Raw genomic sequence first — 115,343 nt, forward strand, 5'->3', positions numbered from 1 at the left:
GAAGGAAGTGCGCACTAAAGTAGCGTAAACAAGACACCGGTTTGAGGCCGGTGTCAGGTGATAACTAGATCTGTACAGACAGCAGACATGGTCAGTTGAAACCGCGGTTAACACGGCTTGCTCCCCCACTCCAGCCGGCTTTCCAAGCAGTGATAGCGGAGCAGAACATTGCTCATGGCGTTGCACACTGTCCATTTCTTCTATCGGGTATTCACCAACACACATTTGTACTCTTTGTCTTTGCCTCGTTACATCATCTGAACTCTGCTGCTCGCGCCGATTGGCCTCCCCACTACTTGAGTGATTGGTCTAACGAGCCACATTTTTGTTGATGTCAAATCCCTTCGCTTTGTAGACGGTTTTTTTTAAAGGTCGTGATATGGGCGAGATCAGTAAGAAGTCTTTTACATTATTTTCAAATATTTAGTTTGATGGCATATAACGAGAGCATTGGCGTCCTCGTCTACTACGAAGGTATGGCTGATTGTTTGTTTTGAAGACATGAAAAAAGGGCCCTTGGGGCCCTTTTGACAATCAGATGGAACTGGTTCAACTGAACAGATGGTTGCTGATCAGGAACAGACCACCGGAGAGCAGCATGGTGAGCGGCAGGGTCAGCACCCAGGCCATCAGAATGGTCTTGATGGTCTGGCTCTGCAGACCCGACTTGTTGGCCACCATGGTCCCCGCTACCGCAGAGGAGAGAATATGGGTGGTGGACACCGGCATGCCGGTCAGACTGGCGATACCGATGGAGGCAGCTGCCGTGATCTGGGCTGCGATCCCCTGGCTATAGGTCATGCCGGAGGAGCCGATCTTCTCGCCTACTGTGTAGACGATACGACGCCAGCCCACCATGGTACCGCAGCCAAGCGCCAGGGCGATGGAGACGATAACCCAGGTCGGCGCGTATTCGGCGGTCGCGGTCAGATCCTTGCGCCATTTGGCGAGATCGGTCAGCTCCTTGGCCGGCAGCGGCAGCTTGGAAACCTTGCGTGCAGTATCGTCGATGCACAGCAGCAGGCGACGTACTTCACGGCGATCGGTCAGGTCCATCTCTTCATAGGTACGCACCTGGGCAAGACGATTGTCCAGGGTGGCCATGGCCTGCAGTGCACCGGAGGCGGCGCAATGGGTCATCAGCTCTTCCTGGGCCTGGGCCGGCACCTTGAAGTCCACCACCTTGGAAACCTGCTCATGGTTGCGCTGATAGATCTCCATGATGCGCTGGTTGGCATCCTGGGTGCGATCCAGATCGTAGGAGCGGCTGTTCATGTCCAGCGCGAAGTAGGCCGGCGCCATGCAGATCAGCACCAGCATCACCAGACCGATACCCTTCTGGCCATCGTTGGAGCCGTGCACGAAGCTGACCCCCATGGCAGAAGCGACCAGCGTGAGGCGAGCCCAGAAGGGCGGATGCTTCTTGCCATCCACCAGCAGGCGCTCTTCCGGCGTTTTGTGGATCTTGCTGCCCTGCCAGACACGTTTCATGGCAAACAGCAGTATGGCCGCGATGATGAAACCGACGGTGGGCGAGATGATGAGGGAGAGCATGATGTCGATGGCTTTACCGACGTTGATGCCTTCCTGCAGCGGTTGATGGTTGATCCAGGCATAGGCGCCGCCTACCCCCAGGATGGAGCCGATCAACGTGTGCGAGCTGGATGCGGGGATCCCGAAGAACCAGGTGCCCAGGTTCCACACGATGGCGGAAAACAGCAGGGAGAACACCATGATAAGACCCTGGGTAGAGTCCATTCCGAGCAGCAGATCGATGGGCAGCAGGTGAACAATGGCATAGGCCACCCCCAACCCGCCCATCATGACCCCGGCAAAGTTGAACAGACCGGAGGCCACCACGGCCGTATGTGCCGGCATCGCCTTGGTATAGATGACCGTTGCTACCGCGTTGGCGGTATCGTGAAAGCCATTGATGAATTCATAGGCCAACACAAAAAAAACGGCCAATATCAAACCGATTGACCACCACAAACCCAAACCACTAAACATTTCAAACATAAAAAACGAACCTGTTTATGAGTTGCGGCGGATTATGCCAGAAGGCTGGTAACGCCATACCCGTTGGTGAAATATTTCAGTAAGAAAAAAAAAGAGCATTCAGCCAAAAAATAGCTTAGCGCCAGTCACCATGCGGCTTGTCTTGGATTAATTAAACAGACCTTGCCTGACAAAAACAGTCCCCAAACGGGAACAATTCATCGTCTCAGGCCCCTTCAATCCCCCTCCACAGGTGCGTGCTGCGTCAATCCTGGACCAACCTAAAAGGGAAAATTGCACAAGGAACCGACAACTTACCTGACGACGCAGGTTGCCACCACCATGGATAAGGGCGCCGTTGCGGGCGCCCTTCTTCAGCATATTGTCTCTTGTCGACGGCCAAGGATCACGCAGGCCAGATCAGTCCTGGTTGATGCGGCTGGCCACGGCGCCCTGCTGGCTCTTGTACTTGGCGTTTTCCCGCTTGTTGTAGGGACGCGCCGCCACACCGGAGAGCATCTCGAAGTTCAGCGCACCTATCTTCATCTTGGGGCGCAGCGCCAGCGGCAGCTTGCCGCCGTTGTAGAACTCCAGCACGATGCGGCCGGACCAGCCCGGATCGATGCGGTGTGCGGTCACATGTACCATGAGGCCCAGGCGGGCCAGGGAGGAACGGCCATCGAGCCAGCCGACGATATCCGCCGGCAGGGTGACCGATTCATAAGTGACCGCCAGCGCCAGCTGACCCGGGTGCAGATAGAAGGCTTCCCCATCGGGAATGTGAATTTCGTCGCTCATCACCCGATCGATGGCATCGGCCATCTCGCTGCTCGGCCCGCTCAAATCGATGTAGGGGGCGGTGTGATCGCGAAACACCCGAAACTCGTTGCCCAGCAACACGTCGACGCTGACGCCACTGATCCGTTCAATACCGGGTCTTGGCTCAATGACGATCTTGCCTTCATCCAGATGACGTTCGATATCGGTATCACAAAGACGCATTGGGCGACTCTCCTGACAAATTGTTCATTTAAAAAAGCCGGGCATCACCCGGCTTGATATCTATCAACCAATCAACATATGGCGGATCCGCGCCTTGAGCATGTCGATGGCGATGCGGTTCTTGCCGCCACGGGGCACGATCACGTCCGCGTACTGCTTGGAAGGCTCGATAAACTGCAGGAACATGGGGCGTACCGTCTTCTGGTACTGCTTGAGCACGGAATCCATGGTCCGGCCGCGCTCCTGCACGTCGCGCACCAGGCGGCGCAGCAGGCAGATGTCGAGCGGAGTATCCATGAAGATGGAGGCATCCATCAGATCCCGCAAGCGGCTGTCGGTCAGCAGCAGGATCCCTTCCAGAATGATCACCCGGCGCGGGGCAAAGGGGGTCACATCGCTCATGCGGGTGTGTTCGGTATAGGAATACTGGGGAATGTTGACGGCATCCCCCTGCACCAGCTGGCTCAGGTGTTGTACCAGCAGGTCGTGATCCAGCGCGTTGGGGTGGTCATAGTTGGTCTTGACCCGCTCTTCCATGGTCAGGTGGGTCTGATCGCGATAGTAGCAATCCTCGGTGATCACGCCAATTTGACCGGCTCCCAGCTCGGCCACCAGCTCTTCATAGATGGTTTGGGCTATAAGACTTTTGCCGGACGCGGATGCACCAGCAATACCGATGATCACACACGAATGTTGAGTATCAGACATTGAAAAATACCTAAAGAGAAGAGCAGTGGGGATTGTTTAAACCGATCCATTATATAAAAAAGGGTGAGCCCTGCCCACCCTCAAATCCACCCCAAACGGCCGACCGCCGATTATTCATCCAGCGCCATGGTATAGAGGGGGGTCGCAATCGGTTTTCCGCTGAAATAGAGTTCAGCCCCCACCCGACGGGCCAGTTTCAGATAGGCCTCTGCCAGCTCCCCTTTCGGTGCGCCGAACACGGTCGGGCAGCCATCGTCCATGTGTTTGCGGATGTCGATGTGCAGTGGCAGCTGACCCAGCAGGGCCACCTGATACTGCTCGGCCATCTTCTGGCCGCCGCCGGTACCGAACAGCGCCTCATGATGACCACAGGCGCTGCAGACGTGATAACTCATGTTCTCGACGATGCCGAGCACGGGCACATTGACCTTGTTGAACATGGCCACCCCCTTGCGCGCATCCGCCAGCGCCACATCCTGAGGGGTGGTGACGATCACCGCTGCCGTGGTCGGTACCTGCTGGGCCAGGGTGAGCTGGATGTCACCGGTGCCCGGCGGCATGTCCACCACCAGGTAGTCCACCTCGCCCCAGCGGGTCTCGTGGAGGATCTGGGCCAGCGCCTTGCTCGCCATGGGGCCGCGCCAGATGGTGGCATCCTGCTCGGAGACCAGATAGCCGATGCTGTTGCTCTTGAGGCCACAGGCCATCACCGGCTCCATCAGCTTGCCGTCATGGCTGACGGGACGCTCCTTGAGGGTTCCGGTCATGGTCGGAATGGAGGGACCGTAGATGTCCGCATCCAGAATGGCGACCCGCGCCCCCTCCTTTTGCAGTGCCAGCGCCAGGTTGACGGCGGTGGTGGACTTGCCCACCCCGCCCTTGCCGGAGGCGACCACGATGATGTTGCGAATGCCCTGCACCGCCGCCAGCCCCTGCGCCCGCGGCATGCTGGCCACCTCGATCTCGCCGACCCAGTCGATACGGGTCGCGCCGGTGACGCTGCGCAGCCGGGCATCGAAGTCCTGCTGGATCTGCTCGAACAGGGAGTGGCCAGCGAAGGGCAGCACCAGCTTAATGGTGAGCGCCGAACCTTGTTTGTCGATGCTGCGCACGAAGCCGGCAGCCACCAGATCCTTGCCCCACCCTGTCGGCTTAAATTCGGCCAGGATCTGTTTTACTGAATCAATCACCATTAACTCCTCATTATCTTGTCATTATCTTGAGGTGAACGGTTACCGCACACAAAATCAGTGGCTTGCCTGCTTGCCGACCAGCGTGCGCCGGCGGGTAGGACGAGCCACAACCCTAGGCAGGCTACCCCCAATTCGGGTAACATGCACGGCACTCTATCATCCCAACAAGCACATCAAGAACGACTATATGGCAACTGATCCTCGTACAATGCTGGTAACCTGCGCCCTTCCCTATGCCAATGGCTCCATCCATCTTGGCCACATGCTGGAACACATCCAGGCCGATATCTGGGTTCGTTATCAGCGAATGCGCGGTCACCAGGTGCACTTTGTCTGTGCCGACGATGCTCACGGCACCCCGATCATGCTCAAGGCCCAGCAGCTGGGGATCACCCCGGAAGAGATGATCGCGGCCGTCTCCCAGGAGCACCAGGCCGACTTCGCCGGCTTCAACATCAGTTTTGACAACTATCACTCCACCCACAGCGACGAGAACCGCGAGCTGGCGGAGCTTATCTACGGCCGTCTGCAGGCCGGCGGCAAGATCAAGAGCCGCACCATCTCCCAGCTGTTCGATCCGGAAAAATCCATGTTCCTGCCGGATCGTTTCGTCAAGGGCACCTGCCCCAAGTGCAAGTCCCCGGAGCAGTATGGCGACAACTGCGACAGCTGCGGCGCCACCTACAGCCCGACCGAGCTCATCGATCCGAAATCTGCCGTCTCCGGCGCTACCCCGGTGATGAAGGACTCCGAGCACTTCTTCTTCGACCTGCCGCAGTTTGAAACCTGGCTGGCCGACTGGGTGCGCGGCTCCGGCGCCATTCAGGAAGAGATGGCCAACAAGATGCAGGAGTGGTTTGAAAGCGGCCTGCAGCAGTGGGACATCACCCGTGACGCCCCCTATTTCGGGTTCGAAATTCCCGGCGCCCCGGGCAAGTACTTCTACGTCTGGCTGGATGCCCCCATCGGTTACATGGCGTCGTTCAAGAACCTGTGCAACAAGCGCGGCGACATCGATTTCGACAGCTACTGGAAAGCGGACTCCGAGGCCGAGCTCTACCACTTCATCGGCAAGGACATCGCCTACTTCCACTGCCTGTTCTGGCCATCCATGCTAGAAGGCGCAGGTTTCCGCAAGCCGACCAAGGTCAACGTGCATGGCTACGTGACCGTCAACGGCGCCAAGATGTCCAAGTCCAAGGGCACCTTCATCAAGGCCTCCACCTATCTCAATCACCTGGATCCGGAGTGCCTGCGTTACTACTACGCCGCCAAGCTCAACAGCCGCATCGACGATCTGGACTTGAACCTCGAAGACTTCGTGCAGCGCGTCAACGCCGATGTGGTCAACAAGCTGGTCAACCTGGCGTCGCGCAACGCCGGCTTCATCGCCAAGCGCTTCGACGGCAAGCTGGCCGCCACCTGCGCCGAGCCTGAGCTCTACGCCGAGTTCGCCAACGCCCGCACCGCCATCGCCGAGGCCTACGAGAGCCGCGAGTTCAGCCGCGCCATCCGCGAGATCATGGCACTGGCCGACAAGGCCAACCGCTACGTGGACGACAAAGCCCCCTGGGTCATCGCCAAGCAGGAAGGGGCGGATGCCGAACTGCAAGCGGTCTGCTCCGTCGGCATCAACCTGTTCCGCGTGCTGATGGCCTACCTCAAGCCCGTCATGCCGCTGCTGGCCGAGCGCGCCGAGGCCTTCCTGGCCGAGACCCTCAGCTGGGATGGTATCGCCGCCCCGCTGGTCGACCACACTGTCGCCCCGTTCAAGGCGCTCTTCTCCCGCATCGAGCCGGCCAAGATTGAAGCCATGATCGAGGCTTCCAAAGAGGATCTGGCCAAAGAGCAGGCACCGAAAGCCACCGGTCCGCTGGTTGATGACCCCATCAGCGAAACCATCGCCTACGACGATTTTGCCAAGATTGACCTGCGCGTGGCGCTGATCACGAAGGCCGAAGCGGTGCCGGAAGCGGACAAGCTGCTCAAGCTGCAACTGGACATCGGCGGCGAGACCCGTCAGGTGTTTGCCGGCATCAAGTCCGCCTACAACCCGGAAGATCTGGAAGGCAAGCTGACCGTGATGGTGGCCAACCTGGCCCCGCGCAAGATGCGCTTTGGCATGTCCGAAGGCATGGTGCTGGCCGCCGGCCCGGGTGGCAAGGATCTCTGGATCCTGGAGCCGCAGGAAGGGGCCCAGCCTGGCATGCGCGTCAAGTAAACGCTACCGTAGCCGTTAACAATGAGGGAGGCCTGGGGCCTCCCTTTTATTTTCCCTCTTTCCTCCTCCTCTTCTCCCACCGCTTGCGCCGTTTTGCGCTTTGTCTCCCACCTTGGGTGCTTGTTGCTCCCAAGCAATTTGCCTAGACTGGCGATTCACTTCGGGCCCATGGCCCATTCATCAGGCAAGGAGCAAGCATGATCACCTTATATGGCACCCCCGTCAGCCGGGCCCTGCGCGTATCCTGGTTACTGGAAGAGCTGGACGTGGCATGGCAGTTCCAGTTTCTCGACTTCGCCAAGGGCGAGAATCGCAGCGACTGGTTTTTGACCCTCAATCCAAGCGGCAAGATGCCGGTACTCAAGGACGGGGAGTTCGTGTTGACCGAGTCCGCCGCCATCATGCAGTACCTGGCCGAGGTGTATGGCCCGAACTGGCTGCCGGCCAGAGGGACCCAGGCCTCGGCGCTGCACGCCCAGTGGGTCAGTTTCATCACCTGCGAGCTGGAACAGCCGCTGTGGACCATCGGCAAGCACCGCTTCGCCCTGCCCGAGGCCCAGCGCCTGCCGGCCATCTTCCCCACCGCCAAGTGGGAGTTCGACAAGGCGGCGGCCATCGCCGAATCCTGGGTGCCCGAGCAGGGTTACCTGCTGGGTGAGCAGGTAACCATCGCCGATCTGCTGCTGGCCCATACCCTGATGTGGGCCACCCGTTTCGAGCAGACCATTCCGCCCAAACTCGCGGCCTATCGGGATCGTCTGGCCAAACGCCCCGCCCTGCAGGCGGTGCTGGCCAAGACCCAGGCCATCGCCGATGCCGCTCAGGCCGGCTGACCTGCGGACAAGAGAGCGTCAATGCAAACGGGAGCCCGCAAGGCTCCCGTTTTTTATGGCTGTTTGGCATCATTGGCGTGGCAAGGCGCTCAATTGGTATGAAAGCCGCTCCCCTTGGGCGGTGGCGCAACTTCATACTCCATCCGGGTCACCTCGGCGGTGCGCGGGCCACGCTCCAGCCAGCCCAGCATCATTTGCACGCTCTGCTCCGGCCCGCAGATGAGGATCTCCACCGAGCCATCTTCCAGGTTGTAGGCATGGCCCCGCAGCCCCAGTTGCAGCGCCCGCTCCCGGGTGAAGTAACGAAACCCCACCCCCTGCACCAGGCCCCACACTCGCACGACAAACGATTGCTCTCCCATTTCTCACACCTTCCCCTTAAGAAATTTCCCTCCAAGGCGATAATGAGCGCGACACTCTCATCCCCTTGCAGGACGCAATACCATTATGAAAGAAGTAAAGTTTCGGTGGGTTGACCGTTATCTCATTCACCTCACGATCAGCGAAAAATTTCTCATCACCTTCTGGTGCCCGCTGCTGTTCATCGCCTTTATCAGCTGGTACCTGCTGGCAGACGGCCATCAGCAGGAGATGCAACTGCGCCTGGATCAGCTCAAGCAGCGGGTCGAACTGAGCGCCCAGCTGGCCAGCCAGCACGCCGATCTGACTCTGCCCGCCGAGCTCACGCTGAGCCCGACCGGCAGCACAGGGTTGACCCAGCAGGGCGACATCTATCGATACGGCGCCAGCGCCGGTCAGGCCGGGGTCGTCACCAGTACCCTGGATGCCTCCCGCTACTCCCTGTGGGATGGTCAGGGCACCACGCTCACCATCATAGCCGTGCTGGCCGCCCTGCTGGCCCTGGTGACCCACTACCTGATGACCTTCGTATCGGGGGCGCTCTACTCAACCAACAAGGCGCTGCAAACAGTGGCGGATGGCGATCTCACCTTCCGCCTCAACTTCTTTCCGGTGCGCGACGAGTTCTCCATTCTGGCCGGCAGCATCGACCGCTTCACCGACCGCCAGCACAAGATAGTACAGCTGGTGGAGGAGTCCGCCGAGGCGCTGACCATGGCCGCCGACGAGTTTCGCGATCATGCGAGTGAAGGCGAAACCATGGCCCGCTCCCAGCGCCAGCACATGGACTCCCTGGCCGCCGCCATGGAGCAGATGTCCGCCGCCATTCGCGAGGTTGCCCGCAATGCCAACGACACTCTGCAGCAGACCCGCCAGTCGAGTGAAGAGGCGGCCAACGGCGCCTCTCGGGTATCGCGCACCATCACCGCCATCCGCACCCTGGCCGACGAGATCGGCAACGCCTCCGGTGCGGTGGAGCGGCTGACCCACAATGCCAATCGCATCAACGAAGTGGTCAACGTCATCAACGCCATCTCCCAGCAGACCAACCTGCTGGCCCTCAACGCCGCCATCGAGGCGGCCCGCGCCGGCGAGCAGGGCCGTGGTTTTGCGGTGGTGGCCGACGAGGTTCGCACCCTGGCCAGCCGCACCCAGCAGGCCACGGTAGAGATCCAACAGATGATTGAAGAGCTGCAGGCCGGCACCGGGGCACTGAACGACATCATGGAGAAGACGGTGGAGCGGGCGGCCAGCAGTCAGCAGCTCATCAGCGAGGTGGGGCTAGACATCGACAAGCTCAGCAACCACAGCGATGCGGTGCTGGAGATGAGCACCCAGATCGCCACCTCGAGCGAACAGCAGAGCTCGGTGGCCGAAGAGATCACCCGCAATCTGGATCAGGTGCGCCATGAAGCGGGCCAGGTGGAAGCGTCCGCCAGCGCCTCGGTGGCCGGCACCGCCGGCCTCAAGGCCACCGCTACCGAGCTGACCCAGGCCCTGAAAGGCCTGAAGATCTAACTTGCCGCGCAATAACGACAGAGGCCATCCCCAGGGATGGCCTCTGTCGTTTCAGCATTAACATGGGCTTGAAATAACGTCACCGAACTATTTGCGTTCAATGACGCTCCACTCATTTGATCGCGGTGCAGCCTGCGTCCCCCATCATTATGACTGCAGCAGGCTGAGAGCCATATTGGGTCGGCTGTTGGCCTGACTTAAGATGGATGAGCTCGCCTGCTGCAATATCTGGGTACGCACCAGGCGGGCCGACTCACTCGCTATGTCGGCATCCCGGATCCGTGAACGGGCAGCACTGAGGCTCTCATTGGTGTTGGCCAGATTTCGTACCCGGGTGTCCAGTGCATTGGCCTGGGCCCCGAGCCGCGAACGCTGAACCCCTAACTGTTTCATGCCCACATCCAGCGTCTTGATCGCTCTGCTAGCATTGTCATCATTCAGAACATCAATATTATCAATGGTATATTTCTTCTTGTCTGCTTGATAGAAACCCAGTGCATGCAAGCTCGCCCCTTGCATGTCGATGTTGGAGTACTTGTCACCAGATGAGTGCAATTCCATCTGGCCGATATAAGTCGTGGGGGAGACATCTGGCAAAAGAGCGCTCAAAGAAGAATTGCTGCTCACTGGCAGCGCCGGTGGTGCGGGTTGCGGAGGGGGCGTTGTGCCATTGGCCAGCGCAAGACTGTTCCCCTGTGAGCTATAAACAGTCAATGCATTGCTGGCAGGATTGTTGCTGTTGGACGCACTCACATAAAACCCTAAACCCGCTGACTGAGCCGTATTATTGATACGCTTGACCACTTCCCTCATCAAATCGTTGTTTTCGGGCGTTGGATTGACCGGATCCCATCCAGTCATATCAATCCCGCTGGTCAAGTCCACAGAGTGGCCCGCCACATCGATATAGGATGGCAAGGCGGACAAATCGACGGAAGAGGCCACGGAAAATGGCAGTTGCCGTGCTGTTACCGGCCCCTGATTATTGGGAAAGGTTGTGCCATTGATATCAGCCACGAGCGCTTCCAGGGTTGCATAATCCTTGTCAAAGGTCACGCCGTTGAGAGTCACGGGCTGAGCTGAAAGTTTGAGATCAGAAATGTCATAAGCCCCCGGCTTGCTGCCTGCCGGACTGCGCGCTTGCCACTCCATCTCCCCCAGATTTTTGGTTTGTGCATTGAGATCGGTGATGACGGTATTCTGACCTGCATAAGCTCCAACCGAGAAGATCCCCTTATAACTCCCCGCCAGCAGTTCCTGTCCGGCAAACTGGGTACCTGTGGCGATCCGGTCCATTTCCAACTGCAGTTGCTTGAATTCAGCATTCAGGGCTATGCGATCCTCTGTCGTATTGGCACCACTCCCTGACTGCAACGCGAGAGTACGCATCCGCTGCATCAGGTTCATCGACTCATCGAGTGCCCCATCAGCCACATTGATAACTGATATCCCATCATTGGCATTGCGGATCGCCGTGTTGGTCCCGTTTACTTCACTGGTGAGACGATTGCCAATCTGCAAGCCGGCAGCATCATCGGCAGCACTGTTGATGCGCAATCCGGATGAGAGTCGTCGATAGACCGAGTCCAGCGTGTTTGATGACTGACCAAGATGACGAGACGCATTGAGGGAGGAAACATTGGTCGCAATAGAGAGTGACATGGACAGCTCGATACAAGGAAAGATTCAAAATGACATCCACACTATCGACATCACCAAATGGCTCTTTAGAGGAAATTGCACAGAATAAAGATAAAAATACCAATATGGATATATTTTGCGCACTCAAAGAGTGGATTTGAGTAAAAAAGAAGCATTTAAGGCCAATACTGATAAGCTGGGCAGCCAGATACGCCAACGCCGAGTTTCATGAAATTACGCGAAGCCGGTACCTGATCGCTGCTCAAGGGCAGAGAGCAGTCATGCGTCGTATGCCAGCAAAGACTGGCTTAGCAGCCTTATTGCCCTTAGAATGTGGCCCCTTTTCTTTTGACCATCTGGCAACTCCCATGAGCGCTTCCATCTATCTCGTCAAAGGCCGCGAAAAATCCCTGCTGCGTCGCCACCCCTGGATCTTCTCCAAGGGGATCGAGCGGGTTCAGGGCAACCCCATTGACGGCGATACCGTCGAGATCTTCACCCATGACGGCAAATGGCTCGCCCGTGGCGCCTGGTCCGGCAGCTCCCAGATCCGCGCCCGGGTCTGGACCTTCGACAAGGATGAGACCGTCGATCTCGACTTCTTCATCCGTCGCCTGAAATACGCCCAGGAGTCCCGTGACGGGCTCATCAAGCGTCAGGGCCTCACCGGCTATCGCCTGTGCGCTGCCGAGTCCGACGGCCTGCCGGGCTTGACCATCGACCGCTACGCCGATTTTTTGGTGTGCCAGATCCTCTCCGCCGGCGCCGAGTTCCAGCGTGAGCTGATCACCCAGGCGCTGCGCACCCTCTACCCCGAGTGCAGCATCTATGAGCGCTCCGATGTGGCGGTGCGCAAGAAGGAAGGTCTGAAAGAGCGTACCGGCGTCATCCATGGTGAGACCCCGAACGAGCCGGTGGTGATCGAGGAAAACGGCGGCGTCAAGATCCTGGTGGACATCCGCAACGGCCACAAGACCGGCTTCTATCTGGATCAGCGTGACAACCGTCAGGCCGCCGCCAAGTACACCGAAGGCAAGCGGGTGCTCAACTGCTTCTGCTACACCGGTGGTTTTGGCGTTTATGCCCTCAAGGGCGGTGCCAAGGAGGTGGTCAACGTGGATCTCTCCCAGAATGCGCTGGACATCGCCCGCCAGAACGCCGAGCTGAACGGTCTCGATACCAGCAACACCCAGTTCGTCCGTTACGACGTGTTCAAGCTGCTGCGCGAATACCGCGAGAAGGGCGAGAAGTTCGATGTCATTGTGCTGGATCCGCCCAAGTTTGCCGAGAGCAAGGCCCAGCTGCTGGGCGCCTGCCGCGGCTACAAGGACATCAACATGCTGGCGTTCCAGCTGCTGGCGCCGGGTGGCGTGCTGCTGACCTACTCCTGCTCCGGCCTGATGGAACAGAGCCTGTTCCAGAAGATCGTCGCCGATGCAGCGCTCGATGCCGGCCGCGACGCCCAGATCCTGGAGCTCTTGTCCCAGGCATCCGATCACCCCATAGGTACCGCCTATCCGGAAGGCTTCTACCTCAAGGGACTGGTGGTGCGCGCCCGCTAAGCCGAGCAGACCAGCGCTGACAACCCCTTCTCCCCGGTTCCAGATCCGGGCCAGGACGGGGTCCGGCAAGCCATCAAAAAGCCCGCGATCAAAGCGGGCTTTTTTTATGCGGCCGCCAAAGAGATAACCTCCCCCCGACGTTGCCGCCAACAGCGATGGGTGCCCCTATCTCTCCTCTTCGACTGACTACAGCCATCCTCACTCCGGGGCTGCTGCATTGCTAGTTCGGTTCTCATGCCTCTTTCACCCTTGGCATGGCATATACAGCCCACCAGCAGGGACTGCCCGGCATTTGTTTTATGCAAAAACATGAAATATTACGCATCAACATTAAAAATTTCTCGGGGAAATATCGGCCATAAACGCATATTTACTCACCTGAGTGAATATTGTTGTTTTCCCCTGTGGTTGGTCACAACCCTGCCTCTCCCGGCTCGTCAAAGCACCAGGTCGGCAGGAATGCATCATTCCATTCAGTCACGCGCTGGCGCTCCCAACGGGAAGTAGTGCCGAAATGGTCTGGCCTCCTCCACCACCCGCACGATGGAGGGATAGCTGAGTAGACGGGCGCGATAGGCACGCAGGCAGCCATGGCCAGCGGGGATCTCGTGGGCCCAGTCGGCGTAGAAGAGCGAGGGCGCGGCGGCGCAATCGGCCAGCGTGAAGTCTGCGCCGGCAATCCAGTGGCGCCCTTCCAGCCGCTGATCGAGCCAGGGGTAGATCTGATCGAGCAGCTCGCGGGCCTCCACTACGCCATAGCGGTCACGCTCAGCGGCCGGGCGCAGCATATCCAGCACCACTTTTTGCATCGGCGTCATCACATAGTTGTCGAAGACGCGATCCAGCATATGCACTTCCAAGCCCGCATCGCCAGGCGGGATCAGGCAGACGGGGCCCGGGTGGTGCGCCTGCAGATGGGCGACTATGGTGCTGCTCTCGAGGATGCAGCGACCGTCATCCAGCAGCACCGGGAAGCGCTTGAGCGGCCAGAGGGCGGCAAGTTCGGCGTTGGCCGCCGGCTCTTCCAGATTCCGGTAGTCAAACGGGGTGGCATTCTCGTAGAGGGCGATCAGCACCTTCTGGCTGTAGGACGAGAAAGGATGGGCATAGAGTTTCATCGGGACGCACCTTGCACGCGGATGGATGACTTCCCTAGTCTAGATCCCCTCTTCACCTTCGCTACAGCGCGGATTCTTTGCTGGTTTTTGGATGATAAATGCGCATTCATGACGAAAATCACACCCGTATGGCTCTCTTTTAGGTAGGGTGATCCCGCCTGTGCCCGCCAAGCCTAGGCGGCCGACTCATCAGGGTTGATGAGCGGCACCACAACAAAAATTGATGTCAGGCCAAGCTGAACATCATCAAGGATCCCGTCATGAATCAATCATTGCCGCTGTTGACGCCGCTGCGGGGCATCGCTGCCCTGATGGTGGTGTTGTTTCACGCCCGCTTGTTGCTCTTTCCTCAGTGGATGGAGTCGATTGCCGGCCACACCCAACTCATCGAGAACGGCTACCTCTGGGTCGATCTGTTCTTTATTTTGAGCGGGCTGGTGCTGGCCCACGTCTACGGGGAAGACTTCGCCCGCACGCCCCGCACCATAAGTTATGGCCGCTTCCTCTGGCTGCGGCTGACCCGGGTTTATCCCCTCTACCTGGTGACCCTGCTGCTGCTGGTTGGCTGGGAGCTCTACAAGGCCCACCATGGGATTGGCTTCTACGCCGGCCCCCTGTTCAAGATGTGGGAGTGGGAGGGGATGCCTCCTTTCGGCTCGCCCTTTACCCCGGCCGAGGCGCTGCCAAGCAGCCTGTTGCTGCTGCAGGTGGTGACCGATCAGGGGTTGACCTGGAACTTCGCCGCCTGGTCGCTGAGCGTGGAGTGGATTAGCTATCTGCTGTTTCCACTGCTCATTCCCCTCGCCGTCACCCGCAGCCGCTGGAGCAACCTCGCCCCCTTGCTGGCCCTGACGGTGCTGGCCTTTATCGTGCACAGCCGGAGCACCCTGGATGTCACCAGCGGGGCACTGGCCGTCGGGCGCGGGGTGAGTGAATTCGTGCTCGGTCTCTGGCTGCTGCCGAAGGTGAAGACCGCCCGCCAGTGGCCCATGATGCAGCAAGATCTGCCGCTGCTGATCGCCTTTCTGCTCCCCTTCGCGCTGATGCAGTTCACCATGACGCCGCCGCTGACCCTGCTGCTGATCAGCGCCTACGTGTTGCTGATCTGGATTGCCGCCTGCCAGGGCGATCGCCAGAGCCCGCTGCTGCGCCTCCTGGATAACCGCTTCACCAACTGGCTGGGGGATCTCTCCTACTCCATCTACCTGCTTCACGCCCTGGTGCTGCTCACCGGCTGCGAGCTTGTCCACTATCTGGCGCCGGGGCTCACTGCGTGGTGGTATGCCCAGACCAACCCCTTGCTGGGTGTGTTGGCCACTCTGTTGATGCTCGTCGTGCTGATCGGTCTCTCGGCGCTGAGCTACACCCTGCTGGAGCGGCCGCTGCAACGGCGCTTGCGCCGGCTCGGCAAGGCTCGCCAGCCGGTGATGGAGCAAGCCGGTTAAGTTCCCCACCAAAGATGGCCCCGATGGCAGCATGGCTTGCCTTCGGGGCGACGCCGGGGTAGAGCCCTGCCAGCGTCATAGCGAAGGCTGCTCCCTCCCTTTGAACCCGCCAATTCCCTGTGCTTTGTGTGAATTCCAGTTCGAACCGGAGCGGCCATTTGTGGCATAATGACCCGTCCTGTGGCCCTTGGCGGGGCTGCGCCGGCGCGATGTCGCCCCTCCTCCCCCGTCCTGCCAGGCTGCCTTGCACGGCAAGCCTTGCATCGCTGCGCACACAGCCAGCCTGGGCCACCCAAGTTTCGCGCGCATGCGCACCCATTTGACGGCTCCGCAGAGCCGCTGCACTTATTTTGTTTGTACACGCACGTTTGCACACACAAGGGGAAAGTATGTCTTCCATTCGTCTGACCCAATACAGCCACGGCGCTGGCTGCGGCTGCAAAATCTCTCCCAAGGTGCTCGACACCATCCTCAAGAGCCAGATCCCTGGCTTTGACGACCCGACCCTAGTAGTTGGCAACAGCAGCAAGGATGACGCGGCCGTGGTCGATATCGGCAACGGTCAGGGCATCGTCTCCACCACCGACTTCTTCATGCCCATCGTCGATGACCCCTTCACCTTCGGCCGCATCGCCGCCACCAACGCCATCAGTGATATCTACGCCATGGGTGGCAAACCCATCGTCGCCATCGCCATCCTCGGCTGGCCCATCAACACCCTGCCGGCCGAAGTGGCCCAGCAGGTGATCGACGGCGGCCGTCAGGTATGCCACGAAGCGGGTATTTCTCTGGCCGGCGGCCACAGCATCGATGCCCCCGAGCCCATCTTTGGCCTCGCGGTGACCGGTATCGTGCCGCTCAACGCCATCAAGCAGAACGACACCGCCAAGGTGGGTGACACCCTCTATCTGACCAAGCCACTTGGCATCGGCATCCTCACCACCGCCCAGAAGAAGGGCAAACTCAAGCCCGAGCACGAGCAGCTGGCCCCCAACGCCATGTGTACCCTCAACAAGATTGGCCAGCGCTTTGCCGAATTGCCCGGCGTGCACGCCATGACCGACGTGACCGGCTTTGGTCTGGCTGGCCATCTGCTGGAGATGTGCGAAGGTTCCGGCGTCAGTGCCCGCCTGGACTTCAAGGCGCTGCCACTGCTGGACGAGGTGGATTACTACCTGAGCGAGGGCTGCGTACCGGGCGGTACTCTGCGCAATTTTGACTCCTATGGCGCCAAGCTGGACGCCATGGACGATCGCACCCGCAACATCCTGTGCGACCCGCAGACCAGCGGCGGCCTGCTGGTAGCCGTCGGTAAAGAAAGTGAAGCCGAGCTCCTCGCCATTGCCGCACAGGCAGGGCTGACCCTCTCCCCCATCGGCCAGCTGCAGGCCCAAACCGGCAACCAGTTCATCGAGGTTGTCCAATGAGTGCACTGCCACTGGCCACGGATTACGCCCGGATTTTTCTGGATGACGTTCCGCTCATCGACCTGCGCGCCCCCATCGAGTTCAAGGAGGGGGCCTTCCCCTGCTCGATCAATCTGCCGTTGATGACAGATGATGAGCGGGCCCAGGTCGGTACCTGCTTCAAGCAGCAGGGTCAGGCGGCCGCCATCGCGCTGGGTCATCAACTGGTCGGTGGCGCGGTGCGGGCCGAACGCCTCGAAGGCTGGCTGGCCCAGCTGCGCCGACAGCCAGATGCCGTGCTCTACTGCTTTCGCGGCGGTCTGCGCTCGCAAACGGTGCAGCAGTGGCTGCATGAGGCGGGAGTCACCCGCCCGCGGGTGGCCGGTGGCTACAAGGATCTGCGTCGCTTCCTCATCGACACGCTCGACGGGGCGGCAGCCGAGTGCCACTGGAGCGTGCTGACCGGCATGACCGGCTCCGGCAAGACCCACATGCTGGCCAAGGTGGCCCAGGCGCTGGATCTGGAGGGGCACGCCCACCACAGGGGGTCATCCTTTGGCCAGCTGCCCGGCGGCCAGCCCAGCAACATCAACTTTGAAAACAACATGGCCATCGAGCTGCTCAAACGTAGGCAGCAGGGGGAGCAGCGTTTCGTGGTGGAAGACGAAAGCCGCCTCATCGGCCGCTGCTGCCTGCCCAATTCGCTGTTTGACACCATGAGCCAGGCCCCGCTGGTGGTGGTCGAGGTGCCGCAAGAGGAGCGCGCCGAACAGATCCGCCAGGACTATGTACACGATCTCTGGCTGCGTTATGAGGAGCGTTTCGGCGCCGAAGAGGGCTGGCCGCTGTTTGCCGCCTACCTCACCGACGCCCTGGCCAGACTCAAGCGCCGGCTCGGCGATCAGGCTCATCGCGAGCTGGATCAGTTGATGCAAGTGGCCCTCGAAGAGCAAGGCCGCAGTGGCCACACCGAGCTGCACCTGGCCTGGATCACCCTGCTGTTGACCCGCTACTACGACCCCATGTATCTCTACCAGCTTGGCAACAAGCGCGAGCGCGTCATCTTCCAGGGTGACAAGCAGGCCTGCCTCGACTTCTTTGCCCAGCAGCGTGCCTGATCTTCACCGTACAAGAGGACCCCATATGTTGAAATTCGAGGTGATCCCGGTCACCCAGTTTGCCCAGAACTGCTCCCTCATCTGGTGCGACGAGACCCATCAGGCCGCCCTCATCGATCCGGGCGGAGAGGCGGACAAGCTGCTGGCCGCCATCGCCAAACGGGGGCTGACCCTCACCCACATTCTGCTGACCCACGGTCATCTGGATCACGTGGGCGCCGCCGCCGAGCTGCGCGACAGAACCGGCGTCACCATCACAGGCCCTCACAGGGAAGATGCCTTCTGGCTCGACATGCTGCCCCAGCAGAGCCAGATGTTCGGCTTTGCCCATACTCCGGCCTTTACACCGGATAGCTGGCTCGAACAGGGTGACAAGGTGCAGGTTGGCAAGTGCGAGTTGGAGGTTTATTTCTGCCCGGGTCACACTCCGGGTCATATCGTGCTGCTCAGCCAAGCCGAGCGGCTCGCCTGGGTGGGCGATGTGCTGTTTGCCGGCAGCATAGGTCGGACCGACTTCCCGCGCGGGGATCACGGGACGCTGATCAAGTCGATCACCGAGACCCTGCTGCCGCTGGGGGACGACATCGTCTTCATTCCGGGGCACGGCCCCAGCTCGACGTTCGGCCGCGAAAAGGCAAGCAATCCCTACCTGACGCAACCTATCTGGTGATCTCCCGCTCCTCGCGGGTGTCCCACTGGCTCTTGAGACGCAAGATCTCCGGCATGATCTCGAGAAAACGGGCGAGCAGCCGGGGATCGAAGTGCTGGCCAGCACCGTCACGCAGCGTGGCCAGCACCTGCTCCAGCGGCCAGGGCTCCTTGTAAGGGCGACGCACGCTCAGGGCATCAAACACATCGGCGATGGCCACGATCCGCGACGCCTCGGGGATCCCTTCGCCGGTCTCCCCTGCGGGGTAACCCGAACCATCCCACTTCTCGTGGTGATGCAAGGCAATCTCCGCCGCCATCCGAAAGATGGGGGCGTCTGAACGGCTCAAGATCTCGTAGCCGATGCGCGGGTGGGTGCGCATGATGACCCACTCCTCTTCGGTGAGAGGACCGGGCTTCTTGAGGATGTGATCGGGGATCCCAATCTTGCCCATGTCGTGCATGGGGGCCGCCAGCTCCAGCAGCTCCGACTGCTCCGGACTCCAGCCCGCCGCACTGGCCAGCGCGCGGGCGTAGGCGGCCATGCGCCAGATATGTACCCCGGTGTCGGTGTCGTTGTAGTGACCCGCTTCGCTCAGCATCACGATGGCGGTACGGTAGCTGTGCTCGAGCTGATCGAGGCGCACCAGAGAGAGGTGGTTGCGCACCCGGGCGCGCACCGTGCTCGGGCAGACCGGCTTGTAGATGTAATCCACCCCGCCCGCTTCGAACCCCTGGCTCTCGCTGTCTGCGTTGTCGCTCGCCGTGATAAACAGCACCGGGATCCCGGCGTGGGCCGGATCGGCCTTGAGCCGGCGGCACACTTCGTAGCCATCCATGTCAGGCATACGCACGTCAAGCAGGATCAGGGCGGGCTCGTGGCGTGCCACGGCGGCCAGTCCCTCCTCTCCTCCCTTGGCGAAGAAGAGGCTGTACTCCTCCTTGAGGATTTGTCGCAGCAGCCCGAGGTTGCTCGGCTCGTCGTCGATGATCAGCACACGCGGTCGGTTCATGATCCAGGTGCCTCCCGATTCTCCAGATAATCCTCCAGCTTGCAGGTGGCAAGCTGGATGTCGAACAGCTCCAGGGCCGCACTGATCTCGCTCACCAGCTCAGCGGGCAAGTAGCTCTTGGCCTGGCCCAGTGCAGGTTCGATCAGCTCCAGATCCTCGCTCATGAGGGCCTGACGCAGGGCGTGCAGGCACACCTCCTGCGCCTCCCCCTGCGCCAGCGGGGAGCTGACGGCACCTGGCTCGCGCCCGGCATAGATGTCGATGGCCTGCTGCGCCCGCTCCAGCGCCTCGAGCAAGGGGGCGATGAGCTGACTGGTGTCTCCCCCCTGTTCGATGGCCTCGTTCAATTCCGCACTGATGCGCGCCACATCGGTGAGCGACAGGCTGCCCGCCACCCCCTTGAGCTTGTGGGTCAGGCTCGCGGCCGCGTCCGTCTCGTGCTGGGCGATGTAACCCGGCAGCACGGTACCGACCGTCATGTAGTCATCGCGAAAACGCCGCAGGTATTTGAGATAAACCGACGCCTCGCCCCAGTTGCGCAGGCCGGTATCGATGTCGATGCCGGCCACCGGCTCCTGGGCTGGCGGCGCGTCGCTGACCGTGAGCGGCGCCACACTGTCGGGCAGGTAGCGCAGCAGGGTTGCGATGAGCTGCTCCACGTCGAGCGGCTTGGCGATAAAGTCGTTCATGCCAGAGGCCAGCGCTGCCTCGCGCTGATCCTTGAACACCCCGGCGGTGAGAGCCAGCACGGGGATATCCTCCCGTCCCGGCAGCTGGCGCAGACGACGGGTCGCCTCGTAGCCATCCATCACCGGCATCTGCACGTCCATGAGCACCAGATCGATGCGCTGCGCCGAGTCGGCAAGGCAGGCCAAAGCCCGCTCTCCGTCGATGGCGGTGATCACCACGGCCCCCTCCCGCTGCAGCAAGCGGGTTGCCACCTCCAGGTTGATGTCGCTGTCATCGACCAGCAGTATGTGCACGTCCGGCAGACGCTGATGGCGCTGACCGCTTTCCAGCGGCTCCACATGTTCGCGCTTCTCGTGAATGAGGCGCGCCACCGCATTGTAGAGACTGGAGCCGGTGACTGGCTTGTGCAGCACCAGATCCACCTGCTCCGAGCCGGGGCGGCGCATCAACTCTTCCTGGGAATAGGCGGTCGCCATGATGATGATCGGCGAGCGATCCTGCTGCTCGAAGGCACGGCGAATGGCCACGCAGGTCTCGAGCCCGTCCATGCCCGGCATCATCCAGTCGAGCAGGATCACGTCGAAACGCTCCCCCTGGCGCAGCAGATGATGCAAGGCCTGCTCGCCCGACTCCACCACCCGTGACTGCCAGCCGAGGGAGCCCACCGTCATCGACAGGGTATCGCGGGTCACCTGGTTGTCGTCGGCGATAAGCAACGAGACGTGCTGCAGGCGCTCGTGGAAGACCTCGGGTCGCTCTACCTGAGCCAGCCGGACACGGAACCAGAATTCGCTCCCCTTGCCCAGTTCGCTGGTGACACCGATGTCGCCCCCCATCAGGCTCACCAGACGGCGGCTGATGGTCAGGCCAAGCCCGGTTCCGCCAAAACGGCGGCTGGTGGAGGAGTCGGCCTGGGAGAAGGCATTGAAGATGTTGGCCTGCTGCTCGGGAGGAATGCCGATCCCGGTGTCGCGCACCCGAAACAGCAAGGTAGCCGTGCCGTCTTGCTCGGCTTCCAGCTCGACCTTGACCTCCACCTCCCCGCGCTCGGTGAACTTGATGGCGTTGCCGGTCAGGTTGAGCAACACCTGTTCGAGGCGCAAGGCATCCCCAATCAGGTGAGTGGCCCGCTCGGGGGCACTGCTCACCACCAGCTCGAGGTGTTTTTCGCCCACGCAGGTGGACATGATGGCCGCCACGTGATCGAGTACCTCTTCCAGACTGAATGGCACCTGCTCGAGCTCGAGCCGGCCCGACTCAATCTTGGAGAAATCGAGGATGTCGTTGATGATCCCGAGCAGTGCCTGCCCGGCCTGGTGGATCTTGCGCACCAGGGCCCGCTGGCCATCGTCAAGCCCTCCCTGCTCGAGCAGGTAGGTCAGCCCCATGATGGCATTCATGGGGGTACGGATCTCGTGGCTCATGTTGGCGATGAAATCCCCTTTGACCCGCGCGAGCCTGGCCGCCTCCTGCTGTGCCAACTGCTCTCGATGCCGACTGTGCACCAGCGAGGCCACTCCGGCACCGAACAGCAACAGCAAGGTGGCGCAGCTGGCCGAGATGAGCCCCCAGATGTGAGTACGGATGGCCAGCAGCTCGCTGCGTGGCACCATGGAAGCGGCTTTCCAGATCAGCTGATCGTGATTGAGTGCCGGGTACAGGGTGGTCCAGCTCCACAGCCCGTCTGCCAGTTCAACCTGGCCGCTCGAGGCGCCCCAGAATGCCTGCCAGGCCCGGGGAGAAGATTGCTTCAAGGTGAGGTCCGGGCGCTCGAGCATGAACCCCCACTCTTGTGCCGGATCCGGGCTGCGCAGCCAATAACCGTCCTGGTTGAGCAGCATGGTGTGATCGGCGGCCTTGCCACTGCTGTTGGTGAACTCCTTGAGCATGCGAGCGGCCTGCACGTTGATAAGCAGCAAGCCCAGATCGCGGCCCCCCAGACGCATGCGCTTGGCGATGCGGATCATGGGATTGAAGGGGCGATCGATCACCCCGTGTTCGACGTTGAGATCGAGCGGCGAGACGTAAACCCGCTCCCAGGGCAGCGCCATGGCATCGCGAAAGTAGTAACGCTCCCCTTTGTTTTGCAGCTGGTCGTCGGCCACACGCTGCAGATGCTGACCCTGACGATCGATACGCACCCGCTCCATGCCGTCCGGCGCCAACCAGCGCACCTGGGCATAGTCAGGATTGCGGTTCATCAGAATGGTAAACTGGGCAGCCATGGTGTCACGCTCGCCGCGGCTCGCAGCCTCGAGCAGAATGGGCTCTTCAGACATGCTGCGCACATGGCGCAACGGCACCGCCAGCTCGTCATCGAGACGACTGCTGGCGAGCGCCAGGAAGGTGCTCTCATCACTGCGAACACGATAGAGCTCGCGCTCGACCAGTGCGTCCCCCAGCAGGTATCCCCCCACCAGGACCAGCACCAGAATGGGTGAGAACAGCAGGAAATATCCCCGTATGATTCCCTTCATGACGGTCAACACCACCCCGTGATTGGACTTGTTCGAATACTTTATATATGTCAGAGCACCACAATTGGTGTCCTGCTGTCAATCATGCCTACAAGTAAAGACTAACAGCACTAGTTGAGTATTTTATTTTTATCGGGAAAAAATGCCGTAAAAACAAAGAGGCCACCCGATTGGGTGGCCTCTTCACAGGAACGTTCGTGGTCGATTAGACGCGAACGAAGTCCAGGTGCAGCAGCTTGTAACGTACCGGATGACGCTGGATAGCTTTCACTTTTACGTTAACTTCTTCACCGTTGATAACCAGAGTCAGTACGGACTCATAGAATTCCGGCTTTTCTTGGGCCAGGATGAACTTCTTGTGGTCAACGGTGATGGACACGGCTTCTTTGCCTGCACCGTAAACGATAGCAGGAACTTGGTCAGCGTGACGCAGGCGGCGGCTCGCACCTTTCCCCAGGTCAGAACGGACTTCAGCTTGGAATACGAAAGACATAGTATGTATCTCTTTTAGATGAATTTATGGTGCAGACTGCGACCGGTCGGCACCTCGCAAAACGAGCGCGAATACTATCACGGGCCCCGAGCAGTGACAAGAGACCTCAGCGTCCCTGTTCCAATCTGGCAAAACGCTGCAATCGCTGGGCCGGACTCAGGGCATCGAAACGGGCCAGCGTCTGCGGCGCCGGGCAGTAGAGGGTATCTCCCGCCTTCACCTTGATGCCCTGACCCATCAGCGCCTGGTTGTCGTCGACGATGGCCAGCAAATAGCTGTAGGTATCCCCCGCCACCCCGGTCACGGTCCCGTTCTGGGCCAGCATGGCGGCGATGCGCCAGAGGGTCTCTCCTGCGGCGACCTGATGACAGACCCGCTTGCCGCCAGCCGCTGGCGCCGCCAGCGTCAGCGTGTTGCTGACAGGCACCATCATCCCCTGCCCATCCCCCTGCGATGACACAAATTGCGCCAACCGGGTAGCAGGCGCCTGCCAGCTGGCCTGCTGCGACAAGGCAGCCAGCAGGGGTTCCCCTTGCTCACTTGCCTTGGGTTGGCCTGGTGATGGTGGCACGGCAAACTCCGCCATGAAGGGCACGGCCAGGGTCGCCACCTCTTGTGTTGGATGAGGTTGATAGGCCGCCGGGGTAATGGGTGCCAGCCCGTAGGCCGCTTCGTCGATGCGCCGCAATCTTGCCAGATAGGCTTTGGAGAGCTCGGCCTCCCCCTCGAACAGATCGAAGGGGGGCACCAGCCGGGCTGGAAACAGCACCTGCCAGCGTCCCTTCTTCTTCTTGAGCTCGAGGGTGGGAAATTGATTGCCCCGCCAGGCCACGAACATGGCGGGCGGGGTGCGATGCAGCGGGTAGTACTCCGGGTTCAACTGTACCCAGGTTTGCTCGGCAATGGGCTGATAGCCACTGATGTTGACCATCGCCATCCCTAACCAGAATCCAAGCATCCTTGCTCCTCCGTTAGCGTCCAGGCAGCCGGTAGCGCACCCGCGGCCTTTCTCTTCAGCAGATTAGCACTGGGCGATGGCGTTTAGCACCCGTTTATCGGAGACCGGATAGGGGGTCCCCAGATTCTGGGCGAAGAACGACACCCGCAGTTCCTCAATCATCCAGCGAATATTGGCCACCTCGGTGGGAATAAGCTGGGATTTCGGGATCTTGGCCAGCAGCGCCTTGTACTCCGACTCCACGCTGTGCACCTTGAGCATATAGACCCGATCCCGGTTGGGATCGATGGCGAGCTTCTCCAGACGACGCTCGATGGCCCGCAGGTAGCGCAGCAAGTCAGGCAGCCGCTGCCAGCCGGTCTCGGTGACAAAGCCCTTGTGGATGAGGTTACCGAGCTGCTGCTGGATATCGGACATGGCAAAGGCGGTGTCGAGCTGCATCTTGCCCTTGAGCCGTTTCTTGATCTCATGAGACAGCGTAAGCACGGCTTCCACCTGTTTGGCCACCTCCACCACCGCATCGTTGAGCTCGGCGCGGACATACTCCTTGAGCGCCTCGAAACCGGCTTCATCCCAGGCCATGCCGCCGTGCTGCTCAATCAGCTTGTCGCAGCCGCAAGCGATGCAGTCATCGATCAGCTCCGCTACCTTGCCAAAGGGGTTGAAATAGAGCCCCAGCTTGGCCTTGTTGGGCAACTTCTCCTGCAGGTACTTGATGGGAGATGGCACATTGAGCAGCACCAGCCGGCGCTGACCGGCCCACATCAGCTGCTGTTGCACCACCGGGCTCTCCACCAGCTGGATGGCGACCGAATCCTTCTGATCCACTAACGCCGGATAAGCCTTCACCTCGAAACCGCTGCGCTTTTGGCTGTACTCCTTCGGCAGCTCGCCAAAGCTCCAGAGGGTGAGGCCGGACTGCTCGATGTCATCGTCCGCCACTTGCGATAGCGTCTCCTGCACCTTGCCGCGCAGGGACTCTTTCAATGCCTCCAGGTCTTTGCCTTCCGCCACCTTCTTGTGCTTGTCGTCTACCACCCGGAAGGTGAGTTTCAGGTGATCGGGCACCGCGGTCCAATCCCAAGATTCGCGAGGCACGGTCACGCCGGTCATGCGACGCAGCTGGCGCTCCATCTCGTCCAGCAGCGGCCCCTGCTCGGGATTGATGCTGGCAAGCAGGGCATCGGCATAGTTCGGCGCCGGTACGAAGTTCTTGCGCATCGGCTTTGGCATCGACTTGATGAGGGCCACCAAGAGCTCGTGACGAAGCCCCGGGATAAGCCACTCGAACCCCTTCACCTCCACCTGGTTGAGCAGGGGCAACGGGATATGCAGGGTCACGCCATCGGCGGCCTCCCCCGGTTCGAACTGGTAAGTCAATTTGAGCTTGAGGCGCCCCTGCTGCCAGAAGTTGGGGTAGTCGAGATCGCTGATGTGGGCCGTGTCCCCCTTCATCAGCATCTCTTTTTCGAAGTTGAGCAGCTCGGGATCCTGCTTCTGCGCCTCCTTCCACCACTTGTCAAAGTGACGGGCAGAGATAATTTCTTCCGGCAGGCGGGCATCGTAGAAGCGGAACAGATCCTCGTCATCCACCAGGATGTCGCGACGACGCGACTTGTGCTCCAGCGCCTCCACCTCCGCCAGCAGCTTGCGGTTGTCACTGAAGAAACGATGGCGAGTCTCGAAATCCCCCTCCACCAGGGCGCGGCGGATAAACAGCTCGCGGCACAGGGCCGGATCGATGCGGCTGAAGTTGATGGTGCGCTCGGCAACCAGGGTCAGGCCGTAGAGGGTCACCTTCTCCTTGGCCATGACGGCGCCGTTTTTCTTCGACCAGTGGGGATCGCTGTGGTGCAGCTTGATGAGGTGGCCCGCCAGCGGCTCCACCCACTCGGGTTCAATCCTGGCGTTGATGCGGGCGTAGAGGCGCGACGTCTCCACCAGCTCGGCGGCCATCACCCACTTGGGCGGCTTCTTGAACAAACCCGAGGCCGGGAACAGATGGAAACGACCGTTGCGGGCGCCGAGAAACTCCGGCTTCTCCAGATCCTTGTTGCCGATATGGCTGAGCAGCCCCGTGAGCAGGGCACAGTGCACCGTCTTGAAATCCGCCGGCTCCTGGTTGGCTTTAAAACCCAGCTCCTTGACCGTCTGACGCAATTGGAAGTGAATGTCCTGCCACTCGCGCACCCGCAGGTAGGAGAGAAACTCCTTCTGGCACATGCGCCGGAACGGGTTGCTGCCAAGGGCATCCTGCTGCTCTTTCAGGTAGTTCCACAGGTTCACAAAGGCGAGGAAGTCGGAATCCTTGTCTTCAAAGCGTCTGTGCTGCTCGTCGGCGGCCTGCTTTTTCTCCATGGGCCGCTCGCGGGGATCCTGAATACTGAGGGCGGCGGTGATCACCATCACCTCGCTCAAACAGCCGGTTTGCGCGGCGCTGATCACCATCTTCGCCAGACGGGGATCAAGGGGGATGCGCGAGAGCTGGCGACCTGTCTCGGTCAGCTGCAATTTTGCCTCACGATCGCCGGTGGCGGGCAGCTCGCGCACCGCCTCCAGCTCTTTCAAGAGGGTCAGACCATCCTTGATATGGCGCGACTCTGGCGGCTCCACGAAGGGGAACGCCTCCATATTGCCAAGGCCAAGCGCCAGCATCTGCAGGATGACCGAGGCCAGATTGGTGCGCAGGATCTCGGGGTCGGTAAAGGCCGGACGGCCGTTGAAATCCTCCTCGGAGTAGAGGCGGATACAGATACCGTCCGCCACCCGGCCGCAGCGCCCTTTACGCTGGTTGGCACTGGCCTGGGAAACCGGCTCGATGGGCAGGCGCTGCACCTTGGTTCGCCAGGAGTAGCGGCTGATGCGGGCCGTACCTGGATCGATCACGTAGCGAATGCCCGGTACCGTCAGCGAGGTCTCCGCCACGTTGGTGGCGAGCACGATGCGCCGTCCGGCGTGGAGCTGGAACACCTTGTTCTGCTCGGCGTTGGAGAGGCGGGCGTAGAGCGGCAGTACCTCGGTGTCGCGCAGGTTGAGCTTGTGCAGGGCATCGGCGGTATCGCGGATCTCCCGCTCGCCGTTCATGAAGATGAGGATGTCCCCCAGCCCTTCGCGGGCCAGCTCTTCGACTGCATCGAAGATCCCCTGCAGCTCGTCGCGCTCCTCCAGCCCCTCGCTCTTGTCACTGCTTTTTTTATCAACAAACAGTGGGCGGTAGCGCACCTCCACCGGGTAGGTGCGGCCGGAGACCTCGATCACCGGCGCCTTGTTGAAATGGCGTGAGAAACGCTGCGGGTCTATGGTGGCCGAAGTGATGATGACCTTCAGATCGGGGCGCCTCGGCAGCAGCTGCTTCAAGTAACCCAGGATGAAGTCGATGTTGAGGCTGCGCTCGTGAGCCTCGTCGATGATGATGGTGTCGTACTGGGTGAGCATCCGGTCGTTCTGGATCTCCGCCAGCAGGATACCGTCGGTCATCAGCTTGATGTGGGTCTGCTCGCTCACCTGATCGGTAAAGCGCACCTTGTAGCCCACGTAGTGGCCAAGCTCGGACTCCATCTCCTCGGCGATGCGGGCCGCCACGGTGCGTGCCGCCAGACGGCGCGGCTGGGTGTGGCCGATAAAGCCCTTCACCCCGCGCCCCAGCGCCAGGCAGATCTTGGGGATCTGGGTGGTTTTGCCCGAGCCGGTTTCCCCGGCAATGATCACCACTTGATGCTCTTGAATCGCCTTGGCGATTTCCGCCTGCTTCTGGCTGACCGGCAAATTGTCCGGATAGGTGACCCTGGGGACGCCCGCCAGACGGGACTGGTAGCGCGCCTCGGCCACATCAAGGTCGGCGGCAATGGTCTCGAGCACGGCGGCCTGCTTGGCTTCCGGCAGCTTCTTGACACCATGCAGCCGGCTGGAGAGACGGCGGGCGTCGAGGTTCATGCAGGCAGATAGACGGCGGCGCAGCGCCTCGATAGAGAGAGACAAGGTACGAATTCCTTAAAAGAGTGCCCATCAAGGGCCATATCGATAGCTGGGGGAGATCCTAAAGAGCGAGGCTGGACGGTGCAAGCCTTAAAGCGGCGCCGAGGGGGATGAGGCCTGTATCACAGCGGGCATCGGCATTCCCCATACGGCAATAAAAGAGCAGGCATGGAGCCTGCTCTGTGCTGCCAACGTGCTGACGAGGTGGAAACAGCGTCCTCAGGCACGAGCCTTGTGTACGAAACAGGTTCCCAGCTGGGCGTGGATGGCCTGCATCACGTCGTGGCGGCTGATGACCCCGAGCAGATGCCCCTCCTCCACGACCGGATAGATCTTGGGCTTTTGTCCCATCATCATCTCGGCCAGCTCGAGGATGCTGGTATCGGGGCCGACGGCCAGCACCTCCTTGCGCATCACATCCCTGACCTGAGCAACCTGTTCACAGTGATAGGCCTCTTTCAACATGACGGCGATACAGTCCTGCTCGGAGACCCAACCCACCAGGTGGCCCCGTTCGTCCACCACGGGGCCGCCAAGCTGGCGACTGTTGAGAAACTTTTCCACTGCCGCCTGCACCATCATCTCCGCGCTGAAGGTGATGGGACGAGTCTGCATGTAATCCTTTGCCTTGAGTGATTCCATCGTGCGTTCCCCCAACCTGCCTCCCGGGCGGGAGGCGCGAGCCGGGCACTATGTCCGGCTCACTCCAAGCATAGCTCGCATGGATCAGGAGATGGATTGCAGCAACAGCAGCAGCTCGTTCTGGCTGTGGCAGTCGGTCTTCTTGAACACCCCTTTCAGGGTCGAGCGCACGGTTTCCACCTTGACGCCACGCAACTCGGCGATGTCGTTGCTGCTGTAGCCCTTGCTCATCAGCACCAGCAGCTCTTTCTCGCCGATGGTGAGCGGATAGAGGCTGGCCAGCGCTTCAATGTCGGGGTTGAAGGAGTGTTCGGGATCCCGCAGCACCACCTCCACATACCGTTCGAAGCGATTGAGACCGCTCATCAGGGTGCACTGGATCAGCAACGGCCGCAGATTGGGCTGACGAGGAATGGACATATAGGCGCTGGCGCCGGGCAGCAGATAGGCGAAGCCATTCAATATCTCTTTGAACTGGCGCTGCTGCTCCTTATTTTGCAGCGAGAAAATACCATTGCCCGCTCGCAGTTCCACGTTCTCGTCGGCAATACGATTGAAGGCCACGTTGGAATAATGGATATGCCCTTTGTCATCGACGATGGCGCTGGGTTTATTATGGTTTTTTACCAGCTGTTGCAGCTGATAGTTCTGGGTTTCCAGGGCCAGCAGGTTCCAATAATGTTGGCTCCAGGCCGCCAGGCCAGAATAAACTTCGCCAAGGGAAGAAATTTCCTGCGCGCTGAAATCATCCTGCGTCGCCGCACGATAGGTAGACAGGCTGCTAAGCCCCCGCCCCTTCACCCGGCAGACACCGCCAGCCGCAAACTGGGCGCCGAAACTGGCCAGCAAACCCGCCGAATTGGAGAGGCTGTTGGCACTGACGATCCCCTGGCAGCCCTTGTCCAGATAGTGATTGAACCACACATCCTGGCGATGGTGCTGGACATAGAACTGCTGCTGGGCTTCGGTCAAACCACTGGAAAAGAGCTTGATGCCGTCGCTCTTGTCATCATCCCGCAACAAGAACAGCGACGAGCTGCCTGACACGTCGGAGCGGAACTGATCCACCACCAACTTAATGTCAGAATCATTAATACCGCACTCATATAACTGGCTTATATAGGGCGATACCCTTTCTTTTACTAATGCCTTCACACCCGAACTCCTAATTTCTTATTTTTATTGAAGTGGCATCTTACTCTGCAATGAGAAACGCGAAAAGTAGTCAAATGAACAAAGGTTTTATAACTGATCCATAAATAGTAATGATGAAACGACATAAGAGCGCTCGAAAGCGAAAATCTTAAATCCAAGTTAATGTTTTTTATGATTTTTGTCGCTGATGTTGTGCTTGTCTGTGGCAAACAACAGGCTCCGCCGACGCGACAATGGTGCAACAAAGCAGCCCTCTCATGCCATTTGCTGTGACAAGTTGCCCAGGGGTGCCAATCAACGCGACTATGTCACTCCACAGACCTGGTTATTCTGGGCCTCTCCACGCCTAAACGTCTGCCACCTCTCGCCCTCGGCCATGCAGGCCCCTGCCCGACCGATCTCTGCTTCCCTGATCATTTCTCAAATCCAACCGACTCCCTTTGCCGCCGACCTCATCGCTTACTCGCTGTCGTCGCCGCTCAAGGTGTTTCATTTTGGTTAATTTTGTGTTTAATTCACTCCTGAAACACTTAATGTATATACAAATAACAACCCAACACACGGACTGACCCCCACCGCAAGGAGCAGGTATGGAATCGGACAACCTACTGTTAACCCCCATGAAGCCAGGCGCAGGCATCAAGCTGCTGCTGACCAGCCTGCTGGGCATCGCCATCTTCTTCATTCCGGTCGAGCTGGGGGGGCGCAGCACCATAGTGGTGGATCATCTGGCCGCCCTGGTGATGGCCCAACGCCCCCTGGCGACAGGCCTCATCCTGTTGCTGATCGGGTATGGTGCCGTGATGCCCTTGCTCGATGGCCGCTGGCGTGCGCGCCCCATCGACAGGGTATTGAGCCTGTTCAAGCTGCTGGGCCTGGGAGTGGCCTTGATCTATGTCACCGGGATCGGGCCGGCCTGGCTGATGACCCCGGATCGATTGCCTTTTCTGTTCGACAAACTGGCCATGTCGGTGGGCCTCATCGTGCCCATCGGCGCCATGGCCCTCACCTTTTTGCTCGGCTTCGGTCTGCTGGAGCTTATCGGCGTATTGATGCAGCCCGTGATGCGCCCCCTCTGGCGCACGCCAGGCCACTCCGCCATCGATGCCGTGGCCTCGTTCGTCGGCAGCTACTCGGTGGGTCTGCTCATTACCAACCGGGTTTTCCTGGCAGGCAAGTACACGGTGCGCGAAGCCGTCATCATCGCCACCGGCTTCTCCACCGTGTCGGCCGCCTTCATGATCATCGTGGCCAAGACCCTTGGCCTGATGGCGCAGTGGAATTTCTACTTCTGGTCCACCCTGGTCATCACCTTCATCATCACCGCCATCCTGGCGCGGGTGCCTCCCATCGCCACCATGGCTCATGAGGGCGACACCGACGAACCCTTGCCTGCCGGCCAACGCCGCTGGCAAGCGGCCATGGCCGCCGGGCTCACCCAATCCAGCCAGGCCGAGCCCTTGCTGAGCCAACTGCGGGACAACCTCAGGGATGGTCTTCACATGGCTGCCGCCGTGGTGCCGACCATACTGTCGGTCGGCTTGCTGGGCCTGCTGCTGGCCCAGCACACTCCCCTGTTCGATCTGATTGGCTGGCTGCTCTGGCCGCTCACCTGGCTGCTCGATCTGGGAGAGCCGCTGGCTACCGCCAAGGCACTCTCGGCCGGCCTAGCAGAGATGTTCCTGCCGGCCATCCTGCTCAAGGATGCAGAGCTGCTGGTGCGCTATGTCGCGGCCGTGGTCTCGGTCAGCTCGGTGCTCTTTTTCTCGGCCTCCATCCCCTGCATCCTGGCCACCCGGATCCCGGTAAGTGTGGGACAACTGGTGGTGATCTGGCTGCTGCGTACCCTGCTTGGCATTGTGCTGGCTACGCTTTGTGGCCGCCTTGCCATCGCACTCGGCTGGCTGGCTTGAAGGATCAAAGAGGCTCACGCATCAGCACGTTGGCTGAAACACTAAACAGGGAGGCAAGCCTCCCTGTTTATTTAATTTACCGGCCCCCTCTCCAACACTGAAAATAATACATGGCCAGCCCATTCACGATCATCAAACTGATACAGTCTGAGCATCACCAATAATGAACAACAATGGGTCAGGCACATGATGGCCGCTTGAAAAATTTATAAACAATATAAATCCATTTAAAAATCCGTATGGCGAGCGTGACCAAGGCAAGTCTTGAATCAGGCCTGTCATGTCGCCCGCGAGCTCACGGTGACAGCTACGTCAGCCCCGCCACAGGCCTCAATGCAGCCATCTTTTAGATTGATAAACCAACCTGACAGCAGAACAGCTGTTCTCCATTTCTTTTTTTGCAGGCAATATTTGGTAACAACTTCCTCATTATCATTCCCCCATGGCTGTGATACTACAGTTGACTGCCGATCTCTTATTTTTGGTGACACAAATTAAATATGGATATTGTCATGACACATCATCGCCATGCATTTTTCGACGGGGTCGACAGGCAACCGCAATTCATGCGGTCAGGTGGGTCCCATGCTGCCCTCTAGACCCGCAGTCGAGACTCATCTCTGTGCCTTGCTCCTCATGGTCTTCGTCATCGTGCTGATGGGTCAGTTTGGCCACCAGCTATGGACGCCAGACGAACCTCGCGAAGCCGCCATCGCCTGGGAGATGTTCAACAGCCGTGAGCTGGCCATCCCGACCCTGGCCGGCAGCAGCTTTATCGAAAAACCCCCGCTCTATTACATTCTGGCCATTCCCTTGCTGGCCCTGCTGCACGATACCCTGGGCATTACGGTTACGTTGCGCCTAGTGGGGGCCCTCTGGGCCCTGGGCACACTGCTGTTCACCGGCCTACTGGCCAAGCGGGTATTGGGTTCCGGCACTGCGGCGCTCTGGTCGGTCATTGCACTGGGAACCATGGAGGGCTTCATCATGAACAGCCACTGGATCCGGGTAGACACCAGCCTCGCCTTTTTCGTCGCCTTCACCATGTGGGCATTCGCCGAATGGTACCTGGGTAGTCGATCACGGATGCTCTGGTGCGCAGGGCTCGGTCTCTCCCTCTGTTTTCTGGTCAAGGGGCCCATCGGCCCCATCACCCTCTTCTTTGGCTGGCTGGCGCTGTTCATCCCGGCATTCAGGCGTCATCTTGCCGCTAATGAGGGAGGCCGTTTCGTGATGCAGCACCTCGGCATGAGCCTGCTGTTCGTCATGCCCATTGCAGGCTGGCTGCTGACCCTGTGGCAGCATCCCGAGGGAGACGCGCTCTGGCAACAGTGGTTCTGGCAAAATCAGGTGGGCAGGTTGACAGGCAGCGCCGCCGAACTGGGCCACATCAAGTCCGGCGAATACTTCTTCTACCTTGCCGGGCTGGCCGAATACACCCTGCCCTGGCTGCCCCTCGTGCTCTATTGGGGCTGGCAAACCATCAGGCAGAAACAGTGGAGCGCCTCCCGCCTGTTCCTGCTCATCTGGACAGTGGGCACCCTGCTGCTGCTCAGCGTGGCCTCCACCAAACGGACCCTCTACCTCTTTCCGCTGATGCCGGTCTTTGCCCTGATGATCGGGCAACTGAGCCTCAGCTGGCCTCGCTGGCTGAATGGCTATGGCCGTGGCTGGACCCTGTTCATGTTCCTGTTCGCTCTGGCACTGCTCATGGCACCTTTCTACCTGCCGCTGTTGCCGGTGGAGATCCCCGACCAGACCCTTTCCATCATCAGCACCCTCGGCTGGCGTCATGTGCTGGCGGCGGTATTGCTTATTTTCGCGGCCGAACAGTTATGGCGCTGGCGTGAAATTGAGGGAGCCACCCTGCTGGCCAGTGCATCCGGCATCATGTTCTTGCTGGCATTTACCCTGGCCTACCCCGCCATAGATGCCGCCAAAGCGATGAAAGGCGATACGGAGCGTTTCTTGCAGAAGATCCCCATCGAACAGCGCGCCCGGATTGCCGGCTGGAACTTTGGTGAAACCGAGCGGGGACTCTTTTCGGTGTACGGCGACTGGCAGATCAAAAACGTCGACACGGCGCGGCTTCATGACATCTTGACTTGCCGTGACCCCATCTTCACCAGCCTGCTCATCAATCAGGACGACAAGAACTTCCAGCTGGCCAGCTTGCTGGCCGGGCATACCTACCGATTGCTGGCCACGGGACACCCCAGAGTGGACAGAGATGCCCGCGCCATCTACTGGGTCAAGGGGCGCTGCGACCATTGATGAATTGCACGGAGATAGACCCCATCGGAGAAAGGCCATTGAGATAGACGCTGGCTCAAGGTGGCCAGTCAATTTGCCAACGCCGGTTGAACAGCCTGCTCCTGCATCACCAGATCAGGCCGCATAAAGCAAAGAAGCCAGGACTATCCCACTCCTGGCTTCTTTGCTTTTTACGCGCTTACCCGTGTTCAACGCCTGTCAACATGACACGCCTGCACGTTATTCCCTTGCCTATGTCCTTCAGATAAGAACCGCAGCCGAAAACCCGGCCATGATTGCTTGCCCGGGCTATCAACATGACCGGCTTTTTAATGAAGAGCTCCCACCGCCATCAATTCGATTCAACCAGGCGTCCTCGGTTCACGCTATAGACATTGAGTATTCAATAAAGAGTCGTGATCAGATGGCCTGCGATAAGGCGCAGACTCTTCCCCCCGCTCATCCATGACCGGGCTGAGGCAAAGCGCCGGTTCGACGCTCAACTATCATCTATGTCTCCACGATTTGATCATACTGACAGGCAGCCCGAGATGACGCACATGTCTGCACGCCGGCGCTCTTGTGTGCAAGGAGAGCCGGGGGGTTCAAGCAGAAACTGTCGCATGAAAGCTGATCTTCAATCGTCATTGCCGATGAATGTCAGAGTTTTAACCTTATGTTCAGTAACGCTATTTCAGAGTTAGATTGATCTTAGGAACGAAGAGCACTGTTTCACCGTCATAACGTTAATAAGAGGACATAGTGAATGGACAAACACACTCATGGGGCCGGTCAGTGCCCTTTTGCACACGGAGCCAATACTTCCGCCGGCCAGGAGCCTCAAGTTTGGTGGCCCAATGCCCTCAACCTCGACATCCTGCACCAACATGACCGCAAGACCAATCCGATGGATGAGTCTTTCAATTATGCTGATGCCTTCAGCAGCCTCGATTACGACGCCCTCAAGGCCGACCTCCATGCCCTGATGACCGACAGCCAGCCCTGGTGGCCGGCCGACTGGGGGCACTACGGCGGCCTGATGATCCGCATGGCCTGGCACTCCGCAGGCAGCTATCGCGCCACCGACGGCCGTGGCGGTGCCAACACCGGCAACCAGCGCTTCGCCCCCCTCAACAGCTGGCCAGACAACGGCAACCTCGACAAGGCGCGCCGCCTGCTGTGGCCCATCAAACAGAAATACGGCAACAAGATCTCCTGGGCCGACCTGATGATCCTGGCGGGCAACGTCGCTTATGAATCCATGGGGCTCAAGACCTTCGGTTTTGCCGGTGGCCGCGAGGACATCTGGCATCCGGAAAAAGATGTCTACTGGGGCTCCGAAAAGGAGTGGCTGGCGCCGAGCGGCAGTGAAGGGAGCCGTTACAGTGGTGAACGGGATCTGGAGAACCCGCTAGCCGCGGTGATGATGGGGCTTATTTACGTCAACCCGGAAGGGGTGGATGGCAACCCTGATCCCCTGAAAACCGCCCATGACATGCGCGTCACCTTTGCCCGCATGGGGATGAATGACGAAGAGACCGTCGCCCTCACCGCCGGTGGCCACACCGTCGGCAAGGCCCACGGTAACGGCAGCGCTGCCAAATTGGGGCCCGCTCCAGAAGGGGCGGATGTGCATGAACAGGGGCTTGGCTGGATCAACCACGAGAGCCGCGGCATCGGCCGCGACACGGTCACCAGCGGGATCGAGGGCGCCTGGACCAGCAATCCGACTCGCTGGGACAACGGCTACTTCAAGATGTTGCTGGGCCATGACTGGTGGCTCAAGAAGAGCCCGGCCGGTGCCTGGCAGTGGGAGCCCGTCGCCATCAAGGAGGAAGATCGCCCGGTGGACGTGGAAGACCCCTCCCTGCGCTGCAACCCCATCATGACCGATGCGGACATGGCACTGCGCTTTGACCCCGTCTACCGGGAGATCTCCGAGCGCTTCGCTGCGGATCAAGACCTCTTCTCCGACGCCTTTGCCCGCGCCTGGTTCAAGTTGACCCACCGCGACATGGGGCCGCGCAGCCGCTATCTGGGGCCGGAAGTGCCGGGCGAAGTCATGGTGTGGCAGGATCCGGTGCCGGCGGTGGATTACCAGCTCTCCGATAAGGAAGTGAGCGAGCTCAAGGCCAAGCTGCTGGCCTGTGGTGTGATGCCAGCCGATTTGATCGCTACCGCGTGGGACAGTGCCCGCACCTTCCGCGGCTCCGATTATCGCGGCGGTGCCAACGGTGCCCGGATTCGCCTCGCGCCGATGAAAGAGTGGGAAGGCAACGAACCGGCTCGCCTCGAGAAGGTGCTCAATGCCCTGACTGCCCTGCAGGCCACCCTGAGCAAGCCGGTCAGCATCGCCGACCTGATTGTGCTGGGGGGGAGCGCAGCGGTAGAGCAGGCGGCCAAGCTGGCTGGCGTTGACATCGTCGTTCCCTTTACGCCGGGCCGCGGTGATGCCAGCGCCGATCAGACCGATACCGAGTCGTTTGCCTTCCTGGAGCCGGTGCACGACGGTTTTCGCAACTGGCAGAAGGGGCACTACAAGGTGCAGCCGGAAGAGATGTTGCTCGACCGTGCCCAGTTGCTGGGGCTGACCGCCCGCGAGATGACAGTGCTGGTCGGTGGTATGCGGGTGCTTGGCACCAACCATGGCGGCTCGGCTCACGGCGTCTTTACCGACCGGGTCGGAGTGCTCAGCAACGACTTCTTCGTCAACCTGACCGACATGGCCTATAGCTGGCAGCCGACTGGCCGCAACAGCTACCAGATCGTGGATCGCCAGAGCGGCGCGGTGAAGTGGACCGCTACCCGGGTTGATCTGGTGTTTGGCTCCAACTCGGTGCTGCGTGCCTACGCCGAGGTCTATGCCCAGCAAGATGGCAAGGAGAAGTTCGTGCGTGACTTCGTCAAGGCCTGGGTCAAGGTGATGAACAACGACCGTTTCGACCTGAAATAATCCGCTAGGTCCGTAGAAATAACGCCAGCCGCGAGGCTGGCGTTATTTTTTGTCGGCACGCGCCGCCAGCGGCGGTGCATCGGCCTCCCCTCACAAACGGGGTACAGGAGAGCGGAAAAAGTGTGAAGCAAGAAGAGGCGGAAGGAATACAAGCAGAGAGTACAGGCCTTGCACCGGTTCGATGCGGTGCGCGGCGTGACAGGGGTGGACCCCTACTCATAAAAACGCAGCTGACACGGGGAAAATGTCAGCTGCGTCATGACTATTCGCGATGCATCCGGATGGTGAAGGCCTTTGAATCGCTGCACAAGCCACTGGCTGACAACGGGAGGAAATCACCTGCCCCATCCTGGCCCATCCTGGCCCATGGGTCGGCAACGACGCTCCGGCGTTACCGGAGCGAGTTGACCGGGAAGTCGGGGCAAGTGCCCCATCACGACCGACGGGCAGACCATCACGCGCAGCCTATTGCTGCGACAGGAAATGAGTCCTTAAAAGGGCATCTTGAAACCGGGAGGCAGTTGCATGCCGCCGGTCAGCTCACCCATCTTGGCCTTGTTCTGCTCTTCGACGCGACGCACGGCATCGTTGACGGCCGCAGCCACCAGATCTTCCAGCATCTCTTTGTCATCTTCCATCAGGCTCGGGTCGATTTCGATGCGACGCACGCTGTGGCTGCCGGCCATGGTGACCTTGACCATACCAGCGCCGGCTTCACCGACTACTTCCATCTGGGCAAGCTGCTCTTGCATCTTCTGCATGCGCTCTTGCATCTGTTGGGCCTGTTTCATCAGGTTCCCCATTCCACCTTTACCAAACATATGTCGTCTCTCGTCTTGAAATCCGGCATCCAGCGCCGGGCCGTGGGTTTACCCGTCCTAAGTGGGGACGGCCAAACCGTTTTTCAACCGGGCACCAGGCCCGGATGGTGTGATCAGTTGCTCAGCGGCTCTATGCTGTCGTGGTGCAGCATGGCGCCAAACCGCTGTTGCAAGAATTGCACGTTGGGATCCTGCTCCAGATCCCGGGTGACCTGCTCCCGCACCCCGAGATAGAGGCGGTGCTCAATCTCGAGCGGGGTTTCCCGCTCTGGCACCACGCCCAGGGTGACGTCCACCTGTACCGCCAGCCCCAGTTCGGGGCCGATGATCTCGGCCAGATCGGCGCGCGCCCTGTCGCTCACCAGATGGCGCTGCTCGGGTTTGAGGGTCAGCAGCACCTTGTCACCCTGCTGCTCCATCACTGAATTGATGGCCAGCTGGCGCAGGCGGCCACCCACACCGGTGCGGGCAATCAGTTCGGCCCAATGGTCGCCGCAATTGGCCAGCAGCGAAGAGGGGATCAATCTGGCCGCCTCCTCGCTTCCCTGCGGCTGGTTGTCGCTCTCCAGCTCGTTCCAGTCGATGGTTTCCATGACCGAGGCGGCAGGCTCGCTGATGGTCGCCTCAGGGGGCGTTGCAACGGCGACCGGCGCACTCGGCGCAGCGACCGTCTGCCGGCCGGCACTGCCATCCAGATCCCAGGGCGGCAGATCATCCGCCTGGGGACGAGCGGCGGGCGCTGGTTGCATCACCTGGGTGGTTCGCTCCGGCAAGGGGGCGCTGGCGAACGCATCGTTGAAACCCTGACTCAAATACTCTTCGTAGTCGCTGCCGCTCTCTTCATAGGCATCGAGCGGCGGCAATTCATCGTAACCTGACTGGGCCGCCTGGGCAGCTGCCTGCACCCGGGGGGCACTCGGGGAGTGGGGCGTCGAGGGCGGCATGGCCGCAGCCGGTGCCATCGGTGCCGGTTTGGCGGCCGCCATCGGCTTGACCGGCGTCGCCCGGGCTGGCGCCGCATTGCCGCTCGGCTCGCCGCGCAGGCGGCTTCGCAGCAGATTGCGCTTGCCCAGCAGACTTTGCATGCTGGCCACCGTTGAAGAGACACACCCCTCCCCGCTGTCAGCCACATTCGTTGGTACGGCGCCTTGTACGGAGGACGCGGGCTGGGCAGCGGCAGGCTGAGCCGTGGGCGCAATAGGTTCGGGCGCGGCTTCATAACCCATCTGCTCGGCCTCACGCAGCAGCTCCGCCTGCTCGGCAAACAGCGGATCCAGCTCGGCGCCGCCTTCCGGCTCCGCCATGTCAGCCAACTGTGGGTGAGGCTGGGCGGCCTGTCCGGCCTCCTGCGCCCCTTGGTGCTCGACCGATGCAGAAGAAGTAACCGGCGCAGGCGAGTTCGCGGCGTCGGCTGACGGAGCCTGCGGCATCATGCCGGTGGCCGGGGGTGGCTCAACCCCCTCGGGCTTTCCCATGGCGGGGGCCGGGCTCCTCGCACCGGCGGCGGGCAGGCCACCGAGTGCCGGAGGCAGCGCCGTCAGGCTGGCTGGGTGCAGCACCTCGCGCCGGGGCGAGAAGGCCAGCATCCGCAGGCAGGTCATCTCCAGTGCGGTGCGGCCATCGGGGGCCCAGGGCAGATCCTTGCGGCCACCCAGCACAATCTGATAGCAGAGCTGCACCTCTTCCGGGCTCATGGCCTGGGCCAGCTGCAGCAGGGCATCGGCATCCGCCCCCTGCTCCTGCACGGTGGCGGGCAACAGCTGCGCCATGGCGATGCGATGGAGCAGCCCTTCCAGCTCGGCATGGAGCTGATCAAAGTCGGGGCCCAGGGTCGCTATCTCGGTGATCTTGGCCATGGTGGCGGGTGCATCCTGACGCAGCACAGCTTCCAGCAGCTGGTGCAGATGGCGGTGATCCAGGGTCCCCAACATGGCCAGCACGCTGTCGGTGCGCACGCTGCCATTGCCGTGGGCCAGCGCCTGATCGGTCAGGCTCAGGGCATCGCGCATGCTGCCATCCGCCGCCTTGGCCAGGGCCAGCAAGGCGCGCGGCTCGAAGGGTTGTCCCTCCTGATCCAGCACCCATTCGAGCTGCTTGGCGATCTGGGTCTGATCCAGACTCTTCAGATGAAACTGCAGGCAGCGCGAAAGGATGGTGATGGGCAGCTTCTGAGGATCCGTGGTGGCCAGCAGGAACTTCACATAGGGGGGCGGCTCTTCCAGGGTTTTCAGCAGCGCGTTGAAGCTGTGGCGCGACAACATGTGCACTTCGTCGATGAGATAGACCTTGAAACGGCCACGGGCCGGTCGGTACTGCACGTTGTCGAGCAGCTCGCGGGTATCTTCCACCTTGGTGCGCGACGCCGCGTCTATCTCCAGCAGATCGACGAAGTTGCCCTGATCGATCTCGCGGCAGGTGTCGCACACGCCGCACGGATGGCTGCTGATCCCCTGCTCGCAGTTGAGGCTCTTGGCCAGGATGCGCGCGATGGTGGTCTTGCCGACTCCGCGAGTACCGCTCAGCAGATAGGCGTGATGCAGCCGTCCCTGATCCAGGGCGTTGGTCAAGGCGGTCAGCACATGATGCTGGCCTACCACTTGTTCAAACGTATGGGGGCGCCATTTACGCGCCAGAACCTGATAGCTCATAGATCTCGATGCAGGGATGACAAGGCATTGAGGCTGGATGCTAACACAAATGCGGGGCGGGCTGTATCGGCTATCGGCCGAGGCGGGAGGGATCGCTTGAATTTCAAACCGATGCCCGCTCGGGCACCGGTTTGGACGCAGGCAACGGGCTGACGAGGCCCGTCTGCGTGATCGGACTGGCGGCTTATTCGCCCGGCAGTTCGACCAGGGAGACCACCTTGACGCCGGCGGCGGTCAGGCGGGCATCACCACCCAGCGACGGCAGGGAGATGATGAAGGCGGCATCGGCCACTTCGCCGCCGGCACGGCGGATCAGCTTGACGGTGGCATCGACGGTGCCGCCGGTAGCCAGCAGATCATCCACCACCAGTACCTTGTCACCGGGCACGATGGCGTCGGTGTGCAGTTGCAGGGTGTCGGTGCCATATTCGAGGGCGTAGGACTCCTCGATGACGGCGCGGGGCAGCTTGCCCGGCTTGCGAACCGGCACGAAGCCCAGACCCATGGCGAAGGCTACCGGCGCGCCGAAGATGAAGCCGCGCGCTTCGGTACCGACAATCTTGGTGATCCCTTGATCACGGTAGTGATTGGCCAGCAGATCGATGGTGGCCTTGAAGGCCTCGGCATTCTCGATCAGGCTGGTGATGTCGCGAAACAGAATGCCCGGCTTCGGATAGTCGGGAATGGTCTTGATGCTCGCTTCGATAAATTTCAGGGTTTCCGGATTCATGGTTTGACCGTTTGTTTTTCGACGCAGATGGTCGTTTCTCTCAGCTTCCCGCCAGCGGGAAATAAAAAGGCCCGTCACGCAAAAATGACGGGCCGACTCCATAGCATTATTGCCGCAATAGCTTAGGGACTTCACTTCTCCATTGCAACTGGCTCCAGCACCGGCAGGCGCATTAACCAGGTGAGCAGGATCACCATTATGGCAATGAGCAGCAGCCTGACCCACATCATGGGCACCACTGCCAGCGACACCGAAAAGGAGAGCAGAATAAAGAAAATAGCGCGCCGCCTGGCATGGCGACGAATGCCGCGATACTGCTGCCAGTCCTGGATGGGGGGGCCGAACCAGGGGTGCGCCAGCAACCAGCCATGAAAGCGGGGGGACGTGCGGGCAAACAGCGCCGCCGCCAGCAGCATGAAGGGGGTGGTCGGCAGCAGGGGCAGGACTATCCCGACTATCCCGGTGGCGAAGGCAAGCCAGCCCAGGGCCATCAGACACCAGCGTTTCATGGGTACTCCTCTGAATGTATCTCTGCCTTTAGCCTAACAGAGTTGGCCCGTAAGCAGACAGTCTGGCCCAGGCGACGGCCGTCGATTGGGTTCATCGAGTGGGCAAACGGCTGACAATCCCGGCCATTGCCACTACAATCTGCGCTCTTTTTTCTCTGTTTGCCCTGCGGAACCGGTTATGCGCGTTATTTTGGCCCCCATGCAGGGGGTGCTGGATCACTTGATGCGGGAGGTGCTCACCTCCGTCAACGACTACGACCTCTGCGTCAGCGAATTCATCCGGGTGGTCGATCAGCTGCTGCCCGCCAAGGTGTTCCATCGCCTCTGCCCCGAGCTGAAACAGGATGGCAAGACCCGCGCAGGGACCCCGGTACGGGTGCAACTGCTGGGACAACATCCGGAGTGGCTGGCAGAAAATGCCATCCGGGCCATCGAGCTCGGCTCGCCTGGGGTCGATCTCAACTTTGGCTGCCCCGCCCCCACGGTCAACAAGAGCAAGGGGGGCGCCGTGCTGCTCAAGGAGCCCGAGACCATCTATCGCATCGTCAAGGCGGTGCGCGAAGCGGTGCCGGCCCATCTGCCGGTGAGCGCCAAGATCCGCCTCGGCTACGATGACAAGGATCTCTATCTGGAGAACGCCCAGGCGGTTCATCAGGCCGGGGCCAACGAGCTGGCCGTGCACGCCCGCACCAAGCGCGAAGGCTACAAGGCGCCGGCTCACTGGGAGTATGTGGACGCCATTCGCCGTGCCCTGCCCATCCCGGTCACCGCCAACGGCGAGATCTGGAACCATGCCGATGCCCTCGCCTGTGCCCGGGTGTCCGGCTGCGATGCCCTGATGGTGGGCCGCGGCGCCATCTCGTTGCCCAACCTGGCCAACGTGATGAAGACCGGCTGTGCCCACATGAGCTGGGCCGAGGTGCTGCAGCTGATGGTGAGCTACACCGAGCAGGATTTGGCCAGCGAGAAGGCCGACTACTACCCGAGTCGCATCAAGCAGTGGTTCAGCTACCTCAAGCGGGAGTATCCCGAGGCAGACCTGCTGTTTCAGGAGATCAGGGTACTCAAGGAGACCCATCCCATTCGGGACGCCCTGCTGCAGGCCGCGAAAACTGTGATCTAACCGTTCTTTACTTGACGCATATCATCTTGATAATCCTGTCGCTTCCCTATACTGCCCACAATTTGTTATTCGTCCGTTGGGGGCTAGTGTGTGTGAAATGACGCAAGCTCAGTTGGCCGTGTGGCGTGATCGCCTGCTGACTGACTGGGCGCAAGTAAGAGAAGAGCTGATCGGTCAGCTCAAAGCCTGTCGGCGTGACGAGTGGGCGGAGCAGGTGGATCACTGCGAGCGGGATCAGCTGGTCGATCTCACCAGCCGCCTCGACTTGCCCAAGGTGGAACAGAGCGTGGCTAGGCTCAAGCGGATCGATGCGGCGCTTTGCCAGATGGATCTGGGCCTCTATGGCCTCTGCTCCGACTGCGAGGAGCCGCTGGCCATCGAATCGCTGGAGCAGGACCCGACCCTGCAACGTTGCCCGCGCTGCGAAGCCCGCTATCGCAAGGGATTCCACGCCCACGAGCTCTGAGGGATGCACCTTCGTGCATCCTTTCCCCCGGGCTGGTCAGCCCGACATTTCTATTCAATAATCAACAACAACCACGCTGAACAGGGATAGCTCCGTGTACAGAGTCTTGTTGTTATGGTGTTTGTGCACCGCCGCCTGGGCGCAGGAGTCACTGCAGGTGGGCTGGGCCAGCTGGCACCCGTTCAGCTTTCGCGACGAACAGCAGCAGCTGCAGGGGCTGGACATCGACCTGCTGCAAGCCATCTTCAGCCGAGCCGGCTTTAGCGCCAGCTACAGCGAGATGCCCTGGGCCCGCGTACTGCGCGAGCTGGAGTTCGGCACTATCCAGCTCACCATGTCCGCCAACCAGACCGCCGAGCGCGAGCGGTACGCCCGCTTCAGCCTGCCCTATCGCAACGAAGAGACTGTGCTGCTGGTGCGCCGTCAGGACAGGGCTCGCTGGCAAGGGATCACCCAACTCTCGGACCTGCTGCCACGGCAGGATTTCACCATAGGGATGATGCGTGATTTTGATTACGGCACCGATTTTCGCACCTTCATGCAATCGCCCCAGATGCAGGATCGGCTGCTGGCCCGCCTGCGGATGGAGCCCTTGCTCAAGCTGCTGCTGGCCGGTCGCATTCAGGGGGTGGTCATCGACCCCATGGGACTGCAGGAGATGAACCTAGCCGGTATCCCGCTCGATGACCTCACCCCCCTGCTCAATATCCAGCGCACACCGGTGCATCTGATGCTGAGCCGGCGCACCACCACGCCAGCCCAGCTGCACCGGCTGGACGAGGCCATCCAGGCGCTGCTCACCAGCCCGGAATACACCCAGATCCTGGCCCGCTATCGTTATCAGTTGCCGCCCATCAGATAAAAAAACGGGCCCAGTGGGCCCGTTCTCTTGTGCGCTATCTCATTGGGCCAACAGATGGCCCACCAGCTCAAAGCGCCAGCCCTGCAGCAGCATGGGCTTGTCGGCCCGGGCCCGCTCTTCGTCGCTCATACGCCAGCTCCAGGTGAAGTACTGGTGAATGATCTTCTTGCTGGCCACCAGTTCGGGCGGAATATTGCTGGCCTTGGCCTTCTCTTCCACCATCCCCTTGATACGCTTGAGCTCGGCCTTGTATTGGGGGTAATCCACCAGCCGGCGAATGGGCTCGGGCCAGCCGGCGGGATCGCTCTGCTGGGCGGCGGCCACGATATCCAGCATCCGCTTGCCGTGGATCTTGATCTCGATGGGGGCCAGCCCCAGCTCGTTGAGATCGCGCAGGGAGGTGGGCTTGCGCTCCGCCACCTTGAACAGGTGCAGCTCCTTGACCACGAAGTTGAGGGCCAGATCCCGGCGCACCGCCTCCTGCTGACGCCAGGCGGCCAGCTCGCGCAGGATCGCCAGCTCGCGGCGCCCCAGCTGCCAAGCGTTGACGATGTCGAGATAGGCCTGGCGGGGATCGCTGCTTTGGGTCTTGCGGGCAGAGTGGTTCTGACACTCCTGCTCGAACCAGGCGAACTTGCCGCTTTCACGCAGCGCTGCCATCACCTTGTCGTAGAGAGGCAGCAGATAGAAGACGTCGGCCGCCGCATACTCGAGCTGACGGGGGGTGAGCGGGCGCGCCAGCCAGTCGGTGCGCGCCTGATCCTTTTCCAGGGTCACGCCGAGAAACTCGTTGACCAGGGCGCCGAAGCCCACCGAGACCCCGTGGCCCAGAAAGGCCGCCGCCAGCTGGGTGTCGTGCATCTGGTTGGGCAGATGACCCGCCTGATGCTGGATAAGCTCCAGATCTTCGCCGGAGGCGTGCAAAATGGCGATCTGCCCTGCCCGACCGAGTCGCTGCCAGAGGGAGGAGAGATCCAGCGTCAAGGGATCCAGCAGCGCCAGCTGGTGGCCGTCGTAGATCTGGAACAGGCCCAGCTGGGGGTAATAGGTACGGGTGCGGACGAATTCAGTATCGATGGCCAGGGGAACGTCGGCCAGGGAGGCGAGATACTGATCCAGTTCGGCTTGCTGTGAAATGAGTTGATAATGCATCTGTGCCTGCGCGTTGATCAGGGCCAAAAGAAAAAACCGTGGGCTGACCCACGGTTTTGCATAACGACGGCATGCTGCTTGGCAGCGCCACGCCGGTTACTGCTTGGCAATCTCCTCGTCGCGCAGCACGCGGCGCAGGATCTTGCCCACATTGGTCTTGGGAAGTTCGTCACGAAATTCTACCAGTTTCGGGACCTTATAGGCAGTCAGATGTTTGCGGCAGTGCGCAATAATCTCGTCTTCCAGCAGCTTTGGATCTTTCTTGACCACGAAGATCTTCACCAGCTCGCCAGAGACCTTGTGCGGCACACCGACGGCGGCCACTTCCAGCACTTTCGGGTGGAGCGCCACCACGTCCTCGATCTCGTTCGGATAGACGTTGAAGCCGGAGACCAGGATCATGTCTTTCTTGCGATCGACGATTTTGAAGAAGCCCTGCTCGTCGCACACCGCGATATCGCCGGTACAGAGCCAGCCATCCTGCATCACCTCGGCGGTGGCTTCGGGACGCTGCCAGTAACCGCTCATCACCTGCGGGCCGCGTACCTGCATCTCCCCCGGTTTGCCGAGTTCGTGGATCACCTGACCGTTGTCATCCACCAGCCGGATGTCGGTGGAGCAGACCGGCAGGCCGATGGAACCGTTGTAGTCCACCAGATCGTAGGGGCAGACGCTCACCAGGGGTGAACACTCGGTCAGGCCGTAACCTTCCAGCAGCGGAGTGTCGGTCAACGCCTTCCACTGCTCGGCCACCGCCCGCTGCACCGCCATGCCGCCGCCGATAGTGAGCTTGAGCTTGTCAAAGGGCATGCTCTGGAACTCGCCATTGTTGACCAGCGCGTTGAACAGGGTGTTGACCCCGGTGATGCAGGTGAAGGGGTACTTCTTGATCTCTTTGACAAAGCCCGGGATGTCGCGCGGGTTGCTGATCAGCAGGTTGTAGCCACCCAGACGCATGAACAGCAGGCAGTTCACGGTCAGCGCGAAGACGTGGTAGAGCGGCAGCGCGGTGACCACGAACTCCTTGCCTCGCTCCAGCACAGGGCCATAGACGCCGAGGCACTGCTCCACGTTGGCGATCATGTTGCGGTGGGTCAGCATGGCCCCCTTGGAGAGGCCTGTGGTGCCGCCGGTGTACTGCAGGAAGGCGAGATCGTCGTTGTTGATCTCGGGCTTGATGTACTGCAGATAACGACCCTTGGCCAGCGCCTGACGCATGGTGCTGGCGTGGGGCAGATTGTACTTGGGCACCAGCTTCTTGACGTATTTCACCACGAAGTTGACCAGGGTCCCCTTGGCCAGCCCCAGGTTGTCCCCCATCCGGGTCAAGATCACGTGCTTGACCGGGGTGTCGTAGACCACTTTTTCCAGGGTGTGGGCAAAGTTGGAGACGATGACGATGGCCTTGGCGCCGGAGTCCTTGAGCTGGTGCTCCAGCTCGCGCGGGGTATAGAGCGGGTTGACGTTGACCACTATCATGCCGGCACGCAGGATGCCGAACACGGCGATGGGATACTGCAGCAGGTTGGGCATCATCACGGCGACCCGGTCACCCTGGCTCAGCTTGAGCTCGTTTTGCAGGTAGGCGGCAAAGGCGCGGGACTGCTCCTCGAGACGACGATAGGTAATGGTCTGCCCCATGTTGACGAAGGCAGGCTGGTCGGCAAACTCGTTCACCGACTCTTCAAACATCTCGACCAGGGAGCTGTATTGGTCTGGATTGATCTCGGCGGGTACCCCTTGTGGATAACGCTTCAGCCAGACTTTTTCCACGAACTTCTCCTGCATAACTAGCACCTGTGCGCTCACTGTGTTGCCTCCGTCCCTGTTCACATCCATTTCAAGCAGTTGTTTTAAGCTCATACTCTAATGCCGCCCATATTTACATAGGGCAACATCAATTAACAGCGAATTAACAACAGAAAAATGTGAGGGGGAAGACAAACCTGGAATTATTGAAAGCCGCCGATTCTACCGAATTTGACAAAATTTTTCGATACAAACCGCGGTCTCTGCCGAATTTTCCATATGAAAATGGTGGTTTCCCGCCAAAACGACCCGCTCAATGCGTGTAAAGGTGGCATGACGCTCTCCCCACTGTACCTGCAGGCTGGCAAAACCCTCTGCGCCGGCGATAAACAGCACCGGGCAACGGATGGCCCGGATCAGCGCCTGGGCCTGCCCCTCGCTCATACGCATGGGGGAGAGATCCCGCAGACGGGGATCGCTGCGCCAGTGCCAGCGCCCTGCCCGCTCTTCCAGCTGCCGCTCGCAGATAAGGCGTGCCGCACTCGGGGTGATGTCCGCCACCTTGCAGCGCGCCGCCACCGCTTCGTCGATGGAGGCAAAGCCCTGGGAGGCTCGCTCGCGGGTTCGGCTGCGGTTGAGGATGGCTCGGCGCAGCTGCTCCGGCACGGCGTCGTCCGGTTGGCTGAGGGGCCCGAGCCCCTCCAGCAGAATGAGCCGCTCCACCTGCTCGGGGAAGACCCCGGCATAGGCGGAGGCAATCAGTGCCCCGAGGGAGTGACCCAGCAGCACAAAGCGCGACCAGCCGGCCGCCTGGGTGATCTGATAGAGATCGTCCAGCCAGTCGACAAAGACATAGGGCGTGTTCTTGTGATCCGAGCGACCGTGCCCCGGCAGATCGACACAGACGAGGTGAAAATGAGTCAGATAGGGGGCAAGGGGCACAAAGCTTGCGCTGTTGTCGAGCCAGCCATGCAGGGCAAGCAGCAGCGGTTTGTCCCCATGCTCTCCCTGCGCCGGCGGGCTCTCGAGCAAGGCAACCCGGCGGCCGTCGGCCAGGGTCAGGAAGCGCTCTTGCAGCAAGGTGTTCATGCCCAGCTCCTAGCGGCGCAGCGGCCGTCTCGGCCAGTAGGGATCATAGAAGGGGTCGTAGAAGTAGGGATCCATGTAGCGAACCTCCACCTCCTTGACCGGCGGCCACAGCTTGCTGCCCGTCACCTTGAGCACCGAGAAGCGGTATTTATGCTCGCCAATCTGGCTGTCCACCGGCTGGGCTATGGTGCCGAGCACCGTCAGGCTGCGCCCCTTGGCATAGAGGGTCGGGTCGACAAAACCCTGCATGATGGCCAGAAAACGGCCCGGGCTCTGTTCGGTCTGCTCCGGCACCCCGTTGGACTTGAGCGGCAGATAGACCACCTCGATGACGCTCTGATCCGCCTTGTTGTGTACCGACGAGATGACGCCGCTCCAGCGGGCCGGCTTGCCTTCCAGGCCGGCAAGCGCCGGCTGGTAGGCCACCAGCTGGTTGGCGGGCTCATAGGCCAGCTCTTGCGGGACCGAACTGCAGGCACCGAGCAAGAGCCCTGCGGCCCCCATCACCATTGCACGCTTCAACATGTCACTCTCCTTGGGTCGGGCTGGGCCCGACCTCTCAACCGCCCGCATGGGGCCTGTGTCGACCGGCATGAGCGACAAGTCTGCCACTCCTGCCCTTATTCGCGACCCGGCAGCTTCTTCCAGGTCACCTTGTCACGCAAATATACCGGGGTCGCCTGCTCGACCGCCACCGCCTCGCCGGCCAGCCAGGCGCTACGGGCAAGCGGCAGCATGTCCTCTGCCGCCGGGAAGCGTACATGGCTGGTCACCAGCTCGTCGGCCAGCGCAGCGAGGGTCTCGCCATAGGTCTCAAATCCGGTACCGACGCGGGTAAAGCTGCCCGGCAGCATGCCGCGGGACGCCACCAGTGCGGCGGGGCCGCTCACCACCTCTTCGCCCACCAGCTGGATGCGGCCATCGATGAGCTCATAATGGCCGAAGTAGACCTCGTCCATGCGCGCGTCAATGGCGGTCAACACCCGCTCGGCGCCGTCCAGCCGATGAGCCCCCTGCGCCATGGCGGCCAGGGTGGAGATGCCGATCAGCGGTACACCTGCGCCCAGCGCCAGCCCCTGCGCCACGCCGATGCCGATCCGCACCCCGGTAAAGGAGCCGGGACCGCGGCCAAAGGCGATGGCATCGAGCTCGTCCAAGGTTACCCCGGCCTCGTCCAACACAGCCTGAACCATGGGCAGGATTTTACGGGTGTGATCCCGCGGCGCCTCTTCCCAACGGGAGAATACCTTTTCCCCCACCAGCAAGGCGGCGGAGCAGGCTTCGGTGGCGGTATCTACGGCCAGGATCTTCAACTCGTTCATGCTTTCCAATCTCTATAAAATCAGTCAATTACATAATCTGCAAGCAGGCTCTGCCAGCAGTTTTCACATTCTGGTGCGCGCATTGCGGGCCACCTCGTCCCCTATCGGCAGCGTGGCCGCCTCGCCAGTGCACGGGTGCGCAGCATCTTCGGTAGATTCAGCCCTTGCGATCGAAAAAACCGCCCAGGGTGGCCAGCTCCCGGGTCCGAGGAATGGCAGGCAGGCTCTTGATGAAGGTCGCGCCGTAGGGTTTGTTGACCATGCGGGGATCACAGATGACCAGTACGCCGTGATCACTGCGATCACGAATGAGCCGCCCCACCCCCTGCTTCAAGGCAATCACCGCCTTGGGCAGCTGGATATCGGCGAAGGGATCACCGCCCCTGAGCTTGCAATCATCCACCCGCGCCTTGAGCAGCGGATCGTCGGGGCTGGCAAACGGCAGCTTGTCGATGATAACACAGGAGAGCGCGGCACCACGCACGTCGATCCCCTCCCAGAAGCTGCTGGTCGCCACCAGCACGGCGCGGCCATTCTCGACAAACTCCTTGAGCAGCCGCTGCTTGTTGTCCTCCCCCTGCAGCAACACGGTGCGACCGATCTCCCGGCGCAGCACCTCAGCCACCTGGCGCATCACCTGATGACTGGTACAGAGGAAGAAACAGCCCCCCGGCGTCTTGTTGATAAGCGGGATCATCAGGTTGGCCAGCTGCTCGCCCCGACCAAAGGCATTGGGCTCGGGCAGGAAGCGCGGCACACACAGGCGCGCCTGCTCGCCATAGTCGAACGGGCTGTCGAGGATAAGCTCGGCGCTGCCGGCCAGCCCCAACTCCGCCTTGAAGTGATCAAAGCGCATGTCCACCGTCAGCGTCGCCGAGGTAAACACCCAGGCCACCTCGGGGCGCAGCACCTCGGCGCCAAAGCGCTCGGCCACCGACAGCGGGGTCAGATTGAGGGTGAAATGGAGCCGCGAGCAGTCATACCAGTAGGAGAAACCGGTCTGATTGACCGCCAGCACCTCGCCAAGGCGAGTGCGCAGCTCACTGATGCGCTCGAAACAGTGGTCAAGCTGCTCCCCTCGCCCCAGCGCCAGCTTCAGCACCTCGTAACACAGGCCGAGGGCATCGTTGAGGCGGGCCAGCGCCTGGCCCCAGAGCGGTTGGCGCAACATGTCGCGGGTGTTGCCACGACCGCCGTCCACCCCGAAGGCGAGCCGCAAGTCCTGGCTCGCGATGGCGAGCCTGTCTGCCGCCTTGCCAAGCTGACCCATGTCGTGGGCCTCGGCCCGATAGGCAAGCTGGATATCCTGCGCCAGATCCTGGATGGTGCGGCTGCCCACCGACTTGCCGAAGTAGTTGGTGGCGATCTCGGGCAGCTGGTGCGCTTCGTCAAACACATAGACCTGCGCTTCTGGCACCAGCTCGCCAAATCCGGTGTCCTTGACCGCCATGTCGGCGAAGAAGAGGTGATGGTTGATCACCACCACCTGGGCATCCATGGCGCGGCGGCGGGCCACCACCAGATGGCAGTCGTCGTAATAGGGGCAATCGCGGCCGAGGCAGTTTTCATTGGTGCTGGTGACGTGCGCGAGGATCTCGGCGTTCTCCTGCAGCCCCGGAATATCCCCCACGTCACCGTTGTCGGTGGCGGTGGACCAGGACTTCACCTTGACCAGATCGTTGAGCACTTCGGGCTTTTGCAGGTGGGATTCGCTGAGCAGCCGGTTCATCCGCTCGATGCAAAGATAGTTGCTGCGCCCCTTGAGCAGAGCCACCGGCGGGGTATAGGAGAGTGCGCCGGTGATGGTCGGCAGGTCTCGATAGAAGAGCTGCTCTTGCAGGTTCTTGGAGCCGGTGCTGATCACCACCCGCTTGCCGGATTCCAGCGCCGGCACCAGATAGGCGTAGGTTTTGCCGGTACCTGTGCCCGCCTCCACCAGCAAGCGACCGTGTGACTTGATGGCGTTGGCCACCGCTTCGGCCATCTCCAGTTGCGGGGCGCGGGCGACAAAACCGTCGATATGGCTGGCCAGAGGGCCGTCTGGCTTGAACAGGGTCTGGATGGTCAAAGGGGCGTCCCGCTGCAACAAAAGGGGGCATTATGCCAAAAAGGTGGCAAAAGCGGGACTGACTTCTGCCCCTAGACGAAGAGATCGATCTGGTGATCGGGATCCGGCTTGTGATCGTCCTCTTCAGGCTTTTCCTGATCACGCTTGGCCGAGGGGTAAGGCTGCTGGCGCTGCTGGGAGTCGCCGTTGTCGGTGCTGGTCTTGCGCAACTGATGCTTCTGGCTGATCTGGGTTACTTCCCGCTTGATGTCGTCACTGCTCGGCGCGGCCGGCGCCCTGGGCAGAATGGGGAATAACAGGTCCTGGCTGGGCATGATGTCGCCTCCTCTGGCTCACCTTGTCTAGTTATCGACCATAAAACCGTTTTCTCAACTTTAATCGACCAAATCACATTTTCCGGTTGCTTTTTCCGTCAAGGCAGGTAGTTTAAATCGGGCGTCAACTACGACATCTTATTTGTAAAGGATTGATTACATGCCGTTCACCAGCCTGAAGACTCATCACCACCATCATCATCCCGAATAGTCTTTCAGGAGGTTGACTGCTGGAAGACACTTAACTGGTGACTTCCAAAAGGACCGCAAGATTCATAAACCCTCGGAAGCACCCACTTCCGAGGGTTTTTTCGTTTTTGACTAGAAGGAAATCGAGCAATGGAAACACAACGTCTGCGCATCGCCATGCAAAAATCCGGTCGCCTGAGCCAGGACTCCCAGGCCCTGTTCAAGAGCTGCGGCCTCAAGATCAACCTGCGCGAGCAGCGCCTCATCGCCCATGTCGAGAACATGCCCATCGACATCCTGCGGGTACGCGATGACGACATCCCGGGGCTGGTGATGGAAGGGGTGGTCGACCTTGGCATCATCGGCGAAAACGTGCTGGAAGAGGTGCAGCTCATCCGCGCCTCCCAGGGCCAGCCCTTTGCGGTCAAGACCCTCAAACAGCTCGACTTCGGCGGCTGCCGCCTCTCCCTGGCGGTGCCGGACGACGTCAACTACACCGGGCCAGAGAGCCTCGCCGGCAAGCGCATCGCCACCTCCTACCCTGGGCTGCTCAAGCGCTTCTTCGACGAGAAGGGGCTCGCCTTCAAGAGCGTGATGCTGGGCGGCTCGGTGGAAGTGGCGCCGCGCGCGGGCCTGGCCGATGCCATCTGCGATCTGGTCTCCACCGGTGCCACCCTGGAGGCCAACGGCCTCAAAGAGGTGGAGGTGATCTACCGATCCAAGGCGGTACTGGTGCAGGCGCCCAACCCTTTGTCCGATGCCAAGCAGAAGATCATCGACACCCTGCTGCCCCGCATTCAGGGGATGCAGCAGGCGCGCGAGAGCAAGTACATCATGCTGCACGCCCCCAAGGACAAGCTCGATGCCATCACCGATCTGCTACCGGGGGCCGAACGTCCCACCATCATGCAGCTGGCGGGCGAGACCAATCAGGTGGCGCTGCACGTCGTCTCCAGCGAGACCCTGTTCTGGGAGACCATGGAGCAGCTCAAAGCGCTGGGTGCCAGCTCCATTCTGGTGCTGCCCATCGAGAAGATGATGGAATAAGGAAGGGATATCATGCAGACCCTGATCTGGAAGACCCTCTCCCCCGCCCAGCAGGCCGACGTGCTGACCCGGCCCGCCCTGAGTGACGAAGCCGACATCGGCGCCGTGGTGCGGGAGATCATCGGCTCGGTACGCAGCCGGGGCGATGAGGCCCTGCGCGAGCTGAGCCAGCGCTTCGAACGAGCCCCGCGCCAGCAACTGCAGGTAAACAACGCCGAAATCGAGGCCGCCTGCGAGCGCCTCGATGACGACATCAAGAGCGCCATCGAGGCGGCCATCACCAACATTCGCACCTTCCACGCCGCGCAAGCGCAACCCGTGGTGCAGGTGGAAACCCAGCCCGGGGTGGTGTGCGAGCTGCGCACCCAGCCCATCAGCCGGGTCGGCCTCTACGTGCCGGGTGGCAGCGCGCCGCTCCCCTCCACCGTGATGATGCTGGCCATTCCGGCAGCGATCGCCGGTTGCCGTGAAGTGGTGCTCTGCACCCCATCCCCGGCCAGCGACGAGATCCTGTTTGCCGCTCGCGCCTGCGGGGTCGAGAAGGTGTTCGCCATCGGCGGCGCCCAGGCTATCGCCGCCATGGCTTACGGCACCGAAAGCATCCCCAAGGTGGACAAGATCTTCGGCCCGGGCAACGCCTATGTGACCGAAGCCAAGGGCCAGGTGTCCCGCGACTGGCGCGGCGCCGCCATCGACATGCCGGCCGGCCCCTCCGAGGTGCTGGTGATCGCCGACGAGAGCGCCAACCCGGCCTTTGTGGCGGCAGATCTGCTCTCCCAGGCCGAGCACGGCCCCGACAGCCAGGTGGTGCTGGTGACCACCTCACCGCTGCTGGCCGACGCCATCAACGGCGAGATCAAGCGCCAACTGGCCAAACTGACTCGGCGCGACATCGCTGCCAAGGCGCTGGGTTCAAGCCTGGTGATCCTCTGTGACGATCTGGCCGAGGCCTGCGCCATCTCCAACGCCTACGCGCCGGAGCACCTGATCGTGCAGACCCGCGCTCCCCGTGATCTACTGGACCGGTTTGAAAACGCCGGCTCCATCTTCCTCGGGGCATGGACACCGGAATCGGTCGGCGATTACGCCAGCGGCACCAACCACACTCTGCCCACCTACGGCTATGCCCGCACCTGCTCGAGCCTTGGCCTCGCCGATTATCAGCGCCGCTACACGGTGCAGGAGCTGAGCGAGCGCGGCATTCAGGGCCTTGGCCCCATAGTCGAGCGCATCGCCCAGGCCGAGGGGCTTGATGGTCACAAGAATGCCGTCACCCTGAGGTTGAACGCCCTGGCCGCCGCGTCCCAACAAACAGCACAGCAGAAGGATTTGTCATGAGCATTGCCAATCTGGCGCGCCGCGTGGTGCGGGCCCTCACCCCCTATCAATCCGCCCGCCGTATCGGCGGCAAGGGCCACGTCTGGCTCAACGCCAACGAGGCCCCGCTGGCCTATCCCTTCACCATCGAGGGGAGCCGTCTCAACCGCTACCCCGAGTGCCAACCGGCCGAGGTGGTGAACGGCTATGCCGCCTACGCCGGGGTCAATCCCGATCAGGTGCTGGTTAGCCGCGGTGCCGACGAGGCCATCGAGCTCTTGATCCGCACCTTCTGCGAGGCGGGACAGGATCAGATCCTCATCTGCCCCCCCACCTACGGCATGTACGCCATCAGCGCCGAGACCTGTGGTGTCGGTATCGTCGAACAACCGCTCACCGCCAGCCGCCAGCCGGACTGGCCCGCCATCGCCGATCGCCTCGGCGACGTGAAGCTGGTGTTTCTCTGCTCCCCCAACAACCCCACCGGGGATCTGGTGGGGCGCGACGGGCTCATCGCCCTGCTGGAGAAGGCGCAGGATCGCGCCATCGTGGTGGTGGACGAGGCCTATATCGAGTTCTGCCCCGAGGCTTCCGTGGTGGACCTGCTGGCTCGCTTCCCCAATCTGGTGGTGACCCGCACCCTCTCCAAGGCCTTTGCCCTGGCGGGGATCCGCTGCGGCTTTACGCTGGCAAACCCGGAGGTGATCGCCATGCTGGCCAAGGTGATCGCCCCCTATCCCATTCCCGAGCCTATCGCCCAGATAGCGGCGCAGGCCCTCTCCCCCATGGGGCTCGAGCTGATGCGCGAGCGAGTGGTGGAGCTCAACAGGCAAAAGGCCGCCTTCAAGGCTGAGCTGGCAGGATTTGCCTGCGTGAAGGAAGTGTTCGAGGACAAGGGCAACTTTGTACTGGTGCGCTTTGTGGATGGCGCCGCCGTCTTTGCCGCCATGAAGGCCGCCGGCATCATCTTGCGGGATTTCTCGACCAAGCCGGGCCTGGACAACAGCATTCGCGTCACCATTGGCTATCAGGGCGAGATGGACGCCGTGCTGGCCGTGCTGCGTGACCTGCCCTCTCCCACTTTGTAAGACAAGGATGTAGCGATGAAGACCCCGTTTTTGTTTATCGACCGCGACGGCACCCTGATTGAAGAGCCGGTGACCGACAAGCAGGTGGACAGCCTCGCCAAGCTGCGCTTCGAACCCATGGTGATCCCGGTACTGCGCGAGCTGCAGGCCGCCGGTTACGTGCTGGTGATGGTGACCAACCAGGATGGGCTGGGCACCGCCAGCCTGCCGCTGGAGAACTTCCAGCCGCCCCACGACCTGATGATGCACCTGTTCGAATCGCAAGGAGTGAGCTGGGAAAAGGTGCTGATCTGCCCTCACTTCCCCACCGACGGCTGCAGCTGCCGCAAGCCCCACCTCGGCCTGGTGAAGGAGTATCTCGCCTCGGGTCGCATCGACTTTGCCAACTCCTTCGTGATTGGTGACAGACAGACTGATCTGCAGCTTGCCGAGAACATGGGCATTGGCGGTATTCGCTACCACCCGCAAGATCACGGCTGGCTCGCCATTCGTGATCAGCTGCTCTCCAAAGGACGAGTTGCCGAGGTGGAGCGCTATACCAAGGAGACCCGCATCCAGGTGGCTGTGGATTTAGACAAGAGCGGCGGCAACCAGATTGAAACCGGCATCGGCTTCTTTGATCACATGCTGGATCAGATAGCGACCCACGCCGGTTTCAGGCTCAAGCTCAAGGTCAGCGGCGATCTGCACATCGACGATCACCACACGGTAGAAGATGTCGGCCTAGCCCTCGGTCAGGCCCTGCGCCAGGCTCTTGGCAACAAGCGCGGCATCGGCCGCTTCGGCTTCGTGCTGGCGATGGACGAGGTGCAGGCGGTGATCGATGGCCGCCCGCGTGCGGATGAAGAGACCCCGCTCACCGAGCAGGAGGTAGCCACCGCGCTGGATTTGAGCGGTCGCCCCTACTTCGTGTTCGACTGCCCGAGCGGTTTTGGCCGCGACAACGTGGGCGAGATGGCCACCGAGATGGTGCCCCACTTCTTTCGCTCCCTCTCGGACGCCATGGCCATCACATTGCAGATGAAGGTGGGCAGCGGCAACACCCACCACCAGGTGGAGGCGCTGTTCAAGGGCTTTGGCCGTGCCCTGCGCCAGGCCATTCGGGTGGAAGGGAGCGAGCTGCCCTCCAGCAAGGGGGTGCTGTGATGGAAGTGAACAAGCAGAAGCTGGTCATCATCGACACTGGGTGTGCCAACCTTGCCTCGGTCAGGATGGCGTTCGAGCGCCTCGGCGTGCAACCGCGGGTCTCCCGCGAGGCGGCCGACATCGAAGCGGCCGACAAGCTGATCCTGCCCGGGGTCGGCACCGCCGTGGCCGCCATGAAGAACCTCAACGAGCGCAATCTGGTGCCACTCATTCGCGCCGCCAAACAGCCGCTGCTGGGCTTTTGCCTCGGCATGCAGATGCTGGCGGAGGCCTCCGAAGAGATCATGAGTGAGGGCGAAGACAAGGGCGGGCTTATCGACTGCCTCGGCATAGTCCCGGGCAGGATCAAGCTGATGGAGGTGGGCAACCTGCGCCTGCCTCACATGGGCTGGAATCAGGTGGAGCACGACGAGAGCCACCCGCTGCTCAAGGGCATTCCGAGCGGCAGCTACTTCTACTTCGTCCACTCCTACGCCCTGGAGGTGACCGACGCCACCATCGCCACCTGCGACTACGGCCAGCCGTTTACCGCCATCGTCGGTCGTGACAACTTCTTTGGCGCCCAATTCCACCCGGAGCGCTCCGGCGCGGCCGGTGCCCGCCTACTGCAAAACTTTCTGGAGCTTTAACAAGGATGATTATCCCAGCCATTGATCTGATTAACGGCCAAGTCGTGAGGCTCTATCAGGGCGACTACGGCCAGAAGACCGCCTACAGCGACAGCCCGCAGGCCCGCTTCGATGAATATGTCTCCCAGGGGGCGGTGCAGCTGCACCTGGTGGATCTGGACGGTGCCAAGGATGCCAAGGCGCGCCAGCTCCCCCTCATCGCCCAGCTGCTGTCGGCCACCGAGGCGCCGGTGCAGGTAGGGGGTGGCGTGCGCAGCGAGCAGGATGTGGCGGACCTGCTGGCCGCCGGCGCCAGCCGGGTGGTGATCGGCTCCACCGCCGTCAAATCGCCGGATCTGGTGGCCAGCTGGATGGAGAAATACGGCCCCGAGCGCATCGTGCTGGCGCTGGACGTCAATATCGATGCCCAGGGCAATCGCCATATCGCGGTAGCCGGCTGGCAGGAGAACAGCGGGGTAACCATAGAGGCGTTGATCGAGCGCTTCCTGCCCGCCGGACTCAAACACGTGCTCTGCACCGACATCAGCCGTGACGGCACCCTGGCCGGTACCAACGTCGAGCTCTACCGGGATCTCTGTGCCCGCTACCCGAGCGTCGGTTTCCAGGCCTCCGGCGGCATTGGCGGCATAGAGGATATCGAGGCGCTCAAGGGCTCAGGGGTCAAGGGGATCATCCTCGGTCGCGCCCTGCTGGAGGGCAAGTTCTCGGTGGGGGACGCCATCGCCTGCTGGGGCAGTCACGGCAACGCCGGCTGATCCCGCCACAGCAGACAACCTCCTGACGTTGACTGGTGAAGGCCCGCCTGCGGGCCTCTCTCCAGCAAGGGGTAAATCGGGGTAAGTCCTTATTACTTGGTAACAATTGACTCTATACTCGAACTCACTGAGACAACGTCACGGAGGATCTATGTTTACATCTCACTCCGCCACCATCCTGATTGTCGACGATTCCCCCGAGAATCTGATGGTGCTGACCGACCTGCTCTCCTCCACCTATCGGGTGCTCGCGGCCCAGAGCGGAGAGAAGTGCCTGCGCATCGCCACCGGCAAGATCACACCAGACCTCATTCTGCTGGATGTGATGATGCCTGGCATGGACGGCTACGAGGTGCTCAAGCAGTTGCGTCTCAGCGGGCAAACCAGCCGCATCCCGGTCGTGCTGCTCACCGCCCTCGCCGATCCCCAGAGCGAAGAGTACGGCCTGTCGCTGGGAGCCGCCGACTACATCACCAAACCCATCAAACCCGCCATCGTCCAGGCCAGGGTGCGCACCCAGCTGGAGGCCAAGCAGGCCCGCGACGGTCTGCAGACCCAGAATGCCGCGCTGGAGGCCGAAGTGGCACGGCGCATGGCGGAAAATGATCTGACCCAGCAGGTCTCCATCCGCGCCCTCGCCCATCTGGCGGAGATCCGCGATCCCGAAACCGGCAATCACATCCTGCGCACCCAGGGCTATGTCAGACAGCTGGCCAGCGCGCTGTCGACCCATCCCCGCTTTGCCGAGACCCTGACCCCCCGCTATATCGACCTGCTGAGCCGCTCGGCCCCGCTGCACGACATCGGCAAGGTGGGCATACCGGATCAGATCCTGCTAAAACCGGGCAAGCTGACGCCCGAGGAGTGGCAGATCATGCGCACCCACGCCAAGCTCGGCAGCGATGCCATCGAGGAGGCAGAACGGGACATCGATCAGCCACTGGTATTTCTCACCCTGGCCAAGGAGATCGCCCACTGGCACCACGAGAAGTGGGACGGCAGCGGCTATCCGGACGGTCTGAAGGGAGACGCCATTCCACTCTCGGCCCGCTTGATGGCGCTGGCGGACGTATTCGACGCCCTCATCAACGTGCGGGTCTACAAGGCGGCCATGCCCTATGACGAGGCGCGCGCCCTGATCCTTTCCGGCAGCGGCCAGCATTTCGACCCGGACGTGGTGATCGCCTTTGACCATCACTTCGACGAGTTCATCGCCATCGCCGAGCGCTACAAGGACGACAACGAGGTCCCTCATGGCTGAACGGCCGCCCTTGACCCGGGCCCATGTGCTCAATGTGGTGCTCACCTATGCCGCCGTGGCGAGCCTGTGGATCCTGCTCTCCGACAAGGCGGTGGAGTGGCTGTTCAGCACCCCGGCGCAATTTGCACTGGCCAGTACCATCAAGGGGTGGCTGTTCATTGTCATCACCGCCACCCTGCTCTACGCCATGCTGCGCCGGCGCATCGATCAGCCCACCGTCAGCAGCACGCCATCGAGGCGCCAACTGCTTCCCTTCGTGCTGTTCAATGGCCTCATCATCGCCCTGACCGCCATGGCCATCGCCCAGAACATCAATCTGACCCAGGACAAGGAGGCGACCCGGCTCGAGACCATCGCCGACCTCAAAGGCAAGCGCATCACCGAGTGGCTCAACTCCCGCGAATTCGACGCCCACATCCTGCTCGAAAACCCGCTCTATGGCGCCCTCTATCGCGACGCCCAGACCAGCCATGCCGGCCAAGCCGACCTGATGGCCAGGCTCGATGAGTTTCTCTCCATCCGCCGTTTCAGCGCCGCCACCGTGCTGGCGCCGAGTGGCGAGGTGCTGTGGCAGACGCAAGGGGCCAGCGGTCTCAACCGCGCGCTGCGCAATGCCCTGGCCAGTGTCAGCGCCGGGCGTATCACCCGGGTGGGCCCCTACCTGGACGAGCAAGGGCATGCCCGGCTCGATTTCATCGCTCCCCTGCCGGTGACCGACGGCAAGCCCCCCCTGATCGTGCTGCAGATCAGCAGCAGCGATCCCCTCAACAGCATTCTCAAGACCTGGCCGGTGCCGGACAGCAGCGGCGAGGCCCTGCTGTTTCGCCGCAACGGCGAGCAGATCCAGTTCATCAATGACGTCCGCTATCGTCCGGGCTCGGCCCTCACCCTGCAGTTGCCGGCCAGCAGCAAGGAGCTGCTGGCGGCCCAGTACCTGCGCCATGATCACGACGCCCAGGACAAAGCGATCTTCTTTGGCCGGGACTATCGCAACGTGCCGGTGTTTGGCACCGCCCGTCCGGTGCTGGGCACCGACTGGTACCTGCTGGCCAAGATAGACGAGGCGGAGCTCAACCGCGCGGTATTGAAAGAGAGCATCTGGATCGGGCTCATCGGCCTGCTTGCCCTCTTCATTACCAATGCAGGCATAGTACTGCTGCGCCAGCACACCCGACTGCAGATGGCCGAGCAGGTTCGCCAGTCCCAGGCCGGCCGGCTGCAGGCGCTGCAACTGCTCTCCGCCATCGCCGATAGCTCGGAAGACGCCATCTTCGCCAAGGATCTGGAGGGCAAGTACATCCTGTTCAACCGCGCCGCCAGCCAGTTTGTCGGCAAGTCGGCCAGCGAGATGCTGGGCCAGGATGACACGGCCATCTTTCCCCCCGATCAGGCGCGCATGCTGATGGAGATTGGCCGCCAGGTGATTGCCAGCAACCGGGTGCAGACCCAGGAGGAGTTTCTGACCCTGCCAGGCGGCGAGCGGGTGTTTCTCGCCACCAAGGGGCCGCTGCAGGGCAGCGATGGCGAGGTGATCGGTATCTTTGGCATTTCTCGCGACATCACGGATTTCAAGCGGGCCGAAGCGGGCCTGCGCGAGCGCGAAGGGTTGTTCCGCGCCCTGGTGGAGCAATCCCTGGCCGGCATCTACATCATTCAGCAGGGTCAGCTCTGCTACATCAACCCCGGTTTTGCCCGCCTGTTCGGCTACGGCTCGACCGCGGCGCTGCTGAAGATTGGCTCCCTGCCAGCCCTGGCCAGTGCCAAGGACAGCGCCAGGGTGGCCGAACAGCTGCAGCGCTGCGAGCAGGAAGACAGCGAGATCCACACCCGCTTCACCGCCCTGCATCACGATCACCAGAACATCGAGATGGAGCTGTACGGCCGGCGCGTCGACTACCGTGGCCAGCCCGCCGTGCTCGGCCTCTTGCTGGACATCACGGAGCGGGAGCAGGTCGAACAGGCCCTGACCCGTCAGGCGAGCGAACTGCGCCAGCAAAACAACGAGCTGGAACGTTTCAACAAGGTGATGGTGGACAGGGAGCTCGCCATGCTGGCCCTCAAGCACAAGATCAATGAGTTGTCGTTCCAGCTCGGAGAGCAGCCCCCCTACCCGCAGGCCCCCACTCCGCCGGAAGAGTCCCTATGATGAACTGGTCTTCGCTGTGGCATCTTCGCCCCACCAAACAGCGCTGGGGCGTCTGCCTGCTGGCACTGCTGCTGCCCGTCCTGATGCTGCAGATCCGGGTCCAGCTGCCCATCGCCTTTGGCGAGCGTCCCCTGCTGGTGCTGTTCATGCTGCCCATCATCGTCTGTGCCCTGCTGGGCGGCCTGCTGCCCGGTCTGCTCTGCACCCTGATGAGCGGCCTGCTCACGGCCTACTTCGTGTTGCTCCCGGTCCACGAGCTGCGCATCGGTTCCGGCCAGGATCTGGTGCAGTGGGGCATTCTGGAGGTCAACGGCATCCTCATCAGCCTGCTGAGCGCCGCGGTGCACCACTCCCGCAGCCGGGAGACCCAGCGTTGGCAAGAGCTGGCCAGCATCCAGTCCCGTCTGCAACAGAGTGAAACCCGCTTCCAGGCCACTTTCGAACAGGCGGCGGTCGGCATTGCCCTGGTCGCCCCCGACGGCAAGTGGCTGCGGGTCAACCAGCGACTGTGCGACATGGTGGGCTATCAGGCCGACGAGCTGATGGGGATGACCTTTCAGCAGATCACCCATCCGGACGATCTCTTCATCGACCAGACCTATGTGACCCAGATGCTGACCGGTGAACGCCAGCAGTACACCCTGGAGAAGCGCTACCTGCGCAAGGGGGGCGAGATCCTCTGGATCACCCTGACGGTGGCGCTGGTCAAAAACCTCAAGGGGGAGCCCGACTACTTCATCTCGGTGATCGAGGACAACCAGCAGCGCAAGGAGGCGGAGGAGGCCCTGCGCCGCAACGAGGGGATCCTGCGTGAATCCCAGCACCTGGCCAAGATCGGCAACTGGCGCTGGCACATCGCCGATGACAGCCACTTCTGGTCGCCGGAGATCTACCGCATCTATGGCCGCGATCCCTCCCTGCCCCCTGCCATCTATCCCGAAGTGAAGAAGTATTTCACCCAGGAGGGGTGGCGGACCATCGCCCAGTCGGTCGAACGCTGCCTGCAGGATGGTCAACCCTACGAGTGCGACGCCGAGGTGTATCACGAACATGGCGACCCCGCCTGGATCATCGCCCGGGGGGCGGCGCTTCGAGACAGCGAGGGGACCATAGTCGAGCTTTACGGCACGGTACAGGACATCACGGAGCGCAAGCTGGCAGAGCAGCAGTTGCTGCACAACCAACAGATAGCGCTCGATACCCAGCGCCGCGCCCGACTGGCGGCGCTCAATCTGATGGATGACGCTATCAGCGCCCGCATCCGCGCCGAGACCACCAGCAGCGCCCTGCGCGAGAGCGAGCAGCGGTTGCTGCTGGCCCAGGAGGGGGCGCACATCGGGATCTGGGAGTGGAACATCCAGAGTGGTCGCCTCTACTTCTCCCCCGAGTGCGCCCGCCTCTATGGCCGCAGCGCCGAGCAGCTCGGCGAGATCCACACCTGGCAGCGCTGCCTGCACCCGGACGACAAGCCGCGCATCGACAAGCTGCTGGCAGACCTTCCCGCCGGCGGCAAGCCGGTGGAGCTCGAGTTCCGGATCCTGCTGCCCAACGGCGAGGTGCGCTGGCTCAGCAGCAAGGGCAGCGTCTATCGGGATGCCCAGCAGCGCCCGCTGCGCCTGCTCGGCATCCATCTGGACATCACAGAGCGCAAACTGGCCGAGCAGCAGTTGCGCCAGCTGTCGCTCGCGCTGGAGCAGAGCCCGGACGGCGTCTTCATCACCGATACCCAGGCCCGCATCGAGTATGTCAACGTCGCCTTCCTGACCACCAGCGGCTACCAGCAGAGCGAAGTGATCGGCCAGACCCCGACCCTGCTGCGCTCCGGCCTCACCCCCAGGGCCACCTATATCGCCCTGTGGGACGCCATCAAGCGTGGCCAGCGCTGGCACGGCGAGTTCATCAACAAACGCAAGGACGGCTCCCACTACCATGTGCTGGCCACCGTCTCCCCCATCCGCCAGGAGAACGGGGTCGTGACCCACTACGTGACGGTACAGGCCGACATTACCGAGAAGAAGCAGCTCGGCGAGGAGCTGGATCAATACCGCTACCACCTGGAGGAGATGGTTGACGAGCGCACCCTGCAACTGGCCCAGGCCCATCAGCGGGCGGAGAGCGCCAACCGCGCCAAGAGTGCGTTTCTGGCCAACATGAGCCACGAGATCCGCACCCCCATGAACGCCATTCTGGGGCTCACCTATCTGCTCAAGCGCGACACGCCGGATCACACCCAGCAGGAGCGGCTGGAAAAGATCGACAACGCCGCCCAACATCTGCTCACCATCATCAACGACATTCTCGATCTCTCCAAAATCGATGCCGGCAAGATGGCGCTGGAGCAGAGCGACTTCTCCCTCACCGCCATGCTGGACAACGTCAGCGCCCTGATGAGCGAGCAGGCCCGCGCCAAGGGGCTCACCATCATAGTCGACATCGGCGACACCCCGGCCTGGGTGCACGGCGACATCACCCGCCTGCGCCAGGCGCTGCTCAACTACACGGCCAACGCCATCAAGTTCACCGAGCAGGGCTCGGTCACCCTGCGGGTACGACCGGAGCGTCAGCTTGGCAGCGACTATCTGCTGCGCTTCGAGGTGGAGGACACCGGCATCGGCATCAGTCCGGAACAGACCGAGAAGCTGTTCCAGGCCTTCGAGCAGGCGGACGTCTCCACCACCCGCAAATATGGCGGCACCGGGCTGGGGCTCGCCATCACCAGCCGGCTCGCCACCCTGATGGGCGGGGATGTGGGGGTCAGCAGCACCCTTGGCAAAGGCAGCTGCTTCTGGTTTACCGCCCGCCTCTCGGCAGGAGTGGGCGAGCCGCAACAGCCCGCCCGGCTGGAGCAGACGGTGCAGCAGGCGCTCTTTTTCGCCAACCACGCCAGGGTACTGCTGGTGGAGGACAACGCCATCAACCGCGAGGTGGTGCTGGAGCTGCTCGGCAACAGCGGCCTGGTCATAGAGACGGCGGTGAACGGCCAGGAGGCGCTGGCACGCGTCAGTCAGCACCCCTTCGATCTTATCCTGATGGACATACAGATGCCGCTGATGGATGGCTACAGCGCCACCCGCGCCATCCGGGCGCTGCCGGGCTGGGAGCAGGTGCCCATTCTGGCGCTCACCGCCAGCGCCTTCGAAGAGGACAGAAGGGCCTGCGAGTCCGCCGGCATGAACGATTTTATCGCCAAACCGGTCACCCCGACCCGCCTGTTTGCAGCGCTGCAACAGTGGCTGCCCAACAGCTCAGCCGCCAAACCTGGTTATCAGCGCCGGGCCAACGATCTGCTGATCGGCCCCCTCGCCCGTCTGCAAGGGGTGCCCGGGCTCGACCTGCAACAGGGGCTGGCGGTGTTGCAGGGCAACCAGAACAAGTACGTGACCCTGCTGCGCCACTTCGCCAGTGAACACAGTCTAGACATGCAGCAGCTGGCCGCTCAGCTGCAAACCGGTGACAAGCCCGCCGCCACCCGGCTGGTTCACACCCTGCGCGGGGTGGCCAGCACCCTGGGGCTGGTCGAACTGGCCGCGCTCTGTCAGCAGCTGGAGCAGGCCCTTGCCAAAGGGAACCTGGCCCCGGCCGAGCTGATGATGCCCATCGAGCGCCACCTCTCTGAGCTGCTCAACCTGCTGGGAGAGGAGGAGCGCCTGGTCCCCGCCACCTCGGCCCCCCTTGGCGGCCAGTGGCAACAACCGCTGCTGCGCCAGATGGAAGATCTGCTGCTGCAAAGCGACACCGCCGTTCTGCCGCTGTTCGAGCAGTATGCTGCCCCCCTGATGCTCACGCTGGGCACTCAGGGCGAGACGCTGGCCCGTCAGCTCAAGGTGTTCGACTTTGATGGGGCCCTGCTCACTCTGCGGGCACTGCTGACAAGGGATGATGCTCATGGGGATCCACTGGCACGCCAGCTCGATGGCAGCAAGGGATCTCAGGGGGCCAACAGGGCGGATAAAGGGTTGAATCACTGAATAAAGTCGTGCATATAGTGGTGTTCCCTCGCGTGAAAACACCGTCCGGATCCGGTCTTTTCTCCCGTACAGGAACCCGCTGTTAAAGCATGCCATTGACATTTTTTCACTCGCCGCCGGGCCCCAAGGCCCGTTGGCAACAACGTTAGTTTTAACAGTGCTTTACATGGAGCAACGAGCATGTTGTCAAAGCGTATTATCCCCTGCCTCGACGTCAAAGATGGCGTGGTGGTCAAGGGAGTGCAGTTTCGTAATCACGAGGTGATGGGCGGCATCGTCGAGCTGGCCCGCCGCTACGCCAGCGAGGGGGCCGACGAGCTGGTGTTTTACGACATCACCGCCTCGAGCGATGAGCGGGTGGTGGACAAGAGCTGGGTGAGCCGGGTGGCCGAGGTCATCGACATCCCCTTCTGCGTCGCCGGTGGCATCAAGAGTGTCGAGGATGCCCGCCAGATCCTGGAATTCGGGGCCGACAAGGTCTCCATCAACTCGCCGGCACTGGCCGATCCCACCCTCATCACCCGCCTGGCCGAGCGCTTCGGCGTGCAGTGCGTGGTGGTGGGCATCGACTCCTATTTTGATGCGCAGAGCGGTCACTATCAGGTCAAGCAGTTTACCGGCGACGAGAACCGCACCCGCACCACCGCCTGGCATACCCTGGATTGGGTGCAGGAGGCACAAAAGCGTGGCGCCGGTGAAATCGTGCTGAACGTGATGAATCAGGACGGCATGCGCCAGGGCTATGATCTCGAGCAGCTCAAGCTGGTGCGTGCCGTCTGCAAGGTGCCGCTCATCGCCTCCGGCGGCGCCGGCGCCATGGAGCACTTTCGCGATGCCTTCACCCTCGCCGACGTGGACGGGGCGCTGGCCGCCTCCGTGTTCCACAAAGGCCTTATCCCCATTCCCGAACTGAAATGCTGGCTGAAAACCGAAGGAGTCGCCATCCGTGAATAATCAAGCTGTAAACAACGACGTATCGCTGGCTGAGCGCCTGGACTGGGCCAAGTGCGACGGCATGATCCCCGCCATCGTCCAGCATGCCGCCAGCGGCGAAGTGCTGATGCAGGGTTTTATGACCCGGGAAGCCCTGGCAAAAACCCTGGCCACTGGCCAGGTCACCTTCTTCAGCCGCAGCAAGCAGCGCCTCTGGACCAAGGGAGAGAGCTCGGGCCATGTGCTCCAGCTGGTCGCTATCACCACCGACTGCGATCAGGACTCCCTGCTGATCGCCGCCAACCCCGTCGGCCCCACCTGCCATCTGGGCAATCCCTCCTGCTTCGACGGCCACCCCGTGCCGCCCCTTGGCTTCCTGGCCGAGCTCGAGCAGATCCTGGCGGCACGCAAAGGCGCGGATCCGGCCACCAGCTACACCGCCAGCCTCTATGCAAAGGGCACCAAGCGCATCGCCCAGAAGGTGGGTGAAGAGGGTGTCGAAGTGGCGCTCGCCGCCATGGCGAAAGACAGGGAGGAACTTATCAACGAATCCGCCGATCTGCTCTACCACCTGACGGTCTTGCTGCAAAACGAAGGGCTGGCGTTGAAGGATGTGGTGCAGCGGCTTTATGAGCGCCACACCAAGTGATGACCAACCGGTGAAGCACAAACGGGCCCTGATGGGCCCGTTTCATTTAATGGCCAGCACCGGCACGAGAGCCGGCAGACCGCACACTCTTTCAGCCGATACGGGTCCAGAAGCTCATGCTCACCGAGTCAGGATCCAGCAGAGTCAGGTACTCCCTTGCCACGGTATTGTGCAACCACTGCTGGCAATAGGCTTCGACCAGTGACTGGCTGGGGGCCATCACCAGGTCAGCATAGAGGCCGTCGGCGCCGCGCAGCAGGCAGTGCACAATGAGCTCGGACTGCTGGACAAGAAATTCGGACTCGACCCTGTGTGCCAGGGCGAGCAAATCTGCCTCCGTCACCCCCTCCTTGAGCCTGAAAGTGGCAAACTCGACGCCCCCTGCCCCTTGCATGTCGCCCTTGATGATCATCTTGTTCTCTCCGTTGTGGATGGTCTGGAGAAAACAGCATAACGAAGGGCTACTGACAGCCTTGTGTCAGTCCTGAATTGCCGTTTCGGCACCACTGCGCGCATGGGTGAACTCGTCCGACTGCCGCAGGGCGAGGTAATCGGCCAGGGTCACGCCAGGGGGCGTCCCTTCCCCCTGACGGCACTGTACCAGGGTATCGATGCGATCCACCCTGAAATCCCGGTAGGCCTGACGCAGCGCACACCAGGCGCCGAGCGTCCAGCATCCACCCCAGTAAAAGAGCCCGAGGGGATAGATGTGGCGGCCCGTCTTGCAGGCTTTGGCATCCTGATAACCTATTTCCAGCCAGCGGCTGGTGGTGATGGCCTCGTGCAACTGATCCCAACGGGCGTATACCGGATGCGCCGTGCGATAGTCCGGTACCCGCACCACGGGGTCGCAGTCCACCTGAATACCCTGTGCCGACAAAGCGGCCTCTATCTTGGCGAGCAGGGTCCGGGCCGGATCGGCCATCCCCTTGCCGGTCAGCACCGCCACCAGGTTCACCCCGGTGATAAGGGCCTCCAGCTCGGCTGCGCTCAACTGCAAGGGGGCCATCTCGAACCCCTCGCTCAGCCGATAGCCCAGCCCGGCTTCACCATAAACGGGAATGCCAGCCAGAGAGAGATCGTCCATATAGCGGTAGATGGTGCGCTCCGAGACACACAGGCGCGTTGCCAGCTCGCGGGCGGTCAGAGGCTGGTGAGCCCGCAGCAGGTTGGTCAATTGAAACAGTCGATCCGATTTTCTCACGGGCATCCTCAGGCTGGCAGGAGATGACCGGCATGGTAAGCCGGGATGGGCCCGAAAGGCACGCGTTGTTGGTCGAACGCCGTTATCACAGCCCCAGGCCATCTTTGAAGCAGCCTCTTCGCCCCTGAGGCCACGAAAAACAAAACGGGCCCGCAGGCCCGTTGATGACTTGGCGCTCTCGTCAGAGTCACCCCAGCTGCTGGCGCAGCATAAATTTCTGCACCTTGCCGGTGGAGGTCTTTGGCAGCGGGGTAAAGATGATGCGCTTGGGGGCCTTGAAATGGGCCATCTGCTCGCGGCAAAACGCAATCAGCTCGGCCTGGCTGAGTTCACGCCCCTCCTTGAGCTTGACGAAGGCGCAGGGCACCTCCCCCCACTTCTCGTCCGGCATGGCGATCACCGCCACCTCGTCCACATCGGGGTGGCGATAGAGCACGTCTTCCACCTCCAGGCTGGAGATGTTCTCCCCGCCGGAGATGATGATGTCCTTGGATCTGTCCTTGATCTCCACGTAACCGTCCGGGTGCCACACCGCCAGATCGCCGCTGCGAAACCACCCCTCCGCCATCGCCTCGGCGCTGGCGACCGGGTTCTTGAGATAGCCCTTCATCACCACATTGCCGCGCAGCACGATTTCGCCCATGGTCTTGCCATCCTGAGGGACAGCCTCGCCGCTGACCGGGTTGATGACCCGCATCTCCCCCTGCAGGGGTGAGGCTACCCCTTGGCGCGCCTTGAGACGCGACAGCGTGGTGGCATCCTGCCCCTGCCAGCTTCTTTGCGGCTCGCACAGCACGCAGGGACCATAGGTTTCGGTGAGGCCGTAGACGTGGGTCACGGCGATCCCCATCGCCTCCATGCCGGCGATCACGGTGGCGGGGGGCGCCGCCCCTGCCGTCATCGCCTTGATGGGGTGGTCTAGCCCGCGTTTGAGGGCCGGATCGGCGTTGTTGAGCATATTGAGCACGATGGGCGCGGCGCAAAAATGGCTCACCTTGTGCTCGTGCAGCGCCTCATAGATGGCCGCCGCCTGCACATGACGCAGGCAGACGCTCACCCCAGCCGTCGCCGCCAGAGTCCAGGGGAAGCACCAGCCGTTGCAGTGAAACATCGGCAGGGTCCAGAGATAGACGCTGTGCTTGGGCAGGTCCCAGGAGAGCACGTTGTTGACCGCATTGAGGTGGGCGCCGCGATGGTGATAGACCACCCCCTTGGGGTTGCCGGTAGTGCCGGAGGTGTAGTTCAGGGAGATCGCCTGCCACTCATCTTGCGGCAGCCAGCCGGGCTCATCCCCATTGCCCTCTGCAAGAAACCCCTCATAGGTGAGCTCGCTGACCAGCTCCCCTTCCCGATAGAGGGGATCGTCGATGGCGATCAGCAGCGGCTGGTTCTCGACAAGTGCCAACGCCTTTTGCACCAGGGCGCCAAACTCCCGGTCCACCAGCACCACCTTGCTCTGGGCATGCTGGAAGATAAAGGCCATCGACTCGGCATCGAGCCGGGTGTTGATGGTGTTGAGCACGGCGCCGCTCATGGGCACCCCGAAGTGGGCCTCGAACATGGCAGGGGTATTGGGGGCGACGATGGAGACGGTATCCCCCTCGCCGATGCCGCGCAGGCGAAGGGCCGAGGCCAGCTGGCGGCAGCGTCGCTCGGTCTGGGCCCAGCTCTGGCGCAGGGGGCCGTGGATCAGCGCCGGATAGTCGGGGTAGACCCGGGCGGCCCGTCCCAGAAAGCTGATGGGGGTCAGCGCCTCATAATTGGCAGGATTTTTTTCCAGATCGCGCTGATAGATGTTCTGCTCTGTCATCGGGTTCCTTCCTCGCAGGTAGCAAAAGCGGTGCGCTCCCGGGAGCGCCGGCAACCATCGTCTGGCGTCCTGCCAGAGGGTGCTCGTATCGGGGATCACAGCCTAGCGCGAGGCGATGGCCACAGGTATTAGCAAAACGTCTTAGAGGCGCTGCGCCGGCGACGCCAATCTGACCGAGCCGCATGCTGGTGCCTGTTTTTTCAGCGACAAATATCGACAGCCAATATCCTCGGCATAAAAACCGGCAAATAATGAATATGCTGATGCTTGCATGCAAGCTGGCCATATCTGGTTGCAGGCTGGCCGATATCGATATATTTGCAAACAATGCCGCCTGGATATTTATGGCATAAGCAAGCACATCGGTTTATTGCCAATAAATTAATGACAGGTCCCTCATTAAATATATTTTGTGACGGCTTCCATAAAGCAGGCCCGCAGCGCTGTTCATGCTTCCCCTCGGCGGGTTATGGTTTCTTGGTGAAACAATCTACCGAATGTTCAATATCAGGCCAGATTTCTCGCCATACGATGCGCCATAACCAGTGAGTTTGCGCACTCCCGCTGCATGACGAAGGAACCCTATCGACCCGATATTCCGCCGAGCCCGAACCTGCTTTATCGAGGAGCATTTTATGTGTGCCGAGCCGAATACCCAGACCCGCAGACAATTTCCCACCGCGTTTACCATCTTGTTTTTGATCATGTTGTTGGCCATCGCCCTCACCTGGATAATTCCGGCAGGCGCCTATGCCAAGCTTTCTTATAATGCCGCCAGCCATATGCTGACCATCAACACGCCGCAAGGGGAAACCCGGCGAGTGCCCGCCACTCAGGATGAGCTGACCAGACTCGATATCAATATCGGGGTGGAGCAGTTCGTCAACGGCACCATCCGCAAGCCCATCGCCATCCCCGGTACCTATGAGCGGCTGGCCCAGGCGCCGAAGGGACTCTCCGACGTGGCGGTGAGCATGGTCAAGGGCACCATAGAGGGGGCCGACATCATCGTCTTCATCCTGGTGCTGGGGGGACTGATCGGGGTCATCAACAAGACCGGTGCCTTCAATGCGGGGCTGGTGGCGCTGTCGCACAAGACCCGCGGCAACGAGTTCCTGTTTGTGGCGCTGGTCTGCTTTGTGATGGCGCTGGGGGGCACCACCTGCGGACTGGAGGAGGAGGCCGTCGCCTTCTATCCCATCCTGGTGCCCATCTTTCTGGCGCTCGGCTATGACGCCATCGTCTGCGTGGGAGCCATCTTCCTTGCCGCCTCCATGGGCACCACCTTCTCCACCATCAACCCCTTCTCGGTGGTGATCGCCTCCAACGCCGCCGGCATCCCCTTTACCGAGGGGCTGAGCTTTCGCGCCGTCGGCTGTCTGGTGGGCACCCTGGTGGTGATAGGTTATCTCTACTGGTACTGCAAGAAGATCAAGGCCAACCCCGCCTTCTCCTATACCTATGAGGACAGAGAGAGCTTCCGGGCCCGCTTCCTGAAAGAGGGCTCCCTCGATGAAGGGGTCCCCTTCACCCTGCGCCGCAAGATCATCCTGACCCTGTTCATCCTCGCCTTCCCCCTGATGGTGTGGGGCGTCTCCATGGCTGGCTGGTGGTTCCCGCAGATGGCGGCCTCCTTCCTTGCCGTCGCCATCGTCATCATCTTTATCTCCGGCCTCAAGGAGAAAGAGGCGGTCGAGGCCTTCACCCAGGGCGCGTCCGAGCTGGTGGCGGTGTCGCTCATCATCGGGCTGGCGCGGGGGGTCAACCTGGTGCTGGATCAGGGGATGATCTCGGACACCATCCTGGCCTATGCCTCCAGTCTGGTGGCCGGCATGCACGGCGCCGTGTTTGCGGTGGCCCAGATGCTGGTGTTCACCCTGTTGGGGCTGGTGGTGCCCTCCTCTTCGGGGCTGGCGGTGCTCTCCATGCCCATCATGGCGCCGCTGGCGGATACCGTGATGATCCCGCGCTACATAGTGGTGTCGGCCTACAACTGGGGGCAATACGCCATGCTGTTCCTGGCCCCCACCGGGCTGGTGCTGGTCACCCTGCAGATGCTCGGCATCCAGTTCAACCAATGGGTCAGGTTCGTGCTGCCCATGGTGGGCTTCGTGCTGGGTTTCGGTGCCCTGATGCTGGTGGCGCAGGTGATGCTGATCTAGCGCACATGATCCCCGCCCCGGCGGGGGTCATGCCTTATCCAGGGCGCAGATCTGGAGAGCCTAGTGGCGCACCCTGTGCTGCTGGCGAAAACAGAAGAGCTTGAGGCTGATGTCGGCAAGGTCGGCGGGCAGCTCCTGCGCCGTCTCACAGAGGGGTTGATAGAGGGAGTCCAGCAGCCGCTGGGCTTGTTCCCGGGTGATGATGCCGGCCTGCACGGCCGGTTGTATCCATCTTGGCAGCATCGACATATGAACCCCCTTGCTGACCGGATGACCGCAGCCGAATCTGGCCTGACTGCGGGTGGCGCCTGCCGGCTCACATTGCTGCGGGCCGCCAGAGACACGCGATTGATCCTCTCTGCCAACAGAGCAAGCATAATGCTTGCCGTGATCTGTTATCGGCCGCCAATCCTCCCGGCAACAGTGATTTATCAAGCGGTTGGCGCACCCTGACTGACGCTGGTGGATGACAAGCCCCTCTGGTTTGCCATTAGGCCAGCCGGCGGTGGCAGGAGCTTGACGCAAAATGGGAAAATAGGCCCAGCTGAATCGCAAAATGCCACTCGCAGATCGCTTTTTCTCCCTTCATTCGCCCTTTGTCGCCAAAGCCCGACACCTTTTTGGCGAGGCACTTTTCGGTGCAGTCAGGGGCTGTCGTGCCCGCACGGGCTTTGCCTTGTGCCTCCTTGCCCTTGTGCCAAGATGAGCGCAAGCAAGAGACGCATCCCGTGATGCATTTGAGGAGAAGAGAAAATGAACAAATCCATGTTGGCAGGAGTCGGGATCGGTGTGGCCTCTGCGCTGGCCTTGTCAGCCGCCGCCAGCGGATCCCTGTTTTCATCACAGCCTCAGTTCGCCGAAGTGCTGGCCAGCAAAGCGGTGACCGAGACCATCAAGACCCCCCGTCAGGAGTGTCGCAACGTCACCGTGACCCACCGCAAACCGGTACAGGACGAGCACAAGATCCTGGGTACCGTGGTCGGTGCGGCGCTGGGCGGGGTGCTTGGCAACCAGTTCGGTGGCGGCAACGGCAAGAAGGTGGCGACCGCCGCCGGCGCCGTGGCGGGTGGCTATGCCGGCAACCAGGTGCAGGGCAACATGCAGGCCGGTGATACCTACACCACCACAGAGCAGCGCTGCAAGACGGTGCAGGAGAGCAGCACCCGCACCCTGGGCTATGACGTCACCTACCGCCTCGCCGGTCAGGAAGGGGTGATCCGCATGAACAAGGCCCCCGGCACCACCATCCCGGTCAAGGATGGCAAGCTGGTGATCGACGGCTCCCAAAGCGGCAGCTGATCTCGTCGGCTGGTCCAGCTCAGAGGCCCATCCTGGTGATGGGCCTCGCTGTTTTTGCCGCTCTCTTGGCCGACAACAGAAACAACAGAAAGGGGCCCGCAGGCCCCTTTTCATATTGAGAAGTCATCCTCAGTGGCGACCGAAGGGCCACCAGGACTTGTCGTTGTCGAGAATGTCGACCCGGGTCTCCTGCAGGTTGCCCGGCTGGCCACCCTGCAGCGCGGCCAGGCTCACCTTGAACTGCTCGGTGGGCTCGACAAACCAGTCATCGATGATCAGCACCTTGACCGACTTGCTGCCCCCCTCGCCAGCGGCCCAGCTCACGGTCTGGCTGAACCAGGGCAGGAAATCCAGCCCCCAGCGCGCCGTAACCCCGTCAAGGGCCACCCGGGCCCGGGCCGGCTTGCTCAAATCGCCGCTGCGCACCAGCGGGATCTCGGCAAACCACTGCCCCTCGTTCACCGTCATGCTGGCGCGCGCCAGCGAGATGGTGGACGGCGCCAGCTTGTCCTTGATGGTCACCAGGGTCTGGTGCTGATCGCCCAGGGTCGCGCCGCTCGCATCAAACAGCTCCAGGGTAAAGGTCTCGTCACCCTCGTGCAGGGTGTCGCTCTTCACCGGGATGCTGATGGTCTGGCTGTCGCTCTGGCCGGCGGCCCAGTGCAGGGTGCCGGTGAGCGGTGCCACGTCGCTTGCGTCCGCGCTGCCGTAGGCAATGCGATAACTGACGCTGGCCTCCCCATAGCTGCCGTCGCGGCGCGCCACGCTCAGGGTCAGGGTGTTACCCTCCTCCACATTGGCAGCGGCGCTCTCTAGGCTCAATACCCCGGCGGGCGGCAACGGATACTGGATAGCCACCAGCACGGGATCGTGATCCGAGGCGCTGAAGGGCCCTTCGGATTTCGCCAGCTGGCCGCTGTACTTAGTGCCGTACTCGAAGAAGTTGCTCTCGGCGGAGTTGATGTGCCAATCCTCGATGCCGATCACCTTGGCCGCGAGGCTCGGGTTTGCCAGGGCGTGATCCAGGTTGCCGAGCTCCCCTTCGTAGCTGTAGGAGTAGGTGTCGGTGCCGTGGAAGCGGGTGTTGAGGTTGACAAGGCCATACCCCTTGCCAAGGGCGCTGCCGCTCTCCTCGAAGGGTTGACCCGCCAATGTGGTGAAGGAGGCGCTCATGATCTGGCGCGCCTGGGCGGCCGGATCATAGTCGGTCAGCACCCGGATGGGATCCTCCATGCCGTAGGCGTTCATGTCGCCGATCAGCAGCAGATCCCCGGCCAAATCCTTGAGATGTTCCCCCAGCACCTTGGCGGCGGAGACCCGCAGCGCATTGCAGTGGCCCTGACCATCCAGCGGATCGGCGGTGGCGTAGTCGGGGTAATCCTCGAAGCAGGCGGAGCCCTTGGACTTGAGGTGGTTGACCACCAGGGTCAGCGGCGCATCCCCCTTGGGCGAGCTGAAGCGCTGCACCAGCGACTCGCGCATCCCCTGATTGATGGTCACCGGCTTGCCGCTGGCGTCCACCGCCTCGGCCTGCTGCACCGGCAGCGCGATGAGGCTGGCGGCCCCCTCCGGGGTCACCTTGGCGGGCCGGTAGATGAGCCCCACCGTGATGGCGTCGGTACCGATGGGCTTGCCATCCGGCGAGGCAATCCAGCGGTAGTGATCCGCCTCGTCCGGCTGGGCGGCGTTCAAGGCCGCCACCAGGTTGGCGATGGCGGAGTTGTCGCCGTAGCCGTTGTTCTCTATCTCCATCAGCCCCACCACGTCGGCATTGAGGCGGGTGATGGCGCTGACGATCTTGGTGCGCTGCAGCTCGAACTCCGCCACCGTCAGGGCGCCCCGGTTGCTGCCGGTGGGGTTGGCATCGCCCCCCACGACCGTGGTGAAGAAGTTGAGCACGTTGAAGCTGGCAACCCGCAGATCCCCCGCCTCGGCAAGCTCAGGGGTTTCCACCCGATCCCAGCCACTGTGATCTATCTGGCTGGCGTCGATGCGGTTGCTGGCCACCAGCCTGAACAGGTTGTAGGAGTAGCCAAGCGCACCCTCCAGCCCGTTGAGCTTGTCGCCGATGCGCAGGTAACCATCCTCGGCGTTGAAGCCGGGGAACCAGGGCAGCACGCCATCCGGCGCCTTGGCGTCGGTCTCCACCACCAGCTGGTTCTGCTGGTTGCGCAGGGCCCAGTTGCTCGCCTCCTCGCTCATGGCGGCAAACTTCTGGGTCGACTTGATAAGCGGCGCGCCATAAGAGAGCACCAGGTTGTTGCGCTTGCCGTCGTAGTCAAAGCTGAAGTTGCGGGTCACCACCAGGCTGGATTCAGGCACCAGTCGCACCTGCATCCCCTCGTGACGCTCCAGCAGTTGGCTCAGGCTCTCGCCTGCCACCGGCAGCAGATCCACCGCAGCCGGAACAGTCCCCTGCGGCCGGGTCACCACCAGCTCGTCGGCGTTAAGCTGGGTCTGGTTGAAATACTCTTTCACCTTGCCCGAGACGCACACCTCGGCCCCCGGCACGATGGCGGCGTTGGCCTTGGTGCTGTAGACGAAGAGGCCGTCGGAGGTGGCCGGATCGCCATCCCCCTGCACGTCCTGGATGAAGAAGCCCTTGTAGAGGCCGTTCACCACCTGAGTCACCACACCGCGGGTGGCATAGGCCTGCTCCGATTCAAACTTGCCGGCCGGCACCAGCGGGCTGCTGTTGCCGGTGCCCTGAATGGCGGGCACCGGCACCAGATTGTCCACCGGGCAGACGAAGGCGGGCGGCAGGGTGCCATCGCAGGGACCATCGCCGCTGCAACCCAGGCCACTGGCGTCATCTTTCGGGGCAGCCACGTATTCGAGCGCCGGATCGAAGGGGGCGGTTGCATCAGTCCGGCCGGTGGTGACGGTGGCCTTGCGGCGCAGGGTCATGTCCAGGGTCGAGACGTTGCCGGAGACCCAGGCCGTGCCCGGATCCACTCCCACCTGGCCGAAACTGTCGATTATCTCGCTACCGCGATAGAGCACCAGGGCGTCGTCACCGTTGAACACCAGGTTGCCGCTGGTGCGGTTGGCCTTGGCCAGGATCTCGCTGCTGGCGGAGGGGTTGGCCAGTACCAAAGTGGCCCCCGGGGCCAGGGTGCCTTGCAGCACCAGGCTGTTGGTGGGGGATTCGCTGATGGGTTTGCCGTTGGCGTAGAGGGCCAACCGGTATTGGGAGAGATCGACGGCGTCGCTGCCGAGGTTGCTCAGCTCCACCGCCTTGTTGTTGCCCGAGCCTTCCAGGTATTCGCTGATGAGCAGCTGTGCCTGTGCCTGTCCCGCCAGCGCCAGCCCGACGGCCAGCGCTACCAGAGAGTGTCTTCCTGACATGCCAGTTTCCTTTTCTTTTTGACGTTATGTTTTACGCCCCGCCAGGCGGGCCGCAGCACCTTGTTACGATTCTGATTGAGCATCATGGCGGCCTCGGCCAACCACGGCGCCTACTCTGCCCGTTTCGGCGCAGGGCCGCCGCGAGCTGGCTAACAATTACAGAAAAATGTTGCGACCACGTGACAAAAAAGGGGGCTTTTTTCAGACCCCTTGCCACTATTTTCCGTTATTTCCCGCCCACCAGTATTTGCTGCCGCCAATATGCAAAAGAGGCGCACAAGATGGCGACACATATTGACATAGTGCGTAAAAACAGTCGCTTGCCATTTTCAGGCCGCTGCGCGGACTAGGTTGATCATTATTTGTGCTGATAGCTGGGCAGTGCAGTATGCCTGTTCCCCAGTGCCCGCCCGAAATAACGGGATGCGTGTTTGACCGGCGGGGTGAAAATAACCTCCCGGCCTATTTAAGACGCAATCATCCCGGTGTCGACCGACGGTTTGCGAGGCTAATCGAGGGGCGACCCCCTCACCCCTTGCAGCACTTTTTCACCGCCCGCACCACGTTCTGATAACCGGTGCAGCGGCACAGATTCCCCGACAGCCCGCGGCGGATCTCCGCATCAGTTAAGGGTCGGCGATCTGTCTTGTCGAGCAGGGCGGCGCTTGCCATCACGAGGCCCGGGGTGCAAAAACCGCACTGCACCGCCCCCTCGTCGATAAAGGCCTGCTGCACGTCGGAGAGCTCATTGCCCTGCCGCTCCCCCTCCACGGTGCGAATGGATTTGCCATCGGCCCACACCGCCAGATAGAGGCAGCTATCGATAGCCGTGCCATCCACCCGCACGGTACAGGCGCCGCACTCGCCGACGCTGCACCCCTCTTTCACGCTGATCAGCCCCTGCCCGCGCAGGAAGTGAAGCAGCGACATGGTGGGCGGCACAGCATAGGAGTAAGGCTTGCCGTTGATCTCACACTGGATCGCAACAGTGGGACAGCTTTGCGGTTGCATCATAGGATCTTGCCTCCGGCACGTTCGACGGCGCAGGTGATCACCCGCTGCGCCAGGGTTTTGATCAGGTGCAGGCGAAATTCCTTTTCTGCCCGCCAGGAGGAGCGCGGCGCCACGTCGGCTACCACCGCATCGGCAATCGCTGCCAGTGTGGCGCGAGTCAGGGGTTGCCCCTCGGCCGCCGCTTCGGCGTGCGGGGTGCGCACCGGCGTCGGCGCCGCCACCCCGTAAGCCAGCCGCAGGCGCTTGAAGTGACCATCCTCAATCTGGCAGTAGGCGGCGCAGCCTATGGTGGCGATATCCATGGCCCCTCGCATGGCGTACTTGAAGTAGTGGGAGCCCACCTGGGGGTGCGCGTCCGGGGCAAAGTGAAACGCCACCAGGATCTCCGCTGGTTGCAGCGCCACCTTGCCCGGGCCGGTGTGAAAACCGGCGATGGGGATGCGGCGCGTGCCATCGGGGCCGGCGATCTCCAGCTCGGCTTCCAGCGCCACGGTGGGCGCCGCCGAGTCGGCACTGGTGGCGCCGTTGCAGATGTTGCCGCCATAGGTGGCGACGTTGCGGATCTGCGGGCCGGCGATGGTGGCAGCGGCCTCGGCCAGCATCGGCAGGCGGCGCTGCACCAGCTTGTTTTCGATGAGCTCGGTAAAGGTAGTGCCGGAGCCGATACGAATAGCGCCGTCGGCCAGCTCGCTCACCCCCTTGAGTTCCGGCAAGTCGTGAATATCGACGATATGGCGATAGGCGGCGTTAAGGTGATGGAGCTGGATCATCACATCGGTGCCACCGGCCAGCAGGCGCGCCTCGGGGTCGGCCTGGCGCAGGGCAACCGCCTCGGCCACGCTGTGGGCCTTGTAGTAACGGGCAATATCAAACATGGCGTTGCTCCTCCCCTGCTCCCTCGCCAATCAGACCCGCCGCGACAAACTCCCGGAACAGGGTTTTGGGGGTGATGGGCAGCTCGTTGATGGCGACCCCGGTCGCCATGCGAATGGCGTTACGGATCGCCGGGCCCGGCGAGATGATGGGCGGTTCCCCCAGGGATTTGTGGCCATAGACCGACTGGGGCTCGTAGGTCTGCACGAAGTCGCATTCGAGCTCGGGCAAGTCCAGCATGGTGGGAAACTTGTAGTCGAGCAGGTTGGGGTTGCGCACCACGCCGGTCTTGGCGTCGATGATCATCTCCTCGAACAGGGACCAGCCGATCCCCATCCCCATGCCGCCGTGCACCTGCCCTTCCGCCAGCTGCGGGTTGAGGATCTTGCCCGCATCGTGCAGGTTGAGAATGCGGTTGATGGTCACCTTGCAGAGATCGATGTCAACACTGAGATCGACGAAGGTACAACCAAAGCTCGGCGGGTTGGTGGTGGTCTTGTGGGAGACCTCGGAGGTGATCTGGCCGCCGATGGTGAGGTGGTAGTAGGCGTTGACCGACACCTCGGCGACGCTGATGAGCACCTTGTCCGGCGCACCGGCCAGCACCACGTAACCGTCGATCAGGGTCAGCGATCCCACATCCTGATGACAGAGCTGGGCTGCCAGCGAGAGGATACGCGCCCGCAACTGTAGCGCCGCCTGATGGATGGCGGGGGCCGCCACATAGCTCTGGCGCGAGGCGAACGAGCCGGGGTCGTAGGCGGTGATGTCGGTATCCTGGGTCGAGATGACCCGGATCTGCTCAAACGGAATGCCCAATGTCTGAGCCGCCATCTGGGCAAAGACGGTGTCCGATCCCTGCCCTATCTCGGTGGCGCCGATCTGCAGATTGACGGTGCCATCCTGGTTGAGCAGCATGCGGGCGCCGGCAATTTCGACCCCCACCGGATAGGTGTTGGAGCCATAGCTAAAGCACGCCACCCCGATACCGCGCCGTACCCGGCTCGCCGGATCCTGTGCCAGACATTCGGCCTTGAGCCGTTCCCACTCGAACTGCTCGCCGCCCCGGTGCAGGCACTCGGGCAAGCCGGCGCTGTAGATGGTCTTCTGGTTGACCTGATTGACATCCCCCTCGCGGGCCACGTTGGCGATGCGAACTTCGAGCGGATCCAGACCCAGCTCGGCGCAGGCGTCATCCAGCATGCATTCGAGGGCAAACACTACCTGCGGGGCGCCGTAACCGCGCATGGCGCCGGCGGTGGGCAGGTTGCTGTAGAAGGTTTTGGCGTCGTAGCCAAAGGCGCTGCGCGGATAGAGGTAGCTGATCTTGTTGGCGCCGGCGCTGGCGATGGAGTGGCCGTGTGAGGCATAGCCGCCGGTGTTGGAGAGCACGTCGAGCTGATACCCCTTGAGGGTGCCATCCCGGTTGATGCCTAGGGTGCCGTCGATGGCAAAGCCGTGGCGGGTGCGGGAAGCAAAGAAGCACTCCTCCCGGCTCAGGGTCACCTTGACAGGCACGCCGCCAAGCTGGTAGCTCAGAAACGCCGCCATCGGCTCTTCCAGCACATCCTGCTTGTTGCCAAAGCCGCCGCCCATGTAGGGCTTGATCACCCGCACGCTCGACCAGGGCAGGCCGAGGGATTTGGCCACCCGGCTGCGCACAATCTGGGGGATCTGGGTGCTGCTGACGACGATGATGTGATCCGGCTGATCCATGTAGGCGTAGCAGGTGACCGTCTCCAGATGGCAGTGCTGCACCACCGGCGTCTGGTAGTGCCCCCTGAACTGCAAGTCGGCGGCAGCAATGGCCTGCTCCGGCTCCCCCGCCCAGATCTGGCTCTGGCGCAGCAGGTTGCCGGTCGGGTGGATGGGACAGGCCCCCTCGGCCAGGGCGCTGGCCGCATCCGTCATCACCGGCAGCGGCTCGTAGGTCACCTTGACCAGGGCGGCGGCCTTCTCGGCGACCAGCGGATCACGGGCCACGACTATGGCGACGCCATCACCGAAGTGACGCACATGGTCGGTGAGCAGACGCCGGTCTTTCACGTCCCGTTTGGTCTCATCGAGGGACCAGGCATGACCGGCGGTGCGAAAACAGGTGGTGGGCACATCTTCATGGGTGAACACGGCTTCTACCCCGTGCAGGGCCAGCGCCTCGCTGGCGTCGATTGCAAGCACCTTGCCGTGGGCAATATGGCTTCGCACGTATTTGGCGTGGCGCATGCCGAGCATGATGTTGTCGTCGGTGTAGCGGGCGCTGCCGGTCACCTTGGCCTCGGCATCCACCCGCTTGAGCGGTAATCCTATGGACATATGCAAGTCCTTTGTCAGGCAGAAAAAATCAGAACCGGTATAAAAAACAGCAAGATATGCGCCCGTTTCCGGCACATCGGACCAACCGGGGGGCAAAGGCGGCGAGCAAAGGGAAGAAGTGTGAAGAAGATCCCATCCAGCACCCATCAGGCGCTCCGTCATGGCCGTGGCCAGCCCCGCAGCAGCAGCCCATGGAGGACTCGGCGGCGCCAGTGGCCGGGCGGCGTTATCAATCTGGTAGCCCCCGTTATCAAAATGGTATGAGTGCGGTTTGAAGGGCGGGGCCGGCCAAGAGAGGCTGGCCCCGCCAAGAGAAGGAAATGATCCGGACTAGATGGCCCAGCCGCCAGCGTAGAAGAGCACCAGCGCCAGGGCGATGATGACGGTGCCGACGTTGAGCTTGCGCCACTCCTTCGAGCAGATGCGGCCGATCACCAGGGCGCTGAAGCCCAGCATGATGCCGGTGACGATGTTGCAGGTGAGCACGATGAAGACGGCGCACAGCAGGCCGGACATGGCCCCGACAAAGTCATCGAAGTCGAGCCGGGCGACGTTGCTCAGCATCAAGAGTCCCACGTACATCAGCGCCGGTGCGGTGGCATAGGCCGGCACCAGATAGGAGAGCGGCGAGAGGAACAGCATCAACAGGAACAAGACCCCCACCACGGTGGCGGTGAGGCCGGTCTTGCCGCCTGCCGCCGTGCCCGCCGCCGATTCGATGTAGACGGCGGCCGGCGCTGCCCCCACCAGACCGGAGAAGATGCTGCTGATGGAGTCGGCGCTGAGCGCCTTGCCGCTGTTGATGATGTGGCCGTCCTTGTCCAGCAGGTTGGCCTGCCCCGCCACGGCGCGAATGGTGCCGGTGGCATCAAACACCGCCGTCATCACCAGCGCCAGCACGCTTGGCAGCACCAGCGGCGAGAGCGCCCCCATGATATCCAGGCTGAAGATGAGGGACTTGCCCTGCTCGTCGGCGAGGCTCGGCATGGCGAACAGCCCCTGGTACTTGACCGCCGGATCGAAGATGAGGCCGAAAATGGAGATGGCGATGATCACCAAGAGGATCCCGCCCGGAACTTTAAGCTTCTCCAGCCCGACGATGACCGCCAGCCCGATGAGAGACATGATGACCGGCATGGAGGTAAAGGCCCCCAGCGCCACCGGCAGCCCCTCCAGCGGGTTCTTGATCACCAGCCCTACCCCGTTGGCGGCGATCAGCAGCAGGAAGAGCCCGATGCCGATGCCGGTGCCGTGGGCGATCCCCATCGGCAGGTTGTCGAGGATCCAGCTGCGCACCCCGGTCACCGAGATGGCGGTAAACAGCACCCCCATCAGAAAGACGGCACCGAGCGCCACCGGGATGGAGATCTGCTGCCCCAGCACCAGGCTGAAGGCGGTAAAGGCGGTGAGCGAGATGGCGCAGCCGATGGCCATCGGCAGCTTGGCCCAGAGTCCCATCAAGAGCGAACCAAAGCCCGCCACCAGACAGGTGGCCACGAACACGGCGCCGGGGGGAAAGCCCGCCTTGCCGAGCATGCTGGGCACCACGATCACCGAATAGACCATGGCGAGAAAGGTGGTGAGCCCCGCCAGCACCTCCTGGCGCACATTGCTGCCCCGCTCGCTGATCATGAAGTAGCGATCGAGTGCGCCGCCGGCGGGCTGTCGTCCCGCCGCCGCCCCCTTGTCCGCAACTGCCCCGTCCATCTCATTTATCCTGTTTGTCTGGCTCATGGCCGACTCCTTCCTGCATCCCTGAATGTGTCGTGACGAAATGGCGGTCGGTGCCGTGGATCTCTGCTGCCACGGTCGCCGGCATCATGGGGTTGGCAGACAAGGCAAACGTTTGACTTGCCATCTAAAAAAACCGGGCCATTTCACCTGCTGTGGCGGGGCAAGCGCCTCGCCTGTCGTGCGGCGCAGGCACCACGCTGGCCCCTGCTGCCGTGTTCCCAGGGCGAGCATGCTCGCCCCTCTGCTTTGAAAACCGGATCAGCCCCGCTCGTGCACCAGCTGACCATCCACGTAGGTGCGGTAAATGGATCTGTCATCCCCCAGGGTCAGCAGCACGAACAGCTTGTCGCGCAGGGTGGTGGAGTTGTCGTAGCGCAGCTGCTGCAGCGGGGTGGCGACCGGGTCGAGCACCACGAAATCCGCCTCCTTGCCCACCGCGAAGCTGCCGATCTGCTCGTCCAGCCCCAGCGCATGGGCGCCGCCCAGGGTGGCCAGGTAGAAGGCCTGATAGGCCGAGAGGCGCTCGCCCTGCAACTGCATCACCTTGTAGGCCTCGTTGAGGGTCTGCAGCATGTTGAAGGTGGTGCCGGCGCCGATGTCAGTGCCCATCCCCACCTTCACCTGCTTGTGCCACGCCTTGTGCAGCTTGAAGAGCCCACTGCCGAGATACAGATTGGAGGTGGGACAAAACGCGATGGTGGAGCCGGTCTCCTTCAGGCAATCCCACTCCTGATCTTCCAGATGAACGCAGTGGGCAAACACGCAGTTGTGGCCGGTGAGGCCGTGCTGGTGATAGACGTCGAGATAGCCCTGATGCGCCGGGAAGAGGGATTTCACCCAGGCTATCTCGTCCTTGTTCTCGCACAGGTGGGTGTGCAGGTAGGTGGTCGGGTACTCTTCGCGCAGCCGCCTCGCCATCGCCAGCTGCGCCGGGGTCGAGGTGGGAGCAAAGCGCGGCGTGATGGCGTAGAGCAAGCGGCCGTTGCCGTGCCAGCGCTCGATGAGCGCCTTGCTCTGCTCATAGCTGCTCTCGGCGGTATCGAGCAGATAGTCGGGGGCGTTGCGATCCATCATCACCTTGCCGGCGATCATCCGCATGTTGATGCGGCTGGCCGCCTCGAACAGGGCATCCACCGACTCGGGGTGGACGGTGCCGAACACCAGCGCCGTGGTGGTGCCGTTTCGCAGCAGCTGCTTGATGAAGAAGGTGGACATCTCGCGGGCATACTCGAGATCGTTGTAGCGCCGCTCGGCCGGGAAGGTGTGGCGGTTGAGCCACTCCAGCAGCTGCTCCCCATAGGCCCCCACCATCTCGCTTTGCGGGTAGTGGATGTGGGTGTCGACGAAGCCCGGCACTATCATCTTGCCGCGATAATCCCGCACCCGTACCTGGGCCGGAATGCGATCACGGCCCTCCTCCCATTGGCCGAACCAGTCGATGCAGCCGTTGCGAATGATCAGCAGGCCATCTTCGATGAGGCGGGCATTGGGCTCTATCTCCTCGGGCTGGCTCACCACCCGGGTGATGTCGAAGAAGCTGCCGCGCACCGCCTTGACGGAGTTGTCGTTTTTCATCTCTCAATTCCCTCTTGTTGTTCGTTAGCCGCGATCCACTTGCGGGGCGCGCACCTGGGCCTCGTCCGTCTCCAGCCCCTGTTGGCGGGCAGTGGCCGACGGAGCGGGCCGGGTGGCAAAACGGGTGTCGGGTTTGTCGCTCAGCTGGATCAGCTCCACCGCCTCGGCAGCATTGGCGGCCGCCTTGCGTCTGCGGCTTTGCGGCAGCACCAGGTTCATGATGATGGCGGTGATGCCGCCGGCGCAGATGGGGTTCTCCACCAGCATGTAGATCCCCGCCGGCAGCACCTTGAACACGTTCGGGTCGTAGGAGACCCCGAGCCCCAGCCCGAGCGAGGTGGCGACGATCAGGGTCTCGCGCCGATCGAAGCCGTGACTGATGATGATGCGCCCGCCGGCGATGGCGATCATGGAGAACATGATGACCATGGCCCCCCCCATCACCGGCGACGGTATGGTGGTGAAGAAGCGCCCCACCACCGGGAAGAGGCCGAGCAGCACCAGAATGACGGCAATAAACTTGCCCACGTGGCGCGAGGCCACCCCGGTCATCTGGATGACGCCGTTGTTCTGGGCGAAGGTGGTGAGCGGCAGGGAGCCGAGCGCCGAGGCGATCACCGACACCAGGCCGTCCGCCAGCACGCCGCCGGAGAGCCGTTTTTGAAACTCGGGGCCCTGGATCTGCCGGTGGGAGACCATGGCGGTGGCGGTGATGTCCCCCACCGCCTCCAGCACGCTCAACAGATAGATGGTGCCGGCCAGCACGAAGGCGTGCAGATCGAAGGAAAAACCGTACTTGAACGGGATAGGCACAGTGATGAGCGGCAGGTTCTCAAGGGCGGAGAAATCCACCATGCCGAGCATCAGGGCCACCGCATAGCCCACCAGCAGGCCGATGGCGATGCCGCTCATGCGAAGCAAGGGGCTCTTGCTGCAGTTGAAGGCGACGATGACGCAGAGCACCAGCAGCCCCAGGCCGATGTTCTCGTATTTGCCGAAGGTGCCGCTGCTCATGGCGGAGAAACCGCCGCCAAAGTCGATGATACCCACCTTGATGAGGCTCAGGCCAATCATCAGCACCACTACCCCGCTCACGGTGGGGGTGATCACCCGCTTGAGATAGGGCAGCACGAAGGAGGAGCCCATCACCAGGAAGGCCCCGACGAAGGAGACCCCGAGCAGGGTCGAGACGATCAGCTCCTCGTGGATGCCATCTTTTTTCATGGCGCCGCCGAGCGCGATCATCACGGTGACGAAGGAGAAATTGACCGACTGGATGGAGAGCAGCCCCGAACCGATGGGGCCATAACGGTTCACCTGCAGCCAGGTGCCGATACCGGAGGCGATCATCGCCATGGAGACCAGATAGGCGGTGATCTCGGTAGAGAGGCCCAAGGCGCCGCCGACGATCAGGGCCGGGGTCACCATGGGCACGAAGATGGCCAGCAGGTGGGTCACGGCCCCCATCAGGGTTTGGTAAAAGGGAGGTTTGTCTTCGAGCGCGTAAATCAGGTCCGAGTGCTTGCGTGTTGTTTTAGACATCTTGATTGTCCCATCACACAGAATATGGGCGGAGTACTCATTCCGCTGTCAGGTGCTGGGGGCGAGCCTGCACCCGCCCCTCACCTTTTCTTTTGTTATGCCGACGCTTGTTGCTCCAGCTTGCCCAGTTCGCGCAGGATCTGCTCCGGCGTGAAGTGCCACTTGCGCAGCCAGACACCGCAGGCGTCGTGGATGGCGGTAGCGATGGCAGGTGCGGCGCCGTTGACCCCGATCTCCGAGATGGACTTGGCGCCGTAGGGGCCGACCTTGTCGTCACTCGGTACCAGGAAGGCCCGAAAATCGCGCGGAATGTCGCCAATCTTGGGCGCGCCATAGCTCTTCAGATCCCGGGTCAGCGGAATGCCCTTGCCGTCGTAGCAGATCTCCTCGGTCAATGAGTGACCGATGGCCCGCATGGTCGCCCCGTAGATCTGGCCGAGGGCCAGCTCCGGATTGATGGGGGTGCCGCAATCGAGCAGGGCGTAGAACTTGTCGAGCCGGATCTGGCCGGTTCTGACATTGACCGCCACCTCGGCGAAGTTGGCGCCGTACGGGAAGGCCAGCTCCGAGGTGATATAGCTGGCGGTGCCCACCAGAATGCCGAAGCCGGTACCTGTCTCGGCCTTGTGGGCCAGCTTGGCGAGGCTCACCTCCCCCAGCTTGCCGCGCACCAGGCCCGGAAACGCCAGCTCAACATCGGCTACCGGCTCGCCCAGCATGGCGGCGCCATGGAACAGGATCTTCTCCTTGAGGTTCTCGGCCGCCTTCTTGGCCGCGTTGCCGGAGAAGCAGGTGCCTGACGAGGCGTAAGCCCCCTTGTCGAACAAGGCGTGGTCGGTGTCACCGGAGATGACGTGCACATCCCCGAGCGGGCAGTGCAGCACCTCGGCAGTCAGCTTGGCCACCACGGTATCGAGGCCGGTGCCGATATCGGCGCCACCGGAGTGGACGATAAAGGTGCCGTCCGATTCCAGCTTGACCATGCAGTTGGCCTGATCGATGTCCGGGATCCCCGATTTTTGCATGATGATGGCGACGCCACGGCCGATGCGCCAATCCCCGTCAGCGGGTTTGGGGCTGTCCCAGCCGATCAGCTCGCGGCCCTGCTTGAGGATGGGCTCAAGGGCACAGCTGGCCGCGTGGGGCACCGAAGTAGGCATCTTGCCCTCGCCGATGGCCCCCAGCACCTTGAGGATGTCCCCTTCATGCACCCGGTTGTGCTCCACCATGTCGAGCTGATCGATGCCGAGTCGCTCGGCCAGTTCGGCAATCGCCATGGTCAGCGCGAAGTTGCCCTTGGGCGCGCCGTAGCCCTGATAGGCGCCGGTCGGGCAGATGTTGCTGTAGTAGGTGTTGACGGTAAAGCGCACGTTCTCGCACGGATAGAGCGGCAGGGAGAGCGCCGGGCCGTTGCTCGGCACCGTCAATGAGTGGTTGCCGTAAGGGCCGGTGTTGGCACGAAAATCCATCTCGATGGCGGTGATGGTGCCATCTTTTTTGGCCCCCACTTTCACCTTCACCTTGGCCACATGGCGGGAGGTGTTGCTGATGAACTCCTCTTCACGGGTGTAGCGGAAGGTAACGGGACGGCCAGTCACTTTCGTGGCCCAGGCGCACACCTCTTCCAGCAGGATATCCTGCTTGGAACCAAAGCCGCCCCCTACCCGCTCCTTGATCACATGCACCTGGTGCTGCTTCATGCCGACGATGCGCGCCACCTGACGGCGCACGTGCCAGGGCACCTGGGTGGAGGCGTGGATCACCAGCCGCTCCCCATCCATGTAGGTGAAGCAGATGTGCGGCTCGGTCGGGCACTGCTGGGCCTGGGTCGATTCGTAGGTGCGCTCGACAATCTCGTCCGCCTCGGCAAAGCCCTTGGCCACATCGCCAATCTGGCCATGGACGCTGGCGGCCAGGTTCTCGTGCGGGCGAGAACCGATAGGGAAGTTGATGATCATGTGCTCGTCGCCGCGGCGCACCGAGCAGGCGTTCTGCTGCTCGAGATCCGCCGGCGCCCCGGCCATGTAGACGATGGGCTCGTCATGCACCAGCGGTGCGTTGGGAGCCATCGCCTGGTCTATGTTTATAACCGCCGGCAGCACCTGATACTCGACCTCGATGAGTTTCAGCGCCGCCAATGCGATGGCTTCGCTCTCGGCCACCACGGCAGCAACACGATCACCGACGTGGCGCAGCTTGCGGCCAAACATGCGGCGATCCAGCGGTGACGGCTCGGGGGCACTCTGGCCACCCGGGGTATAGTAGACATCCGGGCAGTTGAGGTGGGTGATGACATGTACCACCCCCGCCATGGCTTCGGCGCGGCTCACATCGAGCCGAGTGATCACCGCATGGGGATGGGGGCTTCGCAGCATCTTGATGACCAGCGCATCCTCGCTGACCCTGTCCTCCACGTAGCAGGGTTTGGCCTGCACCATCTTGGCGGCGTCCACTTTCGGACAGCTCTTGCCGACGTGGCGCAGGTCGTCACGAAACTCGGGGGCAATCTGGCACAGGTAATCGGGATCCTTGAGGCGCGAGCTGGCGAGCTCGATAGCCTGATAGAACTGCTGGTAACCGCCGTCCCGATGAAACAGGCCCGAGAGCGCGTCGTCGATTTGATCACGGGTGGGCTCGGGGTGGCGATCAAGCAGGTCGGTGACGATGAGCGCCGCGGCCGGATCGTTGTAGCCGGACTGCACCACGCCCACGTCCACCATGGCCTGCTGCACCAGACTGAGCTGGTTCCAGCTGCCCAGCGACTCGGCGGTGCGCACCTGCGCGCCCTCCAGTTGGGCGGCAATCAGCAGGGAGGCGTTGATCACCTTGCCGTTGAACAGGATGGCGTCGGAGCCGGCAAAGCCGAAGCCGTCGTCGCTGTTGCGCACCGAGTGCATCCGGCACTGGTTGAACAGCACCCGCTGGGCATTCTCGCCCGCCGGGGCGATGACGGTGCGCAGGGCACCGTTCAGGGTAAAGTTGAGTTCCATCATGCCTGTACCTCCTGCTGCTGGCACTCCACCAACAGATCCGCCACCACCACGCCGCTGATATAGCGCTTGTAGGCCACGCTGCCACCGAGATCCGCGCGCGGTGCAATCAGCGCGCTCACCGCCGCCTCCAGCGCCGCATCTCGCAGCTCATGACGCTCCACATCCCGCAGGCGCATCGGTTGCGGCGTGACACCCGCCAGGGCGACCCGCATCTCGCCAAGGGCGTCGAGGGCCACCGCAGCAGTCATCACCGCCAGACCGTCGGCGTTGCGGCTGATGCGACGAGTGGCGCAGCGCAGCTCGGGCTCCGGCAGCACCACCCCCAACACCAGCTCCTTGCGCTGGCCGGCCAGGTAGGCATCGATGGGTTGCAGCTGGTTGTTCTCCAGCACCACCACGGCTTCGAGCACCAGCAGTACCGGCAGTAGCGGGGAGTCCTGCTGCTGGCAGGCAATTTCGCCGCCGAGGGTGGCCTGATTGCGCAGATGGCGGGAGTAGACAAACCCCAGCGCCTCGCACAGGGCGGCCGGGGTACGGGGGTCGTCTTTGAGGGCTTGCAGGGTGACGGTGGCGCCGATGTGGAGCTGACCGTGCTGCTGCTCAATCTGGCCAAGCCCGAGCTTGTCCAGCGAGATGGCGACCTTCTTGTCGGTGCGGGTCGGCGCGGCGTTGAGCTTGCTGCCGCCCCCCATGTAGACGGCGTCGTTGCCAAAGCTGGCCTTGAGTTCCAAAGCCTGACCCAGTTGCTCGGGTCGGAAGAATTGCTCAATCATGTGTCGTCCTTACTCTTGCTGCCCGCCGCCGGGAAAATCCACAGGGCGGGCAATCCAGTCCAAACGTGCGGAGAGTGGCCTCAGGCCAGCGCGTCCATTCGTTGCCACAGGCGGCTCGCCACCTTGCTGGCCTGCTCATAAAGGGGCTCGACGTCAAAGGCGAACTCGCGATCCTGATAGACCATGCGTCCCTCCACCATCACGCTGTTGACCGAGGATGAGCCCATGCCGAAGGCGAGATGGCCGCCGAGGTTGCGCGGTGCCAGCGGGGTTGGTGCGGCGTAGTCGCAAATGGTGAGGTCGGCCTTGTAACCCGGCTCCAGCCGGCCAAATTTGGCGCCGAAGTTGCGCTCCAGCAGGCGGTTGCCGTTCCAGAGGAAGCGGGCAAAGCTGTCTGGCCAGAGCGCGCCGCCAGCATCCTTGTGCTTGAAGTAGGCAAACTTGAGCTCTTCGAGCATGTCGGAGCCGATGCCATCGGTGCCGAGCGCCAGATTGCGATACTCAGGCAGGTGCAGGTTGTAGCCCACGTGGTTGTTCATGTTGGAGCGGGCGTTGTGCACCAGGAAGGCATCGCGGCTGTTGAGCAGCTCGATGTCGGCCGGGCGCAGGTAGATGCCGTGAGCGATCAGGGTCTTGCTGTCGACAAGGCCAAACTCGTCCAGCCGGGCGATGGGCTCCTTGCCATGGTGGTGGTGGCCGTGGGCCATGTCGTATCTGTCTTCCGCCACATGGATATGCAGACCGCGACCGGTGACCTGCACCGCTTCGCGCAGCATGGCCAGCCCCTCGTCGGGCACGGTGAAGGGGGCGTGGGCACCGATATGGGCCTCCACCAGATAGGGCTCGCTCCCCTTGTCTTTGGCCGCATCGATCTGTTGGGCGAACAATATGTTCTCCTCCACTCCGGCCTGCAGCTCGGCGAGGCCGCCGTTGCGATCCGTGGTCTCGAAGCAGGTCATGCCGCGCAGCCCCGCCTCCACAAACCCTTTGCGCAGCACATTGAGGGAGCCCTTGATGAAGTTGGGCGAGGCGTGGTGGTCGATCACCGCGCTGCAGCCGCTCTTGATCGCTTCCAGCGAGCAGATGAGACCGCTGTAGTAGAGGGACTCCTCGTCGAGCGCCCGATCGAGCCGCCACCAGAGGTTTTTCAGGGTGGAGATAAAGTCCGGACAGGGGGCGATATTGGCCATGATCCCCCGCGACAGGCCGGAGTAGAAGTGGTTGTGGGCACAAACGATGCCCGGCATCACCAGCTTGCCGCCCATCTCCCGATAGGTGGCCTGCGGGTAGAGGGCCCGCAGATTAGGCCCCACCGCTTTGATCAGCGATCCTTCGATGGCGATATCCACCCCTTCCAGCACCAGGGTCGGTTCCAGCTGGACGGCGGTGACGTTCTTCAGAATAAACATGGTTGGCTCCTTCGCTTATTCGTGGTTCGCTCAGGCCGCGACGGCCCCCAGCAGGTAGTGGTGATGAGCATGGACATGGCTGATGATGCGGCACATGTCGCCAAGGGCTGCTGGCGCATCCAAAATCTGGCTCTGGGCATCTATGGTCAGGCGATAGGTCTCGCCGCCCTGACGCACCCGCAGCTCACCACCATCCGCCAGATAGAAACCGGGGTTGCGGCTGTTGTCGAAGTCCTCGGGCAGGCTGAAGATGGTGACCTTGTCCTGATAGGGCTTGCCCTGCCAGGGGCAGAACTGGGCGCAGTTGCCGCACTCGTTGCAGTAGGCATCCAGGTGCAATGTCTGGAACTGATCCTTGAAGCCAGGCACCGCGATGGCGACGTTGGCCCGGTTGGGGCAGACATCCACGCACTTGCTGCAGAGGTAGTTGCACTCGAGGCAACGGTGCGCCTCTTGCGCCACGAAGGCATCGCGTTCGCTCTTGTCAACCATGGTGACGGCGATGCTCCCCTTGCGGCGGTAGATCTCATCCTTGCCCGACGGCTGGGTGGTCACTTCACTCTGCTGGCTGGCGATATGCTCGCGAGAGAGCACCAGATCCGCGGCGCGGCGGGCTCCGCCGATGGCAGCCACGATGGAGGACGGGCCGCTCTGCACGTCACCGATGAGGAAGACGTTGCGACGGCTGGTTTCGCCGGTCTGGCTGTCCACCTCGGGCCAGCCATCGCTGCCAAGAGGAATGCCCATCGCTTTGAGCACCTCACAGTCAGGCTGCTCGCCGATGGCGGTGATCAGGGCATCCATCTGCATCACTTCGGTCTGCTCGGTGGGTACCGGACGGCGGCGGCCCTGCTCGTCAGGTTCCCCCAGTGCCATCATCCGCACGACAAGCTTGCCATCTTTGTCAAAACGCTCCGGATTGGTGAGGAAGCAAAAACGCACCCCATCCTCCACCGCTTCCAGAACCTCCTCGCGATAGGCGGGCATCTCTTTCTCGCTGCGGCGGTAGATCACGGTCACATCGCTGACACCGGGCACTTTGAGGGCGGCCCGGGCACAGTCCATGGCGGTGTTGCCGGCACCGATCACCGCCACATGGCGGCCCAGCGGCAGCGGCTTGCCCTGATTGAAGCTGCGCAGGAAGTTAAAAGACTTGTAAATCCGCTCGTGCCCCCCCTCGAGGCGCATGCCACCGTTCTTGTCGGCGCCGATGCCGACGAAGACATAGCTAAAGCCCTGGGCGTGCAACTTGTCGACGGTGAGCGCCGGATCGCAGCCAAACTCGAACTTGACCCCGTGGGCGGCGACAAAGTCGATGTCGTGCTGGATAAGCTCGGCCGGAATGCGGAACTCGGGGATGATGTGCTTGACCACGCCACCGGCATCCGCCTCGCGCTCGAACACGGTGACCGGATGACCGGCGCGAGCCAGGAAGTAACCGGCGGAGAGACCGGCCGGGCCGGCGCCAATGACCGCCACCGGGTGCTTGTCACCGCTGCCTGCCGGCTTGTGCCAGCGCGCCTTGTACCCTTCCCAGCCACGCTCCAGCGCCACTTTCTTGAGCTCACGGATATTGAGCGCGCTGTCGTAGTCGAGACGGGTGCAGTTGTACTGGCACTGGTGATCGCAGATATGGCCGGTGATGGCAGGCAGGGCGTTGCGCTGATAAATCAGCTCAAGGGCTGCCACATACTCTCCCTCGCCCATCAGGCGAATGTACTCGGGGATATCCTGATGCACGGCGCAGGCGGTGACGCAGGGCGCCACGTAGCAGTCGGTCAGCGGCAGGCCGCCGCCCACTTCGATGCGATCCTCGGACTTCCACTCCTTCTGGGTGTAATCCATGGTGAGCGCCTTGGCGGCAAGCGCTTCCAGCTTGGCCACATCCACCTGACTCATGCCCCAGCTGTCGGAGGCGTCGATCTCCTTGAGGCACTCGATCTGGCGCAGGTAGCCACCCGGTTTGAGCAGATCGGTGGCCATGGTGATGGGACGAATGCCAGTCTCGAAGATCTCCGCGATGTTGAACTTGCTGGCACCGCCCGAGTAGGAGATGGGCAGCTTGCCATCGAAGGCGCGGGACAACACGGCCGCCACGTTGATGGAGAGCGGGAACAGCGCCCGGCCGGACATGTACATCTCATCACCCGGCAGCGCCCCCTTGCGATTGATGGTGCCGAGGGTATTGGTGAGCTTGACCCCGAAGGTGAGCCCCTTCTCGGCCCCCAGTGCCATCAGACGGGTCAACATCGCCTTGGCCTGATCCAGCTTGAGGTCGTGATCGAACGACGCTTCACTCAGACCGATGTAATCAAAGCCACAGGTATCGAGGATCTCGCGCACCCGCGGGTAGCCCAGCAGGGTCGGGTTCAATTTGACGAAGGTGTTGAGCCCCTTCTCTTCCAGCATGTAGCGGCAGATGGCCTCGATTTCGTTCGGCGGGCAGCCGTGCATGGTAGAGAGGGTGACGCCGTGCACCAGCTCGGCCGGGATACGATCCACCAGCTGTTGCAGGCGATCGCGGCGCGCCCCCAGTCCCAGCTCGGCGATAAACTGCTCGTCGGCCACCAGCTCGCGTACCACCTGCTGGTACTCGGCAAATTTCGGACTTTGGCTTGCATCCATCAGGCTGTGGATGAACTGCTGCATCGGCGGCTGTTTGATGCCGTCTAGGTTGTAACCCACGCTCATGTTGAAGATGAAGGACTTGGCCTCCCCGTCGAGACGGGGGTCAAACACCTCCTCCAGCAGGTAGAGGGCAAACCAGGCCTTCAGATACTCGTCAAACGCCTTGGGCAGAGTGAACTCGGTGGACCACTCGGTGTTGAAGCACTCGTCTTCGGCATCGATGCAGGGTTTTTCCAGTTCGAGACGGTCCAGGATCTGCACCGTCTTGAGCTCGATAAAGCGCCCGCCGGTCAACCAGGAGGTGACGATGTTCTGGGCCAGCTGGGTATGGGGGCCGGCTGCAGGGCCGATGGGGGTCTCGCAGGTTTCACCGAACACCTTGATCTTGCGCTCGTCCTGCTTGCGATAGAATTGCGCGGCGGGAATGCCGAAGATGGATTGACTCGCTTTATATTCCGAGAAGATACGGACCAGAAGGTTCTTGAAGGGAACGGGTCGCATAATATCGCCCATGTTGATCTCCTTGCAGCGGCACTGCTCATTGACAGGGTGAATAAATGGGGCCCATCCACAACCACGCATAAAAAGCCCCTTGAAACAGACAAGAGCAACAATCAGGCCAGCGCCGGATCTTTTTATTTTTCAGCCATAAAAACGTGAGGCACCTCCAATTAATAAAACATCGAAAGCCGATACCAGTTTCGACAATGAGAGTGGCTATCAACACCGAATTTAAATAATGGAAACGCCGCCATCACGGCTAAAAATGATCTCACTTTGGCGCAGCGCGCTATCAGTTTGATAAAGATTGCGGCCATCGCCATTATCAGGCCGGCCAGGATGATAACGGCCGCTGTCGGCCTCTGATAACGGGTTAGACAAGGGGATAAATATGCAAAGCAAGACCGGGCAAGCCTCTGCCAGACAACCCGTTCAGCGCTCGAATGCTTCGTTTGCCAGCAGCGCCTGATAGCGCTCCGGGGTGTCCACATCCTGCAGGATGGCGGCGCTCTGCACCTCGATGAATCGGTGGGGGTGCGCCAGCAGCCAGCGGCGCACCGAACCCTGTGCCGGCGCCGCCGCCAGCGTCCTGGCAAGGGCTCTGGGCAACAGCACGGGGTGGCCTGCCTCCCCCTGATAGGAGGGAAAGAGGGTCTCGTCCCCCCGCGCCTGCCAGAGCGTGCGGTACACCTCGGGGGGGATGCAGGGCAGATCGCCGTGGCTTATGAAGAGGTGATCGCTGGTACAGGCGGCGAGCCCCGCGCGGATGGAGCTGCCGAGCCCCTGTGCATAATCATGGTTGTGTACCAGCAGGATACGGGGGTGATTGGCGTAGCGGCTGATCAGCTCATCGGCGCGATGTCCCACCACCAGAATGACCCGGTCACACAGCACCAGGGCATTTTTGAGACTCTCATCAAGAATCGTGCTCTGGCGATACGGTAGCATCAATTTCCACGCGCCCATTCGTGATGAGAGCCCGGCTGCCGTAATTAGGCAGTCGCACCGCTCGCGCGAATGCCAGTGCTTCTCACTGACCGCGCCTCTATTTTCATCGGTCGTCGCCATGGCTATTTCATCACCCATTCTGCTCACCTCGCCAAATATCGAGAGTGTATTAAACCCGCTCACCGAAAATATTGATGGGCGTACCACTTTAATTAGTCTTTGCGGCGCCGGGGGGAAAACCAGCACCCTCTTCTGGCTGGCCGACTATTTCCATCAACAGGGCAAGAAGGTGCTGCTCACCACCAGCACCCGGATGTTTCTGCCCGCCCCCTCCTCTCGGCGCACCCTGCTGATCGAGGCCGACCCCATTCGGCAGCTCACCCGCTGCCAGGCCCTGCCCGATGAACCGATGCAGTTGGTGCTGTTCAGCCACCTCGATCGGGCCAGCGGCAAGGCGGTGGGGCCGAGCCCTCAGCAGATCGATCTGCTCAAGGGGCAGCAACGCTTCGACATCATCCTGGTGGAGGCGGACGGCGCCCATCACAAGTTATTGAAAGCGCCCGCTTTGCACGAACCTTGCATTCCTCAGCACAGTGATTGGGTGATCGCCCTGGTAGGCGGCGCCATGGTGGGAGCCAGCGCCGACCCGGCGCAGATCCATCGTTGGGCCGAGTTCCAGGCCCTGTGCGGGATTGCGGCCGGCGAGCCGCTCGACTGGGCCCTATTTGACCGGCTCATCTCCCACCCCGAGGGAGCGTTCAAAGGCACCCCACCCGGGGCACGCCGAGTCTGGTTTATCAATGGCGATTATCAAAATGAGCAGCAGTGGCTGCCCGCCCTGATAAACCTGCTGCAACGCCACCCCGAGCTCCACGCCATCTGGCAGGGGGCCGTGCGTGAACCCGGCGCCATTCACCATGTTTGCTGTCGGCCTGCCCCCGAAGCCGCGCAGTCGCTGACCCGTTAAGGATGATACGAGGTACCTTATGAATCTGTTTGCACATGCTGCCCGACTGGAGCAGGAGAACACCCCCTTTGCCATGGCCCAGATCATCGAGAGTCGCGGCTCCACCCCGCGCCATCAAGCCCAGATGCTGGTGATGGCCGATGGCCGGATCCTCGGCACCATCGGCGGCGGCATGATAGAGCGGCTGGTGATCGAAGAAGCCGTGGCGGCCATTGCCGAGCGCAAGCCGCGCATCTTCCACGGCCGGATGGCCCGCAACGGTGAGCATGCGGTGGGCTCGGATTGCGGCGGCGCCATGTCGGTCTATATCGACGTCTACGGCCTGCGCCCCCGCCTGGTACTCATTGGCGCCGGCCACGTCAACCGGGCACTGGCCCATGCCGCGGCGCCGCTGGGCTTTGACATCCACGTGGGGGATTGCTTCGAGGGGAGCCTCAGCCCAGATCTCTTCCCGGCCGGCACCCATCTGCAGCAGGCCGACACCATCAGCGCGGTGATCGAGCAGCTTGCCATCGAGCCCGCCAACTTCGTCATCATCGCCACCAACCATCAGGACAAGGAGGCGCTGGATCGGCTCATCAGCCGTCCCCTCGCCTACCTGGGGCTGCTCGCCAGCAAGCGCAAGGTACAGACCTTCACCCAGGCCCTGCGCCAGCAAGGGGTGAGTCAGGCCCAACTGCAGCGGCTGCACGCCCCCATCGGCTACAACATAGGTGCCGAAACCCCCGAGGAGATCGCCATCAGCATCCTCGCCGAGCTGCTGCAGGTGAAAAACGGTAAATCGGGTGGACTGATGCAGGATGACGTGCGCCTCAAGCGGGATCAGCTGGTGGTGATGCGCGGCTCCGGCGATATCGCCACCGGGGTGGCGCTGCGCCTCTACCATGCCGGCTTCAAGGTGGTGATGCTGGATCTCGACAAGCCAACGGTGATCCGCCGCACCGTCGCCTTCGCCCAGGGAATGTTCGACGGTGAAACCTGCGTCGAGGGAGTGCGAGCCAAGCGGGTCGAGAGCGTCGAGCAGGCGTTCGAGCAGCTGGATCGGGGCATTATCCCGCTGCTGGTTGACCCCGACTGCGCCACCCTTGCCGAACTCAAGCCCCGCTATCTGGTGGATGCCATCCTCGCCAAGCAGAATCTCGGCACTCACAGAGAGCTGGCCCCCATCACGGTGGCCCTCGGCCCGGGCTTTGAGGCGGGGCGCGACTGCGATGCGGTGATCGAGACCAACCGTGGCCACCATCTGGGGCAGGTCATCTATCAGGGCCCTGCCCAGCCCAATACCGGCATTCCCGGGGTGATCGAGGGGCACTCCGCCCGCCGGGTAGTGCGCGCCCCCGTCGCCGGGGTGATGAAGAGCATTATCAAGCTCGGTGATCTGGTGCAGGAGGGGGATGTGATCGCCCATGTAGGGGACGCTCCCATTATCGCGCCGCTCTCGGGCATGGTGCGAGGTCTGCTCAGCGATGGCATTGAGGTCACCGTCGGCTTCAAGATTGGTGACATCGACCCCAGGGGCGAGCGGGCAGATCCCACTACCGTCTCTGACAAGGCGCGCGCCATCGGCGGCGCCGTGCTGGAGGCCATGATGCATCTGGCCCAACGCAGATAAACCAGCGCGCCAATACAAAGGGCCCGCCATGATGGCGGGCCCTTTTTATTTTTTGCTGGCAATCGGCTTAGCCCTGCTTGACGCGGGTCTCCCCCGCCACCGACATCACAGAACGCTTGCCCTTGCGGCTGATGACGATAAGCGCCAGCACGATAAGGCCAATGCCGCTCCCCTCCACCGGCCCCGGGTTTTCGCCGAGCAGCCACCAGGAGAGCAGCACGCCGCTCACCGGCACCGCCAATGTGCTGAGCCCGGCGATCCCCGCCGGCAGCTTTTTCAGCACGAACAGCCAGAGGCTCCAGGCCAGCGCCGTGGCGAAGATGGCGCTGTAGGCGAGCGCGCCAAACACGTAGGGCTGCCAGTCGATGGGTCGCTCCGGCACCAGGGTCGCCACCAGCGCCATCACCAGGGTGGCGTAGATCATCTGCCAGGTGGTGAGGGACATCAGATCCACCCCGGGGTGGCGGGCATACATCCGCTTGGCGATGATGGCGCTGATCCCCCAGCAGATGCCGGAAGCAATGCCCAGCAGCGCGCTCTTCATGGAATCCAGGTGCAGTTGCCAGGGCTCGATCACCAACAGCAGGCCGCAGGCCGCCACCCCGACCGCCAGATAGTGCAGCTTGCGCATCCGCTCACCCAAAAAAAGTGCCGCGAAGATCACCACCCAGAACGGCATGGTGTAACTCAGAATGGCCACCTTGCCCGCCCCGCCGCTGATGAGCGCCCACTGGGCCAGCCCCACCATGCCGCAGGTCTGGAACAGGGCGATGGCGAGGGTATAGCGAAACGGGGTGGGTTTGAGATAACGGCGTCCGCGCAGACACTGCACCAGCAGCAACACCAGGGATCCGCACAGGCAGCGCAGGGCGGTGAACTCGAACGCCCCCGCGTAGAGCATCACCTGCTTCATCACGATCCAGCTGTAACTCCAGATGGCGGTGAGCAGGACCAATCCCCCCAGCGCCGCCATGTTCAACTTGCTATTCATTGTGCTGCCTTGTTGCTACTGCGGCCGGTACGTCCGCCATTCCGGGCGCCATCTTACTCCTCTGCCGCCCCCCTGCCCACCGTGGATAAGAGCTGGCCAGCCCATGCATCCCTCTGCCAACCCCCTGCACCAACCAACAGAAAGGGGGCCAACGGCCCCTAGGTTACAACCTTGCTCGCTCCTACTGGCTTATCAGGGTGCCGGTCTTGCCGGCAATGCCATCGGCGGCCTTCTCCAGCAGGGTGATCAGGGATTTGCGCCCCGCCATGGAGGTGGCGAACGAGAGCGCCGCCTCCACCTTGGGCAGCATGGAGCCCTTGGCAAACTGCCCCTGCTCGATAAAGCTGTTGGCATCGGCCACGCTCAGGGTGTCGAGCCACTGCACATCGGGCTTGCCGAAGTTGATGGCGACCTTCTCCACCGCAGTGAGGATGATCAGCATGTCGGCATCGATGAGCTCCGCCAGCCTGGCACTGGCCCAATCCTTGTCGATCACCGCGCTGGCACCGCGCAGGTGGTTGCCCTCGCGCAGCACCGGAATGCCGCCACCCCCGACGGTGATCACCACCTGACCGGCGGCCAGCATGGCGGAGACGGTCTCTTTCTCGATGATGTCGATGGGTTTGGGGGATGCCACCACCCGGCGATAGCCACGGCCAGCATCCTCTTTGAGCCGCTCGCCCTTGGCCATCAGCGCCTCGGCCTCCTCCTTGCTGAAGAAGCCGCCGATGGGCTTGCTGGGGCCCTGGAAGGCGGGATCGTTTTTATCCACCTCAACCTGGGTCACCAGGGTGGCCACCGGCTTGTGGATGCCGCGTTCCAGCAGGGCCTCGCGCAGGGCGTTTTGCAGGTCATAGCCGATGTACCCCTGGCTCAGGGCCACGCAGACCGACATGGGCAGGTGGGGCGCCTTGGGATCGTGGCGGGCCGCCACCTCGAACGCCTGCTGGATCATCCCCACCTGCGGGCCGTTGCCGTGGGTCACCACCACCTCGTGCCCCTGGGCAATCAGGTCGGCAATGGTGCCCGCCGTGCTCTGCACCGCCTTCATCTGCTCGGGCAGGTTGTTGCCCAGCGCATTGCCGCCAAGGGCCAGTACGATTCGCTGTTTCATCTTGTTATCTCCAGTGAGGGGACAAGCCGGCGCGATACCGGCCCACCTTTCGTTGTGCACATAAGCTTGCTGGTCTGCGTGTTTTGAACGGATTGTCAGCCTGCCACTGTGGGACAAGGCGAGTGCAGCTCCGGCATCAACGCCGGATCGAAGGGCGATCTGGCCAAAAAGCGGCCGTGACCACGTCGCCCCAGAAACTCGCCATCGCGGGCGACTATCTCGCCGCGACTCAGGGTCAGCCTGATCCGACCGGGGCAATGCATCCCCTCGTAGGGGCTGTAGTCGCCGTTGTCATGCAGCAGTGGGTGAGAAATCAGGGTGTCACCGCGGGGATCCATCACCACCAGATCGGCGTCAGACCCAAGTTGCAGGTTGCCCTTGCGCGGCCAGAGGCCAAACAGGCGCGCCGGGTTGGCGCTGGTGAGGGCCACGAAGCGGGACGGCGAGATGCGCCCCCCGAGCACCCCGTGGGCAAACAGCAGCAGCATCCGGTTTTCGACCCCGGGCAAGCCGTTGGGGCAGCGGCTGAAATCGCCGCCGGAGAGGGTCATGCGCTGGGCGTGGGAGAAGTTGCAGTGATCGGTCGCCACCGTGTCGATGTCACCAGCTGCGATGCCGACCCACAGCTTGTCCTGCTCACAGCGCGAGCGCAGCGGCGGGCTCAGCAGGAAGTCGACCCCGTTCTCCTTGTAATAACACTGCTCATCGAGCAGCAGATATTGCGGGCAGGTCTCCACCCAGACCGGCTGACCCTGACGGCGCGCCAGTTTCAGATACTCCAGCCCCAGTCCGTTTGAAAGGTGGACGATATAGAGCGGCGCATTGCCCGCGAGACCCGCCAGATTGATCATCCGGGCGATGGCCTCCGCCTCGCACTCCAGCGGGCGGCTTTGCGGGTGGTACCAGGGCTCACAGTGGCCTGCGGCCAGCAGGGCCGCCCGGCGCGCCGCGATGGCGGCATCGTTCTCGGGATGGACGGTGGCAAGCGCCCCCACCTCTTTGAGGCGGGCCAGCGCGCGCAGCACGTCATGATCCCCCAGCTTGTACTGGTAGGTGAGATAGAGCTTGAAGCTGCTGATCCCCTCCTCCTGCACCATGGCGGCCATCTCGTGGAGGATGGCGTCATCCACATGCTGGACAACGCCGTGAAAGCTGTAGTCGATCACCGCCTGTGTGGCGGCGTAATCATGATAGCGGGCCAGCTGGTGATGCAGGTTGCACCCCGCCGGGCCAAATCCCATGTGATCGACGATGGTGGTGGTGCCGCCACAGGCGGCGGCACGGGTACCGCTGAAGAAGTCATCGCAACTGCGGGCAATCCCGATATCGATGTTGAAGTGGGTATGGACGTCGATGCCGCCCGGCATCACGTAGCAACCGCTGGCATCGATCAGTTCGGTTTCGCCATCGGGCTCGATAGCGGCGGCGCGCGCAAGGATCACCCCGTTCTCGATCAGCAGATCCTGACGATATTCACCCTGTGCATCGACCAGCACGCCGTGTTTGATCAGCCGTTTCATCCCCACCCCCTCGCACATCCGATCGAGTCAAACAGCAAGGCCCCGCCTGCGAAAGACGGGGCACTTGCCACACATGCAACAGCCGGGCGGTGATGGCAGTCACCGCCCGGCAGACCCTTACTTGTCCAGCTCGGCCAGATAGAGCATGGGGATCACGGCGTACATGGCGGCGCACTTGACCAGATGCTCTTTCCAAGTCTTCTCGTTCGGCGCGTGGGCCTCCGGCTCCTTGCCCGGGCCAAAACCGATCACAGGGATGCCGTGACGCCCCATGATGGAGACCCCGTTGGTCGAGAAGGTCCACTTGTCCACCACCGGCGCCTTGTTGAACAGCTGGGTGTACGCCTTGGAGAGGGTCTTGACCGTGATGTGATCCTCTTCCACCTTCCAGGTCGGGAAGTAGCACTCGGTCGGGTAGACCAAGCCGGTGTAGGCCGGACGGTCGTACTGGTACATGGAGACCTCGGCTCCGGCGGCTTGCACCGCAGGCAGGGCGCGGATCTCGTCGAGCGCCCCTTGCCAGGTCTCGCCCCAGGTGAGACGACGGTCGATGGAGACGGCGCAGCTGTCCGCCACGGCGCAGCGGCTTGGCGAAGTGAAGAAGATCTCGGAGACGGTCAGGGTGCCCTTGCCGAGGAAGTCGTCATTGCCGAGGTTGTGGCTGAGTTCCTGCAATTCGCCGAGGATGGGGCCCATCTTGAAGATGGCGTTGTCACCGCGCTCCGGTGCGGAGCCGTGGCAGCTGACCCCCTGCACCTCAACGCGGATCTCCATGCGGCCACGCTGGCCACGGTAGATCTGGCAGTCGGTGGGTTCGGTACTGACCACAAACTCGGGGCGGATCTTGCTCTGCTCGATGATGTACTGCCAGCAGAGGCCATCGCAATCCTCCTCCTGTACGGTACCGGTCACCAGCAGGGTGTACTCGTCTTCCAGTCCCAGATCCTTGATGATCTTGCCGGCGTAGACCATGGAGGCCATGCCGCCTTCTTGGTCAGATGCGCCGCGACCACCGATGATCTCGTGATCTTCCATCCCCTCATAGGGGTCGAAGGTCCAGTTGGCGCGGTTGCCGATACCGACGGTATCGATGTGGGCATCCATGGCGATCAGGTGCGGGCCGTGGCCGATATAGCCCAGCACGTTGCCCATGGGGTCGATCTCCACCTTGTCGAAGCCGACCTTCTCCATCTCCTGCTTGATGCGCAGCACCACCCGCTCCTCATCGCAGCTCTCGCTCGGGATGGCGATCATGTCGCGCAGGAACTGAGTCATCTCGGCCTTGTACTGGTAGGCCTTCTCCAACACCATTTCAAACGGAATTTGCTTGCTCATTGTGTCTCTCCATAACCAACCTCGGGTGCGGGAGTGCGCCTCCCGCCCGCTACTTACTCGTCATGGCACCCGCCGGGCACCATCCTGTTTCGATTCATACCTAGTCACAGGCGGGGTGCTTGCCTTCCCACACCACTTCCCGGTAATGGGCCACGTCGGTGTCCCCTTCGGTGTTGATCACCAGCACCACCGACTGCTCATCGAGCCCCAGCCGGGCCATCAGCACCGCGCGATCCGGGTGGTGGCGCACCGCCGCCAGCACGCCGGTGCCGACCGAGCCGGACTCGCCGGAGATGATGCGGGGATCATCGCCAAGGGGGTTGCCGAGCACTCGCATGCCAAGCGCCGAGACCTTGTCGTGACAGGAGATGAACTGGGTGGTGCAGCCACGCAGCACCGGCCAGCCGAGGGGATTGGGTTCGCCGCAGGCGAGACCGGCCATGATGGTGCGCATGTCGCCCCCCACGTTGACCATCTCCCCCGCCACGCCGGAGCGGTAGATGCAGTCGGCCTGGTCCGGCTCGACCACGATACTGTGCAGGTTCTTCGCCCCGAAGCAGTCCACCAGATAACCGAGCACGCCGCCCGCCAGCGCCCCTACCCCGGCCTGCAGCAGCACGTGGGTGGGTTGTTTGATGCCCATGGCCTGCATCTGCTCGACCGCTTCGTCGGCCAGGGTGGCGTAACCCTGCATGATCCAGGTCGGGATCTTGGTGTACCCCTCCCAGGCGGTGTCCTGCACTATGTACCAGCCGCGCTCCTCGGCCATCTTCATGGTGAGGCGCACGGTGTCGTCGTAGTTCATGTCAGTGACGATGCACTCGGCCCCCAGCGCCAGGATGTGGTCCACCCGCTCCTGGGCCGAGCCCTTGGGCATGTAGACCACCGCATGCTGGCCCACCTGCTTGGCGGCCCAGGCGACGCCACGACCGTGATTGCCGTCGGTGGTGGTGGCGAAGGTCATCGGCTCCTTGATGGTGCGCTTGATGAGATCGAAGGTGAAATCCTCCACCGCCACCCCATATTTTTCACAGAGCAGGTTGGCGATGGCGTAAACGCCACCCAGCATCTTGAAGGCGTTGAGGCCAAAGCGTTTGGACTCATCCTTCACCAGGATGTTCTTCACCCCGATATAGGCGGCGAGCGCTGTCAGATCGCACAGAGGGGTGGGCTCATAACCGGCCAGTTTTTTATGAAAGGCGCGGGCCTTTTGCGCCTCGGCACGGGAAAACAGGGGCAGCGACTCACCGGTAAAGAAACGGTTATCGGCAATCTCCATCTTCAGGGAAAATTGGGACATGAATACCTCGCAAAGAGTCATCTCGCCGGGGATCATCGAGTGAAAAGCGCCCCGGGGAGAGAACCCGTGACAATCATTGAGTGATGACGACGGCCGGGCGGGACTTATTTCCCGCCCGGCCAGGCCATTATTTGACGCGTTTTTGCGCCTCTTTTATCAAGCCTTCGAGGGCGGCGCCCGGTGCCGAGAATTTACGGGCGACAATCATGGCGGCGATAATATAGGGCTTCCAGCTCGCCTCTTTATAAGTGGCGATCCGGTATTTCTCGAATACCCCTTCACTCACTTCCCCTTCCTTGCAGGAGACACCGGAAATATCCGCCGGCAGGCAGTGCATATAGAGCGCCTCACCCCCCTTGGTGAGGGCCATCATCTCTTCGGTGCAGTGCCAATCCTTGTGCTTGGCGTTTTGCGCCAGGCAATGCTGCTCCAGCTCCTTGAGGCCCGCGTGATCGTTGGCTCGTAGCAGCTCGGTGCGCTGCTCCATCACCTTGTAGGGCGCCCAGGACTTGGGATAGACGATATCGGCATCCTTGAACGCCTCTTCCATGGAGGTAACCTGGCGGAAACTGCCGCCGGAGGCCTTGGCATTCTCCTTGGCCACCTCGATCACGTCCGGGATCAGGTCATACCCTTCCGGGTGGGCTAGGGTCACGTCCATGCCGAAGCGGGTCATCAGGCCGATGATGCCCTGCGGCACGGAGAGCGGCTTGCCGTAGCTCGGGGAGTAGGCCCAGGTCATGGCAATCTTCTTGCCCTTGAGGTTCTCGAGGCTGCCGAAGTGCTCCTGCAACCAGGCGAGATCAGCCATGGACTGGGTCGGGTGATCAATGTCGCACTGCAGGTTGACCAGCGCCGGGCGCTGGGGCAACACTCCCTTCTCGAACCCTTCGTCGAGTGCGGCGCCCACTTCACGCATGTAGGCGTTGCCGGCCCCCAGGTACATGTCGTCGCGAATGCCGATGGCATCGGCACAGAAGGAGATCATGTTGGCGGTTTCACGGACGGTTTCGCCGTGGGCAATCTGGGACTTGCCCTCGTCCAGATCCTGCTGGGTCAGGCCGAGCAGGTTGAGGGCGGAGGCGTAGGAGAAACGGGTACGGGTGGAGTTGTCACGAAACACCGAGATGCCAAGACCGGTATTGAACAGCTTGGTGGCGATGTTTTCGGCGCGCAGTCCCTTGAGGGCCTCGGCCAGTTTGAGCACCAGCGCCAGCTCCTGAGGGGTCTGCTCCCAGGTCAGCAGGAAGTCTTTTTCATGCAGGTTGGACTTGAGTTCATTGATCTCTTTGATTAACTGGTTCACTGCTTTCATCGTTAGCCCCAATCTGTTGATGAGAAATGCATTGCTCCCCTTCCACTCACAGGTCACCGAAACAAGGGCCATTGGGTGAGTTCATCGGTCAGCGTCAAATAAGGGCAATCAATAAGCGTGCCAACGCATAAATAAGCGGGAAATAACCAGAAAAGGCGTCTTGAATGTGAGCCGGCGCACAGCCTGAAGCTATATGGCGCCCCGCCAAGGCAGGTGAGATAGCTTATTTTCATGCTGATGGCTGAGTGCCACTGAAATAGCACGGAAATAGTGCGAGAAGAGGCCAAGCCCACCCTGATAATTATCAGTCCGGCTATCACCAGAGCCTGCCAATTGATAGAAAGCGGGGCGACATTCTCATAATGATAACGCCGCGATTGTCAGTCGCGGCGCGGTCAAGCGGGCCGCCAGGCGACCCGAAGCGGGCTCAGGCCTGCACGGCTATCTCGTACTTCTTTATCTTGCGATAGAGGGTGGCGATGCCGATCCCGAGTGCCTGGGCGGCCAGCTTCTTGTTGCCAAGGCGCAGCAGGGTCTCCTCTATCATCTGCTTTTCCATGTTCTCCAGCCCGTTTTCGCCAAGTGGCAGCGCCAACCCGCGCTCGACCTGGCCGGCACCCGGCTCTGGCGGGCTTGCCTCTGGCGATGACCAGGGCGCCCCGGCAGCCGATGCCGGGTTGCCAGCGGCAGGACTGAGCGCTGGGTCGGCCAGCACGCCATGGGGATAAGGGTCGGGCGAGAGCGGCATGCGCGCGATCTGCGCCGTGCTGCGTGACGGCTCGTCCGCCCCACTGCGCTGGTTGCGCAGGATGTTGGGGGGCAGCAGGATGCTCTCGATCACCTCCCCCGCCTGCACCACGTTCACCAGGTACTCGATGAGGTTGCTGAGCTCGCGCACGTTGCCGGGCCAGCGGTAGCCCTCCAGCAGTGCCATCACCTCCGGGCTCAGTCCCGGATACAGCAGGCCGATGCGGCTGGTGTGCAGGTTGAGGAAGTAGTGGGTCAACAGCGCCACGTCCCCCTCCCGCTCGCGCAGGGGCGGCAGGTGGATGGGAATGACGTTCAAGCGATAGAAGAGATCCTCGCGAAACTTGCCCTCGGCGATGTACTGCTCCAGATGCTGGTGGGTCGCGGCTATGATACGGATGTCCACCGGCACCGGCCGGCTGGCGCCGATGGGGGTCACTTCCCTCAGCTCCAGCACCCGCAGCAGCTTGGCCTGCATGGTGAGCGGCATGTCCCCTATCTCGTCGAGAAACAGGGTGCCCTGCTGAGCGGCCTGGATCAGCCCCTGCTTGCCGGTGCTGGAGGCGCCGGTGAAGGCCCCCTTCACGTAGCCGAACAGCTCGCTCTCGAGCAGCTGCTCCGGGATGGCGGCGCAGTTGATGGCGATGAAGGGCTTGTCGCGGCGCGGGCTGAGCCGGTGGATGGCGCGGGCCACCACCTCCTTGCCGGTGCCGCTCTCGCCGCACACCAGCACGCTGGAGGGGCTCAGGGCGATGCGATGGAGCAGCTTTTTCAGGGCCCGCATCGGCTTGCTCTCCCCGATCAGCATGCTGACCCCCTCGTCGGGCTCCAGCGGCGGGTTCGGCGTGCCGTGGGACTGGTGAAACGCCATCAGAAACAGCTGCTGACCCTGTACGTGGTGCAGCTGGCCGATGATCAGCTCCTGACGATCCCCCAGGGTGACGATGTGCTGCAGATGACCGGTCAACCCCTGCTGGGCAAAGGTGAGCGGGCGCAGCCCTATCTCGCAGCCCAGCAGCGCCTCCTGCTGGCAGTTGAGCTGCTTGAGCGCCACCTCGTTGGCGTAAAGCAGCTGGCTCTTCTCGTCGAGCAGCAGGCAGCCCTGATCCATGTGGTTCATCAGGCTGAGGAAGACCTTGTTGACCCCGTCCGACAGCCCGCGCGAGTCGAGCAGCTTGGCCACGAAGATGCTGGAGATGTGCTGCACATAGTCACACACCTCCTGCAGGTTGTTGTTGAGGCGGGCCTGCTGCTCCGGGTTGAAGGCCACCAGGCTGATCACCCCGATGCAGTTCTCCTCCACCATGATGGGCACCCCGAGAAAGGCCCGCTCCCGGCAGCTCTCCTTGCAGCTGCACCCCTCACAGACCGGATCCTCGCTGGTGTGGGTGACGATCTTCTCGCGTTGATGCTCGATGACGTAGCGCAACAGGCGGGAGTCCCCCTCCAGCTGGCGACCGAAGAACTTGCCGTAAGGGCCGGTTCCCGCCACCCGCACCATGTTGGCGTCCACGATTTCCACTTCCAGTTGCAGCACGCTGGCCAGCATCTTGGCAAAGCGCAAAATGGTGGGCTGGATCTGCATCAACAAACATTGGTTACTGACGGACATCATGTTGTAAATCCCCTGGCTCCCACCCCGGGTGGGATTCATGCTGGCCAGATACTATGCCAATTCGATGGCAGCGACTTCGCCGAGGATCACGAAAAGGGAACTTGCACCCGCCCCGCTCCCCGGAGTGAGAGCTGGCGCAGAGTGGGGAAGATAAAAGCCAAGGAGCAGGCCGCAGATATCATCTGGGGTACGCGAAAACGGTGAGAAAGGACGCCTCAACTGCCCAGATGCAGGGCCAGCCAGACTGCCAGCGGGATCACCAGCACCGAGAGCGCATTGCCGCCGAGCACGATACTGGCCACCTTCTCGGGCTGGCACTGGTACTGCTCGCACAACATGTAGTTGAGCACCGCCGGCGGCAGCGCCACCGACAGCATCAGAAGCGGGATCCAGGCCGGTTGCAACGGCAGCAGCCAGACCGCCAGCCCCAGGGAGATGCCACCGGCCAGCAGATAGAGCAGGTTGCACTTGAGGGCGAGCCCCAGGTGATCCAGCTCCCCTTCCATCAGCCGGATGCCGAGGGCAAACAGCATCAAGGGCACCGAGATCTGGCCGAGCAGGGAGGCGCTGGTCACCAGGTATTCGGGCAGCGAAATGTGCAGATTGGCCACCAGCAGGCCGGCCAGGGCGGCCCACAGCACAGGGCTGCGTAACCAGAGCCAGCGGGAGGTGTTGGCCGAGAGGATGAACATGCCCACCGAGAAGTGGAGCAGGTTGGAGAGCACGAACAGTATGATGATGGCGCCCAGCTGCTGCTCGCCAAAGGCCAACACCATCAGCGGAATGCCGAGGTTGCCGGTGTTGCGAAACATGGCGGGCAGGATCAGGGCCGGTCGGCTGATGCTGCTAAGCCTGAGCAGGGAGAGCAACAACCCCGGCAGCAGGATCACCAGGGCCCCCGCCGCGATGAGCGAGAGGTGGGCCATCAGATCCAGCGGGTATTTGACCAGCGCCGAGAACACCAGCGCCGGGGTGAACAGCTCGATATTGGCCCGATTGACGTAACCCAGCGCGCCGCCCGGACGCAACCGGCCGTAGAGGGCGCCAAGCCCCACCACCGCAAACACCGGAATGACGATATTGAGCAGGGCGCTGAACATGGGCGAGTCCTTTACAGTTCGCGGGCGGGGGTTCCCATCAGCAGCACGGGATCCAGGGTCACTTCCTGGCGGCCGTTGCTCACCCAGAGCTGGCCGTCGGAGATGGTACAGGTGAGCTGCATGGTGCGCTCCACCATCTCGGTCAGCGGCAGGGTCTGGCTGTCGGAGAGCTCAATCACGGTGAGGTTGTCGTGCAGGCTGAGCTTGCCCTGGTTCTGCTTCCACCAGACGCTGGTGCCACGGCCGCCGTAGAGGTAGAGCACCACATGACGGGAGCGGTTGCACGCCTTCTTGAGACGGCGCTCGTCGGGCTGGCCGAGCTCGATCCAGAGTTCAATCTCGTCGGAATAGTTCTTGCGCCAGAGCTCGGGCTCGTCATCGGCAGAGAGGCCCTTGGTGAACTCCAGTCGCTCGGCGGCGTGCCAGGCGAAGGCCGCCAGCCGGATCATCATCCGCTCGTCGGTCTCGGAGGGGTGACGGGCCAGGGTGAGAGAGAAGTCCTGATAGAGATTGCGATCCATGTCGGACAGGCTGAGCTGAGCCTTGAATACGGTTGCCTTGAGAGCCATAGAAAACCTTGAATACCTTGGGAAGCGGGCCGGAATGAAAAACTGCGCGCCAGTGTAATCAAAATCGGCGGCCGGTTCGACCTCAAGCAGCACAGATTTGGCCTGGCTCGCGCAGATAACGGCCTGCAGAGGCTCCAAAAACAAATGCCAGTCCGAAGACTGGCATTTGGCGGTATGAACGAAAGAAGCGGATCACTTCTCGGCGGACTTGACCCCGAAGGCATTGAGCAGCAAGCAGCAGGTTACTGCTACCGCTACAAACCCGCTCAGGAAGATAAAGGGCATGGCCCCATATCCCAATACAGTCCAGATGGTTTGTTCAAGCAGACTCATTATGTGTCCTTCATCCAGTGAAATGGGTGTCCCTTTCGTGACGGGGTTATTCCCCGTTCCTGATGATGCTATTTGACCCCAACCAGCGCCTGAGTCCTATGCCACCAAAGTAATAAATAGGGGGCTACTTTGCGTTGGATCAACAATTTATCCCTTGCCGAGGAAAAATATGGACGCAATTCAACCCGTTGTCAGCCTGCGGCCCTCTCCTCTCCCATTGCTGCACCAAAAAGAAGGAGACGACCCAGGGGTCGCCTCCTTGTCGGTTGGCCTGTTGCCGCGAGCGGCGCACCCTCAATAGAAGCGCTGCTGCTCGGCAGCCATCGCCTTGAGGCGATCGCAGGGGGCGAAGCGATCGCCATGGCGCTTCTGGTAGTGCTCGAGGCGCGCCACCAGGTGCTCGATGCCGAGGCTGTCCATGTAGCGGAACGGGCCCCCCAGGAACGGCGGGAAGCCGATGCCGAAGATGGCGCCGATGTCGCCATCGCGGGCCGAGGCCACCACGCCGCTGTCGAGCGCCATGGCCGCTTCGTTGAGCATCATCAGCACGCAGCGCTCGGCGATCTCCGACTTGGCCTGTTTGGCCTGGGGGCTGACGCCCAAGACGCCATAGACGCTGTCGTCCACCTTCTTCTTGCCCTTGGCGGCTTTGCCGTAGAGGTAGAAGCCCTTGCCGTTCTTGCGCCCCTTGCGATCGTTTTGCAGCAGCTTGTCAAAGGCCGCCGGCGCCTGGAAGCGCTCGCCCCCCAGCTCTTTCTCGAGGATCGGGGAGATCTTGGCCCCCACGTCGATCCCCACCTCGTCCAGCAGGGTGATGGGGCCCACCGGGAAGCCGAAATCGAGCAGGGCACCGTCCAGCACCTCCACCGGCTCCCCTTCCAGCACCAGGCGCGCCGCCTCGTTCATGTAAGGGGCCAGAATGCGGTTGACGTAGAAGCCCGCCTCGTCCTTGACCACGATGGGGGTCTTGCCCTGGGCCCGGGCGAAGGCCAGGGTGGTGGCAACCGTCTCGGCACTGGTGCCGGCGTGGGGGATGATTTCCGCCAGCGGCATCTTGTCCACCGGGCTGAAGTAGTGCAGCCCCACCACCCGCTCCGGGTGTGCCGCCGCCGAAGCGATCTGGTGGATAGGCAGGGAGGAGGTGTTGGAGGCAAACACTGTGTGCTCGCCACATTCGCGCTCCACGTCCTGCACCATCTGGTGTTTGAGGGCAAGATCTTCGAACACGGCTTCCACCACCATGTCGACCCGGTGGAAACCGGAGTAGTCGAGGGTGCCGGTGAGCAGGCTCATCTGCTTCTCAAGCTCGCTGCGCAGGATATGACGACGCTTGAGCTTCTTGGCCAGGATGTCGTAGCTGTAGCGCATGGCGTTGCCAATGCCGGCACTGGCCACGTCCTTGATCCGCACCGGTACCCCCGCCTTGGTAGCGGTGACGAAGGCGATGCCGCCCCCCATCAGACCGCCGCCCAGCACGGCAGCATGGCCCACCTTGCGCGGCTCGGCCCCCTGATAGGTGACCTCCTTCTTCATCTCGGTGGTGGCAAAGAAGATGGAGCGCAAGGCGGCGGATTCGCTGGTCATCACCAGCTCGCCAAAGTGGCGGGATTCGGCGGCAAGGCCGGCCTGCATCCCCTCTTCCACTCCGATGCGCACCACCTCCAGGATCAGCTCAGGGGCCGGGTAGTTGCCACGGGTCTTCGCCTTCACCCCCTTGCGGGCCTGATCGAACAGTACCTTGCGGCCGAGCTTGTTGGTCTCCAGCAGTTTGCCCTGCAGATCCCGCTTGAGCTCGTGGCGGGGCTTGCCCTTCTTGGCCAGCTTGATGGCGGCCTCCAGCAGGATGGAGGGGGGCACCACATCGTCCACCAGCCCCAGTTTCCTGGCCTGCTTGGCCCGCACCTGCTTGCCGGTCAGCATCAGATCGAGCGCCTTGGCCACCCCGATGAGGCGCGGCAGACGCTGGGTCCCGCCGGAACCCGGCAGCAAGCCCAGTTGCACCTCGGGCAGGCCGAGCACCGTCTTGCCGTGATCGGTGACCACCCGGCCATGACAGGCCAGCGCCAGCTCCAGCCCGCCGCCGAGGCAGGGGCCGTGAATGGCGGCGATCACCGGGATGGGCAGCGACTCGATCTCGGCAAAGATCACCTGCCCTTCCCGCGACAGCGTCTCGGCATCCTTGGCGCTGGTACAGGCCGCCAGCATGCTGATGTCGGCGCCAGCGATGAAGGAGTCCTTCTTGCCGGAGACCACCACCAGGCCGATCAGCTCTTTATTGGCTTTCACCTCGGCCAGCACCGCGCGGATCTCGTCCACGAAGGCGGCTTTCAGGGTATTCATGCTCTCGCCCGGCACATCCATGGTGAGAATGCCGATGCCATCCTGGCGCACCGCCAGGGAAAAAGTCTTCTCGCTCATCACTCTACCTCCAACACCATGGCCACGCCGAGACCGCCCGCCGCACAGGCGGTGTTCAGCCCCAATCCTCCTCCCCGACGCCGCAGCTCGTGCAGGGTCTGGGTGATCATGCGCGCACCGGTCGCGGCAAAGGGGTGACCATAGGCCAGCGAGCCACCGAGGACGTTGAATTTGTCCATGTCCACCTCACCGATGGCCTGCTCACGGCCCAGCTTGCTCTGGGCAAATTCGTGGCTGGCAAACATCTTGAGGTTGGCCAGGGTCTGGGCGGCAAAGGCTTCGTGCATGTCGATCAGAGTGAGATCGCTGAGCGTGATGCCGGCGCGGTCCAGCGCCAGCGGGGTGGCGTAGGAGGGACCCATCAGCATGTCCTGCCACACGTCGATGGCAGAAAACGCGAAGCTGCGGATATAGCCGAGCGGCTCGAGACCGAGCTCGCGGGCCCGCCCTTCGCGCATCAGCAGCACGGCGGCGGCGCCGTCGGTAAGCGGGGTGGCGTTGGCGGCGGTGACGGAGCCGTGCAGCCGGTCAAACACCGGCTTGAGCTTGGCGTAGCTCGCCAGATCCGAACTTTCGCGGATGTTGTTGTCTCGCTCCAGCGGCGCCTTGTAGGGAGGCACATGGGCGGTGAACACCTCGCCATTGAGCTTGCCATCGGCCCAGGCCTGAGCGGCCAGGGTGTGGGAGCGGTGCGCCAGCGCATCTTGCGCCTCGCGGCTGATCTGGTGGCTCTTGGCCATCTGCTCGGCGGTCTGGCCCATGGAGAGGCCGGTGGAGTACTCGGCCACGGCGGGCGGCACCGGCAGCAGATCCTTGACCCGCAGCTGGCGCAAAATGTTGAAGCGCTGCTGCAGATTGCGCGCCTTGTTGAGATCCACCAGGGCGCGGGCCAGCTTCTTGCTCACCCCGATGGGCAGCACGGAGGAAGAGTCGGCACCGCCGGCGATGGCGATGTCCACCGTACCGGCCATGATGGATTCGGTGACGTTGGCGACGGCCTGGAAACTGGTGGCGCAGGCGCGCGACACACTATAGGCATCGGTGCTGACGCTCATGCCGGTGCCGAGCACGATCTCGCGGGCGATGTTGGGGGCTTCCGGCATCTGTACCACCTGGCCGAACACCAGCTGGTCGATGAGCTTGGGATCGAGATCGGTGCGAGCGAGCATCTCGCTCACCACCAGTTTGCCCAGATCCACCGCAGGCACGCCGTGAAAGGCGGTGGCCTGCTTGGCAAAGGGAGTGCGCAAACCCGCCACGACGGCAATCCGTTCGCCCTGGCGAGTCGTCAGTTTCAATGGCTCTTTCATCCTGGCTCCTTGGTTAAACGAGAAGACTAAAGGGAGAGGTCTGACCTCATTGCGCCACATCTTAACAATCCACTCACAAATTTCATACGGCTGATTGAAACTAAATTGCCGCCATCTTGGCCCCCTCCCTCGCCCTTGTGCGCCAACTGGAGTATAAAAAGATCAACTTCTATGAAAACAACGGGTTTATTGCATGGCAGCGGCCGAGTTCAGACAGCTTGGGGACTATCTTGGTAGTCAGATTCTGGGACAGGGCCCCCTCATCGAGGGGCTGCTGATCGCCCTGTTATGTGAAGGACATGTGTTGATCGAGGGCGCCCCCGGTCTTGCCAAGACCCGGGCCGTCAAGGCACTGGCCGGCGCGGTGGAGGGACGCTTCGCCCGCATCCAGTTCACCCCCGACCTGCTGCCCGCCGATCTCACCGGCAGTGAGGTGTTTCACCCTCAGGATGCCAGCTTCGTGTTTCAGCCCGGCCCCCTCTTCAACCACCTGGTGCTGGCGGACGAGATCAACCGGGCGCCGGCCAAGGTGCAATCCGCCCTCTTGGAAGCGATGGCCGAGCATCAGATCACCGTGGGCAAGAAGAGCTGGCGCCTGCCGCCCCTCTTTATGGTGGCCGCCACGCAAAACCCGATAGAACAGGAGGGGACCTATCCCCTGCCGGAGGCCCAGCTCGATCGCTTCCTGCTCAAGCTGCTGGTGGACTACCCGAGCCCCGCCATGGAGCTCGCCATCCTCCAGTTAAACGCCCAGGGCGACACCCTGCCGGCGCCGCCGCTCACCCTGAGCCAGGCCGATCTGCTGGCGGCCCGCAGCGCGGTGCAGGCGGTGCAGATGCAGGGGCGCCTCGAGCACTATCTGGTGCAGCTGGTCTGCGCCACCCGCCCTGGCAGCGGCCTCTGTCCGGAGCTCGAACCCCTGGTCGCGGTGGGCGCCAGCCCCAGGGCCAGCATAGGTCTGGCCAGAGCGGCTCGCGCCAGGGCCTGGCTGGCCGGGCGGGATTTCGTGCTGCCCGAAGACATTCAGCAGCTGGCACCGGCCGTGCTGCGCCATCGCCTCATCCCCAGTTATCAGGCGCTGGCGGACAACCTCGACAACGAGGCGCTCATCACCCTGCTGCTGGATGCGATCCCATGCCCCTGAGCTCGCTCGCACCCTCTGCGCAGGCCCTGCTGTCATGACGGGCGCCGCCGATCCCCTCGCCCATCCCGATATCGCCCTGCCGCTTGCCAGGTTGCTGGCGATCAGGCTGTGGGCCCGGCAGGGGCCGCGCTCGCGTATTCAACCGGTGGCGCAGGGGCGGCTTGGCCGCACGCCGGGGCTCACCTTTCGCGAGCTGCGCGCCTATCAGGCCGGCGACGAGGTGCGCCACATCGACTGGCGGGTGACCGCCCGCCTCGGTCGCCCCTATACCCGCCTCTACAGCGAAGAGCAGGATCAGGCCCACTGGCTGCTGCTCGACCTCTCCCCGGCCATGTACTTCGGCTCACGCCACCAGCTCAAGGCACGCCTGGGCTGCGAGCTGGCTGCCGCCCTGCTCTGGCAAGGGGAAAAACAGGCCAACACCCTGATCTGCCACGGCGTGGAGACACACCTGCAACATCAGCGCGGCCCGCTGGTGCCGCTGCTAGAGGCCCTCTGCCACCACTACCGGCTGGGGCTGGCACGCACGCCGTCCCCCCACGCCCTGGCCCAT

Annotated in this window: 84 protein-coding genes and 1 other annotated feature (1 of these 85 running past the window's edge); of the genes, 31 read left to right on the forward strand and 53 right to left on the reverse strand. The window is 62.1% G+C overall.

All coding sequences use genetic code 11. The annotated features are described in order from the left end of the window. Positions 1–549: 549 nt before the first annotated feature. The 4 genes from G5134_RS13740 to apbC all read right to left on the reverse strand — a co-directional run bounded on the left by G5134_RS13740 (position 550) and on the right by apbC (position 4,901). The gene (locus tag G5134_RS13740) at positions 550–2,019 is read right to left on the reverse strand and encodes an inorganic phosphate transporter (RefSeq protein WP_065017136.1); all 1,470 of its coding nucleotides are present in this window, start codon (positions 2,017–2,019) and stop codon (positions 550–552) included. 399 nt (positions 2,020–2,418) lie between these two features. Continuing rightward, positions 2,419–3,000: a dCTP deaminase gene (gene dcd / locus G5134_RS13745; RefSeq protein WP_005300960.1), complete on the reverse strand. Its 582-nt coding sequence runs from the start codon at positions 2,998–3,000 to the stop codon at positions 2,419–2,421. A 63-nt stretch (positions 3,001–3,063) separates the two neighbouring features. After that, positions 3,064–3,708 (reverse strand): uridine kinase, encoded by a 645-nt coding sequence (gene udk / locus G5134_RS13750; protein WP_005300963.1) that lies wholly within the window; start codon positions 3,706–3,708, stop codon positions 3,064–3,066. Positions 3,709–3,818: 110 nt separating this feature from the next. Next, complete coding sequence (gene apbC, locus G5134_RS13755) at positions 3,819–4,901, reverse strand: iron-sulfur cluster carrier protein ApbC (RefSeq protein ID WP_005300966.1); 1,083 nt, start codon at positions 4,899–4,901, stop codon at positions 3,819–3,821. 187 nt (positions 4,902–5,088) lie between these two features. Here apbC and metG point away from each other — a divergent pair, with 187 nt between their 5' ends. Then, positions 5,089–7,122, forward strand: a complete 2,034-nt coding sequence (gene metG / locus G5134_RS13760; RefSeq protein ID WP_065017135.1) for a methionine--tRNA ligase — start codon at positions 5,089–5,091, stop codon at positions 7,120–7,122. Positions 7,123–7,319: 197 nt separating this feature from the next. Continuing rightward, a complete protein-coding gene (locus tag G5134_RS13765; RefSeq protein WP_010633965.1) occupies positions 7,320–7,955 on the forward strand; it encodes a glutathione S-transferase family protein in 636 nt (211 codons plus the stop codon). Between the two features lie 89 nt (positions 7,956–8,044). On the opposite strand, the gene G5134_RS13770 is transcribed toward G5134_RS13765, so the two are convergent. After that, on the reverse strand, positions 8,045–8,317 hold the full coding sequence (locus G5134_RS13770) for an acylphosphatase (RefSeq protein ID WP_005300975.1): 273 nt from the start codon (positions 8,315–8,317) through the stop codon (positions 8,045–8,047). An 85-nt stretch (positions 8,318–8,402) separates the two neighbouring features. Here G5134_RS13770 and G5134_RS13775 point away from each other — a divergent pair, with 85 nt between their 5' ends. Beyond that, positions 8,403–9,833 carry a methyl-accepting chemotaxis protein gene (locus tag G5134_RS13775; protein WP_421232057.1) on the forward strand — a complete coding sequence of 477 codons (1,431 nt, stop codon included), beginning with the start codon at positions 8,403–8,405 and terminating at the stop codon, positions 9,831–9,833. 147 nt (positions 9,834–9,980) lie between these two features. Here the strand turns inward: G5134_RS13775 and G5134_RS13780 are convergent, their stop codons facing one another. Then, entirely contained in the window at positions 9,981–11,495 is a 1,515-nt protein-coding gene (locus tag G5134_RS13780) for a flagellin (RefSeq protein WP_065017133.1), read from the reverse strand. Between the two features lie 347 nt (positions 11,496–11,842). Between G5134_RS13780 and G5134_RS13785 the strand changes: the two genes are divergently transcribed. Continuing rightward, on the forward strand, positions 11,843–13,036 hold the full coding sequence (locus G5134_RS13785) for a class I SAM-dependent methyltransferase (RefSeq protein WP_065017132.1): 1,194 nt from the start codon (positions 11,843–11,845) through the stop codon (positions 13,034–13,036). Between the two features lie 473 nt (positions 13,037–13,509). Here G5134_RS13785 and G5134_RS13790 read toward each other — a convergent pair whose 3' ends face one another. After that, positions 13,510–14,154, reverse strand: a complete 645-nt coding sequence (locus G5134_RS13790) for a glutathione S-transferase family protein (RefSeq protein ID WP_065017131.1) — start codon at positions 14,152–14,154, stop codon at positions 13,510–13,512. A 260-nt stretch (positions 14,155–14,414) separates the two neighbouring features. On the opposite strand from G5134_RS13790, the gene G5134_RS13795 reads away from it, so the two are divergent. The 4 genes from G5134_RS13795 (at position 14,415) to G5134_RS13810 (ending at position 18,793) form a co-directional block, all read left to right on the forward strand. Next, complete coding sequence (locus tag G5134_RS13795) at positions 14,415–15,599, forward strand: acyltransferase family protein (RefSeq protein WP_065017130.1); 1,185 nt, start codon at positions 14,415–14,417, stop codon at positions 15,597–15,599. A 389-nt stretch (positions 15,600–15,988) separates the two neighbouring features. Then, the gene (gene selD / locus G5134_RS13800) at positions 15,989–17,026 is read left to right on the forward strand and encodes a selenide, water dikinase SelD (protein WP_010633959.1); all 1,038 of its coding nucleotides are present in this window, start codon (positions 15,989–15,991) and stop codon (positions 17,024–17,026) included. Next, on the forward strand, positions 17,023–18,123 hold the full coding sequence (gene mnmH / locus G5134_RS13805) for a tRNA 2-selenouridine(34) synthase MnmH (protein ID WP_065017129.1): 1,101 nt from the start codon (positions 17,023–17,025) through the stop codon (positions 18,121–18,123). The genes selD and mnmH overlap by 4 nt, the downstream gene beginning before the upstream one ends. Before the next feature lie 25 nt (positions 18,124–18,148). Further along, positions 18,149–18,793, forward strand: a complete 645-nt coding sequence (locus G5134_RS13810; protein ID WP_065017128.1) for an MBL fold metallo-hydrolase — start codon at positions 18,149–18,151, stop codon at positions 18,791–18,793. On the opposite strand, the gene G5134_RS13815 is transcribed toward G5134_RS13810, so the two are convergent. From G5134_RS13815 to G5134_RS13845, 7 genes are all read right to left on the reverse strand, one after another. Then, complete coding sequence (locus tag G5134_RS13815) at positions 18,783–19,784, reverse strand: HD domain-containing phosphohydrolase (protein ID WP_010633956.1); 1,002 nt, start codon at positions 19,782–19,784, stop codon at positions 18,783–18,785. The two genes, G5134_RS13810 and G5134_RS13815, sit on opposite strands and share 11 nt — an antisense overlap. Beyond that, positions 19,781–22,951: a hybrid sensor histidine kinase/response regulator gene (locus G5134_RS13820; protein WP_010633955.1), complete on the reverse strand. Its 3,171-nt coding sequence runs from the start codon at positions 22,949–22,951 to the stop codon at positions 19,781–19,783. The genes G5134_RS13815 and G5134_RS13820 overlap by 4 nt, the downstream gene beginning before the upstream one ends. Positions 22,952–23,156: 205 nt before the next feature. After that, positions 23,157–23,444 carry a 50S ribosomal protein L25 gene (gene rplY, locus G5134_RS13825; protein WP_005301003.1) on the reverse strand — a complete coding sequence of 96 codons (288 nt, stop codon included), beginning with the start codon at positions 23,442–23,444 and terminating at the stop codon, positions 23,157–23,159. A gap of 106 nt (positions 23,445–23,550) precedes the next feature. Next, positions 23,551–24,402 carry a hypothetical protein gene (locus G5134_RS13830; protein ID WP_024941763.1) on the reverse strand — a complete coding sequence of 284 codons (852 nt, stop codon included), beginning with the start codon at positions 24,400–24,402 and terminating at the stop codon, positions 23,551–23,553. Positions 24,403–24,465: 63 nt separating this feature from the next. Continuing rightward, positions 24,466–28,380 (reverse strand): ATP-dependent RNA helicase HrpA, encoded by a 3,915-nt coding sequence (gene hrpA, locus G5134_RS13835; RefSeq protein ID WP_421232058.1) that lies wholly within the window; start codon positions 28,378–28,380, stop codon positions 24,466–24,468. Positions 28,381–28,596: 216 nt separating this feature from the next. Beyond that, entirely contained in the window at positions 28,597–29,019 is a 423-nt protein-coding gene (locus G5134_RS13840) for a CBS domain-containing protein (RefSeq protein ID WP_005301012.1), read from the reverse strand. Positions 29,020–29,103: 84 nt separating this feature from the next. After that, complete coding sequence (locus G5134_RS13845; protein WP_005301015.1) at positions 29,104–30,174, reverse strand: helix-turn-helix transcriptional regulator; 1,071 nt, start codon at positions 30,172–30,174, stop codon at positions 29,104–29,106. A 590-nt stretch (positions 30,175–30,764) separates the two neighbouring features. On the opposite strand from G5134_RS13845, the gene G5134_RS13850 reads away from it, so the two are divergent. The 3 genes from G5134_RS13850 to katG all read left to right on the forward strand — a co-directional run bounded on the left by G5134_RS13850 (position 30,765) and on the right by katG (position 37,293). After that, positions 30,765–32,087, forward strand: a complete 1,323-nt coding sequence (locus G5134_RS13850) for a YjiH family protein (protein ID WP_065017123.1) — start codon at positions 30,765–30,767, stop codon at positions 32,085–32,087. 585 nt (positions 32,088–32,672) lie between these two features. After that, positions 32,673–34,361, forward strand: coding sequence for a phospholipid carrier-dependent glycosyltransferase (locus G5134_RS13855; protein ID WP_421232059.1), 1,689 nt, complete (start codon positions 32,673–32,675; stop codon positions 34,359–34,361). Positions 34,362–35,106: 745 nt separating this feature from the next. Beyond that, positions 35,107–37,293, forward strand: coding sequence for a catalase/peroxidase HPI (gene katG / locus G5134_RS13860; RefSeq protein WP_024941759.1), 2,187 nt, complete (start codon positions 35,107–35,109; stop codon positions 37,291–37,293). Positions 37,294–37,784: 491 nt separating this feature from the next. On the opposite strand, the gene G5134_RS13865 is transcribed toward katG, so the two are convergent. From G5134_RS13865 to G5134_RS13880, 4 genes are all read right to left on the reverse strand, one after another. Beyond that, a complete protein-coding gene (locus tag G5134_RS13865) occupies positions 37,785–38,114 on the reverse strand; it encodes a YbaB/EbfC family nucleoid-associated protein (RefSeq protein WP_005301028.1) in 330 nt (109 codons plus the stop codon). A gap of 113 nt (positions 38,115–38,227) precedes the next feature. Continuing rightward, a complete protein-coding gene (gene dnaX / locus G5134_RS13870) occupies positions 38,228–40,762 on the reverse strand; it encodes a DNA polymerase III subunit gamma/tau (protein WP_065017120.1) in 2,535 nt (844 codons plus the stop codon). A 184-nt stretch (positions 40,763–40,946) separates the two neighbouring features. Further along, positions 40,947–41,492, reverse strand: a complete 546-nt coding sequence (apt, locus tag G5134_RS13875) for an adenine phosphoribosyltransferase (RefSeq protein WP_005301034.1) — start codon at positions 41,490–41,492, stop codon at positions 40,947–40,949. A 131-nt stretch (positions 41,493–41,623) separates the two neighbouring features. Further along, complete coding sequence (locus G5134_RS13880) at positions 41,624–42,001, reverse strand: YbaN family protein (RefSeq protein WP_024941757.1); 378 nt, start codon at positions 41,999–42,001, stop codon at positions 41,624–41,626. Positions 42,002–42,179: 178 nt separating this feature from the next. Here G5134_RS13880 and dusC point away from each other — a divergent pair, with 178 nt between their 5' ends. From dusC to G5134_RS13895, 3 genes are all read left to right on the forward strand, one after another. Then, positions 42,180–43,124, forward strand: coding sequence for a tRNA dihydrouridine(16) synthase DusC (gene dusC / locus G5134_RS13885; RefSeq protein ID WP_065017119.1), 945 nt, complete (start codon positions 42,180–42,182; stop codon positions 43,122–43,124). Between the two features lie 97 nt (positions 43,125–43,221). Then, entirely contained in the window at positions 43,222–43,590 is a 369-nt protein-coding gene (locus G5134_RS13890) for a TraR/DksA family transcriptional regulator (RefSeq protein WP_017782825.1), read from the forward strand. Positions 43,591–43,684: 94 nt separating this feature from the next. Then, positions 43,685–44,452, forward strand: coding sequence for a substrate-binding periplasmic protein (locus G5134_RS13895; protein ID WP_017778993.1), 768 nt, complete (start codon positions 43,685–43,687; stop codon positions 44,450–44,452). Positions 44,453–44,491: 39 nt separating this feature from the next. Here the strand turns inward: G5134_RS13895 and rnd are convergent, their stop codons facing one another. The 7 genes from rnd to G5134_RS13930 form a co-directional block, all read right to left on the reverse strand. Further along, positions 44,492–45,604, reverse strand: a complete 1,113-nt coding sequence (gene rnd / locus G5134_RS13900) for a ribonuclease D (RefSeq protein WP_181969393.1) — start codon at positions 45,602–45,604, stop codon at positions 44,492–44,494. A gap of 96 nt (positions 45,605–45,700) precedes the next feature. Beyond that, entirely contained in the window at positions 45,701–47,377 is a 1,677-nt protein-coding gene (gene fadD, locus G5134_RS13905) for a long-chain-fatty-acid--CoA ligase FadD (RefSeq protein WP_082969934.1), read from the reverse strand. Between the two features lie 198 nt (positions 47,378–47,575). Beyond that, complete coding sequence (locus G5134_RS13910) at positions 47,576–48,442, reverse strand: alpha/beta fold hydrolase (protein WP_421232060.1); 867 nt, start codon at positions 48,440–48,442, stop codon at positions 47,576–47,578. 9 nt (positions 48,443–48,451) lie between these two features. Next, positions 48,452–48,967 carry a Slp family lipoprotein gene (locus tag G5134_RS13915; protein WP_010633940.1) on the reverse strand — a complete coding sequence of 172 codons (516 nt, stop codon included), beginning with the start codon at positions 48,965–48,967 and terminating at the stop codon, positions 48,452–48,454. A gap of 95 nt (positions 48,968–49,062) precedes the next feature. Further along, entirely contained in the window at positions 49,063–49,764 is a 702-nt protein-coding gene (tsaB, locus tag G5134_RS13920) for a tRNA (adenosine(37)-N6)-threonylcarbamoyltransferase complex dimerization subunit type 1 TsaB (RefSeq protein ID WP_411585820.1), read from the reverse strand. 157 nt (positions 49,765–49,921) lie between these two features. Beyond that, positions 49,922–51,832 (reverse strand): ATP-dependent DNA helicase, encoded by a 1,911-nt coding sequence (locus G5134_RS13925; RefSeq protein WP_017788103.1) that lies wholly within the window; start codon positions 51,830–51,832, stop codon positions 49,922–49,924. A gap of 71 nt (positions 51,833–51,903) precedes the next feature. Further along, positions 51,904–52,146: a hypothetical protein gene (locus G5134_RS13930; RefSeq protein WP_005301068.1), complete on the reverse strand. Its 243-nt coding sequence runs from the start codon at positions 52,144–52,146 to the stop codon at positions 51,904–51,906. A 186-nt stretch (positions 52,147–52,332) separates the two neighbouring features. Further along, positions 52,333–52,457 (forward strand) — a sequence feature (His leader region). Between the two features lie 28 nt (positions 52,458–52,485). Here G5134_RS13930 and hisG point away from each other — a divergent pair. From hisG to hisIE, 11 genes are all read left to right on the forward strand, one after another. Next, a complete protein-coding gene (hisG, locus tag G5134_RS13935; RefSeq protein ID WP_017764450.1) occupies positions 52,486–53,382 on the forward strand; it encodes an ATP phosphoribosyltransferase in 897 nt (298 codons plus the stop codon). A 12-nt stretch (positions 53,383–53,394) separates the two neighbouring features. After that, the gene (hisD, locus tag G5134_RS13940; RefSeq protein WP_421232061.1) at positions 53,395–54,720 is read left to right on the forward strand and encodes a histidinol dehydrogenase; all 1,326 of its coding nucleotides are present in this window, start codon (positions 53,395–53,397) and stop codon (positions 54,718–54,720) included. Further along, positions 54,717–55,787 carry a histidinol-phosphate transaminase gene (hisC, locus tag G5134_RS13945; RefSeq protein ID WP_219325728.1) on the forward strand — a complete coding sequence of 357 codons (1,071 nt, stop codon included), beginning with the start codon at positions 54,717–54,719 and terminating at the stop codon, positions 55,785–55,787. Before hisD ends, hisC begins: the two co-directional genes overlap by 4 nt. A gap of 15 nt (positions 55,788–55,802) precedes the next feature. Further along, a complete protein-coding gene (gene hisB, locus G5134_RS13950) occupies positions 55,803–56,933 on the forward strand; it encodes a bifunctional histidinol-phosphatase/imidazoleglycerol-phosphate dehydratase HisB (RefSeq protein WP_201880628.1) in 1,131 nt (376 codons plus the stop codon). Then, positions 56,933–57,562, forward strand: a complete 630-nt coding sequence (hisH, locus tag G5134_RS13955) for an imidazole glycerol phosphate synthase subunit HisH (RefSeq protein ID WP_206220093.1) — start codon at positions 56,933–56,935, stop codon at positions 57,560–57,562. Before hisB ends, hisH begins: the two co-directional genes overlap by 1 nt. Positions 57,563–57,567: 5 nt before the next feature. Beyond that, complete coding sequence (hisA, locus tag G5134_RS13960; protein WP_017784288.1) at positions 57,568–58,317, forward strand: 1-(5-phosphoribosyl)-5-[(5-phosphoribosylamino)methylideneamino]imidazole-4-carboxamide isomerase; 750 nt, start codon at positions 57,568–57,570, stop codon at positions 58,315–58,317. A 151-nt stretch (positions 58,318–58,468) separates the two neighbouring features. Continuing rightward, complete coding sequence (locus G5134_RS13965) at positions 58,469–59,578, forward strand: response regulator (protein WP_219325727.1); 1,110 nt, start codon at positions 58,469–58,471, stop codon at positions 59,576–59,578. Further along, positions 59,571–61,724, forward strand: coding sequence for a PAS domain-containing protein (locus G5134_RS13970; RefSeq protein ID WP_065017110.1), 2,154 nt, complete (start codon positions 59,571–59,573; stop codon positions 61,722–61,724). The genes G5134_RS13965 and G5134_RS13970 overlap by 8 nt, the downstream gene beginning before the upstream one ends. After that, on the forward strand, positions 61,721–65,692 hold the full coding sequence (locus G5134_RS13975; RefSeq protein WP_065017109.1) for a PAS domain S-box protein: 3,972 nt from the start codon (positions 61,721–61,723) through the stop codon (positions 65,690–65,692). The genes G5134_RS13970 and G5134_RS13975 overlap by 4 nt, the downstream gene beginning before the upstream one ends. 180 nt (positions 65,693–65,872) lie before the next feature. Beyond that, the gene (hisF, locus tag G5134_RS13980) at positions 65,873–66,646 is read left to right on the forward strand and encodes an imidazole glycerol phosphate synthase subunit HisF (RefSeq protein ID WP_065017108.1); all 774 of its coding nucleotides are present in this window, start codon (positions 65,873–65,875) and stop codon (positions 66,644–66,646) included. Next, positions 66,639–67,274 carry a bifunctional phosphoribosyl-AMP cyclohydrolase/phosphoribosyl-ATP diphosphatase HisIE gene (gene hisIE / locus G5134_RS13985; protein WP_065017107.1) on the forward strand — a complete coding sequence of 212 codons (636 nt, stop codon included), beginning with the start codon at positions 66,639–66,641 and terminating at the stop codon, positions 67,272–67,274. Before hisF ends, hisIE begins: the two co-directional genes overlap by 8 nt. Positions 67,275–67,365: 91 nt before the next feature. Here hisIE and G5134_RS13990 read toward each other — a convergent pair whose 3' ends face one another. The 3 genes from G5134_RS13990 to G5134_RS14000 all read right to left on the reverse strand — a co-directional run bounded on the left by G5134_RS13990 (position 67,366) and on the right by G5134_RS14000 (position 70,288). Beyond that, entirely contained in the window at positions 67,366–67,686 is a 321-nt protein-coding gene (locus G5134_RS13990; RefSeq protein WP_065017106.1) for a hypothetical protein, read from the reverse strand. Positions 67,687–67,752: 66 nt separating this feature from the next. Continuing rightward, positions 67,753–68,451, reverse strand: coding sequence for a helix-turn-helix transcriptional regulator (locus tag G5134_RS13995; RefSeq protein ID WP_082969931.1), 699 nt, complete (start codon positions 68,449–68,451; stop codon positions 67,753–67,755). 214 nt (positions 68,452–68,665) lie between these two features. Continuing rightward, a complete protein-coding gene (locus G5134_RS14000; protein WP_065017104.1) occupies positions 68,666–70,288 on the reverse strand; it encodes an acyl-CoA synthetase in 1,623 nt (540 codons plus the stop codon). A gap of 635 nt (positions 70,289–70,923) precedes the next feature. Here G5134_RS14000 and G5134_RS14005 point away from each other — a divergent pair. Then, a complete protein-coding gene (locus G5134_RS14005) occupies positions 70,924–72,450 on the forward strand; it encodes a YfcC family protein (protein ID WP_065017103.1) in 1,527 nt (508 codons plus the stop codon). Between the two features lie 60 nt (positions 72,451–72,510). Here G5134_RS14005 and G5134_RS14010 read toward each other — a convergent pair whose 3' ends face one another. After that, positions 72,511–72,699: a hypothetical protein gene (locus tag G5134_RS14010; RefSeq protein ID WP_017764436.1), complete on the reverse strand. Its 189-nt coding sequence runs from the start codon at positions 72,697–72,699 to the stop codon at positions 72,511–72,513. A 504-nt stretch (positions 72,700–73,203) separates the two neighbouring features. On the opposite strand from G5134_RS14010, the gene G5134_RS14015 reads away from it, so the two are divergent. Further along, on the forward strand, positions 73,204–73,749 hold the full coding sequence (locus G5134_RS14015; protein ID WP_042006810.1) for a glycine zipper 2TM domain-containing protein: 546 nt from the start codon (positions 73,204–73,206) through the stop codon (positions 73,747–73,749). Positions 73,750–73,878: 129 nt separating this feature from the next. Here G5134_RS14015 and G5134_RS14020 read toward each other — a convergent pair whose 3' ends face one another. The 12 genes from G5134_RS14020 to mocA all read right to left on the reverse strand — a co-directional run bounded on the left by G5134_RS14020 (position 73,879) and on the right by mocA (position 95,538). Continuing rightward, complete coding sequence (locus G5134_RS14020) at positions 73,879–77,097, reverse strand: ExeM/NucH family extracellular endonuclease (RefSeq protein WP_065017102.1); 3,219 nt, start codon at positions 77,095–77,097, stop codon at positions 73,879–73,881. Between the two features lie 528 nt (positions 77,098–77,625). Then, positions 77,626–78,111: a xanthine dehydrogenase iron sulfur-binding subunit XdhC gene (xdhC, locus tag G5134_RS14025; protein WP_065017101.1), complete on the reverse strand. Its 486-nt coding sequence runs from the start codon at positions 78,109–78,111 to the stop codon at positions 77,626–77,628. Further along, on the reverse strand, positions 78,108–78,986 hold the full coding sequence (gene xdhB, locus G5134_RS14030) for a xanthine dehydrogenase FAD-binding subunit XdhB (protein WP_065017100.1): 879 nt from the start codon (positions 78,984–78,986) through the stop codon (positions 78,108–78,110). The genes xdhC and xdhB overlap by 4 nt, the downstream gene beginning before the upstream one ends. Further along, positions 78,979–81,297, reverse strand: coding sequence for a xanthine dehydrogenase molybdenum-binding subunit XdhA (xdhA, locus tag G5134_RS14035; RefSeq protein WP_065017099.1), 2,319 nt, complete (start codon positions 81,295–81,297; stop codon positions 78,979–78,981). The genes xdhB and xdhA overlap by 8 nt, the downstream gene beginning before the upstream one ends. Before the next feature lie 330 nt (positions 81,298–81,627). Beyond that, complete coding sequence (locus tag G5134_RS14040; protein WP_011706033.1) at positions 81,628–83,004, reverse strand: NCS2 family permease; 1,377 nt, start codon at positions 83,002–83,004, stop codon at positions 81,628–81,630. 285 nt (positions 83,005–83,289) lie between these two features. Continuing rightward, the gene (guaD, locus tag G5134_RS14045) at positions 83,290–84,606 is read right to left on the reverse strand and encodes a guanine deaminase (RefSeq protein ID WP_065017098.1); all 1,317 of its coding nucleotides are present in this window, start codon (positions 84,604–84,606) and stop codon (positions 83,290–83,292) included. Positions 84,607–84,630: 24 nt separating this feature from the next. Then, the gene (locus G5134_RS14050; RefSeq protein WP_421173282.1) at positions 84,631–86,148 is read right to left on the reverse strand and encodes a nucleobase:cation symporter-2 family protein; all 1,518 of its coding nucleotides are present in this window, start codon (positions 86,146–86,148) and stop codon (positions 84,631–84,633) included. Between the two features lie 95 nt (positions 86,149–86,243). Then, positions 86,244–89,141, reverse strand: a complete 2,898-nt coding sequence (locus G5134_RS14055; protein WP_421232062.1) for a molybdopterin-dependent oxidoreductase Mo/Fe-S-binding subunit — start codon at positions 89,139–89,141, stop codon at positions 86,244–86,246. Then, complete coding sequence (gene ygfM / locus G5134_RS14060; protein WP_049049490.1) at positions 89,138–89,914, reverse strand: molybdopterin-dependent oxidoreductase FAD-binding subunit; 777 nt, start codon at positions 89,912–89,914, stop codon at positions 89,138–89,140. The genes G5134_RS14055 and ygfM overlap by 4 nt, the downstream gene beginning before the upstream one ends. 80 nt (positions 89,915–89,994) lie before the next feature. After that, positions 89,995–91,323, reverse strand: coding sequence for a putative aminohydrolase SsnA (gene ssnA / locus G5134_RS14065; RefSeq protein WP_421232063.1), 1,329 nt, complete (start codon positions 91,321–91,323; stop codon positions 89,995–89,997). Between the two features lie 30 nt (positions 91,324–91,353). Further along, a complete protein-coding gene (gene ygfK, locus G5134_RS14070) occupies positions 91,354–94,464 on the reverse strand; it encodes a putative selenate reductase subunit YgfK (protein ID WP_042006830.1) in 3,111 nt (1,036 codons plus the stop codon). 420 nt (positions 94,465–94,884) lie between these two features. Continuing rightward, complete coding sequence (gene mocA, locus G5134_RS14075) at positions 94,885–95,538, reverse strand: molybdenum cofactor cytidylyltransferase (RefSeq protein ID WP_421232064.1); 654 nt, start codon at positions 95,536–95,538, stop codon at positions 94,885–94,887. Here mocA and yqeC point away from each other — a divergent pair. Next, positions 95,519–96,367 carry a selenium cofactor biosynthesis protein YqeC gene (gene yqeC / locus G5134_RS14080; protein ID WP_421173287.1) on the forward strand — a complete coding sequence of 283 codons (849 nt, stop codon included), beginning with the start codon at positions 95,519–95,521 and terminating at the stop codon, positions 96,365–96,367. The genes mocA and yqeC overlap by 20 nt on opposite strands. 19 nt (positions 96,368–96,386) lie before the next feature. Next, positions 96,387–97,979, forward strand: a complete 1,593-nt coding sequence (gene yqeB / locus G5134_RS14085) for a selenium-dependent molybdenum cofactor biosynthesis protein YqeB (protein WP_065017091.1) — start codon at positions 96,387–96,389, stop codon at positions 97,977–97,979. A 67-nt stretch (positions 97,980–98,046) separates the two neighbouring features. Here yqeB and G5134_RS14090 read toward each other — a convergent pair whose 3' ends face one another. From G5134_RS14090 to fadI, 12 genes are all read right to left on the reverse strand, one after another. Continuing rightward, positions 98,047–98,970 carry a DMT family transporter gene (locus tag G5134_RS14090; RefSeq protein ID WP_421173288.1) on the reverse strand — a complete coding sequence of 308 codons (924 nt, stop codon included), beginning with the start codon at positions 98,968–98,970 and terminating at the stop codon, positions 98,047–98,049. A 181-nt stretch (positions 98,971–99,151) separates the two neighbouring features. Further along, complete coding sequence (gene arcC, locus G5134_RS14095) at positions 99,152–100,084, reverse strand: carbamate kinase (protein WP_421173289.1); 933 nt, start codon at positions 100,082–100,084, stop codon at positions 99,152–99,154. Between the two features lie 95 nt (positions 100,085–100,179). Then, positions 100,180–101,604: a dihydropyrimidinase gene (gene hydA / locus G5134_RS14100; RefSeq protein WP_421173290.1), complete on the reverse strand. Its 1,425-nt coding sequence runs from the start codon at positions 101,602–101,604 to the stop codon at positions 100,180–100,182. Between the two features lie 117 nt (positions 101,605–101,721). Beyond that, positions 101,722–102,939: a YgeY family selenium metabolism-linked hydrolase gene (locus G5134_RS14105; protein ID WP_146062518.1), complete on the reverse strand. Its 1,218-nt coding sequence runs from the start codon at positions 102,937–102,939 to the stop codon at positions 101,722–101,724. Positions 102,940–103,039: 100 nt separating this feature from the next. Beyond that, the gene (gene dpaL / locus G5134_RS14110; RefSeq protein WP_421232065.1) at positions 103,040–104,239 is read right to left on the reverse strand and encodes a diaminopropionate ammonia-lyase; all 1,200 of its coding nucleotides are present in this window, start codon (positions 104,237–104,239) and stop codon (positions 103,040–103,042) included. Positions 104,240–104,366: 127 nt separating this feature from the next. Next, a complete protein-coding gene (gene ygeW, locus G5134_RS14115) occupies positions 104,367–105,554 on the reverse strand; it encodes a knotted carbamoyltransferase YgeW (RefSeq protein WP_017782784.1) in 1,188 nt (395 codons plus the stop codon). Positions 105,555–105,981: 427 nt separating this feature from the next. Continuing rightward, positions 105,982–107,916, reverse strand: coding sequence for a sigma 54-interacting transcriptional regulator (locus G5134_RS14120; protein WP_421232066.1), 1,935 nt, complete (start codon positions 107,914–107,916; stop codon positions 105,982–105,984). 215 nt (positions 107,917–108,131) lie between these two features. Then, positions 108,132–109,016 carry an AEC family transporter gene (locus G5134_RS14125; RefSeq protein ID WP_017780998.1) on the reverse strand — a complete coding sequence of 295 codons (885 nt, stop codon included), beginning with the start codon at positions 109,014–109,016 and terminating at the stop codon, positions 108,132–108,134. A gap of 11 nt (positions 109,017–109,027) precedes the next feature. Next, the gene (locus G5134_RS14130; RefSeq protein ID WP_010633897.1) at positions 109,028–109,585 is read right to left on the reverse strand and encodes a YaeQ family protein; all 558 of its coding nucleotides are present in this window, start codon (positions 109,583–109,585) and stop codon (positions 109,028–109,030) included. Between the two features lie 192 nt (positions 109,586–109,777). Continuing rightward, positions 109,778–109,918: a TIGR02808 family protein gene (locus G5134_RS14135; RefSeq protein ID WP_005301193.1), complete on the reverse strand. Its 141-nt coding sequence runs from the start codon at positions 109,916–109,918 to the stop codon at positions 109,778–109,780. 294 nt (positions 109,919–110,212) lie between these two features. After that, positions 110,213–112,336, reverse strand: a complete 2,124-nt coding sequence (fadJ, locus tag G5134_RS14140) for a fatty acid oxidation complex subunit alpha FadJ (protein WP_065017084.1) — start codon at positions 112,334–112,336, stop codon at positions 110,213–110,215. Further along, positions 112,336–113,646, reverse strand: coding sequence for an acetyl-CoA C-acyltransferase FadI (gene fadI / locus G5134_RS14145; protein WP_043171407.1), 1,311 nt, complete (start codon positions 113,644–113,646; stop codon positions 112,336–112,338). The genes fadJ and fadI overlap by 1 nt, the downstream gene beginning before the upstream one ends. Positions 113,647–113,839: 193 nt before the next feature. On the opposite strand from fadI, the gene G5134_RS14150 reads away from it, so the two are divergent. Together G5134_RS14150 and G5134_RS14155 are read left to right on the forward strand one after the other, a co-directional pair. Then, positions 113,840–114,790, forward strand: a complete 951-nt coding sequence (locus G5134_RS14150) for an AAA family ATPase (protein ID WP_017786153.1) — start codon at positions 113,840–113,842, stop codon at positions 114,788–114,790. A 34-nt stretch (positions 114,791–114,824) separates the two neighbouring features. Beyond that, positions 114,825–115,343, forward strand: the 5' portion of a protein-coding gene (locus G5134_RS14155) for a DUF58 domain-containing protein (RefSeq protein ID WP_065017083.1). Its footprint extends 372 nt past the window's final position; the window shows 519 of its 891 coding nt (coding positions 1–519); its start codon is at positions 114,825–114,827; its stop codon lies beyond the right edge, outside the window.

It is taken from the genome of Aeromonas sp. 600276, from assembly GCF_049175815.1.
GTDB lineage: Bacteria > Pseudomonadota > Gammaproteobacteria > Enterobacterales > Aeromonadaceae > Aeromonas > Aeromonas dhakensis.

Coding starts and splice junctions, on each gene's coding strand:
- G5134_RS13740 (WP_065017136.1), bottom strand. CDS start 2,019: ATGTTTGAAATGTTTAGTGGTTTGGGTTTGTGGTGGTCAATCGGTTTG.
- dcd (WP_005300960.1), bottom strand. CDS start 3,000: ATGCGTCTTTGTGATACCGATATCGAACGTCATCTGGATGAAGGCAAG.
- udk (WP_005300963.1), bottom strand. CDS start 3,708: ATGTCTGATACTCAACATTCGTGTGTGATCATCGGTATTGCTGGTGCA.
- apbC (WP_005300966.1), bottom strand. CDS start 4,901: ATGGTGATTGATTCAGTAAAACAGATCCTGGCCGAATTTAAGCCGACA.
- metG (WP_065017135.1), top strand. CDS start 5,089: ATGGCAACTGATCCTCGTACAATGCTGGTAACCTGCGCCCTTCCCTAT.
- G5134_RS13765 (WP_010633965.1), top strand. CDS start 7,320: ATGATCACCTTATATGGCACCCCCGTCAGCCGGGCCCTGCGCGTATCC.
- G5134_RS13770 (WP_005300975.1), bottom strand. CDS start 8,317: ATGGGAGAGCAATCGTTTGTCGTGCGAGTGTGGGGCCTGGTGCAGGGG.
- G5134_RS13775 (WP_421232057.1), top strand. CDS start 8,403: ATGAAAGAAGTAAAGTTTCGGTGGGTTGACCGTTATCTCATTCACCTC.
- G5134_RS13780 (WP_065017133.1), bottom strand. CDS start 11,495: ATGTCACTCTCTATTGCGACCAATGTTTCCTCCCTCAATGCGTCTCGT.
- G5134_RS13785 (WP_065017132.1), top strand. CDS start 11,843: ATGAGCGCTTCCATCTATCTCGTCAAAGGCCGCGAAAAATCCCTGCTG.
- G5134_RS13790 (WP_065017131.1), bottom strand. CDS start 14,154: ATGAAACTCTATGCCCATCCTTTCTCGTCCTACAGCCAGAAGGTGCTG.
- G5134_RS13795 (WP_065017130.1), top strand. CDS start 14,415: ATGAATCAATCATTGCCGCTGTTGACGCCGCTGCGGGGCATCGCTGCC.
- selD (WP_010633959.1), top strand. CDS start 15,989: ATGTCTTCCATTCGTCTGACCCAATACAGCCACGGCGCTGGCTGCGGC.
- mnmH (WP_065017129.1), top strand. CDS start 17,023: ATGAGTGCACTGCCACTGGCCACGGATTACGCCCGGATTTTTCTGGAT.
- G5134_RS13810 (WP_065017128.1), top strand. CDS start 18,149: ATGTTGAAATTCGAGGTGATCCCGGTCACCCAGTTTGCCCAGAACTGC.
- G5134_RS13815 (WP_010633956.1), bottom strand. CDS start 19,784: ATGAACCGACCGCGTGTGCTGATCATCGACGACGAGCCGAGCAACCTC.
- G5134_RS13820 (WP_010633955.1), bottom strand. CDS start 22,951: ATGAAGGGAATCATACGGGGATATTTCCTGCTGTTCTCACCCATTCTG.
- rplY (WP_005301003.1), bottom strand. CDS start 23,444: ATGTCTTTCGTATTCCAAGCTGAAGTCCGTTCTGACCTGGGGAAAGGT.
- G5134_RS13830 (WP_024941763.1), bottom strand. CDS start 24,402: ATGCTTGGATTCTGGTTAGGGATGGCGATGGTCAACATCAGTGGCTAT.
- G5134_RS13840 (WP_005301012.1), bottom strand. CDS start 29,019: ATGGAATCACTCAAGGCAAAGGATTACATGCAGACTCGTCCCATCACC.
- G5134_RS13850 (WP_065017123.1), top strand. CDS start 30,765: ATGGAATCGGACAACCTACTGTTAACCCCCATGAAGCCAGGCGCAGGC.
- G5134_RS13855 (WP_421232059.1), top strand. CDS start 32,673: ATGCTGCCCTCTAGACCCGCAGTCGAGACTCATCTCTGTGCCTTGCTC.
- katG (WP_024941759.1), top strand. CDS start 35,107: ATGGACAAACACACTCATGGGGCCGGTCAGTGCCCTTTTGCACACGGA.
- G5134_RS13865 (WP_005301028.1), bottom strand. CDS start 38,114: ATGTTTGGTAAAGGTGGAATGGGGAACCTGATGAAACAGGCCCAACAG.
- dnaX (WP_065017120.1), bottom strand. CDS start 40,762: ATGAGCTATCAGGTTCTGGCGCGTAAATGGCGCCCCCATACGTTTGAA.
- apt (WP_005301034.1), bottom strand. CDS start 41,492: ATGAATCCGGAAACCCTGAAATTTATCGAAGCGAGCATCAAGACCATT.
- G5134_RS13880 (WP_024941757.1), bottom strand. CDS start 42,001: ATGAAACGCTGGTGTCTGATGGCCCTGGGCTGGCTTGCCTTCGCCACC.
- dusC (WP_065017119.1), top strand. CDS start 42,180: ATGCGCGTTATTTTGGCCCCCATGCAGGGGGTGCTGGATCACTTGATG.
- G5134_RS13890 (WP_017782825.1), top strand. CDS start 43,222: ATGACGCAAGCTCAGTTGGCCGTGTGGCGTGATCGCCTGCTGACTGAC.
- rnd (WP_181969393.1), bottom strand. CDS start 45,604: ATGCATTATCAACTCATTTCACAGCAAGCCGAACTGGATCAGTATCTC.
- G5134_RS13910 (WP_421232060.1), bottom strand. CDS start 48,442: ATGAACACCTTGCTGCAAGAGCGCTTCCTGACCCTGGCCGACGGCCGC.
- G5134_RS13915 (WP_010633940.1), bottom strand. CDS start 48,967: ATGTTGAAGCGTGCAATGGTGATGGGGGCCGCAGGGCTCTTGCTCGGT.
- tsaB (WP_411585820.1), bottom strand. CDS start 49,764: ATGAACGAGTTGAAGATCCTGGCCGTAGATACCGCCACCGAAGCCTGC.
- G5134_RS13930 (WP_005301068.1), bottom strand. CDS start 52,146: ATGCCCAGCCAGGACCTGTTATTCCCCATTCTGCCCAGGGCGCCGGCC.
- hisG (WP_017764450.1), top strand. CDS start 52,486: ATGGAAACACAACGTCTGCGCATCGCCATGCAAAAATCCGGTCGCCTG.
- hisD (WP_421232061.1), top strand. CDS start 53,395: ATGCAGACCCTGATCTGGAAGACCCTCTCCCCCGCCCAGCAGGCCGAC.
- hisC (WP_219325728.1), top strand. CDS start 54,717: ATGAGCATTGCCAATCTGGCGCGCCGCGTGGTGCGGGCCCTCACCCCC.
- hisB (WP_201880628.1), top strand. CDS start 55,803: ATGAAGACCCCGTTTTTGTTTATCGACCGCGACGGCACCCTGATTGAA.
- hisH (WP_206220093.1), top strand. CDS start 56,933: ATGGAAGTGAACAAGCAGAAGCTGGTCATCATCGACACTGGGTGTGCC.
- hisA (WP_017784288.1), top strand. CDS start 57,568: ATGATTATCCCAGCCATTGATCTGATTAACGGCCAAGTCGTGAGGCTC.
- G5134_RS13965 (WP_219325727.1), top strand. CDS start 58,469: ATGTTTACATCTCACTCCGCCACCATCCTGATTGTCGACGATTCCCCC.
- G5134_RS13970 (WP_065017110.1), top strand. CDS start 59,571: ATGGCTGAACGGCCGCCCTTGACCCGGGCCCATGTGCTCAATGTGGTG.
- G5134_RS13975 (WP_065017109.1), top strand. CDS start 61,721: ATGATGAACTGGTCTTCGCTGTGGCATCTTCGCCCCACCAAACAGCGC.
- hisF (WP_065017108.1), top strand. CDS start 65,873: ATGTTGTCAAAGCGTATTATCCCCTGCCTCGACGTCAAAGATGGCGTG.
- G5134_RS13990 (WP_065017106.1), bottom strand. CDS start 67,686: ATGATCATCAAGGGCGACATGCAAGGGGCAGGGGGCGTCGAGTTTGCC.
- G5134_RS14000 (WP_065017104.1), bottom strand. CDS start 70,288: ATGACAGAGCAGAACATCTATCAGCGCGATCTGGAAAAAAATCCTGCC.
- G5134_RS14005 (WP_065017103.1), top strand. CDS start 70,924: ATGTGTGCCGAGCCGAATACCCAGACCCGCAGACAATTTCCCACCGCG.
- G5134_RS14010 (WP_017764436.1), bottom strand. CDS start 72,699: ATGTCGATGCTGCCAAGATGGATACAACCGGCCGTGCAGGCCGGCATC.
- G5134_RS14015 (WP_042006810.1), top strand. CDS start 73,204: ATGAACAAATCCATGTTGGCAGGAGTCGGGATCGGTGTGGCCTCTGCG.
- G5134_RS14020 (WP_065017102.1), bottom strand. CDS start 77,097: ATGTCAGGAAGACACTCTCTGGTAGCGCTGGCCGTCGGGCTGGCGCTG.
- xdhC (WP_065017101.1), bottom strand. CDS start 78,111: ATGATGCAACCGCAAAGCTGTCCCACTGTTGCGATCCAGTGTGAGATC.
- xdhB (WP_065017100.1), bottom strand. CDS start 78,986: ATGTTTGATATTGCCCGTTACTACAAGGCCCACAGCGTGGCCGAGGCG.
- xdhA (WP_065017099.1), bottom strand. CDS start 81,297: ATGTCCATAGGATTACCGCTCAAGCGGGTGGATGCCGAGGCCAAGGTG.
- G5134_RS14040 (WP_011706033.1), bottom strand. CDS start 83,004: ATGGACGGGGCAGTTGCGGACAAGGGGGCGGCGGCGGGACGACAGCCC.
- guaD (WP_065017098.1), bottom strand. CDS start 84,606: ATGAAAAACGACAACTCCGTCAAGGCGGTGCGCGGCAGCTTCTTCGAC.
- G5134_RS14050 (WP_421173282.1), bottom strand. CDS start 86,148: ATGTCTAAAACAACACGCAAGCACTCGGACCTGATTTACGCGCTCGAA.
- G5134_RS14055 (WP_421232062.1), bottom strand. CDS start 89,141: ATGATGGAACTCAACTTTACCCTGAACGGTGCCCTGCGCACCGTCATC.
- ygfM (WP_049049490.1), bottom strand. CDS start 89,914: ATGATTGAGCAATTCTTCCGACCCGAGCAACTGGGTCAGGCTTTGGAA.
- ssnA (WP_421232063.1), bottom strand. CDS start 91,323: ATGTTTATTCTGAAGAACGTCACCGCCGTCCAGCTGGAACCGACCCTG.
- ygfK (WP_042006830.1), bottom strand. CDS start 94,464: ATGGGCGATATTATGCGACCCGTTCCCTTCAAGAACCTTCTGGTCCGT.
- yqeC (WP_421173287.1), top strand. CDS start 95,519: ATGGCTATTTCATCACCCATTCTGCTCACCTCGCCAAATATCGAGAGT.
- mocA (WP_421232064.1), bottom strand. CDS start 95,538: ATGGGTGATGAAATAGCCATGGCGACGACCGATGAAAATAGAGGCGCG.
- yqeB (WP_065017091.1), top strand. CDS start 96,387: ATGAATCTGTTTGCACATGCTGCCCGACTGGAGCAGGAGAACACCCCC.
- G5134_RS14090 (WP_421173288.1), bottom strand. CDS start 98,970: ATGAATAGCAAGTTGAACATGGCGGCGCTGGGGGGATTGGTCCTGCTC.
- arcC (WP_421173289.1), bottom strand. CDS start 100,084: ATGAAACAGCGAATCGTACTGGCCCTTGGCGGCAATGCGCTGGGCAAC.
- hydA (WP_421173290.1), bottom strand. CDS start 101,604: ATGAAACGGCTGATCAAACACGGCGTGCTGGTCGATGCACAGGGTGAA.
- G5134_RS14105 (WP_146062518.1), bottom strand. CDS start 102,939: ATGAGCAAGCAAATTCCGTTTGAAATGGTGTTGGAGAAGGCCTACCAG.
- dpaL (WP_421232065.1), bottom strand. CDS start 104,239: ATGTCCCAATTTTCCCTGAAGATGGAGATTGCCGATAACCGTTTCTTT.
- ygeW (WP_017782784.1), bottom strand. CDS start 105,554: ATGAAAGCAGTGAACCAGTTAATCAAAGAGATCAATGAACTCAAGTCC.
- G5134_RS14120 (WP_421232066.1), bottom strand. CDS start 107,916: ATGATGTCCGTCAGTAACCAATGTTTGTTGATGCAGATCCAGCCCACC.
- G5134_RS14125 (WP_017780998.1), bottom strand. CDS start 109,016: ATGTTCAGCGCCCTGCTCAATATCGTCATTCCGGTGTTTGCGGTGGTG.
- G5134_RS14130 (WP_010633897.1), bottom strand. CDS start 109,585: ATGGCTCTCAAGGCAACCGTATTCAAGGCTCAGCTCAGCCTGTCCGAC.
- G5134_RS14135 (WP_005301193.1), bottom strand. CDS start 109,918: ATGAGTCTGCTTGAACAAACCATCTGGACTGTATTGGGATATGGGGCC.
- fadJ (WP_065017084.1), bottom strand. CDS start 112,336: ATGAGCGAGAAGACTTTTTCCCTGGCGGTGCGCCAGGATGGCATCGGC.
- fadI (WP_043171407.1), bottom strand. CDS start 113,646: ATGAAAGAGCCATTGAAACTGACGACTCGCCAGGGCGAACGGATTGCC.
- G5134_RS14150 (WP_017786153.1), top strand. CDS start 113,840: ATGGCAGCGGCCGAGTTCAGACAGCTTGGGGACTATCTTGGTAGTCAG.